We start from the raw sequence: 114701 nt of genomic DNA, 5'->3' as shown, positions 1-114701 counted from the left end.
TAGAGCGTTTCCGTTTTTCTCTGAATCGAATGCGCTTCCCAAATCAGTTTTGTTCTGATTCACTGATGCTGGCTGGATGGAGGCCAGCGTTGGATGACCGCACCGATATCGAATGATCTTCGAGAGCGCGTTATTGCCGCCGTGCTGAGTGGCGAAAGCGTTCGTTCAGTGGCGACGCGGTTTGAAATTGCCGCATCTTCAGTCGTAAAATGGTCCCAGCGCCATCGTGCGACCGGATCGGTTCATCCCGGCAAGATGGGCGGCCACCGCAAGCGGATACTCGAACCGCATCGTGATATCATTGTGCAACGGCTCGCCGAGAACCCACACCTGACACTCCATGGCCTGAAGGCGGCGTTGACCGAGCGGGGTATTTCCGTCTCGCACAATACGATCTGGGAATTCATTCGCAGTGAAGGGCTGCGCTTCAAAAAAAACACTATTCGCCCTTGAGCAAGCTCGTGCCGACGTCGCTCGCAAAAGACAGCGCTGGAAGACCCTGCAAAATCACCTTGATCCCGAACGGCTGGTCTTCATTGATGAGACCTGGATCAAGACCAACATGTCGCCGATCAGAGGCTGGGGTCCAAAAGGCAAGCGACTGCGGGCATTTGCACCGCATGGCCACTGGCGCACGCTGACATTCCTGGGCGCTTTGAGAAACGATCAGCTTACAGCACCCTGTGTCTTCGACGGACCGATGAACGGCCAGTGTTTCCGCGCCTATGTCGAGCAGCAGTTGGTCCCGGTGCTCAAGCCAGGCGACATTGTCGTCATGGACAATCTCGGCAGCCATAAGTCGGCAACCATCCGTCAATTGATCAAAGCCGCTGGCGCGCGCCTCTGGTTCCTGCCACCCTATTCGCCGGACCTCAATCCGATCGAACAAGCCTTTTCCAAGATCAAGCATTGGATGAGAAATGCACAAAAGCGCACCATCGAAGACACATGGCGTCATATCGGCAGGCTGGTCGAAACCATCCAGCCCGCCGAATGCCAAAACTATTTGGAAAACGCCGGATATGGTTCCGTTAAAAGGTGAAACGCTCTAGGGCACCAATCGAAATTGCGGAAAGCGGTCGCAGCCAAGCACTACTAACCTGAAGCGACCACTGAGCATTGAGATCGGCATGGGAATCCGGATTTACAACTCCGTCTGGTCGTAAACGCGTCGGCGCGCCTTGATGACATCCAGATTGTTGTGGACCCAGAAGTTGAACCCCTCAAGGGCTTGCAAGGCTCCGTGGCCGATATCCGTCAGCTCATACTCAACACGTGGCGGCACTTCAGGGAAGTAGTGTCGTATAACGAAGCCGTCACGCTCGAGATTGCGCAGCGTAAGTGTTAGCATGCGCTGGGTGATTTCACTCACCTCTCTTTTCAATGCTGAAAAACGGAGGCGATTATCTTCGGCGAGAGATAGACGCCAAAGAACCGGCACTGTCCATTTGTCACTCAGCAGGCTGCAAACACCGTTTGACGGAATTGGCCGGAATTTTCTGTCGTTGCCTGATCCGCGCGGTGTGCTGGCATCGAACTGTTCATTCAAGGGTATCATCCTTGTGCCTCACGCTGAAAAATGTGCCGTCTTCCGGCAAACCTACATTTGTATATATAGACTGTCCTTGTCCAACGCGAGGGTTTCAAGTGACCAATAGCAAGCATCACATTCTGGTTTTTGGCGCTACCGGAAGGCAGGGAGGATCTGTCGTCGAAGCCTTGTTGAAGGCGGGATGGCCCGTTCGCGCGCTCGTTCAGGATTCCAGCAAAGCTGCATCTCAGCAACTACGGAATGCAGGGGTCGATCTTGTACAGGGAGCACTTGAAGAGACCGATGTTATCCGCTCGGCGATTAAAGACGCCTATGGCGTCTTTAGCGTACTGCCGGGAAACCTGGCCGCCGAGGACGAAATTCGTTATGGCATTTCGATTGCGAATATCGCTGCCGAAACCGGCATTAGTCATTTTGTTTATTCGTCGGGCGCCAGCGTGGGGAATGAACTGACAGGCGTTGCGCGTTTCGACGCCAAACATCGCATTGAAGCCCAAATTCGACAGCTCGACATGACTACGACCATCATCCGGCCAATGATTTTCATGGAAATGCTCGTGCGACCTGGCTTCGGTCTGGACAAAGGCCGCCTGGTTTCCCTCATCAGGCCGGACCACTCTATTCAGCTTACCGCCGTGGAAGACATCGGCAAGATCGTTGCTGCCGTACTTGCCGACAAACCCCGTTTTGGTGCCAGAACACTTAAGATCGCGAGCGACCGCCTGACCGGGCGCGAGCTTGAGGTCGCCCTTAGCGAAGCAGCCGGTCGCCCGATAACCTATGAACGGTTTTCCCAGGATATTCTCGACGCAAACGCGGATCTCGCCCATATGGCAAAGAGCCTGGAAGATGGACCGCTTGCCGAGCGGGTCGATCTGGAGGACATGCGTGAGATTAATCCCGAGTTGTTGACTTTCGCGTCCTGGCTTGCTGGCAATGGGCGCAGGTCACTTGATGCAGCCTTACAGGTCTGAGTGCCGTGACATCACGCACGCTTCAGGACGAACAAGCGAGCCGCGAAGGGGAAAGGCTTGCCATGCTGCTTCCAACACCTTAGTTGACATTCGCCCATGATTTGGTGTTGCCAGCCGTCGGCATGGCAATGACGTCTCTTTTGCCACCAAAGACAAATGGGCGTCGTGGAAGCTCCAACTGCAAAAATTGCTCAAATTATGATCAAGGTCATCGGTAACCTGGGAGTTTTCTCTAGTAAATATTCGATAATTTTCGCTGCGGAAACAATTACTTGGTGCCCTGAGTGACCAAGGGACAGAGCAACAACTGGTATCATCTAACTTTTCGGCCCGAACACGTACTGTTGAGCTCCCGGCATACTCTAGTTAAAAATAACTGCAATGCCGGTGCCGGATCATCCGCATGGTAGATCATGTAAATATCCGAAACTGGTGGATCCGGACGAATAGGCAGGAAAACTAAAGGACCCGAGGTCAGATGGGCAATTCCGGCAGGAACGATACTGACACCAAAACCAGCTGCAATCAGACTCGGAATAGACTGTGCGTCGATTACTTGTTGCGAAATACGCGGTCTGTATCCGGATGCCACGACATAGGACATGACATAGGCCGCAAAGTCCGAGCTCTCGGGCTGTAGTATTACGAACGGGTCATCTTTCAAATCCGTCATTGATATGCTGGTTCTTCCAGCTAGTTTGTGGTCGCTGCGCACCAGCGCCACCAATTCCTCCTGCCATGCATGCTCATAGGCAAGTTCGCTTCCATGAGGTATAGATCGATTGAAGCTGACGTCCGTGCGCCGCCGGCGAACTTCATCAATCTGGGTCTGGGGCGACTGTTCATGTATGCGCAAGGTGATCTGCGGATAAGCTTGTGCAAAGTTGGAGAGCAACTCCGACAGGCCACCGCGCAGGATTGAGCCTGTCGTCCCAATTTCGATCAAGCCTTCCTGTCCGTGATGTATTTCGCGCATTTCCTGCAGGCTGCGCTCATACTGCACAAGCATATTGGTTGCATATTGCCGAAAAAGCTTACCGGCGCGGGTCAATGCCACTTTTCGGCTCGTGCGGTTGATGAGCTCCACACCCAACTCACGTTCAAGCGTTTGGATTTGGGTACTGAGTGGCGGCTGGGACATATTGAGACGTTGCGCCGCCCGAGTGAAACTCAATTCCTCCGCAAGAACGACGAAACACTGGAGCTGACGCATTCTCATAGCGTGACCCTATAGATTTCTCATAAATTGATATTAGACACGGATAATTTATTCGGCAACTATTGCCATGTCAGGGGGACTGACGATGAATGCTGCGAATGGAGGAAACGGTGGAGGCCGTTGTTCGAGGGCTTTCGCGAAAATTACTCCCCCTTTTTGATTGGGAGGAATCTAAATGCCGAGTTGGTCAAAGTCCTTGTTTGGACAGGTGTGCATCGCGCTTGTTCTTGGTGTCGCCGCTGGCTTCTTCATACCTGACCTGGCGATGCAAATGAAACCGCTTGGCGATGGTTTTATCAAGCTGATCAAGATGTTGGTCCCAGCGATTGTCTTTTGCGTGGTTGTACACGGAATTGCGGGTGCTGGCAGCCTCACCAAGGTTGGGCGCGTCGGCGTCCGGGCTCTCATCTATTTCGAGGTCGTCACCACGATCGCGCTCGCGCTTGGCATCGTTGTTGCTTATGTCTTTGGTCCGGGCCATGGCATGAACATCGATGTAAGCAAGCTCGATGCGTCTGCCCTTTCCACCTACGTTGAAAAGGCTCATGAAGTCTCTAGCGGCGGCACGGTAGAGTTCCTGATGAAGCTCATACCCACTACGATCGTGAGTGGTTTCGTCCAGGGTGATATCCTGCAGGTACTCCTGGTGGCTATCCTCTTCGGTTGCGCACTTGCACAAGTTGGCGAGCGCGCCAGACCGCTTCTCCACATCATCGAGATGGCTGGCGACGTCGTCTTCAAAATCATGGCATTTATCGTTCGCCTGGCACCGCTTGGCGTATTCGGCGCCATAGCCTACACGGTCGGCAGGTACGGTATCGGATCATTGGCGCAACTCGGCTACCTCGTGGTTCTGTTCTACCTGACAATTGCGCTTTTCGTCGCCATCGTACTCGGCTCCATATTGAGGGCCGCCGGTTTCAGCATCGTGAAGCTGCTGCGCTATTTGCGCACCGAAGTCAGTATTGTTGCGGGTACAGCCTCGAGCGACGCGGTCTTGCCCCAGACCATGCGCAAGCTTGAACATCTCGGTATTAAAGATTCCACTGTGGGCCTTGTCATCCCAACCGGCTATTCGTTCAACCTTGATGCATTCTCGATATATTTGACACTTGCTGCTGTATTCATCGCCCAAGCCACGAATACGCCACTCGCGTTAGGTGATCTTCTGGCGATTCTTGGTGTCGCTTTGGTAACGTCTAAAGGTGCTCATGGGGTGCCAGGTTCGGCGATTGTCATCCTCGCTGCGACGCTGGCGGCCATCCCCAGCATTCCTGCCATCGGGCTGGTCCTTGTGCTCTCAGTGGATTGGTTCATGGGCATTGCGCGTGCACTCGGCAACTATATCGGCAATTGCGTGGCAACCGTGGTCATCGCATCCTGGGTAGGTGATATCGATAAGGATCGCGCCCGCAGGATACTGGACGGAGAAAGCGTGTCAGCACCGGATTTACCGGTTGTTGAGACAATCGCGCAGAACATCGGCAAGCCGGATCCGCTATCCCGACCGCAGATGTGAAGCGAAGGAAAACCTGCGTCAGATGGTTTCCATACATCGGTCCAAACGGCTGGAACAGAAGCCAACGGATAATACAGCTTTGTACGAATAGTAGCTGATCTCGATACAGGGAAAGCGATAAAACAGACTTGCAAAACTCTGCGAACAAGGTATCTCCTCCCCAATCCGAGGGTGTGTACGACGACCGGAACTCATCAGCTAGACCAAAAGCAACAGGTGCTGAAACGGGCAAGAGACCTGCGACCCTTCTGGCTTCAGCACGCAACAATGTCTTGGTTTCAGCTGTGTGACATGGGGCAGCCCGGCTTTCCAACACTAAGCCGAAAGCTCTCTTCTGACGATCTCCGCGCCTGCACTCAGGGCCTGCAGCTTCCCGACCGCTACTTGACGAGACAGAGGTGCCATGCCGCAGTTTGTGCAAGGATAGAGCTTGTCGGCATCCACGAATTGCAATGCTTTCCGCAAAGTGTTGGCGACGTTCTCCGGGGTTTCCACGGCGTTGGTTGCCACGTCAATGGCCCCTACCATCACCTTTTTACCTCGAATGAGTTCAATCAAATCGATGGGAACATGCGAATTGTGGCATTCGAGAGAGATCAGATCGACACTGGATTTCTGCAGTTTTGGGAAGGTTTCTTCATACTGCCTCCACTCCGATCCCAAGGTCTTTTTCCAATCGGTGTTGGCCTTGATACCGTAACCATAGCAAATATGGACGGCAGTTTCGCACTGAAGTCCTTCCATTGCCTTTTCCAGCGTGGCAACGCCCCAGTCATTTACCTCATTAAAAAACACATTGAAGGCAGGCTCGTCGAACTGGATGATATCGACACCAGCAGCCTCCAACTCCTTGGCTTCTTCATTGAGAGCTTTGGCGAATTCCCAGGCCAGCTTTTCACGACTGTTATAATGCGAATCATAGAGCGTATCGATCATAGTCATGGGACCCGGCAGCGCCCATTTGATGGGATGCTTGGTCTGCTGACGCAAAAACTTTGCATCTTCGACAAAAACTGGCTTTGAGCGAGAAACAGCCCCAACGACTGTCGGCACACTCGCATCATAGCGATTACGAATTCTGACGGTTTCCCGTTTCTCAAAGTCAACGCCGCTGAGGTGCTCAATAAACGTCGTGACGAAATGTTGGCGCGTCTGCTCACCGTCGCTGACGATATCAATACCCGCACGTCGTTGATCATCCAAGGACAAACGCAGAGCGTCTCGCTTGCCTTCAATCAACTCCTCATCCTGTAATTTCCAGGGTGACCAAAGTTTCTCAGGTTGTGCAAGCCAGGAGGGCTTCGGTAAGCTTCCAGCCGTTGAGGTGGGCAATAGTCTTTTCATGATGGGCGACCTTTTATCGTTAGTTCGTCAATGAGCGTAATTGGCAGACCATTGTTCAAGAATCTCTTTGTATGGTTTGATGAAGTGCTCATCCGCGAACTTTCCCTGCTCAACAGCCAGCCTGCTACGCTCTTCTCGGTCGTAGACAATTCGGGTCAGCGAATAGTCCTGCTGCTTCAAGTTCGGTTGATAGCATGCACCTGCTGGAGAATTGGAGTTATAGATCTCTGGTCGGTAAATCTTTTGGAAGGTCTCCATCGTACTGATAGTGCTGATAAGCTCGAGATTTGTGTAATCACCCGGCAAATCTCCGATAAAATAGAAAGCCAAAGGTGCAACGCTATTTCGAGGCATGAAAAATCGAACCTGCAATCCCATTTTTCTGAAGTATTCATCGGTCGGCGAGAACTCGTTCTGCCGGTATTCGACACCAAGTATAGGATGTTGGTTGTCTGTCCGATGATAGATTTTGCTACTTGATGCACTCAGGCATATGACGGGTGGTTTATTGAAATTTTCTTTGTAAGCAGCTGAATTGAGGAAACATTTGAACAGATTTCCATGAAGATCGCCGAAATTGTCCGGCGTTGCGAATTCGGATCGGTTCTTATTGTACTCTGGCAGCAATACGCTGAAGTCATAATCCCGCACGTAAGAAGAGAAGTTGTTTCCGACAATACCCTCAATACGCTCGTTGGTGTTTCGATCCACGATATTCGTCTTCAGTATCTCAATCAGTGGGAAGGCATCGTTTTTGCCTTCAAGACCGATTTTCATTTCAACCGAAATGATTTCGAGTTTAACGGAATAGCGATCGCCTTCCGGGTTATCCCAATGCGCCAGCGCGTTGAAACGATTGTCAATCATTCTCAAGGCGTTACGGAGGTTGTCCTGGCGGTTCTCTCCTCTGGCCAAATTAGCAAAATTCGTCGTGATACGCGTATTGTCCAAAGGGTGATAGTTCTCATCAAAACGATGGCTCATGACGCGGAACGTAAAGTCGTGATGCGTCGTGATATGCGACCGATCTACGACCGGCTCGCCCTTGGCGGCGACTGGAATTGCGGTTTGAGACATAACCTATCCCAATAAGTTGGGGGCATGGGTCAGCGGACACATAGCAACACAGACCGTTACACGGTCTTTGCTACGGCACACCGGGACACCCCGCCCGTGGACGTTACTTTGCCAAGGCAGGTCTCCTGGCTAGCGGGTCATTGCTATCGTCCGTCTTCCCAGGGAGAACCCCAGTGACATTCTGGACGTCAGCTTGCCGCTTACAGTTGCGGGGGCAGCGCCGACTTTCCCGAATGAGACGGGGCACGGACTTCCCTCTTAGCTCCGGCGTATCGAATACGACAGCCGGAGAACCTAGACATTGCAACCTTCCTGCATCGGCCACACAATGTCAATAGCACATAAAGAAATGTTTATATCTTTAAGTCCAAGGCCACGAGCAGGTTCTGGTAATCCCTGCTCGATAGCCATGACTGGTATGGGGCCGATAACAGTCTTGGCGATGGGTCACGTTCTATGGCGGCTATTTTATTCATGGTCGGCAAAATCGGACAGTCTGGTCCCGACCTCATTGTGGCCGTTTGTCGTTTTGAATGACTTTCCATGACTCAGACGTTAAGATGGCCGGAATTGACAGCAAAGCCAAAACTTTACACGGCCCTTAATCACCTATGGAAAGAGAATTTATGCAGAAGATGGCAGTTATCTTCAGTGCCATTATCTTGACGTTTTCGATCCCCGCAAAGGCTGATCGACTTGTTTGTTCTGAATCAAAACATCTGCGCTACATGAAAATGGTGGGCAAGGTTGGCGAGATGGGGATCGACCTTGACCCTGTGGGGCAGGATCGTGAGGTTTTCGAGAGGTTGATAGCCGCATATGAAACTCTCAACCCGAAAGGACCGAAGACCTCGCTTTTCGTCGCGCATGTTCCTACCGGTCAGATTTATAGTCAGATATGTGCGGCAGAGCGCTGCACGATGGAAGAAATGTCAACTCCCGAGCAAGCCTGTTTGATTGATCACATGAACCAATGTAGCTATGTCGCACTTCGCTTCCGGGGCGAAGAGTTCTGCCTGCTCCGTTCGCCAAAAAATTAAGTATTTGATCCCTGCATTTGATGGGTCGTTTCGCACTCGCGCAATCGCCGAACTCTGTTTGTTATTCGGCTATTTGTCTCGAAATTCCTCAATGTTGCATTAGGAAGAACTGACTTTAAATTCTCACGGGAATTCCTGTCGCAATGGTCGGGTGTCAAAGCCCGACTTACACGACAGATTTTTGCAGGCCACTTCGCCCCTCTCTCCGCCCGCAAGCCGACCGACCGGTTCCCGCCCATCAGCGGTGGTTGAAGCATGAAAAGTGAAACTATCACTTTGGAAATCGTGTGACTTTTACACCAATGTCTGGAACGAAGGTGCAAGCGCTCGCACGGCTAGCGACCTCGTTGCTGTCGCTGCCGTTGCAAAAAAAACGAAGGTTTTTCGGATGAGTATACTGCGATTGGTGAGCCCGTTGGCATTCAGTGTAGCGGGCCCGGTATTCCAATCGTGAAATAAAAGCACAGATCCCTTCCACCAAGCGCAATTTCCTCTAATGAAGTGGCTGGGGGACTAGCGACCAATTATCAACCCGGCGACAGTTTCAAGTCGAGGCGTGCGAGGCACTCAGGGTCCGCAACCGCCCGAATTGCGATGATTTTTCCGTCGTTAAAGAAAAAGCGTAGCACAAAATGCCGATGTTCATCAGGAGCTATGATGAGGCCAGGGCACCCATCCACAACCGCCGGCAAGGCACTGTGCGCTCGGCCCTTGAAAGCCTCTGCTACGGCCCTTGCGCCGCGGATCTCAGGAAGCGAACCCTGGCGGGTAGCTTCGCAATCGGCCCGGAAAACGGCGTCCGGATCCAGCACGGATACCAGCGCCTCGAAGTTGCCGCCTCGCGCCGCGGCAAGAAAGGCTTCGACGAGCTTCCACCGCATGGCGCGGTCGGCGCTATCCGCCTTCGGCAAACCTTGCACGCGGCGGCGGGCGCGGCTTGCGAGTTGGCGCGTAGCCTCTGTGGACCGGCCGACAATGGAGGCGATCTCATTGTACGGTACCGCAAATACGTCGCGCAGCACGAATGCCAGACGTTCAGCGGGAGCAAGTTTTTCGAGCACCACAAACAAGGCCAGGCCGACCGAATCCGCTGCGGTTAACCGGTCCTCCAGACCTTTGCCAGCTTCGTGAATAGTCTTGGATCCGATTTTGTCGAAAGACTCTTCACGCCTCGCCTTGCGTGATCGCAGCATATCTAGACAGATTCGGGCTGTGGTGGTTGTCAACCAACCGCCCGGATTGGTGATATCCTCGACCTTCGTTCGGGAGAGGCGCAGCCAGGTTTCTTGCACCGCATCCTCTGCTTCGTTCAGTGAACCGAGCATGCGGCACGCCACTGCCCGCAGGTGTGGGCGATTGGCCTCGAATTGCTCAAGCGAGATTTTTTTTGCTTCCATCGGTCACGTTTCCTTCAAACACTTCGTCATGGGTATGACGAACGAAAACTGGCGGATGTGACAAAGAACGGTTCCGGCGGTGACGTCGTCTTACTCAAACAATCGGTGCTCGCATCGGAACAAAGAGGTATCGGAATGTTTAGCAAGGTTATGTTCGCGACGTTGTTCGTATCGGATCAGGACAGGTCGCTTGACTTCTATACCAGAAACTTAGGCTTCGAGAAGACAGCCGACAATCCCGGTCCTGAGGGTCGCTTCCTGTTGATAAGCTACAAAGGTCAGGGATGGCCAATCCTGCTTTGGCCAGGTGTTGGTGGCCGCGCGGCTTCCGACACTGACAAGACAGGGGCAATATTTCTTCAAACTGACGATCTTCGGAGGGACTTTATCGAGCTCAGCGCGCGTGGCGTCAAGTTCGTCGAGCAGGAGCCCCAGGAATATGCTTATGGCGTGCTGGTGACAGCGCTGGACCCCGATGGCAACCGAATTGCTCTGCGGCAGCAGGGAAACCAACGGCCACTCGTGAAATAGTGAGTACGAGTAAGGTGCGGTCTGCAAGGACGTCTGGCCGACCGCGTCTGCGACTTTGTGATAGTACTGGGCTCAGTTCCCGCTATTGATGGACATAAGGGCAAGCGAAAGGACGTTCTTTGTGGCTCTGATGGGATGGACGCCTCCTCTTCAATAGTGTTCAACATACCTATTCTGCCACATCAACGCCGTCGGAGGGGCGTCTATCCCATCAGAGCCTATCAGTTTCCTTCCAATTCAAAACCAGGAATGTAATTGTTCAGGTAATTATTGTTATGCAGAATCCGGGCGGGCAGAATGAAGCCCACGAGAAAGCGATCAAATGAAGGTGCTGGCGAGAATATTCCGTTCACTTCTTGTCTTCCTGTCGATCCCCTGGGGTGTAGGCAGTGCACAGACAGACGCGATGAAACTCGGGCCGTTCGAGCGTACCAGGCCACGCATGCTAAGCGTTCCGATGGGTGAGGAAACCTTCGCCGAATATGATGCTTTGAACGGTTCCATCGGCCTCGCCCAACAATGCTCGGAAATCACGAATAGCTTCTGGGTAGAAGTAGAGAAGCGAGGAGAATGCATCCGCTATTATTCTGGCGGTTGGTCTGAGGACAACTCAACCGCCATCGTCTACTTCCCCGGAGATGCAATTCTCCGGAACTCGAAAGCAGTACGCTTCATAGGCAAATCCTATCTTGGCAAATCGCCCGCTTCCATTACGTCGGACATGTATGAATGGAGTGAAAAGGCCAGCGTTCCGGTTGTTTTTCTTGCAAGACCGGGTCTTTACGGTTCGTCTGGGGATCATAATCAGCGCCGTCACAAACGCGAAGTCGACCTTATGAACGGCGCGCTGGATCAACTTAAACAACGATATGGTATCAAGCGGTTCATTCTGGCCGGGCAATCCGGCGGGGGCCATATCGTTGCATCCTTGCTCACGCAAAGAAAAGATATCAAGGCCGTGGTTATTTCGTCCGGGCTTCTAGCGGTAAAGCGGGTCACAGAAATCTGGGATCGTCGCCGCTCTGTTCCTGGCCCGTTGCTGCACGATATTGATGCTTTCTATGATCCTGTCGACGAAATACAATTGATTTCCAACACCCCCGCCCCCATCATCTGGGTCCTGTCCGACCCGGAAGATCTTGTCATACCCTTTTCCACGCAGCTTTTTTATGTGCGCAAACTGAAAGCGGCGGGTTTTAACCCCTACCACATTTATGTCAGGGCCGGAGACCGACAGCATCACGGACTTTATAAACAGGCAGAACTGACGTCGGCATTGATTGCCCAGGGAAAGACGCCGCGACAAATCATGGCGGCGTTGCAGGCCATGGATCTGGAACAGATCGAATAGGCCTGTCACTTTCCAAAGGATTGAAACATGTGTTCGACAATTTGATCCCGGCTGTCTTTATCTGGAGCCCCAAGAACAATTGCAATTGACAACCTTCCGTTTTGCAAGCGGGAGAATATCAGATTATTGATTGTCCTGTTAAGTGAACCCGTTTTCAAACCTGCCGCGCCGTCGATTTTTGATATGAGACGGTTGGTGTTCCTGTGCTTCTTCCCCTTCCATTCGAAAAATTCTTCCGCGCTCATCGCGACGATTTGAGGGTATTTTTTGTGCACATAGCGGGCAAGGACAAGGGCATCCCGCGCAGTCGTTTTCTGGTTGCTGCCTAGCCCGCTTGGAGATGAGAAGATTGTGTTCAACATGCCGATCTGGCGCGCGTGCTCATTCAGGAGTTGTGTGAATTGCGCGCGATTTCCGCTGTGCCAGGCCGCGAGCACATTACTTGCTTCGTTGGCACTGACGATAATACTGGCTCTCATCAGGTCGGTGATTGCCACTTGCTCCCCAGGTTCAAAACCCCACCAACTGTTGGTCTCGCGCACGTCTTCTGGAATAGTGAGCAATGTCTTCTGGTCTATAGCTTGTGCGACAAGACGGTCCATTACCAGGCAAAGTGTCAGCAGCTTCGTTAGAGAGGCCGGCTTTTGCACAAGTTCATCTTCAACCGAAAACAGGACCTCCTCTCTTTCACAATCGAAGAACAATGCGCTCGTGCCCGGCTTTATGTCTGGTTTTTGTGGGTCTGCTGCAGTTTCTTTCAGCCATGCAACCAGCTCATGTATTTTCGTGCTATTCGATCCCTTGAATAGGACAGTATCGCCTGCTTTGAGTTCCTTAAGCAAACGGGGTTTCAGCTGTTCGAAATGTTGCGCATGCATGGCGCGTTTATCAGGAAGTAGTTTCTCCCAGAAAGGAGCATAAAGAGAACCGACTGCATAGATTTTGTCTATCTGCCGGTCATTGACCTGCTGGGCAAGACCAATGTGGAAATTCGCTTCATCCGGCCCCAGCTCCGCCATCTGGCCCAGAACCGCGATCCGTCGACCGGTTGCTGGCTCAAGATGGAGGTGCTCCAGCGCCGCAGACATCGAACCGGGATTGGCATTATAGGCATCATCGATGATCTTGACCGGCTTGCCGTCGAGATGGATTTGCAGATCTTCTCCTCTGCCAGGGAGCGCCTTGAAACTGTTGAATGTAGCAAGCGCAGGAGAAATATCACATTCGACTGCAGCGACTGCGGCAAGAACAGCGAGGCTGTTCAGTGCCATGTGCATTCCAGGGGCCTTGAGATGATAGCATAGTTCGCCAAATGGTGTTCTTGCCCGAACCAATCGCCGGTCGGAAGAATAGTCGACCAATGCGTAGTCGGAGCTCTCCGTGATTCCATAATGTACGATTGTCAAACCCGCGCTTCTTGCTGCCGCATGGACCGTTTCCCATTCAAGCATATCCCGGTTCAGGACGGCGATATCCCCCTGTCTCATGCCTTTGAATATTGCTGACTTTGTCCGGGCAATGTCCCCGATAGTACTATTCTCGCTGAGATGTGCCGGTTGAATGTTGGTAAACACAGCCACTTGGGGTCGCGCCATACGCGTGCTTTGTCCCATCCGTCCGACAGCCATTTCCAGAACAATATAATTTGCTGCTCGATCGAAGGATGCGAGATTCCAGGCAACTCCATGAGGTAAATTGGCATTGTGTGTACTTTGCTCGACCTTTCCATAGGCACCTAAGGCATGTGACAGCATGGCGACCACAGTCGTTTTTCCCGCACTGCCTGTCACGCCGATAACCTTGCCTGCGAAGTGATCGCGCGCCATGGCCCCCAGGTTAAATAGGGCTCTGTCCGTCGCTTCTACTTCCAAAACAGGGATATCAAGCTTCGCACCGGCCAAAGTACCGATGGGCGCAATAATTGCTGCTGGCGTTTTGGGCAAGGATTTGATCTTTGAAAACGGGATGCCTTTGCCCTGCGCGTTGCGGAGCAGGACCATTTGCCCTTCCTGGAAGGTGGAAGCATGAATGGAGATGCCTCTCGCGGTCCAATGGTCTGGCGGCTGTGTAACCCAATGGCCTTGCGTGGCTCGAACAATTTCACCTGCGTCCCATCCGTTCGTTAACGACGATGAGGGCTTCAGCCTTATCTCTGGCGCTCCCGCCCGAAGAAACTTCAAATAGGCTATAAAACCAGAGAGGTAATGTTCCACGTCATCTATACGGATACGGAACGCATGGTGGCGGATAAAGCAACTGCCAACGATCTTGTCGGGTCTGGCAAAGTACATCGCCATTTCGGGCCAGAAGTAACCGTTGAGCAGGTAACGAGCTCGATGGTGAAGGGCGCTATAAAATTTCTTCAGATCGATGTCGTTGAGCAAGTGGCGAAGATCGGGGTTACTCCCGATCCTGTGGACCATCTGCTGGGCAGCCATCATCAGCTCAAGCAAGGTCGGAAATGTCGTAATGCGCTCAAGGACAAAGTCCAGATAAGAAGCGAAATTTCTGATGCCAAACTTGAAGTAACGGATGTCGGGGCGATATCTGGTCAATTCATTGACGCAATAGGCAAGCCAATGATCGTGCCATTTCCAGTGTTCTGCACGCAAAAAATGATCAAATGCCCGTTCGACAGCGTTGAGCCAGCGTTCGTCACCTGTGAGCTCATAAAGTCGCATCAATCCGAATGCCGCTTCGCCTTCATAATAAATGATGCGGAAATTCGCTTTAACTGCGAGATCCGGATAGGAAAGTACGTGGACAAAGGCACCGGTCTCGGCATTTTGCATGTGCAATATGCCCATTGCCAGTTGCTCAAGCAAAACATGATAGCAGCTGTCACCCGTCACCTGGCTATATTTGGTCAAGGCGAGAACAGCCACTGCATTTCCGCCAAGCTTGATTTCGCAATTTTGCTCAACGAGAAAAGCTGCAGTTGCACCACTTTCGAGGGTCACCGTCCTGATGAGCGTAGAGGTAAGATAGTGAAGCGCGCGATCGATTGCCTGTCCCAATGCTGGCTCGCGCGTTATCTCCCAGGCTTCGATTAGCGCGTAGGTGCTGCTTGCATGGCGCAGCGCATTATAGGCAGCTATCTCCCTGTCAAAACAGGGATGATAACCATATATAAAAGCTCCGCTATTGCCCACCTGTCGTGCAAGATGCGCAGAGCTGGTTTGGACCAGATGTTCTACATCGTTTGTTGTCAAGGCATCTGTTTTACGTCGTCCGGCATTTCGGCCCGAACTTTCCAGCTGATGGCAATCTTCATTCCCGTCTATGAAAAATCCATTGGTAGAAAAAAGAAAGACTTTATCGTTGTCGCCAAAATCCAGTGAAACACTGTCGCCGTAACGTTTGCGCGCATAAATATTGAAGTTGTTCTCATTCAGGACTGCATGAGCAATGTTACTTCCCCCATAAAGCATGGCGTTGCCATTGAGTTCTTGCTCAAGAAAAGCAATCCGGAGATCAGAATCGAACGCAATTCCGCATCTGAAGTAATTTCGTTTGGTCTTTTTCAGGAGCAGTCGTAATTCTTTCAGAGTCACGGCTTCAATCTCGTCCGACCACTCGATCCGCAACCAATTACCCCGAAGCTTCCGACTTCTGATAAGTTCTTGCAATGCAGGAATAATATTCTTCCAAGCCGCCTCGATTGTTACAGCTGTGCTATGAATAACAGATGCTCTCGCATCGCCGTCTGAAACAGAAATGAACAAGGTCAGCGGTGTTTTCCGCCATGTCTTGAAAAACGGATTGGTGCGAAGGTATTTTTCGATTAGCCGGATTTTGCGTGAGAAACCCAATGAGGTCTCATCTGGAAAAGGGACTTTGCCCTCAATTGTCGAAATCCCTGCGGAATTTTTTATCGAAACATCCATGAGCTCATTCCACCAGCTTGAATTTTTGTTTGAGGATCTTTCAAAAAACAAAAAGGGAAAAATGTCGGATATTCCGACAATGCATCTTAGGCTCCCTTCGGGTCTCCTCGCATTCCTATCGCTCTCTCAGTGCTTCGCCGGCCCGGTTGAACGGCTTGATCAAATATTCAAATACGGTTTTGCTGCCGGTATGGATATCCACTGTCGCGACCATACCGGGAACAATCGGAAAGCGACTGCCGTTCTTGTTGAACAATGCATCAGTTTCCGTTTTGATAAAAACGCGGTAGTAGAATTCTTCGGGCTTGGTCTCATCCTGTATCGTGTCAGGAGAAATACTGACGACCGTGCCCTTCAAACTGCCATAAACTGCATAGTCATACGCCGTTATTTTTACAGTCGCCGGCTGATCGGGGTGGATATAGGCAATGTCACGTGGCGAAATCCGGGCTTCGATGAGCAGTTGGTCATCGAGCGGAACGATAACCATCAGTTTTCCGTTTGGCGGAATTACGCCACCTATTGTTGAAACTTCAATATCTTTCACGATGCCACGTACTGGTGAACGCAAGGTAAGACGAGCCAGAGCATCAGATCTGCCACGAATTACCGATGAAAGTGACTCCACTTCGGCGTTTGCTTTCGCCAATTCTTCGCGGGCTTTAACAATATAGTCGGACTGGATTTCGGTTTCCTTGAGCTGAAGTTCCACCAGCTGTCGTTTCAGGCGAATGACTTCCACATTACTGGCGGCCCCCATCTTCGTCAGCGACTGGCTGATTTCGAGTTCGTCCTGTGCCAGCTTCCTGGATTCAGCTAGCCAGTCGAGGGATTCCTTCAGACTGCGCTTGCGTGCTTCAAAGAGTTTGGTTTCGGATGTCTTGAGCAAGGGGAAGTCGTCCAGTTCGTCAGGAAAGTCCAGATCACTTCCACTAACCTCGGCTGTCAGTCGCGCCGAACTGGCAAGAGCTGCCCGGTACTTGGCTGCACTTTCCTGCACCGTCGCTTCAGTAACAGTCGGGTCGAGCTGAGCCAGTATCTTGCCAGGCTCAACAACATCATCCTGACGCACATTCAGCTTCGCAAGGACTCCTCCCTCCAGAGACTGAATTACCTGTTCCTGGGAGGTAGGAACCACCTTACCGGTCCCGGTCGATACTTCGTCCAGCAGTGCCAGATAGGCCCATACCAGCAAAACAGCAAAAAGCGCACATACAAGTCGCACAAACTTCTTTGCGCGTTTAAGCCGCGCCCCGCCTGTGTTCCCGTTGACCCAATCACCGAAATCTTCCCCGAGTGCCGCCATAATGCCCTTCCTCCTAGGACTTTCTGGGTGTTTCAACCTTACTCACGCCGAGCAAAGTCTGCAAACCGCGCTCCTTGGTATCATCAAGCGCGATCTGCCCGTTTTCGACGACGAGCAATCGATTGACGAGCTCAAGAACGCGAGTGCGGTGTGTTGCAATGACTACGGTACGCCCCTCGCTCCATTTGGCGAACTGCTGAATGAAATGACGTTCGGTTGCTTCGTCCATCGACGAAGTCGGCTCATCAAGCAACACGACAGAGGGATCGCGGACCAACAGGCGCGCCAATAAGATGGCTTGCTTCTGCCCTCCGGACAGACCGCTCCCTCCTTCCTGGACCAGATGTTCAAGTCCCTGCGCCATTTTCCTGACGAAACTGTCCGCTCCCACCATGCTGAGTACGCGCTGGATTTCCTCGTCAGATGCATTGGGCGCGCCCATGATGATATTGTCACGCAGTGTACCGAAAAACAGGCGCGAATTCTGGGTCAAAAGACCAATGTCGCGCCGCACATCGGCGGGATCAATATGCGACAAAGACAGATGGTCGAGGGCAACATCTCCCTCGCTTGAATCCAGCAATCCCGACAAGGCAAGTAATAAAGTGGATTTGCCAGCCCCATTCCGTCCAAGCACAGCAATTCGTTCGCCCTGCTCAATCCGGAGATCTTTCACCAGGAGTACTGGAGAAGAGCTTTCGTCCCCATAGCGAAACAGCGCATTCTTAAAAGCATAGTCTCCCTTGATATTTGGACAATGAATACGGCTTTCGCTATCGGGATGGTCTACCGGCATCTGCATAAGATGGTCGAGGCCCTTTTTTGCGATCCTGGCGTGCTGTAATCTGCCAGCGATCTGGGAAAACTGACCCATTGGGGCCAACATTCGCGAACCTAGAATGGAAGCTCCCACCAATGCCCCGGTTGTTATATCTCCACTGATTACCATTGGTGCGCCAAGGAAAACGGTTAGCGCATAGACACCGGTCTGAACATTCTGTGTCCAGGTACTTAATCCATTGGTAATCGAACGAAGCCTGATTTGCGCTTCACCGGTCACAGCGTTGAAATGGTTCCATTGCTGCTGAAAGCGATCCTCAGCCTGCAGACTTTTAATGTCCTCGATGCCCTGTACTGTTTCGACCAACATGGCGTTGCGCAAGGATGATTCACGCATTGCCTCATTTGCGTGCTTACGTATACGCCTTTGCAAAAGGATACCCGGCAGGACAAGAGCGAACATCGCACCTATCGGGATAAAGACAAGAGATCCTGCCAGCCAGCCGAACAATGCGAGGAACAGAAGAAAAAAAGGGAGGTCGGCGATTGCTGATACAGTCGTCGATGTCAACAATTCGCGCACTTGTTCGACATCGCGCAATTGCGCGATAAATGAACCTGTCGATGTCGGCCGGGCCCTATTGCGTACGCGCAACGCATGGCCAAACACGACATCGGACATTTCCAGGTCTGTCCGCTTGCCGAGCATGTCAATTATGCCCATGCGGGCTCGACGCATCATGAAATCGAAGAACAGCGCCAGGAGCACACCGCTGAACAATACGTAGAGCGTATTGAAGGACTGGGCCGGAACCACGCGATCGTAGACCTGCATTGAGAAAATAATGCCTGCCAGGCCGAGTGTATTGGCTATAAGCGAAGCAACCACGACGTGGACATAGGAACCGTAATCGCGAAAGACGATACGTCTCAGCCAGTTTTCCCTGAAGGGCTTGATATAGGCATCAACGCGTGCATCAGGGACAGTTCTAGCAGGGCGGGCGAGCAAAACACGGCGTGTTTTTGCCAACAGTTCATCGAGCACGTAGACTTGTTCGAGCCTTTGTTCACCACTCAACCAGACTGCAGCTTCCCGGTCCTTTGAAATTTTGTGAACAACGACCAACTGCCCATCCGTCAGCTCCAGAATGAACGGAACGTGCCAGCTCGAAAAATTGATATTCTTTGTCTCGACCAGCTTGACGCCGAGGCCCATGCTGCGGGCAATAGCGTGAAGCTTCGTTTCGATAGCTGCTTTGTCGCCCTCGGCAGCGACTGCGAGTTTGGCCTTCTGAACCGAGAGTGGAAGCCGATAATATTGCGCAACAAGGCGCAATGCCTCCAACCAGTAATCCGCATGGCCCGGATGGCATTGTGGTTGATGAGCAGCCTCCGAGCGACCAAACGTCAGAACTGAGCCCATGTCGGGAGGATTTTCCCCGTGTTTCATTGGCTGGGCGTGCCTCCTCGCACCATCTTCGGATTGACGCCAAACTCCTTACGGACCTTGCCGGTATTATAAAGACAGCTGATATTCAGCCGGCGGAGATCGTGAATCGTGTTGGCGATTTGAAATCGCGACTCATGCAGTTCTTGTTCGGCATTGAGAAGATCGAGCAAAGTGCGTGTTCCAAGCTCCACATATTGCTCACGATACAGATCTCGGGTTTTGACCATCATGTCAGCGCGCGATTCCAGCGACCCCATCAAACGACCTAGAGTTCCGATCTGACTTCGCGCCTCCATGAGATTGCGATTGACGTCGTACTGGGCCGTACTGATGGCGGCTTCCGCCGACTGTAACGCGTAAGCTGCAGCTCTTTTAAGTGCTCCCGTCTGACCACCATTGTAGAGACTTGCAGACACATTCACACCGACAGCGTATTCGGGTTGACGGTCATTGCTTCTTGTATCATCGCGAGACGCATTAAGATCATATCCGGTTGAAGCCTCCAGCGATATGGTAGGGAATGCTTCAGCACGGCTGGCGGCCAATTGGGACTTTGCCTCTTCCTTCTCAGCCTTTGCCTGAAGCATAGCCGGCACTTCTTCCCAATCTGGCACTGCAGTGTCACAAGCCTTGCTCAGCCAACCGGGCGCATCGGAAGTCGGATTTGGTGTCCCTCCTCCCATCAATGCACCAAGCGCAGTTTGCCAACGATTCAGTTCCGACTGGAACTGTAACTGGGTAGCCAATGCAGATTCTACGCGTGCATCAGCTTGCACCTTGTCCGACATGGTGCTTGCGCCCTTGTCGGTTCGCTGATTGACGAGACCCGCAATACGCCTGACCCCCTCGACCTGTTCCTGAGCCAGAAACGACAACCGCCTGTAACGTTGTACTTCGACCACAGCATTCGCAGTATCTCGGGACAGATCATCGATTGCGAGAAGAAGGCGTGCGTTGCTGATGTCCTTAACGGCACGTTCTATATCGACTTTGCTGGACACCTTGCCAAAATCGTAGAGTAATTGGGATGCAGAAACATTGAAATTCGGTCGCCAACCCGCACGATTATTGCTTTGATATCCGGAATCCAGACCGGCATTCAACTTTGGATAATATCCTGCTTGCGCAGCACGGATACGTTCATCAGCCTGGTAGATACGTCCCGTCGCTTCACTAACCGCAGGATGCCACCCCACGGCGCGACGGACAGCGGCTTCCATGGTTATCGAGCCTGAGGCTACCGTGGCCGAAGCCGTAGACGCGGCCATATTACTCCTGTCGACCGCGGATCGTGGAGGATTAGGCGCCGCCGTCGACAGGAGTTGGGGGACCTGGGTTGTCGCAGCTTTGCGGTCAAGGCCCCTATCGATCGAAACAGTTTCCGTATCGGTTGTTTGGCATCCGACCAAAAGCCATGAGACAAACATGAAAGTCGTGGCATGACTTTGAAACCGGGTTTTACGCATTTAAGATCCGTCATTACCAGCCAAGGCCTGAAGTTTATCGGATGGCTCCCTGCCGCCGATGGGTTGGCGGCAGGGCAGACCGATCAAACCACGTGTGCGGTATGGACTTGGTCTTCTTGCGCAAGTGGATCAGGCGTCAGATAGGCCAGCGGATCATCTGTAACGCTGCCCTCGCCGATCGCGACCGAAGCCGTATCAGCGCTGCTCAACGTGGTTGGAGACCCACTTTCTCCAATGTCACTCTCGCTGGTTGGCAAGGTGATTTCGCCACTACCATCATCAAGAACGATGCTCTCTTGAAGGATTTCAGACTGATCGTGATGAGCGAACTGCTCGTCTCCATTGGTTGTCAGCTCATTCATTGGCACAACATCATCACCCGTGCTGAGGAAAGCAACATTCGCTGTGCCGCTATCTGTTTCTTCCCCTTGTATGGTCGTGTTTACGTTCACAGTAAGCGTAGCTTCCTGATAAACACCGTTATGTTCAATCCGGTAGGTGAACGTATCTGTGAAGTCACCACCTGCTGTTGCCCGATCATCCGGTGTGTAGGTATAAGAACCATCGGCATTGATCTCCAGAGCGCCATAATTACCCTGAACTACCTGGGAAGCACCTTCTACGACGTCCAGGAATGTAGTGCCATCACCGGACACCGAAAGTGGCGGCAGTTCTGTTCCGATCAGATCATTATCGAACAGATTGCCTTCTGCAACGAAGGTATCACTTACAGTATATTCGTCCAGATGGGTAATCGAGGATGCTATATCCACACTGACTGCACCTGCAAGACTCAGGCCGGTATCGACTTCCATCCTGACGCGATATTCGCCAATCGGGAGGTCCGGAACCAGAATGTCACCCACACCGCCAGATCCGAGCAAGCTGAGAAGCTGACTGGTGTTATAAATGGCATACTGCCCCCAGTTGCCTTCTCCGTCGTTCATTTCGACATAAAGAACGACACCCGTTCCCAGGCCCAGAAGGCTGCCCGCATCCACGGTCAGGGTAATATCTTGGGTGGTGTTGGCTTCGACCTCAAAGCTGCTGCTTACAAGGCTACCAGTTCCTACCGGCGGAAGGCCTGGGATCGAGACAACCCAACTATACTCGACTGCATCAGGAATGCTCTCACCTGGGGTTACCACATAGTCATATTCAACACCCGCCAACGCAGTATCATCAGCTACCAGTTCACCATCGAGATTGATGCTCAGATTGGCCTCTACTGAATTGGTGCCATCGGAGATGGTATAGGTGAAGACTTCCGACTGGCCGACCGAAGAAGTGTCTCCGTTGGGAGTATAGGTGTAGGAACCGTCTGCATTGATAACCAGAGTACCAAAGGCGCCATCAATGGTCGCACTGCCGTCTACGAGCTGAACAACCGTTCCATCGCTGAATGCTACCTGCGTAACTTCGGTTCCTGGAACGATGGTATCCTCACCGGCTTCGCCAGTAACAGCACCGTCGGGATCAATCACGTTGCCACTGACGGGAGTATCGCCGTCCACGAAACTGTGCTCGGTGAGCGAAACGGTGACCGATGTATCCTGAATAAGTGTCAGTGTATTGCTGAGAAGAGCCTCCGCCACGGCCCCTAAGACCGTATCCAATGACCCTGTCAGACCCAGATTACCAAGCGCTGTAGAGAGTACTTCAACCAGTTGACCGGCTCCAATAGCCGTGGTGGTGTCAAGAATTGGCTCGAGAATATTGACCACCACAGTGCCCAGAGGCAGGCCTATTCCTGGCAGTATCTCACCATTGAGGGCGGTTTCTACCGCATCCAGGACCAGAGCCTGGTTCTCTGCGCCGAGTACAACTCCACCCTGACCCAGTTCTTCCAGAGATACCCCGTCACCGTCAGCATCAAGGAGAGACCCCAGTGCGCTCTCGCCCTTGCGTACGACGACGGTATAATCTCCGGGCTCAAGCCCGGTGATATTTGCAACCAGGGTATTGTCTCCGGTTAGACCGAGCAGTCCTACACCAGCAACGTCCCCGACTAATGGATCATTGCCCGTAGTCAGCACCTGCACAAGATTGCCATCGGCGTCGTAGACTTCAACGTTAAAGGCATCCGCCACCGCTATAAGCGCACTCTGACTGACCTCGATAGTAACGTCGCCGCTCGAGCCGGCTGCTACGGTAAATGCAACGCCAGCAGCATTACTACCGTCATCAAGCAGCCCCAGCAGTTGGAGATTTTCGTCGGTGACAGGCGCATGAGCCGTCGATTCCCGGCCGCCCATGTCGACATCTGCCGTATCGTCGGCTCCCTCAAGAGCGGCGATTGTGACAGCACCAAGCGAACCAGACAAACTGGTATTGCCTGCGCCATCGGTCTGACGCACCTGAACGTCTCCAGCTGCATAAGTATCGTTTCCAAGCTGGAAACTGGTACCGCTACCGCTTTGCCAGGTCGCACCACCGTCGGTGCTGTATTCCCAGGTTGCGCCATCTTCGAGGCCGCTGACGAGAATTGTGTTGTCACTGGTGATACCGTCATCGGCGATCCCGGTGTCATTAGCAAGCTCGGCTGTCGGTGCATCTGGAGCATCAGCGTCTGCATCGGCATCCGCGTCTGCATCAGCATCTGCATCGGCATCCGCGTCCGCATCAGCGTCTGCGTCTGCATCGGCATCGGCATCAGCATCCGCATCAGCATCGGCATCGGCATCCGCGTCTGCATCAGCATCTGCATCGGCATCCGCGTCTGCATCAGCATCTGCATCGGCATCAGCATCAGCATCAGCGTCTGCATCCGCATCAGCGTCTGCGTCTGCATCGGCATCGGCATCAGCATCGGCATCGGCATCGGCATCGGCATCGGCGTCAGCATCCGCATCAGCATCGGCATCCGCGTCTGCATCAGCATCAGCATCCGCATCAGCGTCGGCATCTGCATCAGCGTCAGCGTCAGCATCGGCATCGGCGTCAGCGTCAGCATCAGCATCGGCGTCTGCATCGGCATCGGCGTCAGCATCCGCATCTGCATCAGCGTCAGCATCGGCGTCTGCATCAGCATCCGCATCAGCATCCGCATCGGCGTCTGCATCGGCATCGGCATCGGCATCGGCGTCAGCATCCGCATCAGCGTCGGCATCTGCATCAGCGTCTGCATCCGCGTCTGCATCCGCATCGGCGTCTGCATCAGCATCCGCGTCAGCGTCGGCATCCGCGTCAGCGTCTGCATCAGCGTCCGCATCAGCATCGGCATCGGCATCAGCGTCAGCATCCGCATCAGCATCCGCATCAGCGTCGGCATCTGCATCAGCGTCTGCATCAGCGTCCGCATCAGCATCGGCATCGGCGTCAGCGTCTGCATCCGCATCGGCGTCTGCATCAGCATCCGCGTCAGCGTCGGCATCCGCGTCAGCGTCTGCATCAGCGTCCGCATCAGCATCGGCATCGGCATCTGCATCGGCATCCGCGTCAGCATCAGCATCAGCGTCTGCATCTGCATCAGCGTCAGCATCCGCGTCTGCATCGGCGTCAGCGTCAGCGTCTGCATCCGCGTCAGCGTCTGCATCAGCGTCCGCATCAGCATCGGCATCGGCGTCAGCGTCAGCGTCGGCATCAGCATCGGCGTCTGCATCGGCATCGGCGTCAGCGTCTGCATCCGCATCGGCGTCTGCATCGGCATCGGCATCCGCGTCTGCATCCGCGTCAGCGTCGGCATCCGCGTCAGCGTCTGCATCAGCGTCCGCATCAGCATCGGCATCGGCGTCTGCATCCGCATCAGCGTCCGCATCAGCATCGGCATCGGCGTCTGCATCAGCATCCGCGTCAGCGTCGGCATCCGCGTCAGCGTCTGCATCAGCGTCCGCATCAGCATCGGCATCGGCGTCTGCATCGGCATCAGCGTCAGCGTCTGCATCCGCATCGGCGTCTGCATCAGCATCCGCGTCAGCGTCTGCATCAGCATCGGCGTCAGCGTCAGCGTCTGCATCCGCGTCAGCATCAGCATCAGCGTCTGCATCACTATCGTCATCATCATCGTCAGAGCTTGAGGAGGCTATAATAGCTGCGCCCGCACCCAATCCGAGCAATCCCAACAAGACGGGACCGAGATTTCCTGATCCACCGGCAAGCTGGTCCACTGACTGAATTTCAGCAAAATTGAAATCGGCCAGTCCCTCGCTATGTTGGCCAGCCCAAAGCTTGCCATCATCGTCTTCAAGAACCAGCTCATTATTCTGGCCAGCCGCAAAATGCGCATAAAAATTTACAACTCGAATGGAGCTACCGTCATCAAGTCGAATGACAAGGTCATTTCCTACTTTCTCATAACCCGAAACAGCTTTCGGGCTCAGCGAAAGTTTAACGACGCTTGGTTGCGTCAAGACAATATTATTCTGCCCGACTGATTGAGATTCGCCGGATACCTTATTGTAAACAATGGCTGCCATAACCCTCTCCTTAACAAGAACAGGGGTTCGAAAATGATAAATGAAAGCAACAAGCCGGAAACGCCAGCAAAGCTGGCATTTTATAGTAGGGTAATTATCGTATGAAAAGTACCTGCAATGTATTTTGCAGAACTATTCCCCCCGCATTGCCGACCTGACAATCATTCGAACCCAATCCCTCCATCTAATTCTCCGCTTGAAAAACTAATCAACATTCAACTACTGTCTATGCAGAAATCGACGCGTTTTGTACAAAATTGACTTTCGAGCAAGAATTTTTTTAGTAACGACATATTTATGTATCTTTGCTCGGAAGAGCACTTAGAATACTCCATATAGCGTTCGCCTCGATTCCAGTGGGCTTGAAATCAGGATGGGGAATGACAAGCAATCGTGACGATCTGGTCAGCACCACGACCTTCATTGAAGATTACGCCGGAACAACATTATTGAAATCCAGCGCTAGTCTTGGATCATTAAATGTTCAATTGAGTAGTTATCGGATAACGCCGTGCCAACTTAATCTTGCTCGTGATTCTCACCTCAAGGTGATAATGATTGCTGAAGGCCGCATTCACGGTTCTTTCGCGGAAGGGGCATCAACTAAGCGATTAAATCTCGAAACATCCTCAGTCTGCATTATCCCTCCCCGCGCGCCGCTAAATATACGAATAGATTCCATTGCAGAAGTTGACGTGATCTGCATTTCCGAACGGACATTGCAAAGTCTTACAAACGAATTTTCGATACTCACCAATAATCTTTTTGAGCTAAATAACGCATTTTCGGTTCAGGATGAGCTTCTATTTCAGACTTTCATATCGATGAAGGAGGTCAGAGATTACCAAGGTACATTCTCGCGAATTGAGATGGAATACTTGTCTCGACTTTTAGTTTCGCGAATAATAACCCGATATTCAAAATTTAATCATGAAAGTTTACTTGACAGCGGTAAACTATCCCGCAGTATACTCAATAAAGTGTATACTTATGTAGAAGATAATCTGCATCGTCGCATCACCACCAATAGTCTGTGCGATTTGGCAGGCGTTGGACCGGCGCATTTTTCACGATTATTCAAGAAGGCCACGGGCCTGACAGTCCATCAGTACGTTATTGCGAAGAGGATTGAGCGGGCCCGTACCCTATTGGAAACAACCGATACGCCAATTGCAGAAGTGGCTCACGACTGTGGTTTTGCTGACCAAATGCACCTAACGCGTGTTTTTGGCGCATCTACAGGTACTAGCCCAGCCTCGTTTCGACGCAAAATCCGCGACCGGCAAGCTTCGCCGCGAAGTTCCAGAGTAAATTGAAGCATTCAGACAGTTACACCTCAACAGGCCATGGAGTTCAAGTAAATTCCGGAGAGAGGCGCAGTGCCCGCACTGGGCGTTTTCAGACTTAAAAAGCCAGCTATCTGCCAGGGAAATCTGGTGGATAGTTTACAACTTACAAATCTGCAGCTTGCTTGTTCCATGACTAGAGCCTACTTTGCGCTGAATAGTAGGGCTCGGGGGTGGAGCGATGAACAGGTCGGGGGTAACCGCGGCGCGGCAAAAGTTGCAAATGCGGCTTTTGATGTCGGGTCAAGATGTTCGTTTTGAGCACATTGGTTACGTGCAGTCGTATTGTCAGGCAGATCATAACAAGTGCAGGTATAGCGAGTGAAGCCTGTTGCTATCCGGATGATCCGGTCTCCTTTGCAGCGTCTTTATCAAGGCTCTTTACTGGCGTTGCATATTTCCGGGACCGGGACTGCCCATTGAGAAACATCCGGTGCCTGTCCGGCTAAATCAAGCACCGATCCTGTACAATGTAATGTTTCAAGGACGAACCTATCTTCCGCCTCGGTGAAACGTGTAAAAAAAATGCACCTCGTAGGCGCAGATATGTGCAGAGCAGTAAACAAGATTTCGCCCCTGTTCGAAATTAAGCTGTCTGCCGCGTTTCCCTTTGGAGGTTCGAAATGACGGATCTTGACTTACTTAACAAAGTTGCAAGTGCCATCGAAAAATGTGGTTGGGAAGATGTTGATATAGCTGACATGTATATTGTGATGGCCGAAGCAGCGATTTCGACAGTACAAATCGAGCTACAAGTGCCCACAGAAGCTATGAAAGCTGCAGCCCGCCCCATCACGACTGATCTGGCTTCAGACCTATGGATAGCAATGTTGGCGGCGTCACCCGTTGCATTGGAACAGTGAACTGCATCTCCGAATAAAGCACAAATCAGCGCATTTTAACGGATGGAGAACATGTTCGTATGCGTCATTGACGGCTCTATCGAATTCAAACACCGCCCTCCGCGGGCATCACTTTCGACCGCTCTTCTTTGACCGTCAAGTGAACGGTCTCGCACGCACCACGATAATTTCAGAAGCGGAGATTTGGTGGATATCATATGAAGCCAGGCAAACGCCGGGGCCACACTCAGCTGCCTCCAGCACAGATACCATGACCAATCTTTTGTGTAAGCTGACGTATTAAACCCAGATGTCAGCGAGACGCCTTTGAAATCATGGCCTGAAACCGTCTCATTACATCACGGTTAGCCGCAGCGTTAACCCTTCAGGCGGACAGGTGTTTTCCTCTTCTGCCTTCCAGGCGCTGTTATCATTGATGGGCTGACGATACGGTCGAGCTATCCAGGACCTGACGCTTTAACAAAGCTTCAAGCCACTCAGCAAACACCTGCAACCGGCGTGAGAGATGCTGCCTGTGCGGATAGAGCAACGTGATCGGCAGCGATCCGGCGCGATAATCCGGCATGATCTCAACGAGTTCGCCGGCCTCGATATGGCTTCGCACGTCGTAAGCCGGAATCTGGATCACTCCGAGCCCTGCGAGACAGCAGGCAATGTAGGCTTCAGCACTGTTGACGGTGACCCTTCCGCGCATCTGCAAGGTTCGCAAGGCTCCATCTTCCAGCCATTCCCACTCTTCGACGCGACCGCTCGATGGGGATGCGTAGTTGACAGCCCAATGCGCGTTGAGATCGTTTAGCTCCCTTGGGGTTCCATGTCGCGTCAGATAGGCAGGGCTTGCGACGTTGATCAGGGCCAAACTACCGATTGGACGGGCAATCAGACCGGAATCGCTCAAAGGGCCGACGCGGACAACACAATCCACGCGGTCCTCGACCAGATCCACCGCACGATCCGTCACTCCAAGGTCAAGGTCGATTTGCGGATAGCGTTCGAGAAACTCCGGAAGCGCAGGCGCTATGATCAGACGACCAATCCGACCAGGGACATCAATACGCAGCCTGCCCGATGGTTTAGCCGCCGTCTGCCGAAACAGGTTTTCCGTATCCTCGACATCTGCGATAACACGTTGACAACGATCGTAGAAGGCCGTCCCGTCCTGGGTCGGCGACACCTTGCGGGTGGTGCGATGAAGCAACCGCGCCCCGACCCGTCCTTCCAATTCCTGAACCGCGGCAGAGACGGAGGAACGTGGCACACCGAGCGTGTCGGCCGCGCGGGTGAAGCTCGCACACTCAACGACACGGGTGAAAATACGGAACAGATCAATTCGGTCCAAGGTACGCAGTATTCCTTATTGTGCGTTTTTTCTGACAAGTGAAGTCAGAATGACAGTCTTTATACCGAAAACATAGACGATATCTTTTCCCGACGAAAGCGGTCTCTAGTGCGACCGCACGTTGGCAAAGGAGGCCACCTCATGACCGATCACAGCATCAAGGGCAAAACCGTTATCATCGCCGGTGGGGCAAAGAACCTCGGTGGACTGATCGCCCGTGATCTTGCCGCACAGGGCGCTAAGGCGATCGCTATCCATTATAACAGCCTGGCGACTAAAGCCGAAGCCGAAGCAACAATGGCGGCGGTCGAAACAGCTGGTGCTAAATGTGTTACCATCAAAGCTGACATGACGACGGCGGACGCCGTCGAAAAGCTCTTCGCAGATGTAGTCGCCGCTATCGGCAGACCGGATATTGCAATCAACACGGTCGGCAAGGTGCTGAAAAAACCGATCATTGAGATTTCCGAAGCCGAATATGATGAGATGAGCGCCGTCAACGCCAAAAGCGCTTTCTTCTTTATCAAGGAAGCCGGCAAACATCTCAACGACAACGGCAAGCTGGTGACTCTCGTTACCTCCCTGCTTGGCGCCTTCACGCCCTTCTACTCGAGCTATGCTGGTACCAAGGCACCGGTCGAGCACTTCACGCGTGCGGCCTCGAAAGAGTTCGGCGAGCGCGGGATTTCGGTGACGGCCATTGGACCCGGGCCGATGGACACGCCATTCTTTTACGGTCAGGAAAGCGCCGAAGCGCAGGCTTATCATAAAACGGCGGCGGCGCTTTCCGCCTTTTCAAAGACAGGACTTACCGACATTGAGGACATTGTCCCCTATATCCGTTTTCTTGTCTCCGATGGCTGGTGGATGACGGGCCAGACCATCCTCGTGAATGGTGGCTACACGACGAAGTAACGATCAGCACCCTGTCGGCCAAGCTCGGGTATGAGCATCCCGATGCGTTTCCTTGAGACAGGCTTTGGCAGGAATAGGCGGCAGCAAAATTTGCAATCGGTTCTTGATTGCAATACCTTGCTGCCATTCCTCCAGTTATGCTTCTGGCGAGTAACCGAACGTTACAGTCGGATTTTCGGCTGTTTCTACCCAGATACTCTTTGCTTGCGTATAAGCCATCAATGCATCTTTACCGCTTGAGCGACCGTAACCGCTGCGACCGAAACCGCCAAACGGCGACATGACCGAAATCGTTTTATAACCATTAATCCAAAAGGTTCCGGCTCGCACGTTGGCCGCAACCCTATGAGCCCTCGCGACATTCTCAGTCCACACCGCACCTGCAAGACCGTAGGGATTATCGTTGGCGAGTGCAATTGCTTCCGCCTCGTCATCGAAAGGCATGACTGCGACTACCGGACCGAATACTTCCTCCCTGGCAATCGTCATTGCCGGTTCAACTCGATCAAGGATTGTCGGCGCATAGTAGTAGCCCCCGGTTTCCTCCAGTGCGTCGGGTTTTTTTCCACCTGCCGCAAGTACCGCGCCTTCGGCCACACCATCCCGAACCATCTGATCAATTTTCGCCCATTGACGCGCGTTGTTGATCGGACCGACATGCGAGTTATCATCATACGGGTCTCCGACAACAATACGATTGGCAGCGTCAGCGTAACGCTCCAAAAACGCCTGGTGGATGGACCGGTGAACCAGCAATCGTGACCCGGATACGCAGCTCTGCCCCGCTCCGCTGAAGATCGCCGACTGAGCACCGATAATCGCGCGGTCCAAATTGGCATCGGGGAATACAATGTTGCCAGATTTTCCGCCCAGTTCCAAAATACACGGGACCACATTCTTTGCAGCAGTCGCCGCAATCGCTGATCCGGCCTGTGCCGACCCGACAAAAACGACCAGACCCGTACGAGGATGGGAAACTGCAGCCTGCCCGGCGGTAGGACCCTGCCCTGCAATCACGTTTACCAACCCGCGCGGCGCACCACCCTGTTCGCACATCAGCCCCAGGATGAGGGTAGAAAGTGGCGTCAGCTCAGAAGGTTTGATGACAACGCCATTTCCGGCGCAGATTGCGGGTGCAATCTGCCATCCGCCAGTAAAAAGGGGAGCATTCCACGGCGTAATCTGCGTGACTACACCAATCGGTTCATGCCGTGTATAGTTGAGATGGCTGCTTGGTACCGGAATGACATCACCATAGAGCTTGTCGCACCAGCCGGCATAATATTCAAACATCTCTGCTACACGGACCGCCTCGCCGCGAATGTCGCGGATGGGGCGGCCAGCGGAACGGCTTTCGATTTCAGCGATCAACAGTGCATGTTCGCGGATACAGCTAGCGATCTGGTTCATAATTCGACCGCGAGCTGAAGCCGTCAGTGCCATCCATTCCCTTTGAGCACGTGCCGCACTATCCATCGCCGCATCGATAATCGACCGATCTGCATCCTTGAATGAAGCAAAAACCATACCGGTGGCCGGGTCCGTCAGATTCTGCTCGTCACCGCTTCCCGCGACCATCTCACCGTTCACAAAACTGCCAATCTCACTCTTCGGAAAGAAGCTCTCGAAAATCTCAGCAATACGCGCGGCTCTTCCTTTGGGATCATGTGGTTGAGTCATTATTCTGGTCCTTACTTTGATGAATCAGGCTGAAAAGCGCCCATCCGGGTGAAGTCATCGCTATCCTTGAGATGCTCCGAACCAGCCCAAAGTTCTGCCACAACAGATGTCAGCGGATTGTCCACACCTACGCGTTCAGCCATCTCTTGTGCCAGGCGTACATCCTTGCGCATTAACCCCATAGAGAAGCCGCTATCGAAACGGTCGTTCATTATCCAGGTTGGAAAGTGAACTTCGCTGATCATGGATTTACCGGAGGCGGCGTTCAGAACACGGAGGGCCGATTCAGGGCTTATTCCGGCAGCAAGTGCAAGTTTCAGGCCCTCGCTAGTTGTCACCATATGAGCCGCGGCCAGCAGATTGTTGACAAGCTTCGCAACATTCCCTGCGCCGCTAGGCCCCACATGCAAGGCTTTGACAGCCATTGCCTCTATAACCGTTTGCGCCAGCGCCAGATCAGCATCGCTGCCCCCGACCATCATCGTCAGTTTGCCGGATGCGGCTCCGGCCGGGCCGCCGCTTACAGGGGCATCAAGGAAACCATGTCCGAGTGAAGCGAGCCTCTGCGCCAACGCGCGGCTCACATCCGGCTCGGAGGTCGAGGTATCGATAATGACCACACGTCTGCGCGCACTCGTCAATTGGTGGATATGCGCGTTGACTACATTTTCGACATCCCGAGCCGTTGGCAGAGAGAAGACCAGGAATTCTGATTCTTCGAAAAGTACCTCGAGTGTGTCTGCAGGCGTTACTTTTGCCGCTTGAGCAAGTGTCTTGCGCTCGGCTGATAGATCGAACCCCAGCGTAACGAACCCTTTTGCCACAAGGGTCTGAGCCATCCCCAGCCCCATGCTACCAAGGCCAACCACACCGATTACCGGCTTTTCCCGTTCCGCCATTCCGCGTCTCCATTGTTCGCCGACCAACCCTCAGACTGATCGCATGATTAATGGTGAAAGGCTCGCACCAAAGGGGACAGAGGCATAGCCGGTTTACAGGCAACGCTGCGTCCCGTCCGACGCAACAATCGCTCAAAGACCCTGTCGAAACGCTGCCATGTTGTTGGAGAGAAATCCGCTCAGTCGCTCGACTGAAAGCGGCAACCGGCGCCGGGCACGTACCATCAGGTGTGCACTCGCCTCAGCCAGAAGCGGATCTGACAATTCGCATACTGCTACTGCCCCGCGTGCCAATTCGGTAGAGACGGCAAAGCGAGGCAAAAACGTTATACCAAGTCCGGCAATTACGAACCGTCTCAAAACATCTATCGATGTCGTTTCAACAAGGGGGGAAATCGCAAAACCGCGATCAGCAGCAACACGTGTGACCAATCGGGTAATGCCATGGCCAGGTCCAAGTAACGCATTAGGCAGACCCGAGCAGTCAGCCAGTTCCAGCCGACTTTTAGCCAATAGGGGATGTTCTGGTGGCGCGACCAAACAGAGAGGTTGTTTGGATATTGCAAGCGAGCGAACCCTCGCATCGACTAGCGGGTTATACGCAATCCCGATATCGGCATCTCCGTTGGCAATCCCCTCCAGAACGCTCTCCGTACCGCCGAGCTGCATGTCGTACTGCACATCTGGATAGATTTTGACGAATGAACCAAGTCCATGCTGCAGAATGTCAGCGAGGAACCCCTCCCCGCATAGAATGCGGACACGCCGTTGTTGCACGCCCTTGAGAAATCCGAGTTGTTCGGTAAGCAGGCTATGCTCTTCCAAAACACGTCTGGTATGCTCCAGAACCAACTCGCCTGCCTCAGTCAACGCCATGCCGCGCGCATTCCGATCAAACAAAGACAAGCCAACCTTGCGCTCGGTTTCGGCGATCTGACGGCTCACGACAGAAGGCGCAACATTTAGATGATCGGCTGCACCTCTAATCGATCCGATCCGGACCACCGCCATGAACATCCGCAATTCTTTCGCATCAAGCGTTTCCATGGCACTATTTTGCTTGGTTGGTTTCAAGGATGAATGGACTATAGAAACAAGGCCAGGCAGCAATCAACTGACCGCCAGTTCGCTTGTAACCAGTCTGATCCAGAAATTGGCACCTATTGGCAGAAGGGCGTCGTTGAAATCGTAATAGGGCGAATGCAAGCCCGGATTGGTACCGTCGCGACGACTACCAAGCCAGAAATAGCAACCCGGCTTCTCTTGCAGCATAAATGCAAAATCTTCTGCCGCCATGCTTGGGGCTTCGTCAAGGACTTTGAGACCAAGATCGGGCGAAGTAGCCAGATCCCGGATTTTGCGGGCATTGTCAGCTGTATTGATCGTCGATGGATAACGTTCTTCATAATCAACACGCGCCGCGCAGCCAAAACCTTCGGCAATTGAAGTGGAAATCGCCCGTATCCGGCGGGCTATCGTCTCCCCGACGTCAGGTAAGAACCAGCGAGTGGTTCCACGGATGATCATACTTTCTGGAATGACGTTCCAGGCATCACCGCCATGCATCTGCGTTACCGAAACAACAGCAGACTCCAGCGGCGAAACATTGCGGCTGGAGATAGTCTGCAATGCCGTGACGAGTTGCGCGGCGGCGACCACCGGGTCGACGCCTTCATGTGGCATCGCTCCGTGCGCTCCCTTGCCAATCAACTCGATCTCGAATGTTCCAAAGGCTGCCATCATCGCATCATCGCGAGCGACACAGGTGCCAATATCCAGTGCTGGCCAATTGTGAAGACCATAAACCGCATCAACCGGAAAGTCCTTAAACAGTCCTTCACGCACCATCTCGCGAGCGCCGCCTTCGTTTTCTTCCGCCGGTTGGAAAATGAAATGTACGGTTCCATCGAATTCAAGTTTGCTGACAGCTTTTGCTGCAGCAAGAGCCATGGTTACATGCCCGTCATGACCGCAGGCATGCATTTTGCCCAACGTCTCCGACACATAGTCGACACCGCTCTTTTCGATGATTGGCAAGGCATCCATGTCGGCGCGGATGCCGATTGCGCGCTTCGATGTCCCTCGCGTCAAGCTACCAATCACGCCGGTTCCAGCAAAACGGGAGCGAACGCTAAATCCCCAGAGCTGAAGTTTTTCGACTATGAAGGCAGAGGTCCGGTTTTCTTCAAATGCAAGTTCGGGATGTCGATGGAGATCATGGCGCCAGGCCGTCGCTTCCGCCAAATCCGTTTCGCTGAGACAACCAGGCATCATATCATTCTCCCTACATGTTCGTGGCAGGCCCGGGATCGAACCTGCCACGAGACGGTTTAACCCGTAATTCGCAATGTCAGGTCAGCGACGACCACCGAACCTAGATACGTGCCGATCATTACGCAAATAGCGACAATGACAATTTTCCATCCGGAGCGGCGGGCAATCTCGAATTCGTTACGCGTCAACGCCAGCCCTCCGTAGGCCAGCGCCGGAGTTGCGAGCGCCAGAAAATTTAATTCTCCGACTTTCGCCAGAACATAGTCAGCGCCCGGGACGCCGGGGATAGTGATGATAATGGCGATGAGTGAAACCCATGCTACGCTCGGTAAGTAGAAAGGCATAAACCGGGCCAATATCAAGCCACCGATAGATGCTGCATAAAGCACCATCATGCCGGGTAGCGCCTGGATTGGCGTCACATTCGTTCCGACCCAGTTTGCAACCAACCCCAGTAAGCAAGCAATGACCAGGAGCAATGCATTTTCGACAATATCGATCTTGCGTTCATCAGTTGTCTCGACGGATAAAGTCAAGTTGTCGATTGTATTCTTCATTGATTTGGAAGTCATCCGTCTCTCCCTCATGCCGCGTTGCGATATTCTTCGGGGCGGCACTTCTTATAAAGCCATTCCGTGAGCGGCAACGCCACAAAGAGGCCTACATATAGTCCAGTTGCATAGGTGAGGATGTTGCTCGCGGCAGCCAGAGCTAGAATGAGATCTTTCTTTTCTGGTAAAACACTCACCAGGCCACCCGTGCAGGCCGCGAGCATGCTGCCCGAACCAACACCGCACGACATGGCCAATGCGCGAAAATCGAAAATTCCCAGACTGTTGACGAGCGGCGGCATCAAGGCAAAAACGAACGTGCCAATCAACGTTCCAGTAGCGTATACCCCCATCACGCCAGCACCTTCCGGACTATCCAGACCGTATTTGTCAGCAATAAGCGCGAGGTTGGGTTCGCGATCGATGGAATAGGTCGCCCCTATCGCTTCTCGTCCCATACGCAACAGAAACACGGCGATAGGAAAAGCGACGGCAATCGTCCCCAGATTGCCAATCTCCTGCAAAATCAGAGCAGGCCCGGCAGCAATGATGTTCTCGATTTGAGGACCAACAGTCGTGCCGAACTTGGCAATAAACGGCATAATGGCAATGGTGATCATAGTGCCTGACAGCTTGACGGAATCAGACTTCAGAACTTTCCCCGTCGCCTTCAGGATACTCGGGTTCAGAATGACACCAAGAGTAAACGCATACAGCATCGGCAGGAAAATTACCGCGCCTATGCCAATAGATATTTTCTGAATGCCAACCAGTTCTGAAATACAGATGATTGCCAATACAAATACGTGCAACCAGATATGCCGCATCGCAAATACATTGTTCCCCTTCACGCGGGCCTCCTTGTTTTTCTTCATACGCGCTATGCGTCAGTATGATGAGTTTGGATTCAAGTACCAGCCTCAGCAGAAGGAACACAGCGTTGCTTCTGTAACAACACGCGAAATTGGTACCCCATATCGATCGAGCAGTACGATTAGTCTCGCTGAGCGTCGTTTCTGCACTCGAGCTGGATATCAACGACGAGGAGCAACATGCGGGCCAGAAGAATTATCAGACTGTGTTCAAGGAAGGCTTTTGGCAACGCCGACAAAGCGACCTCGAACTGCGGAAGATGACAACGGCCCAGTCGCAGTTGAGCAAAGTCGAGCGACAGGTCGCTTTTGTGTCCATCAAGCCGTGGATATTGCCGTCAATTAAAAACCAGGCTTCGCGCGATGCAGGGAAATATCGTCAAAGCTGCCCCGATAAACTGCTTTCTCTCACCATAGGTCGCATAATCGCTGCCCCCAGATCTATATGTGCTTTCGCGAAGCTTGCATTAAGCGACTTGGCAATACCCCATACAGTAACCGCCGATTATGCTTTCAGCATGATCGTGCACACAGCCGCAGCTTGCACGGCTTTTGGGGAATAGACGAGCGGATAATGGTTTCCATCGCGCCAACCAATAAAATGATCCTGATAACTCGATGTTTCTGGAATACCTGACTGCCCCGGATTATTGATAAACAGGCTGTTATCCCAAGCCCCGACGTCGATCACCATGCGAACTGATGGGCCGGCCAGAACGGAAAAATCCGCAAGCCTGTAATTGGCATAATTGAGCGTCGAACTGCTCCCGCCGAGACCGATTGGCTGCAAGGACCAGTTTTCTTCGGTCAGTTCTTGCAAGGGGTGCTGCAAATGCAGCTTGTGGATAAGCCCCCATGACCATCGTTCGGGATCAGCGCCCATAATGACTTCGCATTCGGCAAAGCCATCATTGAGGCTTTGGACAATCTGTTCGGACATCTGCGTATCGCCGTGCACCCCTTCCAGCCATACCACGATGCTCGGTGCATCGAACGGGAAGAGCAACGGGACAATCTGCGGCGTCGCACCCTCCACCCGGGCAGCAAGCGGGCCGAGATGTTTGCTGAACCATACCTCGAAAAAGGCAGAGGCGGCGGATCCAGGCGCGAGATCACCATCCCAGTCTTGCAACAACCGCCAAACAGGCAACTCGGTAACCGCCGGCATGGTCGACAAACAGGCGAGCACACGCCAGGCGATCGGTGAGAAAGTTGAGCATTGCAGGCGCACGCAATCCGCAAGCGAAATCGGTTCGCTGCGCGACAATTCGCGATGAAGCGTATCGTGCCTGCTGCTGTCGAGCCACTCATAACCGATGGCCGGGTTGGAACGTGACCAATCGTCTGGCACGTTCATCGCATTGGCCGTCGCCACGAAACCGTGCGTCGGATTGATCGCGTAGGGTCCGGCTTGCGGCGGCAAATATCCGCCCCATTCATAACGCCCATCGCCCGGCACAGGGAGAAGTCCGTCCCAATTGCTGCGAACCGGCGTCGCACCGGATGGCTTCCAGGCAATCGTGTTGCTGGTATCGGCATAGATATGATTGACGGATGGACAGCCCCAACGTGCCAGAGCGTCCGAATACTCCACATAGCTGGTCGACCGCATGATGGAAAGGCTGGCCATATATGGCGCCATGCCGGCATCCATCCAGACAGTGCGTAATGCGAAGGCGCGATTATTTTCCGCATCCTGAAACAGGAGCGGACCGTGGCGGGTGAATTTCAGCGCAACCGTCTGATCCGGGCACCCCTTGACGGAAATCGACTCCTCTATCGTCCGGACGCGTTCCTCGCCCTTGTGATAGGCATATAGATCGGGATCGTCTACATTTGTCTGGTAGACATAGATGTCTTCCTGATCTGCTCCGAAAATCGTCAGGCCGAAAGCAGCAGTGCCATTGTGGCCCATTGATATGCCGGGCACCATTGGTTCACCCGCACCGATCACGTCCAACCCCGGCATGGACAGGTGAACCACATAGCGGATCGACGGCAAGACATGAATACGATGCGGATCGAGGGCCAGGATCGGACGACCCGTATCGGTTTTTGCCGCTGATATGGCCCAGTTGTTCGATCCTTCTTCGAAAGCGGCCCTGCTGATTTCACCGGACGAGGCAATCGAGGTCCATAGACGGGCCTCAACAAGCGTGGCGGCGAGCCGGTCCCTCGAAAAGGTCGCCGGGCTGACGGCAAGATTGAAATCGCGCAGAACCCGATCCGTCATGATTGCCGGATCGAACCCTTCAACGGGTTGCGGGACCACACCGTGCGACAATTCTTTCCGCAACTGATCGAGTTTCGCGCCAAGTTCAATTCCGGCCGCTGCCATCACTTTCGACCGCAGAAGCTCGGATGATGCATTGCGCGTAAGCGAGTGGGTCCGTACGCGCACGACATCTTCCGGCTTCCAGCGATCCGGCCGATGACCGAGCAGGATGAACTCCGGCGGCAGCGCCATCGATCCCGCGTCGCAGGCATCAACATAGGCATTGATACCACAGGCAAATGCGGTGCAGATTTCTTCCGAATCCGGCCCATAGGCTTTCCATTCGGGAGCCATGTCGCCGCGATAAAGCAGCAACCTTGCAGCTCTGTCCTGTTCGAGATAACCGGGACCGAAATCGCGCGCAAGCAGGCCTAGACCGCGCTTGCGCGCGATATCGATCTGCCAGAGGCGGTCACGCGCGGCGTTCCAGCCTTGAGCAAAGAAAAGATCGTGAAGGTTGTTAGCCCGAATATGGGCAACCCCCCAAAGATCCACCGTGATGGTAACGTCCTGTTTCAGACCGGAGACCCGCCGGGCATCAAGCCTCGCCGTATCCGACTTCGCATCAACCATGGTCGCACCCGTTGCGCTTTATTCAAGCCCGAGAAACAGCCCCGCATGGAGCCGTGCCCGTTCGACAAGACTATCCTCGAAGATATGCTCACCTAAAGTATGCAGGCCATCGCCGCGCACGCCGATGGAATCGAGCGTCGGGATACCGAGCGCGCCAGTGAAGTTGCCATCAGACCCACCGCCCGAACTCTGTGCGGTCATGGTGAAGCCGATTTCCTTGGCAATGTCATTGGCGAAGTTAAAGAGCTTCATATCCTGCGGCTGTGCATTTTCCCACACGGGGCGGGTCACGCCGCGCGTCACGATGAATTCAACATCGTCTTTCACGCCTGCAAGCGCCATGATCCTCTCAACGCCATCTTCGAGATCCTTCTGGGTCTTGGCCATGCTGAGCGCTTCGGCCCTGCAGTTCGAGGAAACGCAATTGACCCATTGTCCCGCCTGAATGACCCCGACAGAGAAGGTGCAGTCATCCGAGGTGAGCGCTTCGATATCGATGATCTTTTCAGCCATGCGGCGGATGGCTGAGCGGCCTTCCGCCAATAGCCAGCCGGCATGGCTCGGCCGTCCGACCGTCTCGAGATTAAAGCGGGCGATCGCATAGCGACCCACCACCGCACCACCATCGCGCCGTGCCGGTTCGGGCACCAGTACATACTTGTTCTTGAGCGCTTCGTTCTCAATCAGATCGCGTGTGGAGGGGGTTCCGACTTCCTCATCGGGCGTCAAAAGGAAAGTGACAGGCAGCTTCGTTTTCAGTTCCGAGCGAGCGATCCGGCGCATGGCTTCGAGAGCGACGAAATTACCGCCCTTCATATCCTGGATGCCGGGACCATAAATCTTGCCACCTTCGCGGCGATAGGGATTCACATTAATGACACCGAGCGGATGCACCGTATCGAGATGACCGGAAACCAGAATGCCCGGTTTGCCCTGATCCGCATGCGGGAAACGTGCACGCAAAGAGCCACCAAACCCCATGCGTCCGGGAATGAATTCAACGCTCGCACCGGCAGCGGCAAAATCATAAGCGGCAACGTCAACCATGCGGTTCACAGCGACCGCATCAAAGGTCGGGCTTTCCGTTTCAATCCAAGGGCGCAGGCGCCCAATCATATCGTCGAGATCGAATGACAGTTCATGCGCACTCATGCGGCTAATTCCTTGTTCACTGACAGGCGAGTTTCCACGATCCGGGCGTAGATCGACGATCCGATTGGCAACGTCGCGGGATCGAGGGTAAAGGCGGGATTGTGAAGGGCAGCTTTACCGCCATGCAGCACATTGATATAGGCGCCGGGCACACGTGCCAGCATGTCGGCAAAATCTTCGCTGCCCATGAAAGCCGGGCAATCGTCGCTCACGTTTTCCTCGCCCAGAACATCCCGTGCGGCCGCGACATAAGCCTCAGCCAGTTCGTGATCGTTGCGCAGGACATCAAACACATTGCGAATTTCCACATCGACGGTAATGCCATAGCCTGCCGCGACACCGGCGCAAATCTCACGCAGGCGACTTTCGGCAAGATCGCAGACGCGCTTTTCGAAATAGCGGATAGTACCGGTGATGGTCGCGACTTCCGGCACGATGTTGTAAGCGCTACCGGTGTGGAACTGGGTACAGGAAACCACACAGGCTTCAGTCGCCGGAATATTGCGCGAGACGATCGTTTGCAACTGACCGACCAGATCGGCCCCGATCACCAACACATCGCGCGAATTATGAGGCTGGGCGGCATGGCTGCCTTTGCCGGTCAGCTTGATGTCGAAGAAACTGGCGCCGGCCATGGCCGCGCCCTTGCGGATAACGGCTTTGCCGAGCGTGCCCAAGGGCTGGTTGTGCATTCCGTAGATTTCATCGCACGGAAAGCGCTCGAACAGGCCTTCGGCAATCATACTGTGTGCGCCACCCAATCCTTCTTCGGCGGGCTGGAAAACGAAAACGGCACTACCTTCGAAATTGCGCGTTGCCGCGAGATATTGCGCGGCACCGAGCAACATCGTCGTGTGGCCGTCATGGCCGCAGGCATGCATGCGTCCGGGGTTTTGCGAGCTATAGGGAACGCCGGAAATTTCGTCTATGGGCAGCGCGTCCATATCCGCGCGCAGGCCGACCCGACGATTGCCGGCATTGCGCCCCTTCAGGATGCCTACAACGCCGGTCTTGGCAATACCGGTGTGAACTTCATCGAAGCCCCATTTTTCCAGAAGAGCGGCGACAACGCCCGACGCGTGTTTCTCCTCAAAGCCGATCTCGGGATGACGATGCAGATCCTCAAAAACCGCGCGCATCTCGCCGGCTTTCTCCTCAATAAACGGTATGATGGGCATGATTTCATTCCTGTTCAAAAATCACTCGGAAAATCGGGACGGTACCTTCGCCCCCAATCAGACAGCGGTCAGACGACGGGCTGCCCCGCCGCAAAATCCCAGAAACGACCAGGAGCCGCTTCAATCAGTGCGAGTGTATAATCGTGCGATGGACTTCTCAGCACATCGTCTGCCTCCCCCTGCTCGACCACCTTGCCACGCTTCATCACCAGCACCTCATCGCAGATTTGTGCTGCGACCCGTAGGTCATGCGTAATGAAGATGATGGCGATGTCGGTTTCTCTCTGGAGCTCTGCCAGAAGAGCGAGAACTTGCGCCTGCACCGACACATCAAGCGCCGACACAGCCTCGTCCGCAACCAGAATATCCGGCCGCAGGGCAACCGCGCGGGCGATTGCGATACGCTGGCGCTGCCCGCCGGAAAACTGGTGTGGATAACGCTTCAAAGCATCTTCCGGCAACGATACGACCTTCAAGAGCCGCTTGGCTTCCGCAACGGCGTTTTCATAGGAAACACCGTAGTTCAACGGCCCTTCCGTCAGGCTTTGTTCAATGGTCCAGCGCGGGTTGAGAGAGCGAAACGGATCCTGAAATACAACCTGAAGTTTTTTGCGAAACGGCTTCATTTCACGTTTGCCGAGATGGGCGATGTCGCGACCGTCAACGACGATTTCGCCTTCCGTCGGCTCGATCAAGCGCATGATCGACCGCGCCACCGTCGTCTTGCCGGAACCGGATTCACCGACAATACCAAGCGTGCGACCCGGCTGCAGTTCGAAGGTGACTTCGCTCGATGCCCTGACGCCGGGCTTTCTGTTGAAAATGCTGCCGCTCTTATAGGTCATACCGAGTTTACGGACCTGAATTACAGGATTGCGTCCCTGTCGTTCGCGCGCCGCACGTGGGATGAGGCTTGGTACCGAACTGAGCAAGTCTTTCGTATATTGCTGCTGCGGCTGTGTCAGCACCTGCCGAATTCTGCCACGCTCTACGATCTCACCATTGCACATCACGCAGACACGGTCCGCGATCTCGGCAACCACGCCCATATCGTGCGTGATAAACAGCACCGCGGTTCCATGCTTTTCCTGCAATTCTGCAATCAGCGACAAAATTTGCTTCTGCGTCGTCACATCAAGTGCCGTAGTCGGTTCATCGGCAATCAGTAGCATCGGCTCCAGAATGAGCGCCATGGCGATCATGATGCGCTGGCGCTGTCCACCGGATAGCTGGTGCGGATAGCTCTGATAAATGCGCTCGACATCGGGCAGATGCACTTGCTCCATGATGTTTATGACTTTGGCACGTTTGGCATCTGCAGACAGTCCAGTGTGAATGTCCAGTACCTCGGTGATCTGTTCGCCGACCCGCATGACTGGATTGAGTGCCGTCATTGGCTCCTGAAAGATCATGGAAATGCGCGTGGTGCGGATTTTCTTCATATCATAGGGCGACAGCTTGAGGAGGTCGTTGCCGTCCAGCCGGATCGCGCCGCACTCCACCTTGAGGGCATGCTTGGGCAAAAGCCCCATCGCCGTCAGCGAGGTCACCGATTTTCCCGAACCGGATTCGCCGACGAGGCACACTGTTTCACCCTTGCGGATATCAAAGCTGACACCACGCAGGACGGGTGTGCCGCCCGGCAGGGCCACGACGAGGTTTTCCACCTCAAGCACAACGTTCTCTTGCGACAAATCACGATTGCGCAATTCCATATCAGCCCTCCCGCTTCTTGAGACGTGGATCGAGACTATCGCGCGCCGCATCGCCCAGAAGATTGATCGATAGCACGCACAATGTCAGCAACAGGCCGGGCCAGAGCACAATCGACGGTTTGATGCGGAAGAACTGGCGGCCCTCCGCCATGATGTTGCCCCAGGTTGGAATTTCTGTGCTGATACCGGCGCCGAGGAACGAAAGGATCGCTTCGGTCAGGATCGCCGAAGCGACAATGTAGGTTGCCTGCACAATCAGCGGCGCCATCGTGTTCGGCAAAAGATGCCGGAACAGGATTTTCGGCGTGCTGGAACCGAGTGCCAGCGCCGCTTCGACATAAGGTTCCTCCCGGGCACTCAGAATAATCGAACGGACCAGACGCACCACACGCGGAATCTCGGGAATGGTAATCGCCACGATCACCGAACCGACGGACGGCCCGTTGAGCGCAACGAGCGCGATGGCGATCAGGATCGACGGCATCGCCATCAGGGCATCCATCATACGCATGATGATCGCATCGGCGGTACGAAAGAAACCGGCGATGAGACCGATGAAAACACCGGCCGTAATCGACGCCGTTGCGGCCAGAAGCCCGATCAGGAGCGAGATCCGCCCGCCAAGGATCATGCGCGAGAAGAGATCGCGACCGTAATTGTCCGTGCCGAGCAGATATTCATCCGAAGGCGGTTTTAGACGCATCAACGGGTTCATGGTCAAAGGATCGTGTGGTGCTATCCAGGGCGAGATGATAGTGATCAGAACGATTGCGGCGAGAAGAACGCCCGCAATCAGTGGCCCGATACCGACGCGAGCAACGCGCGGCAACGAGAACAGGCGAAGCATCCAGTGCATGCCGGCCGATGTCGATTCAGAGCGCATCAATAACGAATCCTCGGGTCGAACAAAGTGTAAGAGAGGTCGATCAGCAAATTGACGAACACGTAAAGCGCACTCGTCAGAAGGATCATGGCCTGAATGACCGGGTAATCGCGCGCGAGCACCGCATCCACCGTCAGGCGACCGATGCCCGGAATATTGAAGATGCTCTCGGTGACGACGACACCGGAGATCAGAAGGGCAAAACCGGTACCCACAATCGTAACGACCGGCACAGCCGCATTCTTGAGCGCGTGTACGAAAAGTAGACGGCGGTCGCTCACTCCCTTGGCACGGGCGGTTCGGATGTAGTCTTCACCCAGTACATCCAGCATCGCCGCACGGGTCATACGGGCAATGAGCGCGATATAGATCGAGGCCAGCGTCAAGGCAGGCAGGATTGCCCGTTCCATGAAACCACCGAAACCTGATGAAATCGGCTTGAAACCCTGCACCGGCAGCCAGCCGAGATTAACCGAGAAAATCAACAACAGCACATAACCGACCAGAAACACGGGCACGGAAAAGCCGAGAACCGAAAAGCTCATGACGAGATAATCGATCCAGGAACGATGTCGCCAGGCCGCGACGACGCCCATGGGAATCGCCACGAGAACCGCAATGATGATAGTCAGAACGGCAATCGAAATGGTAGGACCGATGCGCTGTGAAACCATGTCCAGTACCGGGACGCCGGAAATCAGCGATACACCGAGATCGCCCTGCAATATCTTGCCCATCCAGGTGAAATATTGGGTCAGGATCGGTTCATTAAGGCCCATGGCCTCGCGAATGCGCTCCAGTTGCTCTGTCGTCGCCGCGTCGCCTGCGAGGATCGCCGCCGGATCGCCGGGCGTTAGGCGCAGAAGGAGGAAAACGAAGATCGATACCAGCAGCAGAACCGGCACCAGCGCAAGAATGCGTTTTATCAGATAGACAGCCATATACACGTCCCGCGTGAGGCGGAACCGGAGGGAGAAGCCGGTTCCACATTGGACAGGGAGCTATCACGCCAGGGAGACTTCAGCGCGATAGAGGCGGCAGGATTATTCCTCTGTCTTTTTCACGTTCCAAAAGACCGGAACAGGCGAGCCAAGCATTTCGACGATATTGGCTCGGCGTCCCTGTGGCGGGTTGTACTCGCCAAGCGGAATATAGAGCACGTTCTCGAGCGTATGCGCCTGTATCTTCTCGACCACAACCTTGCGGTCTTCAGGTGACTGCGCGTTGATATAGTCCTTCTTCAAAACTTCGATCTGATCGTCCTTCGGCCAGCCGAACCAACCCTGATCGCCACGGCCGTTGAGCATCACCGAATTGAGCGGCGTTGCGATTTCTGGAATCTGCCAATTGGTGAAGAAGATGTTCCAGCCGCCTTTCGATGGCTCGTCCTTGGAAGCGCGGCGACCGACCAGCGTCTGCCAGTCCATTGGCTGCATATCGACCGTGAATCCGGCCGCGCGCAATTGCTGTGCGGCGACAACAGGTTGAGGTGAAAGGCTGGTCACATCAGTCGGTTGCATCATCACAACCGGCTTGCCGTCATAGCCAGCCTTTTTCAGGAGCGCCTTGGCTTCTTCAATATTGCCTTTCGCAGTTATGGTTTCGGCGCCGATATCGGTGGCATTCGGCGTACTACAACCGAAAATCGCGCCGCAAATCTTGTAATAGCTGGGGTCCGCCATGAGCGCTGCCAGTACCGGTTCCTGCGACATGGCAAGGAAGGCCGCGCGCCGAATATCAGGATTGTCGAAAGGAGGATGCTTGAAATTCAGGCGACCCATGGTCTGGTAGCCGAGCGGATCGCGCTTTTCCAGAACGACGGAATCGTCCCCGTCGAACAGCGGAACCAGATCAACCGGCACCTGCTCCAGATAATCGACTTCGCCGCTCATCAGCGCATTGACCGCGGTCTGCGCGTCAGTCATCGTAACCCAGCGTACCTTGTCCACATTCACGACCTTGCCCCCTGCCATCCAGCTCGCAGGCTCTTTTCGCGGAACATAATCCTCGTTCTTGACGTAGCTGACACCGACGCCTGGCTGGAACTCCGCAGGCACGAACTTGAACGGGCCCGAACCGATATGTTCAGTGATGGCAGTGTCCGCAGGGGTCGCGGCAATGCGGGCGGGCATGATGAAAGGCGGCAAGGCAGCCTGCTTGGACAGCGTATCGAGGAACGGCGCAAAAGGCTCCTTGAGCGTCCATACCAACGTCTTGTCGTTGGCGGCCTCGAGTGATTCCGTGATGTCCATGATGAGCTGGCCGCCCGCGTCGCGCTTGGCCCAGCGTTGCAGCGACGCCACCGCATCGGTTGCGGTAACCGGTGCGCCATCGTGGAACTTGAGGCCATCACGCAGCGTGAACGTATAGACTTTCTGGTCGTCGGAAATCGTCCAGTCCGCCATTTGCGGCTGCGGCTTGAAATTCTCGTCCACGGCGATCAGCACATCGTAGATCATATAGGCATGATCGCGCGTGATATGCGCCGTCGTGATAATTGGATCGAGGACACGTAGATCGGAATGCATGACAGCAGTCAGGGTCGTTTCGGCCCATGCATTGCCTGGCGCGTTGCCAGCACCGAGTGCGATCAGAGAGGCGGCTAGTCCATACTTCAACCGACGGACAATCGGGCCGGAGGCAGGGGATTTGAAAAACAGCATCTAAGTGGTTCCTCTGAAGGTTTTTTGTTTGTTTATTGTTTGAATTCTTTCCCGAACGGTTCGAGCCGGATACCCGGGCGCAGATATTTCCATGGCAGTTGAGCGGGGCTCAGCGGCATGGCGCCTGGAGCAGTGCATACCAGAAGCTTCTCGGCTATCGGCGCGAAGTCAGCGCGGAAATGCACGGAGCTTTTATTGACGAGAATAGCTTCCTGTTCCGGCTCGATACCGACCATGCGATACAGCGCGCGATCCGCCATTTGTGCGAGATTGGTCGTGACAACGACGCGCGTTCCGCCAATTCGCAGACATGCAGATGGCCCCATATGCAGCCATGTGCCGCCATAATAGGGCCCGGTGGCATGCGCTTTGCCGTCGGAAAGTTTCTCCACCTGAAACCGTGCTGTAAATGGTGCGTCCCCGGCGATACCGGACTTGCCGCCTAGCGATATTTCGATCTCGGTTCCCTCACCTGCCCGATGTGCGAGCGCTGCAGCGTCTGGATCGTGCATGCAGCCGATGGATGCCCGCTCGGCACTACAGGCCACAAGTGCCCGGAGCATGCCTGTCGTGTCAGAGCTGCCCCCGGCGCCCGGATTGTCCTGCGTGTCGGCAATCACGACGGGACGCGTTGCATTGCGGGATAGTTCGATCGCTTTTTCGACACCTTCTTTGGGCTGATAGGCAATGCCTGCAAATGAGCCTTCCGCGGCAGCAAGTGCATCGGCAATGGCATCCGCGCAACGCTCGACTGCGGCACAATCCCAGCCATAGGCGAAAACAGAGGGGCCGCATTCAGCAAAATCGGCAGCAGGAAACCCCATGAAGAGCGAAGCCGTCAGCACGTTTTGCGGCAGGTTGACGGTCATGCCATAAAGGGCCTTGGCGGGCTGTTCGTCCGTGCATTGCCATGCAATCGGAATGAGATAATCGCCCTGCCGCATGGTCTTGTGCCAGCCATCCGATCGATCCATCAGCGCCTGCAACGCCTCGGCAGAACGATAACCGGTTTCAGCCATATCGACATGCGGGTAGGTGCGGAAACCGACCATCACATCGGTAAGATCGAACATGCGCTTTGTTATATTACCGTGCAGATCGAGGGCGACGGCAATAGGCACATTGGGGCGAACAGCACGAATCCGCTCCAGCAATTCACCTTCGCCATCATCCACATGCGCCGCAACCATTGCACCGTGCAGGTCGATGAAAATTCCATCGAGCGGACCGCAGTCCTTTAGCCCCTTCACGATTTCCGCGACAATGGCCTCATAGGCATCTTGCGTAACCGGTGCGGACGGTATGGCACCAGCCCAAAGGATCGGCACAATGTCCCATCCTGCTTCGTGAGCAAATTGCAGCGCACCGGCAATGCCCAGATTGACGTCCTGCGCGCGATCAACAATCGCGTCGCCACGTGACAATGGAATATAGCCACCGCCTTGAACAAATGCCGCCTTGTCAGCTGGGGTCGCGGCAAACGTATTCGTTTCATGCAAAAAGCCAGCAACAGCCACGCGTTTTGACACGAGCTTACTCCCATTTCATCGATTTGCCCCCTCGGGCAGGAATGTGTATCTGTCAGCGATACATCTATATCTATTTTTATCTTAGGAACCAATTTTGGCTCTTGTCAATCCTAGAACGACGACTAAAGATTTTCGCATGAACACGTTTCGAGACTTGGGCGGCATCTCCACTTTTCACCCCGACGAAGGGGAAGCGTACAATGAGGATCCATTATTCCTGCGCTCTGTTGCGAGGACCGTGGCCGTCATGATGGCGTTTCAGAAGGCGCGACAGCCGCTGTCGCTGAGCCAGGTCGCGAATGCGGCAGGAATCGACCGCAGTGCGGCGCAGCGCATCGTTCATTCGCTGCAGAAACTGGATGTAATCGCCCGCGATCCCGCTGACCGCGGCTATTTGCCCGGCCTGCGTATTCTCGATATGACCCATGATCTGTTGCGGCTCAATCCGATGCTGCAACGCGCCAACCCGATCATGCTCGAGCTGCGACGCCGCGTGCACGAACGAGTTGACCTTTCGCTTTTCGATGATGTCCGGGTTGTCTATGCCGTGCGCATGCCCTCGAAGCACGAAATATTCAGCGCAACGCTCGTCGGCCATGCTGTGCCAACCTATTGCACGGCCGGTGGTGTGGCCATTCTTTCGAAACTGCCTGACGAAAGAATTGCTGATATCGTTGGCCGCTCCGACCTGACGCCCTTCACGCCCCATACGATACAGTCGCTCGAAGAGGTAATGGGAGAGGTGAATGCCACGCGGGAACGCGGGCATTCTGTGTTGTGTCGCCAGCTTTTGTATAACGAAGTTGCGATCGGAGCAGCCATTCTTGATGCAGGAGGCAATCCGGTCGGCGCAATTCATGTGGCTGGCAGCCTGCAAGAATGGACGGCTGAAAGCTTCAGTGAGAGTTTCGGACCACTCGTCGAAAATGCTGCACGCACCGTTTCAGAACGCCGGTGACCGTTTTCGACGGGTGGAAAAATGCAGGCTGTATCGCGTGAAAGTAAGGTGCCACGGGACTCACGCAACGTCGCAAACTTAACGTGATACCACCAAAAGTGTAATCAGCGACGCGAGAACTTCACCGGCGCTGTGATCGTCCTGTTGACATCGGGCGGTGGCGCGGGAACCGGCGAGGCACGTTGCACCAGCGACAGGACTTCGCTGTCGAGTTCGGGGAACCCCGACGAGCGCGCCAGCGAAGCCGACAGCACCTTGCCGGTTTCATCGATGCGGAAGCGGACATAGACTACACCTTCCTCACGACGGGACTTCGCGCCCGCGGGGTAACGCTTACGCCGCTCCAAATGGGCCATAAGCCGCGACTGCCAGCGGGCAGGACTGACCGAAGACGCAAACAGGCCCGATGCCGACTGGCGCGCCGCGTTGCGACTGGATTGGGTCACCCGTGCCTGCGCCTGATTTACCTGCCGCGATGCAGCCTGCTCCTGCTGGCGCTGTTTGACCGGCTTCTTTTTCGGTTCCTCTTTCCGAACGATTTTGTTTTCCGGTTCGGGCGGTTTTGGCCTTGCAATCGGCAGTGGAATCTCGACCTTGTCCAGTTGGACCAGTTCTTCCACCGCTTCGTCCTCAACCGGCTTCGGCTCCTGTTCGGCTATTTCCTCCGGCTGTTCCGGCTCCTCTATCGCCTCTTCCACATTTTCCGCGGGAGCGCTGGCATCCGCTGTCTCCGGATCGGGAGAGACTTCATTTTCTTTCGTCACTTGGGCTTCCGGCATTTCCGTAAGCTCGATCATGATCGCCGCTGGCGGCATGTCGTCGGCAGCGACCATCGCGGCATCACGCAAGAGCCATAGCGCCGTACCAACATGAATAGACATAACCATGAGCCCGGCACCGGCCCACAGGATGAACTTAGGAAAGCCGTTGCCGAAACTCCGATCGTCTTCAATATGCTTCATGTCGAACTGACTTATGTCCTCTGGTGCTTCAGACGCACGCTTCCACCCGTTGTTGCGGTCCGACAAAGAGAAGCAGGCCCGCGCAAAGCAGTACGTTGATCGCCATTTCGAAATGCCAGAAGAGGCGTGAGCCGAGTGCCAGCGCAACAATGCAGAGCATGACGATCAAGGCGAGGACCGACAGCCGAAAAAGACGTGGAAACGCGCCGAGCCTTCGCCAGAGCGAAAGCGTGCGACGCGCAATACGATTGCTCTCGAGCCAGTGCAGGGCCCGCGATGACAGCTGGATGAAACAAAGCAGCGCGCAGAAGCCAAACAGAGCGGACGGCATCAGCCAGACCTGCAAGCCAACCAGCGCGGCCCCGCTGAGCAGAAAGCCGAGCGCTAGATAACCTGCGCGTTGTCTTTCGTCGGGATAACGTGCTGTTTCGCCAGATGTGAAATCCCTGTTACGGGTCGATAGGTCGACAGCGTTCATTCGAACATCTCCCGCACAAGGGCATGAACACGACGGAAAGCTGTCTCCGCACCCGCGACCACCCGTTCTTCTTCGGCTTCGCTCAGTGGGATCTCGTCCAGCGCGGCTGTAAAGGTCCGCCAGTGCAGCCCGCGCCCTTCCGGGGCGCCAGCCAGATGACGGGCGCCGAACTTTTCATGAAGCCCAAGTTTTTCCGCCTCTTTCAGCAGGAATGCGGCGCCGAGATTGGAGCCTTCCGCCACATAGAGCCAGCCAAGGGCCGTCGGAATATCGACCGACTGCCGGACGGTAAATGCCGGGTCTCCATTCGTCGCCGGATGCGGCAGCGCCAGATCGTCCAGATCTTGGCCAATCTGCGCGAAGCGGCGCCGGCCTTTCAGATCAGGCAGAAGCGCATCAAGTGCCTTGTCGCCATAGAGTGCGTCGATATCGCGGTGGAACTGATATTGCATCGCCGCAAAAAGACCGTAGCGATCACGGCTTGCGAAGGGATTTCCACGCATGATGCTCTGATCCAGCCGTTCATGCGTCTCTGCCGTCCGCGCCTTCAGGCGTTTCGAACGAAGAAGGGTGGGGTGTCGAATAATCACGGCTTCTGACATGACGTTTTTCCCTGTTTTGATTGAATCAACCGATCGGACAGCCGACGAAAGACCTTGCGACTTCCGTCGTTCCGCATTTCAGCCTAAAAGTGGAAATTGAGACCAACCTTCACGGTGTGCGTATCGAGAGAGTTCGATGCCTTGCGTCCATTCACGACACCGGAACTTCCCTGATGTTCGACGGTTTCGTAAATCGGGCGCTCGCTCGGCTCGCAGAATTTCCCCCCGAGGATTTCGCAGATGAATGGCTCCGGCGGCACGATCTCCGTCCCGACCTGCTCGGTCATGGTGTAATTGCCGCTGGTTCCCGCGCGTCCGTTTTCGAAATTGAAGCTGCGGTTTCCAAACCGGCTGTAGGTGTAGTCCGCCTTTACCGACCAGCGGTCGTTGATCGCGTATTCCACGCCGCCGCCGACCGTCAGGCCAGCGCGCGTTCCCGAGGACTGGTCGACGGCAAACATGGCCGTGTCTTTCTGGCCCATCATGTCCTGCGTGTAGCGATATTGATCGCGGGTCTGTCTTTCATGCAGGAAGGCAACGCCTGCAGTACCGTAGACGAGCCAGCGATTGTCGAGCGCATAGCCGAGACGGCCCCGAACCGAACCAGTCCAGTCAATGTCGTAATGGGTCACTGACTGGATGCCCGCCACGTCATTGATCGGCTGAAGCCATTCCTCCTGCATCATGGCCGTCTGCGAACCACGCATACGTGTCTTGCTGACATCGGCTTCTATGCCGAGCACGACCCGGTTGCCGAGCTGGTAGTTGTAACCGGCCTGAACGCCATAGAGCGGTGTGGTACCGAAGCCGCGATCTGCCGATTCAGAGGCGGAAATGGGGTCGGCGCTACCGTTGAGCGCCGTGGTGGTGCCCCATGTCCGCCCCGATGACATGCCGGTATGGATACCGGCATAGAACCCGGTCCAGTCGACGCCCGGAGCAGTGCCCTGCCAGCGGGAGAAGGGCGATAGTTGCGGCAGTTTCTGGTCACCGCCGAACGTGCTCGTCAGGCCTGCATAGAAAGTGCGGCCCGGTCCGGGCTGGTTCACCAGCCCCAGCGGATCGACATAATACTGATCCGTCAGATTTTCGATGCGAGCTGTCGCGGTCAGGCTGTCGGAAACCTTGTACTCGGCAAAAACATCCACCAGCGCATAAGGCTTCCATCGCGTCTGCGAGATGAATTCGCTGGCGCCCGTCGCCGTCACATCACCATGGCCGATGGCACGCGGACCTATATAGGAAACGCGCCCGCCAAGTGTCAGCCTGTCTTCCAGCATTTTCTGCGACAGTGTCAGATCGACGGAATATTTCGGCGGAACATGGTTGGTCGCATAGTCTCCATAAAGCGACTTGTTTCCGCATGTATCTGCCGTGCGGCAAAACTCCACATCGAGATAATAGTTGGCCGACAGATCGGCGGTGAAACCTCCGGCTTCGTACCGGCTCGAGAATTCAAGACCTGAAAAGCGGGCCCGGTCGATATTGTGAATCCGCATGCTGGAATAACCGAGAGGGCTGCTCCACCACTCGCGGGAAATATAGTTCTTGATGTCCCAGTTGAAGTAACCGAGCTTCATCATGAGCGTATCATCGCTCTGGAAAACATCGTTCCGCTTGAGATTTGCGCCGATATCCCAGTTATTGCCCCGTTCGGGAGCAAGGTCCGGCTGGATCACGGTGAAAACACCCATGGATTCGACCGTGCTCGGGAAACGCAGCGCATTGGAATAGTTGACGTAGAGCTGCGCGCCGTCGAAAGGCTCGACCACGACGCCCGCCGTCGGGCTTATCCCGCCTTGCGAACGATCGCTCGGCTCCTCTTCCACATTGGAGCTCTCGCCCCGGTTATGCGAGGAGTAATGCGAATAACGCAGGCCCGCATTCAGTGTCAGCCAGTCCACCGGCTTATAGCCCAACTTGGTATAGACGGCAGCTTCTTCACGGGAGACGTTCGGAAGTTTCAGCCAGCCTTCCAGCAGATCGGTATAGCCGCTCGGCTTGGTATCCTCGTTAAGATAGGAAGCACCATAGGTAAGGTCGACCGAACCGTAGCGGCTCAGATCGAAACTTGACGTATTGGATATGTCGCCTCCCCACATAACGGTATCAGCACCGGTCCTGTAACCGGAAGGAAGGCCAACGGATTCCGAAGTCGGGATCGGTGAGCCCCGCCGCGGATTGCGCATTTCGAGCTTGGTCAGCCAGAGATTGGCCTTCATGTCGATCAGATCGTTGTCGTCCGGATTCCAGCGATAGCGCAGCGTGCCCGTATCGAGCTTTGCGCCCGATGTCTGCTCCTGCTGTACCGGCTGGCTGCGTTCGTCAGTGAAGCGCGAGGCTAGAAGATCACCTGCTTCGCTGCGAAAACCGGTATAGCCGAGCTGAAGCTCGTGGCCGCCGTCGAAGCGGAACGTCCCCTTGGTCAGATAGGATTCGGTCTGGAGCTGGGTGTTCAGCACCTCTTCCCCGGCGCGATAATTCGTGAGGCCGCCGTTTTCGACATAGGACGGCCAGTTTTCGCACCATGTTCCCGAAGTGTTGCACACCCTTCGCGGCCCGACATTCACGGGTTTAGCCGATGGGCCGTGCTTGCCCGCATGATAATTGCCGCGCTTGCGATAGGCATAGCCCGCAAAGAGGTCGTAGTTCTCCTCCTTCATGGCTGCGACAATGCTGCCTGAACCGGCAGTTGGCGAAAGAAGGGACGGCCTGTCCAGGCCATCGCCGGCAGGAATGGCCACCGGATTGTCCCTCGGGGAATAGGGCCATTGATAACCGCCCTTGGCGCCACCATGCGGCGTCGAGGAATTTCCGGCATATTCGCCCTTCACCCGGATGCCCCAGGTGTCGCCCGGCTTGACGATATCGTCCGCATTCAATGTACGGATGGCGACGCTACCGGCAATGCCGCGCGACGCGGCATCCGATCCCTTGCTCTGATCGATGCCGCCGATAAAATCGGGATCGATATAGGTACGGTTGGAAAGACCCTGATACCCTTGATAGACGGTGATGCCGTTTTCCGCGCCATCAATCGTGGTGGCAACGCGTCCAAAGCCCTGCATGCCGCGAATATTGACATCAACCGCGCCTGCACCATTGCGCGCCTCGCCCGACATCACGCCCGGCGTTCCGCGGAAAATATCGGCAGGGCTGGAACCCCTGAACCGCTCGATGGTCTCAGCCGAAATGTGCGAAGTGGCCGCCGGTGTTTCGTAAGGCGCATCCTGCGCGGCGATGCCCCCGCCACTCGTTACCGTGATCGTGTCGAGAAGCGTCGTCCCGCCCACATCGAGCGGCGCCTGTCCCCCGACTGTCTGGCCAGAAAGCGCAACCGTTCCGCTGCCGGTGAACCGATAGGAAATGCCCGATCCCGACAGAAGCCTTGTCAGTGCCTGTTTCGATGTCATCGTGCCGGAAACGCCGGCAGAGCGCTTGGCAGAAGCTAGCTCCGGCAGATAGGTGACCTGCAAACCCGCCTGCTTGCCGAAGGTGGCAAGCGCGCCCGAGAGGGACCCGGCGGGTATGTTGAACGCGGTCTCCCTCGCGGTCTGGGCCTGCGCGGCGACACTTGCCGCCAATGCGAGTGCGACGGCACAGGTCGATCCCAGAAGCGCCGTCGTCAGAATACCGATTCCAAATTGCCGTCCGAACTGCCGCTCAACCCAATTATTGACATCAAGCCCCATAGCTCAACCACTCCAATCCGCCATTTATGGAAATGGGCAGTCGTATGGCAGCAGCTAACTTCCGGCCCTGATGTCTGAAACGGACGGACGCGCGTAATTTTCTCCCCCGCCATCAAAAAAAGAGGGAAATCAGATGCTGGAAACAATCGTGAGCCAGGGTGTTATCTGGCGGACCTTACCACCATAGGGTTCGACCACGGCTTCCAGCGCCGACAGTGGCTGGCTGAGATCGAACACGCCAGAGATGCGCTCTGCGCCGAAATCCGACTGGGCCAGTACGACGCGGCCCCATTTCCAGCGCGCGATACGGGCAACGACCGAGGCGATGCTGTCACGATCCGCCACCAGCAGCCCGTCCCGCCATGCCGCGATCTGGCTGACATCGCGGACACCGCGCTCGAAACTGGATTTGCAAGGGTCGAATGACATCCATTCGCCTGCGCTAACTGGCGGCTGCGCGGCCATGCCTGCCGCCTGAACCCTCACATCCACCGCACCATGATCGACGGAAACGGCGAGGTAACCCGCATCGTTGCTGACCTCAAATGCTGTTCCCAGCGCCGTAGCCACCAGATCGCCTGTCGTCACCTGGAATGGCCGCGCCGCATCGGGTGCGACATCGAAGAAGGCCATGCCGGACATAAGCTCCACGCGGCGATACCGGTCACCGAAACGAGATCGGATTGCGCTGTCAGCCCCGAGCGTCACCTCCGATCCGTCCCTGAGCGTGACCCGACGCAACTCGGCGGTGGCTGTCACATAATCAGCGCGTGCTTGCAGGACCAACTGCGGCCCTAGCAGTGCGCCCGCGCCAATCACCGTCAGACCAGTCATACCGCCCAATAGAACCGAGCGCCGTGACATCGCCCTGCCCGCCACGCCGCTGCGTTTCGCCTGCATGACCATTCCGGCCATTCCGTGAATTTCCATTGCCTCGCACCAGGCAGTTTCATGATCGGGGCTGCGGGCACGCCAGCGGGCAACAAGTTCATGCGCGACAGGATTGCCGGGGTCGTCCTGCATGCGGATGACAAGGTCGAGCGCTTCCTCGAACAGCCTTTCGCTTTTCGACACTTTTTCATTCATGAACGAACGGCTCCTCGCGACACTGCAAACCGAAGCAATCTTTCTATAATTGGTGAAACGGACGGGCGGAGGAAATTTTCACCTGTCGATGGAAGCACAGCAATCAAAAAGACGAGTCTTCCTTCAGCCGCGCACGCAGGTGCAGATAGGCGCGCTTGATGAGCATCCAAGTCCGCGACACTGAAAGATCAAGCTCCGATGCAACCTCCGCAATTGTCTTCTCGTCGAGACGATGCATCTCGAAGGCTTTTCGCGTCTTTTCTGGTAGTTCCAGAAGCGCACTTTCGATAAGCGCCAGACGCTGCCGGTCATAGACGACGGCTTCAGGCGTTGGCGTATTATCGGCAAGCCGCTGCCATTCGCCTTCGGCGAGATCGGACCGCTGGAATAGCCGTTCGCGCCGATAGAGGTCGGTCGACAGATTGCGCGCGATCTGATGCAGATAGGCGCGCGGATTGCTGTCTGCCTGTGGCGCTGCAGACAGCACCCGGACGAATGTGTCCTGCGTCAGATCGGAAGCTGTTTCCGCATTGTGCCCCCGGCGTCGGAAGAACCGGTTCAACTCCCGGGCATGGTTTTGGAAGAGACGGTGCAAATTCCACATTGCTCGAAGCCAGTTAAATGGGGGTGACGAACCGGTGCGTCACTGCTCTGGCAGCACGCCTGCTCCACATCTTATATATGATTATAATAGTCAAGTTTAATTTGATATAACCACGATCCGAGCACAAGCCATTCATCTTCGTCATTTGGGTTTCGTTTCTGGGAAATAAATTCTGTAGATTGACGAACATGCGAGGCAATTATTGAAATAAAGTCCAATAACCCCTCTAAAGGAAATAAAATAGCCTGCGATCGGCCGCCATTATCAGTGAGAAAACAGATTTCACCCTGGCAGTCCCAAGCGGGTTTGTACGGCCGATCGATGGAGGAATGTTTCAGGAAGACACACCGGAATTCATTCGGCGTTTCAAGTTCGACTATGCAATCATTTCCGTGAGCGGCATCAATGATGACGGCGACCATACGGAAGTAGCCGTCGTGTCAGCAGCACTTGGACAAGCTGCACACAAATTGCTCGCAGTGGATAGCTCGAAGTTTGGCAAACGTGCCATGGTGAAGCTTGGTTCAGTTCACGACATCACCGCGCTCATAACAAATGAAATGCCAGCCCCGATCTTGTCCGGCATACTCGAGGAAGCCAGTATCCCTGTCATTCTCTCATTATAGGCGTATGCTGGACGGTAGAGAGTTCAAACCTCATTACAAATCATTGTTTTCGGAATGAACCCCTGTCGCCGCAGCAAACTAAGCAAGCATAGTGCTCAAATCATACGAATATTCATTAACTTCGCGAAGATCTAGCTGAGTTTCCACATGGTCGAGATGATGCGCCATCAGACTAACAGCACTCGTTACATTCTTTTGCAATATGGCATCCACGATCTCGGCGTGTTCGTCTGGTCCGCAATTGAAATAGTCTGCCTTGCGATAGACCGCGGTGATAAGCGACGTCCGGGACACAAGATCACGCATCATTGTGAATAGAAAATCCGACAATGCCAGCTCAGCCAGAAGAAGATGAAAACCACCGGACAATTTGATAATGTCGGTCGTGATATTTTTCGTATTGGCAACCCGTTCTTTGGCAACGTGATCGCTTAGCCGCTTAAAATCGGTACGTGTTGCTGACCGACAAAGGCGCTCCACGACGCAACGCTCAACTGTCCTGCGTACAAAGAACACATCCCGAGCTTCACCAACGGTGGGCTTACAGACGAATGCACCGCGATTGGGAAGAATATCTACAAGTCCCTCCCGTTTGAGGGCGGCAAGTGCTTGTCGAATACGAGCGCGGCTGACATTGAAAATCTCCGCCATCTGCTCTTCCTTGAGCTGTACGCCCGGACGAAGACGCCGCTCTGCAATAGACAGCCAGACTTTCTCAACAATCTGCTGTGTCGATGCACCCGTTTGCTCCGCCATGAGCTATACTCCCCTTCCATTTCACCAAGCTTGACGCGACAAGAAAAGTCAACCATCACAGCTCGCAAGGAGGACAATATTGTCAACAATTATTGGGCGTTATGCCTCTTGGGTGACAACCGTACAACGGGTCGTGCTTTTGACCCGAGGATAGTCATAGCTATTCACCTTGGAGGTGGCATATCCGGCGCCAACCAGCGCTTCCGCTATTTTGACCGCAGCTGTTACGCCGTCGATCACTGGCACACCAGTCGCTTCCTTCAGGCGTTCACACAATGACGACATTCCTGCGCAACCCAGCACGATGGATTCTGCTCCGTCCTCCGCCTTCGCGCGTTCAATTTCTCTCAGTAACAACTGTTCGGCTTTATACGAATCTTCCTCGAGGGCAAGTACCGGAAGGTCGATCGCGCGCACCTTGCGGCAGTGATGATCGGCACCGTAGTCACTCACAAGATCCTCGATGATCGCCACAGAGCGCGGAAGAGTCGTTATCACCGAAAAGCGGCGGCTGATAGTCATCGCCACCTGTATCGCGGCCTGGCAGATGCCAATCACTGGACCTCTCGCCACTTCGCGCGCGGCATGCAAGCCCGGATCGTCAAAGCAGGCAATGACATAGGCATCCACACCCAGAACCTCGCCTTTTCGGATTTCTGCCAGCATTCCGGGCACGGCCATCGCCTCATCCGCTCCACCTTCAATACTGACCGGGGTATCGGTCGGGTTGGCGGCGGAGATATGCGTATGATCATGCTTGACCAGCAAAGCGCTCTCAAGCGCCTGCGCCGTCATGGATGCCGTGGAATTGGGATTGATGAGATGAATATGCATATTGGTATTCTCTGTTGCCTGGCTTTTGACCTACTGTTTCGGCTTCTTGAAATCGCCAATAGGTGGAGCTTTCAAAACGAACTGGCGGTCTGATGTCACATAGTTGTCGGCGTGAAGCCGGGCTATTGGCTGATAAGATTCCGGGTCCACATAATGACCCTCGGCATCAAGACAATTGCGACGGACGTGCATCTGTACCACCTCACCCAGAACCAGAGTCCGACGTGGGTAATCAATCAGACGTTCGACCCGACACTCGAAAACGCATGGTGCCTCCTGAGGATAAGCGACGTCGATCTTGCGACACGGAACGGGGCTCAATCCTGCAACTTGGAGCTCATCCACCTCGCTGTCGAAACCAAGCCCGCAAATCAGCATCTGTTGAGACAAAGCCATATCCACCATGCTGATGGCGAACTCACCGGACCGACGAATGTTGACCATCGTGTCCTTCTGCTCCCCTGTCAGACGCGGCTGAATACCCAAAACGACGATAGCTGGATCATGAGAAAACACATTGAAAAAGCTCATCGGCGCAGCATTGTTATGCCCGGCTTCGGATCGGGTCGTCACAAGCGCAATCGGACGCGGACCAATGAAATTCGTCAGCAGTCTATAACGGCTTTGCGGTTCAATCGCTTCGAAATCAAATTCCATGGGCAGCCCAGACGTTGATATCATCATCTACAATAATCTTTCATATTGTCGACAATTCTGCAAGCAATTAAATCCACGAGTTGACTTTTTCACCCGTATGACGATTGTCTGCGTCAGCAAGGAGAAACCACACATGAACGCACCAGCCGCAATGTCGGTCGAGCAGATAGTTGAAAGGGTTTGGCTTTCGATCGCTGAACGGCGATTGCGCCCTGGTGTACAACTCAAGGAAGAACAACTGGCGTCGATTTTTCATGTCAGTCGCGCTCGTATCCGTCAGGCACTGACGGTCCTTGAACGTGATGGCCTTGTGACCATCATTCCCAATCGTGGTGCCTTCGTCAGCAAGCCGTCTGTCGAAGAGGCGCGTGATGTTTTCTTCGTTCGACAAGCTGTGGAGCGGTGCATTGTAGAGCGGCTCTGCACTTCGATGCTGAAGGACAGCGTGAAAAGGCTTCGCGATCACGTCAATCAGGAACGAGTTGCAAACGCCGAAGATAGCACCACCGACATCATCAAGCTTTCGGGCGGCTTCCATCTTTTGCTGGCGGAACTGACGGGTTCCGATTTCCTGTTCACAACGATGCGGGATCTTATTGCCCGCACCTCGCTTATCACGGCCATTTATCGAAATACTACCCGGTTCAATTGCGGGCCCGACGAACATGCCGAGATCGTGGAAGCGATTTCGGCGAAAGAAGTGCAGAAGGCCGTGCATCTTATGGCGCATCATCTGGAACATGTGGAATCCGAACTGGACCTGAGCGAGATACGCGATCTTTCCCACGATCTGCGAGCAGCATTGGCGTGAAGCAAAGAAGTTGAATACCAGCTTCTTTGCTCGTTTTCTTCTTCAAGCCTCCGTTTCGACCAGGTGACAGGCGACGCGGGTACGGTTTGGCAATAACTGCATCGCCGGCACTTCCTTCGAACAGCGCTCCACGGCAAACGGGCAGCGCGGATGAAAGGTACAGCCGGAAGGTGGTTTGAGCGGACTTGGCACTTCGCCACTCGCAGGTTCGCGATTACGGTTTGGCGATTCGATGTTAGGGATCGTCTGCAGCAAAAGCTGTGTGTAGGGATGACGCGGCTGGGCAAAAAGCTCTTCCGTATCGCCTTCTTCCACAATGCGGCCCAGATACATCACCGCGATACGGTCCGACATATGGCGAACGACGCTCATATCGTGACTGATGAACAGATAGGTCAGACCCAGCTCGTCCTGCAGCCGACGCATCAGATTGAGAACCTGCGCCTGCACTGATACGTCAAGCGCCGAAGTAGGTTCGTCGCATACAAGAAACTCCGGTTCGCTCGCAAGTGCGCGGGCAATTGAGATACGCTGGCGCTGTCCACCCGAAAACTCGTGCGGGAACTTCTCGCCATCCGACGGAGAGAGTCCAACAGTAAGCAGAAGTTCTTCCACACGTTCGGTCACTTCGGCAGCACTGCTGCGCAGCTTCAACTCACGCAGCGGTTCGGCGATGATGTTCTTCACACGCCAGCGCGGATTGAGTGAGGCATATGGATCCTGAAAAATCATCTGCGCCGACAAGGGAGCACCGCTCTTACCCGGAGCAAATCGCATTTCGCCACTTGTCGCATGGTGCAGCCCGGTGACAAGCCGCGCCACCGTGGATTTCCCGCAACCGCTTTCGCCCACAATGCTGAGACAGCCACCTGCCGGCACCGTAAAACTGATATCATTCACGGCCTGTAGATATTGCCTGGGCTTGCGCTCTACCACCCGGTTTAGCCAGGGAGCAGACACATCAAAAGTTTTGACAAGCCGATCAACAGTCAACGCTGGGGCTTTTTCCAAAGGTTTTGTCATGCGGTGCCTCCTGCATTCAGCCAGCATGCACTAGCGGTCTGGTCGGAAAATATGAGTTCCGGGCGCTCGCGCAGACAACGCGGTCCCGCTGCCTTGCAGCGTGGGTTGAAGGCGCAGCCATCGGGTATCGCATCAAGGCGCGGCATTGAGCCATCAATCTGGTTGAGCTTCTCAACCCGTGCACCAAGCGACGGAATGGAAGACATCAGTCCCTGCGTATAGGGATGACGTGGCTGGTGCAGCACCTGCTCCACCGGCCCGATTTCGATCAGCCTTCCGGCGTACATGACTGCAATTCGATCGGCAGCTTCGGCAATCACACCCATGTCGTGGGTAACGAGCATGACCGCAGTCTGCTTTTCCTTGCACAGCTTGCGCAGGAGCGAGATGATCTGCGCCTGGATCGACACGTCCAGCGCAGTGGTGGGCTCGTCGGCGATGACCAGTTTCGGCGACGCAGCGAGCGCGAGCGCGATTACCACACGCTGGCGCATACCGCCCGAGAACTGGTGAGGATACTGGTTGACCCGCTCTTCTGGGGAGGGAATGCCCACGTCCCGCAACAGCTGCACAGCGCGCGCACGTGCATCCACACGGCCGAGACCAAGATGCCGCCGAATGGTTTCGACAAGCTGCGCTCCCACCGTGAATAGCGGATTGAGCGAAGTAAGCGGATCCTGGAAAATGGCGCCGATTTCACGCCCGCGAATTTTTTCCATAGCGCGATCATCAAGCGTATCGATCCGTTGCTTACCAAGCCAGACTTCGCCACCAGCGATATGGCCAGGTCGCTCAAGCAACCCCTGTATAGCGAGACCGGTCATCGACTTTCCGGCACCGGATTCACCAACGACGCCCAGAATTTCACCTGGGCGGATCGACAGGCTGACATCCGACAACGCCGTTACTGTACCGCGACGGCCAGGAAAATCCACGCGGAGGTTACGGACATCAACGACTGGTTCCTGTGTGTCAACCATTTGCGTTTTCCTCTGTCGGCCCTTCAATCGGATAGCTCGGCGGGAAGATTTCAGCGACCGGAGGGTTATTCCAGCTCCGCTCGGGGTATTTGGCGATGAGGCGGTCATACTGGATTTGTGCCTGATCCCGCGCCCTCTCCATATCGAACCCGGTCAGCTTGCGGTCCATCATGGAAACCCGCCCATCGACAAAGACCGCCTGTGTAATCTTGCCTGAGCCACCGGTTACTATCGTTGTGATTGGGTCGATAGATGGTGCCATGAACGTATCGTCGAGACGGAAGACGGCAATATCTGCCCGCGCACCCGGCGACAGGTGACCGAGGTCTGGACGGCCTAACGCTCGTGCGCCGCCGATCGTCGCTGCGTCGAACAGGTCGGCTGCGCGCAAGCAGTCCGGCGCGCCATCGGCAACGCGACCGGTGATGAGGCCGACCAGCATGTTCATCAGCATGTCAGGCGGCGTCGTGTCCGTGCCCATAGCAATATTGATCCCGCGCTTGCGGCAATCCGAGAATGATTTCAGGATCGAACCGCCTCGGCCTGAGACCAGCGGGCAATGGACGATGGAAACACCGTTTTCGCCATAGAGCCCGAGGTCTTCTTCGGTGGCATTGGTAGCGTGTGGAGCAATAAGTCGATCACTCAGCAGGCCATTTTTGGCAAGCCAGACCGGCGCGGTAGAACCGTGCAGCATACGCACAGTGTCAACCTCCATCGCACCTTGTGCCATGTGGAGGCGGAATTTGCAGCCAAGGTCGCGCGCTGCAGCATCGGTGTTCTGGATCAGCTTGAGAGTGGAGGTTTCAACGCGATCCGGCGCCAACATACCGCGTACCAGATCGCCATGACGACCATTCTGGTGCTCGATATAGGCTACCGCGTCCCTCAGTCCCTGGAGGCCGCGCTCCTCATCGAAGACAGGCACCATCCTGCCCGGTGCTTCAAGCACCATCCCGCCCGAACGGTAGGCGGGACTGAGATAGACACGCAGACCGAGAACGCCTGCAGCTTCGGCAGCGGCGTCGAACTCGGCGACCGTTTCGCCCCATTCGCGGTAAAACAGCGAGGCAATCGGAGCGGCAGTGGTGATACCGTTCAACAATAGCTGGCCGAAAGCAAATCGCTTCTGAAAGGCCAGTTCCTCTTGCGTGTACATCTCGTATGGCCCTGCATCAACATAGGAGCGCGGCCAAACGCGGCCCTTCGCCCAGCCGGGATGATGATCGATGCCAAGGATCGTCGTATCGAGGTCTGAAAGCGCATCAAGATCGATCAATCCAGGACTGATCAATGCATTGCCGAAATCAATGCGGCGGGCCACTTCGCCAGCGAAATCATGACCGACAAACAGTATCTCGCCATTGTCGAAGACGACCTCACCGTTCTTCAGAAGCCGGTGGCCACCATCCTTGTGTCCGACCACCCAGCTGGCGGTGATAAGTGTGCGTCCTTCCGGTCGACGACCAACTGGAAGGGCGTCTAGTATTTTGTTCATCACGGCATCTCCACCACAGCAACGCCCTGACGGGCCGTGACGCGACCGCCCTTGACGACCAACGGACGTGGGGCCACATCCACCACCGCATGAGCCAGCGTCTCACCGGTAAGAAGTGTGAAATCGGCATTGCAGCCAACACTCAGTCCGTAATTCTCCAGACGCAACACATCTGCACCGCCTTGGGAAACAATATGCAGAACATGTTCCAGATCATGATCCGAGCGCACGCCGTTTTTCATGCCGATGACCTTCGCGCGATCAAGCATGTCCGGCTGGCCCCACGGCCCCCAGGTGTCACGGATACCGTCACAACCGCCACCAATGCGAACGCCTGCTTCCTTGAGCCGTCTGATCGATGGTACCGTGGCCGACGGTGCGCCGGTGGTCAGGATGGCAACATCAAGGATAGCGAGCTGTTCCATCAGTTGACCGACACGCAGATAGTCGTTCATGCCAAGCGCGAAAGCGTGACTGATCGCTACCTTGCCTTCCATGCCGTTGGCACGGATACGCTCAAAAATAAGTTCCATCGTGAAAGCACCAAGATCACCCGTTTCGTGCAGATGGATATCGATCGGCACGTCATACTTGGTTGCAAGAGCGAACAGAATATCGAGCTGGCCTTTCGGGTCGCGGTCGATGCCGCATGGATCAATCCCGCCCAGAACCTCGCATCCCTGACGGAGCGCCTCGTCGAGCAGTTCTTTCGTGCCCGGCATGACCATCAGACCCGACTGGGGAAAAGCGACAATTTCGATATCGATGATACCCTTGAGCTTTTCCCGCGTCTCCCAAACGCCTTCGACCAGCGACAGGCCATGGGTCGGATCGATATCGACATGACTACGAATATGCGTGCCGCCATGCGCAGCAAGGCCAATGGCGTGGCGCATCGATTGGCGGTGCGGATCAAGGCCGATCTCCAGCCGGTTCTCGCGTTCGAAATCGATACGCTCGCGCAGAACCGCGGCACGATTGTTGACATGCCAGGGCATGCCCCACGTGGTCTTGTCGAGATGAGTATGCGCATCTATCAGCCCGGGCGCGACGATGGCGTTGCCGCCATCTTCCACAGCCATACCAGGCTCTGCCTCGAACTGCCCGAAACCGGCAATCTTTCCGTCCCTGATCATTACATCGCAGGTTTCACCTGCCATCGGGCGTACGTTGCGGAGCAAAAGATTGTTCATAAAACTCACCTCAATTTCGGATTAAGAGCATCGCGCAGCCAGTCGCCGAGCATGTTCACGGCCACGACCAGCAGGCAGAGCTGAATGACAGGGAAAAGCACGATCCACCATGAACCGGAGAACAGGAACTGGTTGCCGATGCGGATCAATGTTCCAAGCGATGGCTGGCTTGGCGGCATGCCAATACCGAGGAACGATAGCGTTGCTTCAGTAAGGATGGCCATGCCGAAGTTGAGCGTTGCCGCAACCATGATCGGGGTCAGTGTATTGGGAAGAATGTGCTTGGCCATGATGCGCCGTGCCGGCACACCGATCAATCGCGCCGCCGACACGTAATCCTTGCCGGTCTCAACAATGGCTTGCGCGCGCACTGTACGAGCATATTGAACCCATGCCGAAAGTGCGATCGCCAGAATAAGAACTGCAGAAGCGCCAATTTCGCGCAGGCTGACCGGTAGCATCTGCCGCACGACCGTGGACACCAGAATGGCGACCAGAATGGTCGGGATTGAGAGAGTGATATCGCCGAAACGCATCAGTAGATTGTCGATAAAGCCACCGAAATAGCCTGAAACCAATCCCGCACTCATACCGATCACAAGTGAGAGAACCACCGAAGCAATGCCGATGACGATTGAAATGCGCGTGCCATACAGAATGGCGGACAACATATCTCGACCCTGAGTATCGGTACCAAGAAGATATGGCCATTCACCGCCCTCCTCCCATAGCGGTGGCAGTTCAGCTTTCCACATATCGAGCGCTGCACCGTCGTAGGGATTCTGCGGTGCGATCAGTGGCGCGAAAAGAGCCGTGAGGATCAGGATTGCGAGAAGCGCGGCACTGAACATAGCCGTCTTGCTGTGCGTGAAGGACCACCAGAGATCGCTTTTACGGAAGCGCTGGAAAAGTGACTGTCTCTCGACAGAGGTGGCTTGTGAGGTTTGGGTGCTCATCGATATGGACTCCCGTTTTATCAGCGTGCAGTGCGCAAGCGGGGATCGATTACCGCGTAGGCAATATCCACCAGCGTGTTGAGCACGACAAAGATGAAGGAAATGATGCAGAGATAAGCCGCCATCACAGGAATATCGAGGAAGGTGACAGCCTGGATGAACAACATGCCCATACCCGGCCACTGAAACACGGTTTCGGTGATCAGTGCGAAGGCAATCAACGAACCGACATTCATGGCAGTCATGGTCACGACCGGCATCAGGCAATTACGCAGTGCGTGCCTGAAATAAATGCGCCAGCGCGGAATGCCGCGAGCCCGGGCAAATTTCACATAATCCGAACGAAGCACTTCCAGCATTTCGGCACGCACGAGCCGCATGACAAGAGTGACCTGATACAGCGAAAGCGCGATTGACGGCAGGAGGATTGCGGCACGGCCCGAAGGGGTCAGAAGCCCTGTTGACCACCACCCGAGCTGGACCACATCACCGCGCCCGAATGCAGGAAACCATCCAAGTGACACCGAAAAAACGAGGATCAACAGAATACCGACCACAAAGCTCGGCAGCGATACGCCGACAATGGAGAGGAACTGCAGACCCTCCGTATACCATTTGCCTCGTTTGATCGCGGTCAGCACCCCTAATGGCAGGCCAACCAGCAGCGAGATCAGGGTGGCGACGAGAACCAGTTCAAGTGTTGCTGGAAAGCGTTCACCGATGAGATTCAACACGTCCTGGCCGTTGCGATAGGAAATGCCAAAATTGCCTTGTGCTGCATTGACCACAAAACGGGTATACTGCGTCATCAGGCCATCGTTGAGGCCAAGACGCTCACGCAGATTATCGCGGTCAGCCTGCGTCATCTGCTCGTTGGCCATCATCTCGACAGGGTCGCCAGCCAGCCGGAAAATCAGAAAGGCAAGCAAAGCGACGGCCAACATCACCATGACAGCGTTTGCCAGGCGCTTAATGATAAAAACCAGCATAGAAATCCCTCGGTAACAACAGGGCGTTCCGGGGGACAACTGCCCCCCGGAGCATCATGATTGATTTACTGTGCAAAGTGCGTCAGCCAATGACGCGGCTTGTTGTCCGGTAATTGCACGATCTTGTCGATCTTCTTCGACATGACCCATGCCATTGGTTGCTGGTGCAGAGGCAGCATCACAAGTTCGTCTTTCACCATTTTCAGCGCTTCGGTTTGCAGCGCGAGACGTTTGGTGCGATCCATCTCGGTCGATGCCTGTACGACAAGCTTGTCGATGTCCGGATAGCTCCATCCGCCCCAGTTGAAGACACCTGCATTGGCTGTCTTGGTCTCGATCATCTGGAGAAGGATAGAATAGCTGTCTAGCATGGGCTCAGTCGCCCAGCCGATCAGATAGACGTCAGCCTTACCACCTGTGCGTTTTGGCGCTTGCGCAGCAGTCGGCGCTATGTCCAGCTGCGGCTTGAATCCGCCGCGGCTCAGCATGTTTACCATGCCCTGGCAAAGCTCTTCCTCGTTCACATAAGCGTCGGTCGTGCACACCAGTGTGAATGGAAAATCAGTGGCGCCAGCCTCTGCGAGAAGCTTCTTCGAGAGCTCAGGATCGTATTTGAGCGTGGTGTCCAGCTCCGGCGTATAACCTGGAATTTCCGGCGCAACCACGGCCCCGGCGGTACGCGACTTGCCGCGCATTATGCGCTTCTGGATCAGATCACGGTCGAGCGCATGAGCGAAAGCCTGGCGCACGCGCAAATCGTTGAACTTGTTCTCCGAGCCATTAGCGAGTTGCGACTTCCGGTTAAACCCAACCATTACAGTGCGCAGGTCCGTGCGTTCCATCACATTGAGATCCGGCTGGGCCTGTAAACGCGGAAGATCCTGCGACGGCGCATTCTCCGTAAAGTTGACTTCACCGGAGAGTAATGCCGCTACGCGCGTCGCAGCAGATGTAATGGGCGTAAATTCGATCCGATCAATGTTGGACTGCGACTTGTCCCACCAGCCCGGGTTCTTCACAAGAATAGTTTTGGAATCCGGCACACGGCTTTCAAGTTTGAACGGACCTGTGCCGTTGGTGTTGTAGGTTGCATATCCCTCGATCTTCGCGCCGACATCCGTAGGCTTTTCCGAATTGTTGTTTTTCAACCAGCCGGCATCAAAGATATGGATATTGGTCAGATCGTTGAGAAGCAGTGGATAGGGGCCGCTCAACTCGATATCGACAGTATAATCGTCTACTTTCTGGGAGGACTTGTAAGCAGGAAGGTTTCCACGTAGCGGCGAGACCGGATCGCTTACACGCTTCAACGAAGCGAGTACGTCATCAGCATTGAACTCGGCACCATCGTGGAATTTTACGCCTTTGCGCAGGTGAAAACGCCATACCGTATCCGAAACATTCTCCCAGGATTCGGCAAGAGCAGGCTCGATCTTCAATTCCGCGTCGTAACGCACCAAACCTTCATAGACATGATTGAGGAAAGACAGCGTATAGCTGTCGCCGTAGGAATATGGATCAAGCGAATAGATATCGCGCGATGCCCCCCATTTCAGCGTTTCGGCATGGCCTGACAAAGTCAGGCTGGCCAGCATGGTGGCCGCAAGGCCCAGTCTTTTCAACATTGATTTGCTCCGCTTCTGGAAATTCGCGCCCCTTTTCGGGGTCTGTTTTCAGTTCGCCTTTATCATCGCCCACGCGGTGATTTCGGCCATTCGCGCCCTTACGGCGCGCTACAAGTTGAGTGTGATTTCCTCCCTGCAACATGGCCCCGCCTTTTCGGCTGTTTTCTTGGCCACGAACGACAGTATGTCCATTAGTCAAAAGTTGTCAACGCGATTGTTGACAATATTATTATATTTGCGCGTCTTATATGTCGACAAAGGCGTCCAATGAAGGGCTTCGCTTCAATCAGACCTCCATACCGGGTAACTTGGCGAAAATATCTCTTCGACCTGCGGATGTTGCCAGCTCCTGTCAGGATATTTGGTGATCAGCCCGTCAAACTGCCGCTGCGCCCGCTCCCGCGCAGCTACCATGTCGATTCCAGCCACTCTGCCATCCAGCATGGACAAGCGCCCATCGACAAAAACCGCCTTTGTGACCTTGCCGGAACCGCCAATGACCAGCGTCGTAATTGGATCGACACTTGGCGTCATATGGATGTCGTCAAGACGAAAAACAGCAATATCCGCCTTTGCGCCTGCACAGAGCCTTCCGATATCCTGACGTCCGAGCGCTTTTGCCCCGCCCAACGTCGCCGCATCGAACAGGTCTTTCGACCAAACCGCGTCCGACGCTTTTTCGCCGATACGGCAGGCAATCAATCCGACGAGCATATTCATGAACATATCTGGTGGCGCCGTGTCGGTGGCCATGCCGATATTGATGCCTAGTTTGCGGCAAGAAGCAAAGGAATGCAGGATGCTGCCCATCCGCGCCGAAACCAGCGGTGAATGCGCAATGGACACACCGTGCCGGGCATAGAGCTGCAGATCCTGCATCGAGGCATAGGTACCGTGCGGCGCGTAAAGTCGTTCGCTCATGAGGCCGTTGTCGGCCAGCCATTGCGGCCCCGAAACGCCATGCAACCTGTGCATTGTATCGAGTTCCAGCTTACCCTGGGCCATATGAATTCTGACCCGGCAGTCGAGATCGCATGCCGCTGCCATGGTGCGCTGCAACAAGGGCAGCGTGCAGGTTTCGATACGGTCAGGGGCAAGCAATCCATTGATCAGGCCGCCATGGCGCCCGTGGTTGCGCTCGATGAAATCGATAGCGTCGGCTAGACCCTGGAGCCCGCGCTCTTCGTTGAACATCGGCTCGATGCGCCCCGGTGCCTCCAGTATCATGCCACCGGAACGATAGGCGGGACCGAGAAAAACCCGCAGACCGAGATCGCCTGCTGCCTGCGCGGCGGCTTCGAACTCAGTTACGGTTTCCGCCCATTCGCGGTAATAGAGCGAGGCGATAGGGGCGGCGGAGGTAATGCCATTCAACAGAAGAAGGCCAAAACCGAACCGCTTCTGGAATGCCAGCTCCTCTTCCGAATACATTTCGTAAGGTCCGCGCTCTACATAGGAACGCGGCCAGATACGCCCTTTCGCCCATGCCGGCTGATTGTCATGCACCAGCAAATAAGTATCAAGATCGGACAATGCGTCGATGTCGATCAAACCAGGACTTATCATTGCTTTGCCGAAATCGATACGTCGTGCCACCTGTCCCTCGAAATGTGGTCCGGCATAGAGCACCTGATTGTCTTCGAAGACGATCTCGCCATTGGGAATGAGCCAATGCCTCTCGTCGCGCCATGCAAGCACCCATTCCGCAGTTAGAAGGGTCAGTCCTTCTGATCTCCTGCCGAGAGCCAGCTGATCCAAAACGGGTTGACTGGAGATGTTAGTTTGCATCGAACGATGTTCCTGTGGTCTGGATACTAAAAAAGCGTTTCATCGAGATGAAACGCTTTTTTCCATATTATCTAACGGCTTATCTTATTCGGCCATCATCGTGCGCCAGTGGCGCGGCTTATTGTCAGCACGAAAGTCCACGCTTTGGACCTTATCGAGCATGCCCCAGGCAATAGGCTGCTGATGGAGCGGGATCAGGATCGCCTTGTCCTTGGCAATCTTCAGCGCTTCCTCTTCCAGAGCGAGGCGTTTGGCGGTGTCCGGCTCCTGGGCGGCTTTTGTCACGAGTGCATCGAGTTCTGGGTAGGACCACCCGCCATAGTTGGAAACACCGGTCGAACCGCTGCGTGTCGAGAGCACCTGAGAAAGCAACGAATAGGCATCAAGGGTCGGCTCGTTGGCCCAGCTCAGATTGAACATATCAGCCTTGCCGTTGGTACGCTTCGGCTGCTGCACTGCACGCGGCCCCATATCGATGGTTGGCTCGAAGCCGGCGCGCTTCAGCATGTTTGCAATGCCTGAGCAGATATCTTCCTCGTTGATGCTCTCGTCATTCATACACAGATAGGTGAAGGCCAGCCCCTTCTGCCCTGCTTCTTCCAGCAGCTTTTGTGCAAGCTTGGGATCGGCCGGCTGATAGACGTCGAGGGACTTGGCATAGCCAGCGATTTCAGGTGCGATGAGAGAACCGGAAGGCCGTGCCAGAGCCCGCATGATCTTCTTGTTGATGAGATCTCGGTCGATACTCGCTTCCACAGCCTGACGGACGCGAACATCCAGGAACGGGTTTGGACGCCCATCCTCAAGCTTTTCCTTGCCGTTGAAACCGATGAAGACCGTGCGCAGCTCCGTGCGCTTGCTCACCTTGATACCCGGTGAGGATTCCAGCCTTGGAAGATCCTGAATGGGAGCGGAATCAACCAGATCTATTTCGTTCGATAGCAGTGCGGCAACGCGGGTTGCAGCAGAGGAGATTGGAACATACTCGATACGATCGAGATTATGCTTCTTCTCATCCCACCACTGATTGTTGATCACGAGAACCGTTTTCGAATCCGGAACACGGCTGTCCAGCTTGAACGGACCAGTACCGTTGGTGTTGTGAGTGGCATAGTTTTCGGTTTTGGAGGCGATATCGGTCGGCTTTTCGGCATTGTTGTCCTTGAGCCATTTTGCATTGAACATGAAGATATTGGTCATGTCGTTGAGGAACAATGCGGTTGGCGCCGAAACTTCGATATCGACAGTGAAATCGTCGACTTTCTTGACCCCGACATAAAGCGGAATATTACCGCGCAGAGGCGAAGTCGGATCCGATACACGGTTCATCGAGGCGACCACATCGTCAGCAGTGAAGTCTGCACCGTTGTGGAATTTCACGCCTTTGCGCAATGTGAAGCGCCAGTACTTGTTGTCGACAAGCTCCCATTTAGTGGCAAGCGCCGGTTCAATCTCGAAATTCGGACCGTAGCGGATCAGGCCCTCGTAAATATGGTTCAGAAACGCGAGATTGGACGTCGAAGGAACCGAATCCGGATCAAGGGAGTAAATGTCCGCTCGGCTGCCCCAGCGTAATGTCGCAGCGCCTGCCGATGAAACCGCGAGTGGAGCAGCGATAGCCGCGGCGGTCAGCGCCGATATGAGAAACCTGTTGAGACGCGTCATGCTCTTCCCTTCATGAGTAACGATAAGATCCGTTCGTCCGGATTTTTCAGCAGTATCATAATCCGTTTTATTATTGTCAACGATATTGTTGGCAATTATGCTTCAGAACATCAACACCAAAAAACAACTTTCGAGGCAGGAAACGTGCACCGAAACCAAAAGATAAGGGGAAAGTGAATGGATGGGTTCTTGCTGCTTCACGGGACGATCGTGACAGTCGACAGCACCCGGCGGATCATTGACGACGGTGGTCTGGCGATCGAAAACGACAGAATCGTTGATATCGGTACTGCAGGGGAACTCCATACCCGACATGCCGGGAAGAAAGTAATCGACTGTACGGGAAAACTGATAATCCCGGGGCTGATTGACGCTCACGGGCACGCAGGTCATGCCTTGATCCGCAGCATCGGTGCAGACACCAACTCGCTGTGGATGCGGATCGTCACGCCAACCTACTATCACTATGTCACACGCGACTACTGGTACGCGGATGGTCTTGTTTCCGGCCTTGAAAGATTATGTGCTGGCGTAACGACGTCTGCCAGCATTATCACCTCCATGCCGCGTAGCGACGATCCGGCGTTCGCAATCAATCATGCCCGCGCTTATTCCGAACTCGGCTTGCGGGAGATCATCTGTGTGGGCCCTGCCGGCCTGCCATGGCCGCAATCGGTTACACGCTGGGAAAGCGGCAAACCAGAGCGACACAGCGTTTCCTTCGAGGAAATGATCGAGGGGGCCGAGGCTGTTATCGAAAGTCTGAACGGAACTGCCGATGGACGCATAAAGGTCTTTCTGACGCCATTCACCATTGTACCCTCAGTTGAGCCGTCGAATGCCTCGACGCCGGATTTCGCCGTAACCCTGACCAAGGATGACCGGATGCAGGCAAGGCGCATTCGCGAAACCGCGAGCAAATGGGGTGTCCGCATTCACTCCGATGCCTTTGCTGGACAGATCCGCATGGCGTGGCAAGACAAAGAGAATGCGCTGCTCGGACCTGACGTTCACCTCCAGCATTGCTGGGGCATTTCACATGAGGAAATAGATATTCTCGCTGAAACAGGTACGCATGTCACCCATGCTCCGCCCGGCCGGTCGACGCCGATTATGCAGATGATGGCCCGCGGGGTACCAGTCGCCATTACTTCGGACGGCGCCGCTCCCAGCCGCCATTTTGACATGCTGCAGATCGCACGCATTGCCCAGTCGACGCAGCATATCCTGCACAATCATGACCGCTATATCCTCCCACCGGGCAAGGTCTTCGAAATGATCACCATCGATGCCGCGCGCGCGATTGGCATGGATCACGAGATCGGTTCTCTCGAAAAGGGCAAGAAAGCCGATGTCGCCATTATCGATATGCGAAAACCCCATCTGACACCCAACTGGATGCCGGTTCACCGTCTGATCCATCAGGTACTGGGGAGCGATGTGGATACCGTGATCGTGGACGGGAAAATTCTTATGGAGGACGGCAAGGTGCTAACCGCCAATATGCATGAAGCGCTGGCTTTCGGCGAAGCGGAAGCCCGCGCGCTGGTGAAGCGTGCTGGCTTGCAGAACCATATGCATGATCCCGCCTGGGGCCAACTGCAACGAACCTTTCGTGAACCTGTCAACCCACCCCCGTTGCCCGAGGACAGGCGGTAGGTCCCTGTCGGTGCGCTTTGGGTATATCCCAACCCAATAGTCGTTAATTTAGCGTGGGGGCTAAGGATACCGTCGACGTCCCTCTCTCAAGGCGTTCGACGCCGCTGCCCGTCACCTGTCGGTCAACCTAGCCGTACAGGAATTGTGCGTGACACCGGGAGCCGTCAGTCAGATGCTGAAGGTTCTTGAGAAGAGCATGGGGTAAGACTGTTTGATCGGGCGACGCGGGGAATCTATTTAACCGACGCTGGCCGCGACGAAGTACCTGCCGTTCCGCACCGCAACCGATGGCAAGACCTCAGTGGCAAGTTCACCGGTACTGTCCAGCTATCAAGCGGCAAGTTCGCTGCAATGGAGCGAAGCCATGAGTTCACGCAGGTCCCATGGCGACCGGCTCGGCCGCGAGGTCAGTGGTATAGTACAGGGTGGACCGGTGTAGTGGCAGTTGGAACAACAACAATGTTTGGGAATATGACCGTTCGTACCACCAGTTGACAAAACTGCCAACTCCATTATGGTATGAACATTCCATAATGGAGTTGGATGTGTATGGCCCGCTTGAGAGAGTTTGACGAAGAGCGCGTTCTGGACGCGGTAATGGAGACCTTCTGGCGTAACGGTTACGAGGGCACTTCCGCGCAGAATCTCGTTGATGCGACTGGGCTTGGTCGCGGAAGCCTCTATGCTGCATATACCAACAAGATTGGTCTGTTTGAGCAGGCCCTGACACGCTACCGCATGCGTGCGCAAGCTCACGTCGACAAGCTGCGGCAAGACGGATCCCCCATGGATCGACTGCGTGAGTTGATGGTGGATATCGTCGATGCCGATCTGGGCTTGCCAGCAAAGCGGGGGTGCCTCGCTACCAATACCGCCATCGAAATGGCAGGGCGCGATCCACGTGTGGCCGACCTCGTGCGGCAGAACTTCGATATTCTGACGCGCGGCATTGAACAGGTGATCCAGCGCGGACAAATCGCTGGAGAAATTCGTCCTGAAGCCGATGCCGCTACCCTCGCACTATTCGTCTTTAATGCCGTGCAGGGTTTGAGGGTACTCGCCAAGACCTTCCGCCCTGAAGATCGGCCCAAACTCACCGGTATTATCGACCAGACGCTGACGGTATTAACCTGAGCGTTCTATTTTTTTGACTCATTATGGAACGATCGTTACATAAAAATCAAGCCAAAGGAGAATCTTATGGCAGACAATTCAATCGCTCTTCCCGTTGCCGTTCTTGGCACTGGTATCATTGGCGCCGCCGTTGCACGCAATCTGGCCCGGAAAGGTTTTGCGGTTCGAGCATGGAACCGTTCGGCTGAAAAGGCGAGTGCATTGGTTGCTGATGGCGTGGTGCCGTTTCTGAATGCTGCCGATGCTGTGCGCGGCGCGGAAATCGTCGTGACCGTTTTGAAGGATGGTCCCGCCGTGACAGAGGCAATGGCAGCGGCATTGCCAGGCATGTCAAAGGGCATAATCTGGCTTCAGCTCAGCACGGTCGGTGCAGAAGCAATCGACAAGATGGCGAGCTTTTCTGCCGAAAATGACTTGGTCCTCTTTGACGCACCAGTACAGGGAACCCGTCAGCCTGCCGAGCAAGGCAAGCTGGTCATCCTCGCGTCCGGGCCGGAGGAGAAACGCCACACCGCCCAATCCGTTTTCGACGCAATCGGCCAACGCACCTTATGGGTTTCCGAGAAAACCGGCACAAGCAGTCGGCTGAAGCTCGCCCTCAATGCCTATGTTTTCGCACTGACCCACGGCACGGCCGAAACGCTCGCCATAGCCCGCGCGCTTGGCGTCGATCCCGCACTGATAATCGAAGCGGTGACGGCTGGCCCGCTGGACAGCGGCTATTTTCAGGGCAAGGGAGCGGCGATGCTCAAGGGCGATTTCTCCACCAGCTTCTCGGTCGAGAACGGGGTGAAAGACGCACGGCTGGTCGTTGACACGCTCAAGGGAGCCGGCGTTCGCGCCGACCTGGCCGAGGCAGGGCTTGCGCGCTTTGAACGTGTCGTCAGGGCCGGGCATGGCGACAAGGACATCGCCGCATCTATTCTCGCCTGACGGAAGATCCAATGACACTTTCTGAAAACATACAAGGCATAGCGCCCGAAAGCGAAGCCACGCCGGAGCACCTTCTGATCGGCCAATTGCTTGCTTTCACGCTGGCGGGCTTTCTCGCCATCATGACCGAGAACATGCCTGCCGGCCTGTTGCCGCAAATCGGCGATGGTCTTGGGGTTTCCGAAGCAATGGCCGGGCAGACCGTGACGCTCTACGCGCTAGGCTCGGTCGTGGCCGCGATTCCGGTTATTGCGGCGACACGAAGCTGGAACCGGCGTCCCCTGTTCCTGCTCGCAATCGCGGGGCTGTTGATTTTCAACACGCTTACTGCCATCTCGGTGCATTACGGCCTGACGCTTGTGGCCCGTTTCATCGCCGGCATGGCGGCAGGTGTAATATGGGGCCTTGTCGCAGGTTATGCGCGACGTCTTGCGCCGCCCCATCTGCAAGGTCGCGCGCTGGCAATTGTCGGTGTCGGTCAACCTATCGCACTTTCCCTTGGTGTTCCGCTCGGGGCCTGGCTGGGAGGGTTATTCGACTGGCGCGCAGTGTTCTGGATGATGTCTGCGATCGCCCTACTCTTGCTCGCCTGGGTGCGGCTGGGCGTGCCCGACTTCCCCGGACAGGTGCAACATCAACGCCTGTCTGTTGGCCGGATCTTCACCATCCCGGGCGTCCGCCCGGTGTTGCTGGTGTTGTTTGCATGGATTCTCGCCCACAACACTCTCTACACCTACATTGCGTCGTTCATCGGCACGACAAATACCGGTCTGCGGATCGACATCATCCTGCTCGTCTTCGGCATGGCATCCGTCGCCGGCATCTGGGGAACTGGCGTTCTGGTCGATCGTCACCTGCGCGGTCTCACGCTACTCAGTCTCGCCACCTTCGCCGCGGCATCGCTGCTGTTGGCGATCTCGCATGCCTCCCCAATCCTCGTGCTGTCCGGTGTGGCGATCTGGGGACTGACCTTTGGTGGCGCACCGACTCTGCTGCAAACAGCACTGGCGGATTCCGCCGGTGAACATGCCGATGTTGCGCAATCCATCCTCGTTACCATCTTCAACCTCGCCGTCGCAGGTGGCGGATTTCTCGGCGGGTTGCTCATCAATGGGACCGGGCCTGACTGGTTGCCGCTTACGCTGCTCCCCATGATCATGATCGCGCTTGTCGCGGCTTGGCAGGCGAAAGCACACGGCTTCCGCACCGGACATCGGGGAGCGTGACAACAATAGGCGGGTGCAATCTCGACATTCTTTTGACAGTCATTGCGCCCGCCATCTGAAGCAGCACCTATATCGTTACGGCATCGCGCCGGCACGGATATGCATCCGTCAATTAAAGTTTCTGCGCATAAACGACGAGCCGCAAATGCTGCCCACCGTCGATGGTGAGCGAAGTATGCTCGAAATCTACGGGCGCTCCTTCCACTCTGATGGTGCGTGTGCCCGTGCAGGGCGCATAAACGTCCTGGCTACGCCACCATTCTTTGAACCCGGGCGAGACACGTTCCAGCTCTTCGACCAGAGCACGGGCATCGGCATCCTCGCGTGCAACAGCAAAGTCGCGGCGAAAGCTGGCGAGCATCGCGGGTGCCTGCGTCTCCCAATCGATAATGATTTCCTGCAATCGGGGATCGGTGAACAATGCCCAAAGCAGATTGCGGCGGCGGGGATCATGGCTGCCAAACCCGAATAGATGGTCGGCTGGCCGGTTATACGCCAGCACATCCCAGCGAAGATTGATGATATAAGCAGCGTGGGGTGCAAGATCTTCCACCAGCCGGGCGGCGAGCGAAGGCACAATGCAGAACGTCTTGCCCGGTTCCGCTGGCGGACGCTCATGAGCAAGCATGAAGAGATGTCGGCGTTCGGCCGCATCGAGCTTGAGGACACGCGCAAGACTATCGAGGAAATCGGCTGAGACCCCGATCTCTCGACCCTGCTCAAGCCACGTATACCATGTCAGTCCGACGCCTGCGAGAGCTGCGACTTCCTCACGCCGCAGCCCTGGTGTTCGCCGACGCGTGGCGGTTGGCAGGCCGACATCTTCCGGCAACAGCCGCTCGCGGCGCGTTCGCAGGAAATCAGCAAGCTCGGGACGGGTTCTTTCAAGAGTGCGCATTGGTCAGCCCATTACAATCAGCAACAGTATAAAGTGTTAAATTGTAAAAGGATAATGATCGTGAAATTGGTGGTGCGTCAACACAAGAGGATGCCAAATGAGTTCAGATGGTTGCGCTGCCCATACGCTTTCTACCACAACTACCGACGTGGCCCGCCGACCGCCTTGGCTTGGCCTCTCCGTCCTGTTGCTAGCGGGATTCGTGACGATCTTTGATCTCTTCGTGGTCAATGTTGCAATCCCTTCCATGCAGGTCGAGCTTGGAGCCAGCCTGTCGCAGATTGGCTTCATCGTCGCAGGTTACGAACTGGCCTTCGGTGTGTTGCTCGTTACCGGCGGGCGAATGGGCGATCTTTACGGACGGCGAAGGCTATTCGTCCTCGGAATGGCAGGGTTTACGGCGGCATCGCTTCTTTGCGGCATTGCTCCGACCGTGGAAATCCTGATTGGGGCACGCGTGCTGCAAGGGCTGGCGGCCGCGCTGCTTTTTCCGCAGGTCTATGCCTCAATTCGCGTTAACTTCACCGGCAACGACGGCCGTCGTGCCTTCGGCTTCCTTGGCATGACGCTTGGCCTTGCGGCCATTGCCGGACAGATTCTCGGCGGGTTTCTGGTTGAGACGAATATCCTGGAACTCGGTTGGCGCACCATCTTCCTCATCAACGTGCCCGTCGGCATCTTCGCGATTGCTATGGCACAGCTCATCCCCGAAACGATCGCCCCAGAGCGCCCCACGCTCGATTGGCCGGGCGTGGTCCTAGCCAGCGTTGGTCTAACCCTGCTGCTCGTGCCACTGGTCGAAGCCCCAACTCGTGGCTGGCAGCTTTGGAGCGTCCTATCGCTCGCCGGGGCCGCGCTCCTACTCGCCATCTTCTATCAATATCAGGAACGTCGCCGCGAAACCGGCCACCAACCCTTGGTGGATATGACGCTAATGCGCCAACCACGCTTTGCCAAAGGTGGGTTGTTGGTGCTGCTCATCTATTCAACGGCCTCCTCCTTCTTTCTGTGTTTCGCGCTTTTGGTGCAAACGGGGTTCGGATTGAGCCCGTTCGCGGCCGGCAGCGTATTTGTACCGTGCTCCATCGCTTTCGTGATATTCTCGCTCAGCGCGCCCCGCCTCGTCGCTCGCTTCGGTACGCCAGCCATCGCCGTTGGCGCGCTGGTTTACGCACTTTCGTTAGGCGTGTTGATTGGACAAGTCTGGACCGCCGGAGCCGACCTAGTCGTGGCGCATCTTGTTCCGACGTTGATCGTGATCGGCGGGGCGCAGGCAATGATCATGACGCCGTTGCTCAACCTCGTGCTCGGCTTCGTCGAAGAACGGCAGGCGGGAATGGCTTCTGGTGTGATTTCCACACTGCAGCAGGTTGGCGCAGCGCTCGGTGTCGCGGCGGTCGGTATCCTGTTCGGTGCAACACTCGGGGCAGGACCGGAAGGGCAGGCTACGCGCTACGCCGCTGCCTTCGTCTCTGGTATGACCTACAATCTTGCCGCTGCGTTGGTTGCTACAAGCCTGCTGGTCTCTATGGCGAGACGCCCTTAATATCCTCCTGTTCGAGCGCAACACGCAAGGCGTCCGGCTCACCGGGGCCGTACGTCTTTTTATCGAGAGGGCCCTGCCGGTGTCGAACAACTCGATCATGCCGTGAAGTCCGCCGGCATGGTGGCTTTGGGAGATTGTGGTCGCCTGCGCATGGGCGTTCATGATCTGATCCCGTACAGCTTCCTCGCCAATTTGATCGGTCGATACCGCGATGATTACCCCAGCGTCGATCTGGAAATTGCTGAAGACACGGGCGGGAGGCAATCACGCAACTGCGTGCGGGTAAGCTCGACGTCGCGTTCGCGGTCGGGACGCCCGATCTCTCCGGCTACCGCCCCCGACGTGTTTGGACCGAACATCTGGTCGCGGTCCTGCCGGTCCACCATCCACTCGGCAGCTTTCGCTCTCGGCTTCACCAGCGACAGCGTCTTCATCGCCTTTTTCAAAAGGATGACCGGGTATGATTCTGATTAAGTGGGCGGCCTCGTCGTTGATCCATTGGGCCGACCCCAACAAACGGTGACACGCTCGACGTTGCGGATCTCCATACCGAGGTTGTGCAAATTCATTAAGAAGCCATCAAAGCCGAGCTTGGACATAGTTGCCAGAATTTCAGCATGTTCATACGACAAATCGGATCGCACGCTGAATATCGAAGAAATCATTAGCTTTGAAACGGAGCATACGGGGCCCTGGATGTTCGATTCCGGGATACCAACTGCCACGATAGGCTTCTATCGGATTGGTGTATTCGACAACAAGCTCGAAATTTTTTGCTAGCTTCGGAAGACATTCGGACAGGTCGCGCGACAACGCCTGTTCAACACCTTCACGAATTGCTTTGACAGCACCCTGCGGCGACAATGAAGAGGTAGCAGGACCATGTCCTTCGCTTGTGGCGACTGTGAGAATGTCTGGCAAGAGATCGTGTGCTTCCCTGCACATTCCGGCATCGCCCGAAAGAAACGCTGAAGGTACACCATAGCGTGCGGCGCAAAGGGCGTTTAGCGTATATTCAGAAGCAACCACGCCATTGATCAGCATCCGTGAAACCGTGCCTGTCAACGTGTGAGCTAGTGGATTGGTATCGGTGCCAGCCTTGTTGTGATAGCCGGTATAAAGTGCCGCGCTGAAACTGCGGTCAATACCGAACATCATAGCGTCGGGGTGCCCGCTCCAGCCACGGACGATGCGAACATAGTCGGGAAGTTTGGAGAGGATCAGATTACGCGCGGACGAGTGCGCATCTTTTACCACGATCTCTTTCGCACCGGCAGCTCGTGCCCCCTCGCATGCGGCCACGAGCTCGTCTGTCATGTACTCGCGAAACTCTTCGTAGTCGGCATGCCCTTTTCGCGCCTCGTCCCAGTTGGTGATGCCTGCCGTACCCTCGATATCTGCGCTTATAAATATCTTCATGGTCTTCGATCCTTATCTCATCCGCATGCACGCACCCGAAGGTGCCGTTAAAACTGAGAGCTTGATAGTGTTGGATCAGAACTTCTGTCAGGCGACCTTCTCGGCTTGCCGACGTTCCAGAAACATCGGTCCGACCCGGATACCTGTTCGCCCGGTTTCGTCAGTCGCGCCCAACTCGAGTATCTCTTCCTCATAAAGCAACCCGTGCATCCGGAAACGATTGCCGTCGACAGGTTCACAAGTATGGGTACAGAAATACTCGATCAGGCATTTGAGTTGACCGTGGCTATAACTCAGATATGTGATGTTGAAGTCTGGTCCATACCTTCCCAGATGAGAGGCTATTTCCGCCGGAACCTCCTCTACGGGAAGACTATCGGCTTTCAACCACTCCTGACCTTTCCAGTTGAGTGTGCCTGGTTCGGTAAACGAGACGTCCATATGAGGATAGTCCGCGCCACGCCCATAAATGCGACCGTCAATAACAAAATCTTTCTCAGATTTTGGACGGATCTGCAAAGGCACACCCTCTCCCATGAGATAGAGCTTGCCTGCCTTTTCCTTCACTTCGACAACTTCGCCGCTTTCGACTTGACGATAAATTCCTGGAAGGGTGGCAAACTGCTCATCGGTTATTGCGGGCGGCACCAGGCCCCCCTGCGGGCGCTTGCCCATACCATGTTCCGACAATGCAATACGCAGACCGTCGCCAGCCAAGCGCGAAGCGATCTGATTGGCAAAATCCAGGGTAGCAAATATCAGGACACCAAAGCCAGCACGTGGAAGCAGCGTCATCTGGGATGCATAACCATAAACCGCACCACCATGCCCCACGGAGGTCCAGCCATCCATATCTCCAACACCAAAACACAGTCCGTAGCCGTTCTGGGTTCGGTCGTGGCCAGTTGGCCGTTTTCCAATCGGCGTCCACATCTCGCGTAGCGAGGCGGGAGAGATAACGGAATGACCATCCGGCGCAAAGCCGCCGCGGAGAAGACACCGTGCGTAACTTGCCATGTCATGGTTGGTCGAGAAAATATTCCCAGCAGGAGAGCCGCCCAGACTGAATACAGGCGCAGGACTATCCCTGTCTATGGTCCACATGTCTGCGGGCGCAAGACGCTCGCGAATACCGTCTGCCATACCCGAGGACGTGTCATGCATACCGAGAGGTTTTAGGATATTGTCAGTTATGTATTCTGCATAGCTCTTGCGTGTTACCTTCTCGATAACAAGCCCAACGACCGCGATCCCGGCATTGGAATAATGCATGGTTCCGGCGCTAGGATCCTGCTTGAGTGTGGAAGTTGCAAGCTCGGCCACTGTATCTGCAAGTGGGGGGCGATGAGCATCGAGATAATGACCGCTTTTGGGCTCCCGAACGATACCGGCCGTATGGCTCATCAACTTGCGAAGACTGACATGGGAACCGAAAGGCCCGCTTTCACGCCCGAGGAACGGATTGATGGGCTGGAAACCTGTAAGATACTCTGAAACATCGACATCAAGGTCCAAAAGTCCCTTCTCGACTAATTGCATAATCGCAATTGAAGTGAAGGTCTTCGTAATCGAACCGATACGGAAACATGTTCGCGCATTCATCTCGAAATGGCGATCCGGATGTTGAATATGTCCTTCTGCCAGCAATCCATCACGGTCGACAAGTGCATACGAAATTGAAGGTATAGTCTTGTCTTCCACCTCATGGCGGATAAGGCTTTCGAAGAGTTCAATTGATTGATTTGAAAGCGTTGACACAACAATACTCCGGAGGTTCAGCTTGAGTGGCGGGGGTCAAGAACATCTCGCAAAGCGTCGCCGACAAGGTTCCATGACAAAACGAAGAGAAAGATTGCAGCGCCGGGAAAGACCAGCGTGTACCAGTATTGGAAAGGATTTCCGGGCTGGCCGACGATCCAGTTTCGCGAATAGGCGATGAACTGCCCCCAGTCCGCATAGCCTTCTTCGGTGCCGACACCGAGGAAGCTGAGCGCAGAGGCCGAAAGCACCATTGAGCCAGTCGCCATGGTGGCGAGAACGAGGACCGGGAAAAAGGCGTTCGGCAGAATGTGTAAGGCAATAAGACGAAGATCTCCGGCACCGTAGCTTCGGGCGGCGTGGACATAGTCCATCTCGCGAATACGCAGGATTTCGCTGCGGATGACGCGGGCGTACCCCATCCAGCCAAAAGTTGTCAGCGCAATCGTAATCGGACCAATGCCCTTTCCAAGAAGCGCAGTTAGCACCATGGCTGCAATCAGAAATGGAACGGCCATAAATACATCGACGATGCGCATCAGAACCTCATCAACCGTGCCACCATAATAGGCGGCGAGAGAACCTATCAACGTTCCGATCAGCACAGAGATGGCGACAACGCCGAGGCCGATCTTGAAGGCCGTACGGGTACCCCAGATGACTGCGTAATAAATGTCATATTGACCTTCCGTGGTCCCGAAGATCGCTTCGGCGGAGGGCGGTTGCGGTGTCGCCAGAAAGCCAGCTCGCGGCGTATCGTAGACAGACATCTGGAATTCCTGCGGCGGTGCTAGTACCGGCGCGAATATTGCCACCAGCACAAAGGCCAGCAAAATCAGGACTCCAATCAGGGAAACAGGGTTACGCAGCAGATATCGCAGCAATTTCATCGCGTCTTCACCCTTGGATCGAGTAACGGATAAATCAGGTCAACGATCAGGTTCATCAGTACAAGCACGATCGCAAAATAGAGGCTGAAGCCCAGGATTGCTGGAAAATCCAGATTAGCGGCGGACTTGGCAGCGAACTGGCCGAGACCGGCATAATCGAAGATGGTTTCTGTGATGACGACACCACCCATCATCGTTGCAAGCTCCATGCCAGCAATTGTGGTAACGGGTAGAAGTGCATTGCGACGGGCGTGCCGCAGTTCCACAATGCGTTTAGGCATACCCTTGGCTCGCGCCGTACGGACGTAATCCTGACGCAGAGTTTCAAGCATCGAGGTTCGCATCACACGGGTCATGCTCGCAAGATTGACATAGGTCAACGTAATGACAGGGGCAGCAAGGTGACGAAGGGAATCCCAAAGTATCTGAAAATTGCCGTTGAGGATCGCATCAATGGTATTGGCCCCAGTGTATCTGGTAAAATCGGAGGACATGACTGTCGCTTGCGCCCATTGGCTGAGCCTTCCCGGCGGAAACCAGTCAAGTGCGGAATAAAAGATCAGGAGCATCAATAGGCCGAAGACATAGACTGGAAATGACCAGCCCAGAATGGTGAATATCCGGATGAGGTGGTCCGGCCATTTGTTGAGATAAATGCCCGCACGCGAACCCAGGTAGATCGCGAGCAGAAAACTTGGAATGAAGGCCAGCAAAACCAGCTCTAGTGTTGCAGGCAGCAGCGACGTCAGCGCATGGGATACAGGTTGACGTGCAGTTTCAGACCAACCGAGATTACCGGTCATGATATTACCGATCCATCTGCCGTATTGAACATGGAATGGATCGTTAAGCCCGTATTGTTCGATCATGCGTCGGATGCTCTCCTGCCCCCCTTTTAGAAAGTCAGGCGAAGGCGCGTAAGCCGCCAGCCGTTGTGTTGGCGATAGCGACATCTGCAGCGCGAAGAGCATCAATGACAAGGCAAAGAGGACGACGGGAAGCGTCAGCAACCGCCTCAAAGCGTAATTCAGCACACCGGGATCCGTTTCGCTTGGAGTTGGGGAAAAGAACCGGGCGATTGTGTCGCCCGGCACGTTTCAGCGAGGCTCAGTCAGCCTTGGTCACCGGGTAAAAATCCCAGGCGCCGTAAAGGATCATGTTATGCACATAACCATCGATATTACTGCGGGTAACGATGTAGCCGAAATCCTCCCAAAGGAACTGGGTGGTTGCATAGTCGTGCGACATCGTCTGCAGTTTTGCATAGATTGGTTCACGAACGGCAGGATCGGAGGAGGCCCAAGCTTCGTCCAGCAAGGGTTTGAATTTTTCAGCCATCAACCCACGATACCCGTCGCCGAGCATGCCACCGACGAGTCCAGTCGGTGAAAGATAATAGGTTGCTGCCCCGAGCGGACCACCTGGATCCGAATAGTCTGGGCCCCAGCCCATATAAGTCAGCGGAGACGCTGGCTTTTCGCGATTATTGAGCTTGTCTGAAATCGATGCCCAGGGCAACGACTGGATCTTCATCTTGAATTTGGGATTGATGCGCTGCAACCCCTGCTGCAGCGCAGACAATGCGGCCGTACCCTGCGGCGTGCCTTCCTGTACATAGGCTGTGAAAGTAAAACCTGTCTCCCAGAGCTTGCCGCCGAAGGCCTTCTTGAAATGCTCTGCGGCCTTCTTCGGATCATAGCTGTAGATCGGAGAATCGTCACGGTAGCCCATGATGCCTCGCACGGTCGGGCCCCGCGACTGGACAGTCTTGTTCAGAAGAACCTGTTTGAGAAGCGCATCATAGTTCTGAGCATAGTTGAAGCCCTTGCGCACATCAATGTCGGCGAAGAAATCCGGCGGGATCCCGTTTCCATCGAGCTTGCCGCTTCCGAGTGCGGGGTTGTCGGCATCATCTAGAGGCCATGCAAAATAAAGTCCGCGACTGAAAACCTTGGGCAACCCGTCGACAACCTTGACACCCTCCGTCTTGCTGAGTTCATCGAGAAACTCGACGGGAGCCGTAACAAAATCGGCATCCCCTGAAAGGAGCTGCAGACGACGTGTCGTCCATTCCGGCACCGTACGCATGACAACGCGCTCCAGCTTTGCCGGTCCCATGAAGTAATTGTCAAACCGCTTAAGCGTGATGCGGCGATCGGTACGGTCCCATTCTTCAAGCATGAAAGGGCCGGTACCGTTTTCCTGAGCAAATAGCGGGTCGTCACCAAGCTCGGGACGATAGTATTTTATCCAAGTATCACCATTGCCATCCCATCCGCCGACAGACGCGACCCATTCCTTGTCAACTATGGAAGCACCGAACGGAAGGGCCAGAACACCAAGTGTAGCCGGGAAGGATTTCGGAAGCTTCAGGACAACATTGTCCCCTTCGACAGTGATCTGCGAGGCAAGCTGGTCATAGACCTTGCGGAGGGCCTCAGGAGTGGCATCTTTGATATCCTTGACATTTGCTTCGGTCTCGACCCATTTCGTGACGTCTGGATATTTTCCGGCCGTTACAACTTCGGTAATGGCATTCGCCATCCACGACTGCCCCATGAGAATGGCCCGCAACAGCGAATAGCGCACGTCTTCGGGTGTGATCTGGCCGTATCCCGGTTCTATCTTCGCTTTCTGATCATCCGCCAATCCGTCGTAATTTTGCCAAGCAATCTTACCGTCGCTACCCTTGATCCCGACCTTGTGAGCGTGAACGTCCTTGCGGATGGGGAACGTATAACTGATCGATCCATCGGTGCCCTGTTTTATAAGACCGTTTTCCAGCGTCGGTACATCGCTGGAAAGAGCGGGTACAAATTCAGATATCTGTGAACCGTTATAATTGAGCAGGCGACTATAGACATTCAGTACGCCGTAGGAACTGGGTGTATTCGCGATATAGGCTGGATCAAAGGACTGAACATCATCAGTCCAGAGAAAGACGAATGTTCCGGGATTCTTGGTCTGCGCGACAGCGGGCGCTACCGCCAGGCCAAGGCCACAGGAAAGGGCCAGAGCCAAAGCACGTTTCATGGATATGTTCCCCTATTTGGTCTTGCAGTCTTCTTTTGAATTTAAGCTAGGAGCACACTTGCATCGGTGTCCAATGCGTAGTTAGAATGAATTATGCAAATAACGCATGAGGTCATTATGGAGCTAGCCTGGCTCGAGGACTTCCTGGAAATTGTTGCGACGCGGAATTTCTCCACGGCCGCTGCATCGCGAAATATTTCACAACCGGCATTCAGTCGCCGTATCAGGTCGCTAGAGTCATGGGTTGGTGCAGATCTTCTTGATCGAAGCACCTATCCGGTGCATTTGACAAGTGCTGGCAACATGTTTGTACCACGCTGTCAGGAACTCGTGAGAGACATGTACCGTCTTCGCACCGATTGCCACAACGTAGCGGGAGCTAATTCACAGCTCCTCACATTCGCCGCCCTTCACACATTGGCGATCTACTTTTTCCCAAACTGGATCAGCCGTTCCGAACTACCCAGTTCACCTGTTCGCTGCAGTATGCATACGGGTGATTTTCTCGAATGCATCGAACACCTGTCTTCTGGAAAATGTAACTTCGCGATTACTTATGATCATCCCGATGGGCCGCCAGTTCTCGAAGCGGGGCCGTTCGAATCCCTGCAGATTGGAAAGGATCGTCTGATCCTTGTCTCGGGAGTTGATCCATCAGGTAAACCTCTCTACGATCTGGATGTATCTGAGGGTGACAGAATTCCCTACCTTTCCTACTCATGGAATGACGGATATCTGGGAAAGCTCATATCTCTTATCCAGTCACGCTGGCGACGTCCGCTCAACTTGAGCACGGTGTATCAATCTTCACTCGCGGAGGGCCTCAAGCAAATGGCGATAGCCGGCCAGGGTATCGCGTGGTTGCCCCAGATATGCGTGCAGAAGTCGATCGGCCAGAACGAATTGGTTCAAATCGGAGGGCAGCAGATGTCGTTGGAGATAGAAATTCGGATCTTTCGACGCGCAGGCGCAAAAGACCGGAACGCAGAAGCGTTCTGGAAGTATCTCGCAGAAAACCAAAACTGCGCACGCAGCCTTATCGATCCCGCACTTAAGCTACGCTGAAACTACCCATGCGAAAACAGAGAGGATAATGCAAAGTTTGCATAACCTCTTTTGAAAGCAATCCTTTGTCGGGTTTTTTTGATTGGGTTGGCATAGTTGATACCCTCCCGGCCACTTTATGCTCCTGTTAAAAACCACTTGTTACCAAGACAGTATGTTGACACAGGCTTTGTCCAAAGCATTAGATATCCTTAAAATGCGAGCCAATCGCAAGGGGAACCAGTTTGACCAGGATATCGACAAGTAATTTAACCCTTACCGATAACATCATCCTGTCCGTTGAGAATCTCGAAGTTTGCTTCGCGCCGAACGCGGCAAACCCGGTGCATGCCGTGCGCAAAGTATCGTTTCAGATCGGGCATGGGGAAACACTTGCGCTGGTGGGTGAATCCGGTTCGGGGAAATCCGTGACTGCAATGACAGTAATGCGCCTGACAGAATTTGATGGTGCCAGGATTACTGGTGGCCAGATCCTGATGCGGCTGAAGGACGGCTCGATCGCTGATCTGGTGAAACTTTCCGAAAGACGTGTCGAGGCGCTGCGCGGCTTTGAGCTCTCAATCGTTTTTCAGGATCCTATGTCGAGCCTGAATCCCGTTTTCACCGTCGGAGACCAGATTGCGGAAGCTGTCATCAGGCACCAGAAAAAGACGCCGCATGATGCAAGGCAGATAGCGCTGAATGTCCTCAAACTTGTCCGTGTGCCCGATGCCGAGCGTCGGCTGGACCAGTATCCGCATCAACTTTCGGGCGGTATGCGCCAACGTGTGATGATCGCCATGGCTCTGGCGTGCCGGCCATCATTGATGATCCTCGATGAACCCACAACGGCACTGGACGTCACTATCCAGGCACAAATATTGGATCTGGTGCGGGCGCTACAACGCGAAATCGGCATGGCGGTACTGTTCATCACCCACGACATGGGCGTTGTTGCAGAAATCGCGGACCGCGTGTGCGTGATGCTCAAGGGGGAGATAGTTGAGACAGGACCTGTCAACGACATATTCAACAATCCACAGCACCGGTATACACAAGCATTGATCTCTGCTGTTCCCCGTCTCGGCAGCATGGCAGATAAGGATAACCCTGAAAAATTCCCTCTCCTTGTTTATGAGCACGATGCAGTTTTGGCGGAGATAGCACCATGAATGATGCTGCCAAGCAAAACGATGCGAGAACCCCGCTTGTTGAAGTTCGCAACCTGGTTACCCGTTTTGAGCTAAAGGGTGGCCTTTTGGGACGCATTACTGGCCGTGTCCATGCGGTTGAAAATGTTTCCTTCGATATATTCCCTGGCGAAACCCTCGCGCTGGTGGGTGAATCCGGCTGCGGCAAGTCCACGGTAGCACGGAGCATCATGCAACTGGACAAGCCGCAGTCCGGTTCGATCCGCTATGATGGAACCGAGCTCATTGGCGCAACCAAAACGGCTCTCAGGCGTTTTCGCCGCGAAGCGCAGATGGTATTTCAGGATCCCTTCTCATCACTCAACCCGCGAATGACGATCGAGCAAGCCTTGATGGATCCCATGCGTGTCCATCGTGCAGGTCGAACGACACAGCTACGCGAAAGGGCTGTTGATCTGCTAGCCAAGGTCAACCTTCCCGCTGGCTACCTTGAACGGTATCCGCATGCCTTTTCAGGCGGTCAGCGCCAGCGCATCTGTATTGCTCGCGCACTCGCGCTCGACCCACGCCTGATCATCGCTGACGAAGCCGTTGCTTCACTTGACGTGACCATTCAGGCGCAGGTAATCAATCTGCTGATGGACCTTCAACGGGATATCGGTATCTCAATCTTGTTTATCAGCCATGATATGGCTGTCGTCGAACGTATTGCTCATCGTGTTGCGGTTATGTATCTGGGCGAGATCGTAGAGATCGGAGATCGTCGCTCCGTCTTTAACAATCCTCAGCACCCGTATACCAAAAAGCTACTTTCGACCGTCCCTATCGCCGATCCTGCGAAGCGCCCGATTGGTCGCGAACCGATGTCGGATGAGATTCCAAGCGTTGTAAGGGCACCGGATTTTGTGCCTAGCCATCTTCCAATGAACCAGATCAGTCCAACGCACCACGTGCGCCAGTCTTAGGCCCATGTTTATCATCGCGGCTACAGTCAGCTAGCGTTGTGCGACTTTATTCCCGACAACAAGCTCACATGGTACTGAAATTGATGAATCAAAGTAAAGTCGGAGACATGAAACCCGTTATCGCAGTAATAATGGGGGAAAACACCAGCGCCGGGGGTGATCGATACGATATCTCAAAACGCTACTTTTCAGCCATACACCGGGCTGGCGGCATCCCATACGGCATACCCTACCTGTCAGATATAGTGGACCGGATCATCGAAGAGTTCGATGGCTTTTTAAGCATTGGGGCCCGAATAAAGTTCCCCGATGACTGGTATGTGGAAGGGGATCGCTCTGCTTTTCCGCTTTCCGATCGTCTTGATGTGGAAGTAGCCTTGATGAACGGATTTCTTGCTAACGACAAGCCTGTATTGGGCATTTGTAACGGGATGCAGATGCTGGGTTGTCTGAACGGCTGTCGCATGGTTTCGGATGTGCATGCCGCCCTGCCAGACGCAATCAACCACGACCAGGCCGATCTTCTCCACGAAGTTACTGTTTCTGCTGGAACGAGGATGGCTGATATATTGCAGGTGCACAAATTCAATGTGAACACGTTTCATCGCGAAGCGCTTGTCGATATTTCCAATGAGGTGATTGTCACCGCTTGCGGATCCGATGGTGTAGTTGAAGCGATTGAAATTCCATCGCAATCATTTGCGATGGGTGTGCAATGGCATCCTGAATTATTCGACACTACCGAGCATCCCGGCACCCGGCTATTTGTTGCCTTCGTAAACGCCGCTGCACAACATTTTTGAAATACATAGGCCATCGTTGATGGCAGTCGTCCGCAAACTGGCTAAATTCTCTTGTCTTCAGAGAAGATCAGGCCCTTCCGAACCAGAGTGTTGTGTGTTTCCGCACAGATTTGCGATAGATGCTTTACGAGGGATTCAGAGCTGGCGACAATTGGCCGGTTGAAGGGGCTGAGGACAGACAGGACAAAATCCTGAGCGGGTAAAAAAGGTTTCAATACCAAACCTTGCTGTTCGTAGCTAAGTGCTGTGAGGGGATTGACGATGGAGGCGCCCAAGCCTCTCAATACCAATTCGCATACGCCACCAGCTGACTGTGATGACAGGAACAGACGACGCTGCGTACCTGCCATATCGAATATGCGTTCCACGCTGAGCCTATAAGGATCTCGGGGGCCGAGGCTTATAAAGTTGATATCTTCAAAATCGGCTGGTTCGAGAAAATCCCTTGTTGCAAGAGGATGTTGCGGAGGCAGCACGGCGACGAGCTTGAAAGTCCACAGAATGCGAGCATCGGCATCGCGCTCCGTGTAGATGTCCTCGATCAATCCGATATCGAAGTTGAAGCCTGAAATGCTTGATTGATTGCGTGGGTCGACGGTGCTGATTTGCAGAGTTAAATCAGGATGGTCTGCATTCAACCGCTTGACCGCCTCCGGCAATATAGTCAGTGCAAAGGCTGGCAGAGAGGAAACCGTCAGGATTTCCTCCGAGGCCTCCCGTAGGCGATCAATAAAGCCGTTGATTCGATCCAGACCAATGAATGAAGCCTGCACTTCCTCAAACAATTTGAGCGCTCTTGCCGTCGGCACTAAGCGCTGCAAACGTCGTTCGAATAGACGAAATCCAATATGCTCTTCCAGTCTGAACAGCTCGCGAGTGATGGTGGGTTGAGATGACCCAAGAGCAGCGGCAGCGGCCGTGACAGTGCCAAATTTCATCGTGGCACGGAAAATTTCTACTTGACGAACATTGATATGGTTTTTCCGCGATTGCATGGGTTTCTCGCTTTGATTGCGCCGTCTGGCCGTTACTTCATATCCGATATGCATGAAGTTCTAATAAGTTTTCTATATCAAATAAAAAATTTCCTTGGCTAAATCAGAACAGAACAAGGGGATAGAAATGAATACTACAACTCTCATCTCAACGTCCCATCCGGCGGAGCGCGCTTTGGCAGACGCGCTGGCATCGACCGGTGGAGCGCTCGATGAAAGCCAGGTTGGGGTTGCAGCCTGCATCTACAACGCAACATTGCGTTCGTGCGACCCTGGCCCCTTCCTTCAATCGCCATGGTATGGGCATCAGGCTGACAAGCCGATTTATCCGGCAAGCGTTATCAAGCTGTTCTTTCTGGACGCTCTGGCAGCATTCCGTGAGAACGGCATGATTGCGGAAGATGAGGAAGACGATCGCGCTGCTGCACAGATGATGGCGATTTCTTCCAATGAGGCCACTGTTTATCTCGTTGGCCGTCTAACAGGAGCGGATGACGGTGCATGCCTGCAAGGCACGGCGCTTGAAGACTGGTGCGCCGCACGCCACCGCGTCCAGCAATGGTACGATTCACAAAACCGTATGGAGTTTGCAAGCATCAATGTCTTGCACGGTACCTACGAAGACAGTCCCTATGGGCGAGCCAAACAAATCCGCAATGGCCAGAACGGTAATTTGCTTACACCTTTGTCGGGTGCCGCACTATTGCACGACATCGCGCGCGATGCCCGTCCGCGATCAAAGTGGATGATGGGGCTGATGAATCGCGAATTTCAGCGGCATCCGAACGATGCTGAGCCGGAAGGGGATCAGGTTCGCGGCTTTCTGGTTGGGGGCTTGCCGCCTGAAGTGATGACCTGGTCGAAAGGTGGGCATACGTCCTGGACCAGACATGATCTGGTTTATGGGGAGACGCCGGATGGCAAAAGTTTTGTCTTGTTCGTTATGTGCGACAGCAAGTGGGCGGCAGACGACAAAACCTTCCTTCCCATATTCGCGAAGCGCTTTCACGAATATGCGTTTCAAAGCTAAGCAAAGATAAAATCAATCAAACATAAGGGGAAAAGATGAATTATCGCTCGATTATCAAGGCGGCGCTGTTTGGCGCGGCATTGTCGGTGGCTGTACCAGCGTTTTCTGCTTGGGCCGATGCCCCCCAGTCCGGTGGCACATTACATCTGGCGGCGCCTTATGGCGCAGCTCTCAAGAGCCTGGATCCGCATGCGACCTATACATCGCAGGATATGGTGGTCTCCAAGGCGTTTCATCGGTCCCTCTATACGTGGGATTCGGAAAAGAACGCGCCAGCACTCGATCTTGCCAGGTTGGTAAAGACCAGCGAAGATGGCAGGACGTTCACTTATGAACTTTTCGACAATATCTATTTCCACAATGGCCGCAAACTGACCACGGACGATGTGGTGTGGTCTTACACGCGTATCATGGACCCCACGAAAGGCTATCCGGGGGCGGTACAAGTCGGAACACTGGCTGGCGCGCAGGAATATGCGAAGGGTGAAGCCAAGGAAATCAGCGGCATCAAAAAAATCGACGACCGCACCTTCTCTCTGACATTCAAGGATCTCGTCGATCCCGGAACGCAGTTCTTCGAAGCCATAACGACGATTTTGCCGAGAGAAGAAGTGGAAAGCGGAAATTTCCTTTCTCATCCTGTGGGGTTAGGGCCATTCAAATTTGAAGGCCATGTCGAGGGCTCCAAGATTTCCGGCAAGAAATTTGATAAATATTTCAAATCGGGCAAACCCTATGCCGATGCGGTTGAATTCACCATTTCCGGTGATAATAGTGCGCTTGATATGGCTTTCCGTGCAGGTGAGCTGGACGCCACCGTTTTGTCGGAAAATGCCTATGTTCTCTACAAGGCCGATCCTGAACTTTCCAAAGGTTTGATCGAACTTTCAGAAGTCTTCACGCGGCATATGGGCATGAATACCGAGAAGAAGCCTTTCGATGATGTGCGTGTGCGTCAGGCAATCAATTATGCTGTTGATCGCGATATCATTATCCGCAAGCTTCTCAAGGACAAGGCGTACAAAGCAACAGGCTGGTTACCGGCCACTGCCGCAGCTTTCGACAAGGAACGCGCACCTTATCCCTACGATCCGGCCAAGGCGAAGCAACTGCTGGCACAAGCAGGCTATCCGAACGGTTTCGAGGTCACGATCTCGGTGACGGAAGGAACTTCGAGCCTTGGAGTTTTGGAAGCAATGATGCCGTTTCTCAAGGAGGTAGGCATTACTGCCACCGCAAAGGTCGTGGATTCCAATACGCTTGTTGACGAAATGGATCAGGGTAAAGCAATGGCCTGGTTCCGCTCGGCGGGGACAGGCCCGGATTCGCTCAATGCATTGCGCTGCTTCGATAGCCGCGTAAGCCGTTCTGGCTGCAATCGCAGTGCGTTCAAAGATCCGGCTTACGATGCGATCCTCGATGAGGCTGCAGCTGAAGCGGATCCAGCCAAACGTGTGGAACTGTTGAAAAAGGCTGACGGCTATATTTTCGAAAAAGCGCCCGTTTGGTTCAACAACTACAACAAGGCTGTAGTGGCAACCCAACCATGGATTCATGGTGTCGACGCAAACGTGACTGAAGCAGCAATTATCGAGGTAGATTCGCTTTGGCTCGACGATAATGCTCCCGGCAGGCAGTGAGCCAGAATAGCCCAGCACCATGCACCCGAAAGGACATGCGGTGCCAGACTGCCGGGATAAGCGAAAGCGTCTCTCGAATGTCGTTCAAATACAGCGTTCAGAAGTGAATGCTTTCAGCGCTTTCGGTCCGTGCGGTCAGAGTGCGCTCCAGACAAAATTATGGATATTCTTATGTTGATGGTGATTGGCAGACGAATGCTGCAATCTCTGGTCACGGTCTTTGCTGCAATAACGTTGATTTTCTTTCTATTCAGCGTGATGCCCGGCACGTTTGTGTCATCGCTTGCAGGTGATAAACGTGACATTGACCCAGCGGTTGTGGAACGTATCGAAAAAGAACTGGGGTTGAAAGACCCCCTGTTAGACCGGTTCGGCAAATATATCACCGGACTTGCAACTGGCGATCTCGGCAAGTCATTCTCCACGCAGCGCCCAGTTACGGCCATGTTGTCTGGCCGAATTGTCGCCTCGTTCAAGCTTGCCGTTGCCGCTATTTTCTTTGCCATCATCATTGGCTTGCCGCTCGGCTTTTTGGCTGCGGTGCGACAAGGTACCTGGCTTGATACAACGGCTATGATAACAGCTGTATCGGGTCTGTCTTTGCCTGGTTTCTGGTTCGGCTTGCTGGCGATGTATTTCGTCTCGCTGAAACTGGGACTGTTGCCTACCTTCGGTTATGGCAACGGCAGTCTAAAGAACCTGATACTGCCAGCTCTGGCTCTTGGCATTGCTCCGATGGCGCTTTTGGCCCGCACGACCCGCGCAGCCGTTCTCGAAACCATGAATGCCGATTTTGTTCGCACTGCCAGATCAAAAGGTAATTCGGAATTCCGCATTGTGACCAAGCACATGGCGCGGAATGCTTTTGTTTTGATACTGACAACGATCGGCTTGCAGTTCGGTTCAATGCTAGGCGGGTCGGTGGTCATCGAAAATCTCTTTGCCTGGCCGGGTATCGGTTCGCTGCTTACGCAGTCGGTCTCCATGCGTGACATTCCAACGGTACAGGGCTGCATTCTTGTGATCGTGCTCTTCTTTCTCGTCATCAATACGCTTGTCGATATCGCTTATCTCGCGATCGATCCGCGCATCCGATATCGGTGATCGCTTATGGAAAAGCGTCCTCTGCAGTTATTCAGACATTTCGATCGGGACAGGCGGTATTCATGATACGCTCCAATCTTCTCATAGGGCTCACGATATTCGTGACCATTGTTCTGGTAGCACTCTTCGCGCCATGGATTGCCCACTATGATCCGGTCTCCAATTCCAATCTCCTGTATGCCGAAGAAGCACCAAGCGCGCAGTTCTGGTTTGGTACCGATGAGCAGGGCCGGGATATTTTTTCGCGCATCGTCTATGGCGCGCGTATTTCGCTGATGATCGGGCTTGCCATTCAAATGATGAATACGTGTATCGGCGTGTTGCTCGGTCTCTCAGCGGGCTATATTGGCGGCTGGTGGGACGAATTCGTCCAAGGCCTTACCAATTTGATGCTGTCAATTCCCACCATTGTCTTTGCACTGGCGCTGATGGCCGTGCTTGGACCTGGGCTTTTGAGCTTGTTGATTGCGCTCGGTCTGACGGACTGGGCCTATAGTTGTCGAATTTCACGTGCGCAGGTTCTAACCCAGAAATCGCAGAATTATGTGCAGGCAGCCCGCACGCTGGGTTTCAACAAGCTTTACATCATGATGCGGGAAATTCTGCCCAATATCGGTGGACCTTTGATCGTGGTGGCCACGATGGGCATCGGATCGGCAATTATGGCGGAAGCATCACTGTCATTTCTAGGACTGGGCGTCGTTCCGCCAGCACCGAGCTGGGGGGGCATGTTGGCGCGTGCTCGTGAGCAGTTGATGGTGGCGCCATGGGTAGCCATTTTCCCAGGAATGGCGCTGTTTATTACCGTTCTCGGCTTTAACATGCTGGGCGATGGACTGCGCGACCTGCTGGATCCTCATGGGAGGTCAAAGCGCTGATGGCCGACAATTCAATTTTACAGGTCGATGACCTCTCGATTGCGCTTCGGGCCAAAGGACGCACGTTCCCGGCGGTCAGCAATCTAGATTTTTCCATCCGGTCTGGCGAAGTATTTGGGCTGGTCGGGGAATCCGGCTGTGGCAAAAGTCTGTGCGCGCTGACGATCGCTGGATTGCTGCGCGAGCCGATGAATGTGACCCAGGGAAGAGTTCTTCTGGAAGGACAGGATATTGGTCGTCTGCCCAACAAGGATCTGAGGCGTTTGCGGGGTGACCGCGTCGCCATGATCTTTCAGGAACCGATGACCTCGCTCAATCCCCTGATGACGATAGGCGATCAGATAGGTGAGATGTTCGTGTTGCATAAGGGGATGAACCCCCGTCAAGCTCGATTGAGGGCCATTGAGGCTCTGGAGCAGGTCCAGGTTCCAAGCCCGGAGCGACGCATCAAGGATTATCCGCATCAGTTATCCGGTGGCATGCGCCAGCGGGTCATGATCGCCATTGCGCTGGCATGCGACCCTGCGCTGCTGATCGCCGATGAACCGACCACTGCGCTGGACGTTACGATTCAAGCAGAGATTGTCGAATTGATCCTCGACCTGTGCACAGCGCGCGGCACTGCGGTGCTCATGATCTCCCATGATCTGGGGCTGGTGGCGCGTATGTGCGATCGTGTAGCTGTTATGTATGCTGGCCACATTGTCGAACAGCGCCCTGCAAGCGAAATCTTCACCGACCCACGCCACCCCTATACGCGTGGCCTCGTCGCATCTCTTCCTCGTCTGGGGCGGCGTTTGGAGGAGGGGCGTTCGCGACTGACAGAAATCAAAGGTGTCGTTCCAGGTTTGATGGAACGTGACATGGGGTGTGGCTTTGCTTCGCGTTGTCCGCGGGTCAGCGATGAATGTCGTGGGGCTATGCCGCCACTCACTCCCCTCGACGCACAGGGCTCGATTAGGTGTTTCCATCATGATTGAACTGAACTCCGATCTGGTACCTGCCGCCGGTAACCTCGATGAAAATCCAGAAGAAGTGCTGGCCATTCAGAATCTTCGCGTCCATTACACGGTTCGCGAAAACTTCAGGAAAAAGACCTTGAAGGCGGTCAATGGAATCTCATTGTCCATCAACGCTGGCGAATGCCTGGGGTTGGTGGGGGAAAGCGGTTGCGGGAAATCCACTCTTGCGAGCGCAATCATGGGGCTTGTTCCGATCACCTCCGGTTCCGTACAAGTTCTGGGCCACGATATAGCAGCGAATGTGCGGAACGACCCTCTTACTCAAGCCCGCAGCGTGCAGATGGTATTTCAGGACCCGTTTGCTTCATTGAATCCACGCCGTACTATACGCGAAGCGCTTGCCGCCCCTTTACGTCTCCATGGCATGAAGGACAAGGCTGAGATCGACGCCCGCGTGGTCGATATGCTGGGCAAGGTCGGCATGAAATCTGATGCGGCGAACCGCAGGCCGCATGAATTTTCTGGCGGTCAGAGACAACGCATCTGTATCGCGCGTGCCTTGATCGTACAGCCGAAACTTCTTGTTTGTGATGAACCTGTATCGGCACTCGACGTTTCCATCCGTGCCCAGATCATCAATCTTTTGCTGGAACTGAAAGATGAGTTGGGCATTGCGCTCTTGATGATTTCGCACGATCTGGGTGTCGTCGAACACATGAGCGATCGCATCGCAGTGATGTATCTTGGCCGTATCGTTGAGGAAGGCATCTGGAGCGATATCTTCACCAAACCGCTGCATCCCTACACGCAGGCATTGATCGCTTCGATCCCCGACCCCTTGGCTCCAACTGCTGGTAAACGCCGCATGCGAGGCGAGGCTCCATCGCCCCTCAACCCTCCGCAAGGTTGTGCCTTCAATCCTCGTTGCCCATCGGCATTTGTTCCGTGCCGCTCTGGCGATATTCCCGATTTCACCAATTCGTCGGACCGCTCTTTCCATCGAGCACGCTGTCACTTGTTAGAACAAGGCTAAGATTATGAGTCAGAATCCATTTTTGGTCGGAACGCTTGAACAGCCCACCATTGTCGTGCGTACCGGGCAAGACCAACAGAACCCCCATATCGGCTTGCTCACTATTGACGAGTGGACTGTCAAATGCGCGATAGGCCGCAATGGGTTGGTGGAACCACAGTTGAAACGTGAAGGTGATGGGAAAACCCCTCGTGGTCGCTATCCTTTGCGTTATGGCTTTTACGATCCTACGGTTTTTGGCGATGAGCTACGCAGTTTTGATTTCCCATTTTTACCCAAGCCCGAAAACTATCGCTGGGTGGAAGATGCAGACAGTCCATTTTATAACCAGCTGGTTTTTGAAACCGATGAGACACAGGCTTCCCGTCGGGGGGAGCGGCTTTTCGATCTGATCATCCCCGTCGGCTGGAACGATGCCTTGCCTGAAGCACGCGGCGGGTCTGCCATTTTCATGCATGCGGCCCACCCCGAGTTTAGCGGTACATCGGGCTGTGTCGTCATTGCCCACGAACATCTGATGGAACTGGCGCGCCGAGTACGCCCCGGAATGGTTATCGATATCGCGTCGGTGGACGAATCCCAAACGGCTCTCCAACCCCGAGGGACAACCCCGCCCAGCGCTATAGAAACAGTTACGTTCCATGGCCTGAAGCCAGGTCCGCGCCTTATTGTGACCGGTTCAGTCCATGGTAACGAGCCGTGCGGCCTTTACGCGATCACACGTCTGATCCACGAGTTCCGCAGCGGACAAAGGAGCCTGGAATGCGGCACGGTGACCTTTGTGCCAGTTGTGAATGGGCTCGCCTTTCATAACAATACCCGCTTCGGCGATCGCAATTTGAACCGCAATCTTTCCGAATGCGCTATCCCCCAGGATAACGAAGACCGCGTGGCCAATATCATCTGCCCGTTGCTACGCGCCCATGACGTGCTGATCGATCTTCATTCCTTCAGTTCAGAAGGTCCGCCGCTCGCTCTCATGGGACCACGTAACAACAACGGTACACTCGAACCTTTCGCGCATCAGGAGGCGGAAGAAAAGCTGGCCAAGTCACTTGGCCTTCCTATCATTATCCATGGTTGGCTGCCAGCTCACGAAAAGACGCTTGAGCAAAAACGTGAAGCTGGCTTGACCGAAGGACTGTCGTCCCTGCATGCCATCGGCACCACTGAATATATGCGATTTGCGGGTGGCTACGGCGTAACTGTCGAATGCGGTCAGCATCTCGATCCCAACGGGCCGCAGGTCGGTTATGATTGTGTCGTCAGCGGAATGGCGTCGCTCGGCTTAATCTCCGCACAGCCAGCCATAGTGAACCCGTCATGGGTGCTTGAAATCAGCGATGCTATTCTGGCCGATCACCAAGATGATCACTTGCTCAAGCAGTTTGCGGCTGGTGAAAAAGTTGAAGAAGGGGAGGTCATAGGGAAACGCGCCAACGGCAGCGACATTGTGATGCCATATTCCGGAGCAGTGCTTTTTGCCGGAATAACGGCACCCGTGCACACAGAACTATGTTTTTTGTGCAAGCCGAGTGATCGCCTACATGCTTGAAGTTCTGCATATCTAATAAATATCAGAACCTAATTGTTGCCGACGCTGGAAAGTCAGCGTCGGCAAGTGGCGAATTGTTTTATTCCTCGATGTCGACCTTCTCGAAGCGGTGCGACCCGAGTGGTTCCATGACGTAATTCTTCACGTTCCTGGACATCGGCAACACGACCGTTGAATGCGCGAGCGGAATCCATGGAGCCTGATCGATGACGATTGCCTGTGCCTCCTGATAGAGCCTGGTTCGCTCATCCTTGTTCGAACTCACCCTCGCTTTCTGCAGAATATCTTCCAATGGCTTGTGGCACCAATTGGCATTGTTGCTTCCGCCAACGCCAGAGCAACTGAAGAAATAGCTAAGCAGGTTGTCGGGATCACCATTATCGCTGGTGCCTCCGAGCACCACAGCTCCATCACGATCCTTGTCGCGGGCCTTCTTGAGATATTCACCCCATTCGTAGGAGACGATCTCTACCCCGACGCCGATCTTGGCAAGATCCGCCTGCATGAGCTCGGCCGCACGCCGCGCATTTGGCATATAAGGACGGCTGACAGGCATCGCCCAGATCTTCATCTTGAGGTCTTTGACACCTGCACCGTTGAGAAGCTTCTTTGCTCCATCAGGATCGTAGCTATATCCCTTTATATCATCGTTGTAGCCCCACATGCTGGGTGGCAGAACGCTTCGAGCGACCTGGCCCATTCCCTGATAGACAGCTTCCACGATCGCCTTTCTATCAATGGCCATATTTAGCGCCCGACGTACCTCTACCTTATCGAATGGGGTTGCTAGCGTGTTCATGGCGAGATAGGCCACGTTCAGACCCGGTTGTTCCATCACAGTAAGGTTTGGATCGGCTTTTAGCCGCGCAACATCTGCCGGAGCAGGATAAGCTGCTATATGACACTCACCCGCCTGAAGCTTCTGCATACGGGTGGCAGGGTCCGTTGTGATCACGAAGATCAGATTATCAATTTTAGGCGTACCGCCCCAATACTCTGCATTTGCAGCAAAGCGGATTACCGCATTGGTCTGATAATCCACGAAACGAAAAGGACCGGTGCCTACCGGCTTGCGGTCGAGATCCTCGCGCTGCCCGGCCTTCGCTAATTGCTCGGCATATTCCGCCGACATAATCGAGCCAAAGTTAAGAGCGAGCTTCGCGAGAAGAGATGCATCCGGCTGGTGGAGAACAAACTTCACAGTGTGGTCATCGATTTTGACGACTTCCTTGATAATCACCGGCATGTCCATAGCGTTGAACATTTCCCAGCCTGCACCGAGGAAATAATTGTTCCATGAATGCTTCTTGTCGAGCTGACGATTATAGGTGAACAGGACGTCGTCTGCGTTGAATTCACGGGTAGGCGCGAAGCTATCAGTAGAATGGAACTTCACCCCCTCGCGCAACTTCAACGTATATTCGAGATTGTCATCAGAGATGGCCCAGCTTTCTGCGAGGCCCGGAACAACGTCGGTCGTGCCGCTTTCGAACTCTGTCAGCCGGTCATAGATTGTCTCGGCAGAAGCATCCCACGTACTGTTTGTCGTATAAAGTGCTGCATCGAAGCCCTCCGGCGCTCCCTCAGAACAATAGACCAGTGTTTTTGCCATTGCCGGCACAAGTGTTACGCTGGAAAATGCTACCGCTGCCAATAGTGACAGTAGAGTTTTGCGTGTTCTTCTCGACTTCATTATCATTTCGTTCCCACATTCGCGTTTTCTTTTCGAGTTGCATATGCTGGGCAAGTTAGTCAGCTCGCCCTTCCGTCGTCGCAAGGCCTCGTCCAGGTGCCCAAACGGAATCCGGTCTGGTCCACAACACATCGTTACAAATCAGTTTCACGAGTTCCCTTGCATGCAGATCAAGGAACCGCTCTCCCTTTTCGGCAGTTGCGCTGCGCGGATCTCCCCAAGTTCCGGTAACCGGCGCACGCTCGGCAAACGAATAGAAGCGCGAAACGTCCGCCGGTACGTCGACAGGATGTTGTTGATTGCCGAATGCCTGTCCGAACTTGTCCGTCTTTACGGTATCACCGGTAATCGCCAGCATGACGGAAGCTTCCCCCTCACAAGCATGATGTGGTCCAGTATCGATCTGAAAGATTTCTCGTGCTTCGTCGCCCGCCAACATCCACGGTGTGGTGGCAACGATTGGCATCGCGAACTCAACAGCCAGTTCCCTGACAGCTACTGAAAGCGGATCGATATTGCCGCCATGGCCATTGACAATCAGGAGACGCGAAAATCCGAGCGCTTTCAATGATCTGGCTATGCAACGGATGACACGGCTGAACGTATCGTAATCAAGCGTGATAGTGCCGCCAAATGGCAAGTGGTGTTCACTCATACCAAGCCATTGTCCAGGGAGGACAGCTATGGGAACCTCATCGACCACGAGACGCGCGGCGCGAATGGCGGCAGCCGAAGCACTCACCGTGTCCGTAATGACCGGCAGGTGGGGGCCATGCTGCTCAAGCGATCCGACGGGTAGAACAGCAAGAGCGCCTGGCTTGCCCGCAATCTCGCGCAGGACCGGCGCGGTCATACGCGCCCATTCGACTTCCTTCGTCATGTTCAGTCCTCTTTTATATAATTCCAGATGAAGTTTGGTTAGAGCGGAGCGGCGACGTCACCGCTATCAAGTCTGATGGCCTCGAGCCTCGATGGACAGGGTTCGTGTTCTTCCATCCGATTGTCGCAGGGTGACCTGATCGAACTGGGCGATAACTGCACAGGAATGATTGGGAAAAATACGAACACGACTGCCGACAAGCGGCGGCGTGTCACTGAAACAAACGAACCCGTGTTCTTCAGAAAGGCGTTCGACTTCCCACATCTTTGAAGTGCCCTCCCCCACACCCACAGCTATTCCAAAGCCACCGCCACCAGAGCCGTGTGCACCAAGGTCGGAGGAGAGGGATTTGGAACCTGCATCGACAATGAAATGATGATCGTTATGAGCAACAACGGTGGCAATGATCGAGAGCGCAATGCTATCGCCCGATGCTATGCCGAGGCGAAGCGCAGTGCGGTCAAGGAAAGCGTAGTTTCCAGGCCGTATCTCGGTTATCCCGGACGGAATCGGAGCGCCGAAGCAAGTCGGTGTGGAACCCACTGATATTGCAGGAACTTCGACGCCCGCTTCCTTTAACTGTTCTGCGAGGTGAAGGAGGGTTTGTGCTTCCGCGTTTGCAATATCTGCCAGTTCTCCAGCGGACTTGCTGCCATAGGCATGACCTGCATGAGAAAAAAGGCCTGTAAACGCAAGATGCGGGTGTCGTACAATCTTTTGAGCCAGCACAATGGCTACAGGGTCTCGCGGCTTGACGCCGACACGCCCGAGGCCGACATCAACTTTCAGAAAAACGCCAAGCTTTACATCATGTGCTTTTGCGGCAGTAGCAATCGCCTGGATGCCGATCTCGTGAGCGGCGATAAATGACAGCTTGGCATCGAAAATCTGCGCAGCGCGTATCAGACGACTGATCGAATCCGGTCTGACGATAGGATAAGCGAGGGTCACCGATGGAATGCCGCCCTCAACAAAGACCAGCGCTTCGTCTGGTTTGGACGCAGTGACGCCGATTGCGCCAAGCTGAAGCTGGCGTTTGGCAATCGTAAGGCTCTTATGTGTCTTGATGTGAGGCCGCAGCGACACCCCGGCGTTGTCCGCCTTCTGCTGCATCTCTTTCAAGTTACGCATCAGGCGATCTTCGTTTATTTCTACGTAAGGTGTCTGGATGTCGACCGGGTTTGGACGGTTGAAGTTGTTAATTGCCACCGCTTGTTCAATCAATGTTATCTCCGGCAATCTGACTGGCTGCAAAGCATGCCGCCAACTCGTTCCACTAAACCCGAAGGTCGCAGAAACAGATTTGCATAGCCAGGACAGGCAATCAAATTATTTTCTTATAATAAAATATTTTTCCTAAAATGCGGATGTGGATTCAGTCTTAACTAAAGACATCAATCCGCTTTGAATTTGATGGTTTGTGTATTGACCAGCGTGGAAACCAGTTCTGTTTCGGGTGTTGAACAGACGCACAGGATCTGGGCGGGCTCTTCACTCACGCTTAAATAGCCATGGCCAGTCATAGCGTCGAAATAGGCGGAGTCACCTTTCTTGAGACGAAGAGGGGCATAAATTTCTGAATGCAGTTCCAGTTCACCCTCGAGTACGTAGATGAATTCCTCGCCCTTGTGCCGGATGAGCGGCCCAAATTCCTCAAGCGTTCGAGCATGCGCCACAGCGAGGATCGGAACCATCGCCTTCTTGTAGATCTCTGTGCAAAGATAGAGATAGTCGTAGTTCTGCGTAATGATCGAACGGCCCTCTCCGGACTTTGTGTATGTACGCCGGCCCATCACATTTGAAAGTTCATCAGGGGTGGCTACGGCCCCAAAAAGCTCTGCAATATCAACACTGATGCCCTGAGCAAGCTGGATAAGCCGGTCATAAGTTAGCTGCATCTGGTTGTTCTCAACCTTGGAAAGGGTTGACACTGCAAGCCCGGTCATTGCGCTAACTTCAGCAAGAGTCCAATGGTTGCGGCCCCGGATGTCCCTCAGGATATCGCCGAGGCTGGATTTCGCATCATTCATCATCGACATCTCCCATTCGCATGATCTACCCCCCGAGACATCCAGGGCCCTGTTTCAAGAGGTGAAATTACGTCGCCGACATGAGCACGTAGTTTACATCTCGCTGTAAAACAACATGGTGCCCTACTGGGCCAGCGGATCCGCAACTCTCGGCCAGTAAGGTTTTTCCAGTTTTGTGAAAGGCAGATCTTCGAAACGTGGCTGCAGCGCACCGGGAGCGCCAACATAGAGTATCTCGCGCGCGATAGGTTCAAAACCCGCCCGGAAATGGTTACTCGACTTGACCACGATAATCTTCTTTTTCGATGGATCAATTCCGAGCCCCGTCATGCATTCCGGGTGAAATGTCTGCGTGCGGATGGTATTCAGCACGATATCGATACTTCCCACATTGACCCAAACGGCATCCCCGATACCAAGCGGCGTCGGACCAAATCGCTGCGTAATGTCCGAAGCAATCCGCCGGACCGTGACAGTCAGATCCAGTGGCGCACCCGACACCTCTCCGACCTTTCCTCCAATCCTCAACGCGAGCTTGGCGCCTTCTCCCGCTTCCTGGCACATCCGCACGGCGATCGGATCCCAATAAAGACAAGAGGCGACGTTTTCAATTCCGCGTTCAATAATGCGGCGCAGAATAAAAGTGGAGTCGCCTGGGGCTCCACCACCAGCATTGTCTGAAACGTCGGCCAATACGATGGGGCCATCCTGTGCTTCGAATGCACGGTCGAGCGCCTCGTCAACGGACAGGTAAGTGCCGCGCATTTGCTCACGTGCATCGTATATCTCTCGCCCAAAGATTTCGGCGACACGAGCCGCCTTCTGCTGATCACCGTCGGTGACAACGAGCATTTTCGCCCCGACATCCGCAACGTCTCCCCATGGAAAACCGTGGCCGAAGGAGACAGCCAATACGCCATCGTTCCCTTCTGCCGCTTTCATACGGTCCACGATTCCGCGCAACGGTTCCCGGTGCGGGTGAAAAATGCTGATGAGACGGCAGTCATAGACCGCCATGGCAGGGGCGACTTCACCCCAGAGCGTTCGTTCCAGTATAGCAAAGAGCTGACCTGCTATAATCTCAATATCGGTATGCGGGTATTCCTTGTAAGTTACGATTATCGTTGCATTGTCGATCATGCGGTCAGTGATATGACAATGCAGATCGAGCTCGACGGCTATCGGAACATGAGCGCCAACAAGGCTGCGTATACGGGTAATAAGATCCCCTTCGACATCATCATAACCGTCAGCAACGCAGGCACCATGGAGTGCAAGCATGACGGCATCCACTGGCAACGCCGCCTCAAGATCGTCAAGAATTGTTTTGCGAAAATGTTCGTAGACAGAGCGGGTGGTTTTGCCGCCAGGCTCAGCCACGGCGCAAAGACTTTCGGCGATGCTCCACCCCCTGACTTCTGCTGCATCGCGCCAGACAGACAGTTGCGATGAACAGCAGTTCAGCGCCTTCGAAGTGGCATCACCATAGGCGATCAAGTTTTCAGAGAAGGCCTGGAGACCAGTCTGCATTGGCGAAAACGTATTCGTTTCGGTATCTAGGCCCGCTATGAAAATCTTCATTATCGTCTCTTATTGTGCGATCAAATTTTCCGATAATAAACATGACGATTTCACCCGGTCAACGCAACATGACTGTTCCCAAAAAGTATGTTGCAGCAATTCATTTGGCCCGAAGCACACCGCCATACTCGCCACAGCTGTGCTGTTAGCAGGCAGAAGATGCTTGAGGTGCCGACGGTAGTGCGAAGAGTCTTTTCCTGGAAAAATGGACCGAAGTTAGTGAAAACGCTACCGAAGCGGGGCTGCGGTCATCATCAGCCATAAGCTGGCCAGAACAGTTGCAAATGTTTGAAAACCAATAAATACCACCAGCGATAGAGACGATGATAGCCCAGCGGTAATGCCTTTCCCCCGGCAGCAGCCAAACGTGCCATGTCACGCATCCGGATCCACATCCAGACAACCGGGCCCTTTCCAGTCGAACCCCGAAGGTAAAATCAGATAATTCTGATTATGCCAGACAATATGCCCAGGCACTTGATCTTACCGTCAAGAATCTCCGAGTAAACCCGTCGCTTCGGGATGGGATGAATTGAAGTTGCACTGCAGGTGATATCGCTCTGCGAGAACTATATTCATGGCCCCCTCGGTTGAGAGCGTTAGATGCCAACCCGCAGAAATAAGAGCCCTGTTTACCAATTAGCAGGAACCAACCACTTGTCAGTCAAGCTTGCAGAGATAGATGATTGAATTTCATCTATCCGACCCGTTTTAAGATTACCGTAGGACGGCTTTTGCCGTCTGCTGTAGCAGTGGTCGCCGAGAAAACATCGTAGGCTGGAGCCCTAACATCGTAATATTCCGCCTAGCGAGCCACCCACGCGGACCGTGGAACTTGATTACCAGTCAGGAATTCAGACCGACCCATTTCAGCCATCGCCTGTGCCCGGTTCGCTGCAAAATGCATTTCCGGTGCTCTTTTAGCGAACGATTGCCGCATCGGGTCCTGACAATCCATCGTAAAGTATGCCGGTTGGTTGTTGATCTTCCCGCTAAGACGAAAGACCCTTGTCTGATGCAGCCTCCTCTACTAGAAAATCGATGACTGCTCGCACGGCGGGGAGTTGCCCACGTTTGTGTGGTGTGAGGATTGTTGACATTACGGTGCCCGCCGTCCATGTCGGCAGTATACGGACCAGCTGCCCTTCCCTGACTGCCTCCGCAGATATCATTTCAGGTAAACAAACAATCCCCAAACCCATTACGGCAGCCCTTATCAACGTCACAGATTCATCGGAATAAAACTGCGGTCGTGGCACCACTTCTACAGTACGACCGTCTGAATCGCTCAACCGCCAGGGCTTCATTGTCATGTTGGACATCAGACCCCGATGCTCGCTCAATACCTCGGGCGTTGTCGGCTCGCCGTGCTGGTCGACATAAGAGGGTGCAGCCACTAGAATAATCCGATCTTCACTCAAGCGACGTTGTATCAGGTCTGAGTCCGGTAACGGCTCAAAATGGCTACGAACCGCTATGTCAAAACCATCCTGCACCAGATCAATAAAGCGGTCGGTGACGTGTAACTGTACCGTGAGTTTCGGAAACTGCCGTGCCAGCAGAGGCAAACGGTCCGCAAGCTGAAACTGGGCGGTAGGTACCGATGCTGTGATGCGCACAGTGCCGCTGGGTTCCGCCAGCCGCCGATGCACAACGGCTTCGACCGCCTCCGCTTCGATCATCGCAGCACGAGCATGATCGTAAACTTCACGGCCTACGTCGGTCAACGAAAACCTGCGCGAGGTGCGGTGGACCAATTGTGCGCCGAGTGTCTTCTCAAGGGCCGCGACCCTTTTGCTGATCGTCGATTTCGGGCAATCGAGCCGTCGAGCTGCCGCGGCGAAGCCCCCGTTATCAACTGCTTGAGTGAAGAAATATAGATCGTTGAGGTTCAACATTAACGTCCACATATGTGTACATTGAGTCTCTTTTTGCCAGTCTTTTAGATGAAAGTCTACATATGTAATCTGGAGCGGATCAATCATACGGAGACATTCAATGAAAGCGATATCCGAACCAATCCTCGCCTCCGGCTTTCCGCTTGGCAGTTCCGCGGGGCTCGTCACTGCCTTTGAATGGCTTGGCCAGCCCTATCGCATTACCCGCGTGGACATGCTTGGGGAAATGCGCACTGAAGCCTATCAACGCCTGAACGGCAGGGTGGAAACGCCAGTGCTTATCACTTCCGAAGATCACGTTCTCACCGAGACGATGGCGATCGCCCTGTGGCTGGAGGCGCGCGATACCGAACGCAGGATCAGCTTCGAGCCTGGCACGCCAGAGGCTGACCGCATGCATCAATACATCGCCTTTCTCAACACGGGATTCACTGGAGCATTCTCTCCAATGTGGGTCGCGCTGGAAGCGGAGGAGGCCACCGAAGACGAAAAACAAACGCTGCGCAAATTCGGACGCAGCTTCGTTGCCCAACGCCACGAACAGCTCGAAGCAATGATCGGCGATACCGACTATCTGTTGGGAAACAAGCCGACATTGGCGGACGCAGTGTTCGTTGGCGTAGCGCGTTGGGCGGATTTCCACCAGGCAATCGAACCTCACGATTTTCCGCGCATTCTGCGGTTGCGCCAACGCCTCGAGGCTGACACCGCGTTTCGTTTTGCACTGGCAATCGAAAACGGCAAGCCAGTCATCGGCGGTAGTGCTATGAAAGGACTTGTCCCACTTGAAGATGTGCTGCGGAATAGAGGGGGATTCCTGGCCGCCTGAAGCTTTCTGAAGGCCCCCCGCACGGCTGTCTACAGCCAGCGTGCATGCCTCTCCTTAAGCTCCTTGACCGCTTAATATCGAACAGGCTCGCATGTTGCAAAGCTTTTGCTCCGACAAGCACCGCCGGCGGTGCACATTAACAACTTCCATGTCGCCAGCCTGTTCACTATCCCGCTATTCAAATGCCGCGCCTTCATGCGACTCGGATTTCAGGAAAAAATAACAGTGCCCATTTCTTCGCTTACAGGTGCTAACCGTATAAGGGCCATTTGGTCGGCCCTCCTTATCGCCGCATTGGCGCTCTGTGCGCCTTTCAAGGCACTTACGGGAGAGCAAGGCTAGTCGGGAGCACCCGGATAGCAAGTCCGCAGCCGTTCTGGGGAGAAGCTTTTCCAATCCCAACCAAGATCCCCGCATCCATCAAGGACCAGACCTTCCGGCTAGTTGTACGGATCAGCCATCGAAGCACCATATTTCGCGTTTTAGAAATTCCGTATTTGCTGTTTGAGTTCTTTGGCAAAGCGATCGAGATCTGTTTTACCCGTTTCTCTGGCTTTCGACATTTCTGAGATCGCATCCTCACTTTCCTCTAGCATCGTTAGATATTTGGCTTTCAGATCGCTATTCTCTGGCACAGCCCCGATATTGTCGCGAATACGTCCCTGCTCACCTTGAAGATACTCAAGTTTCTCCTCAACCCTTTGAAGGTCAAGCTGCTTGTCGATTTGCTGCTGCCTTAATTTTGCAAGCTGGCTAAATTTTTCTGCAACACCCTTATCAGAAGCCGAGGACGACCAACTTAGAAGGGCAGTCGGATCGACATCGATGAGCCCGAAACTTTCGCTGCGGAGCTGTTCATCAACAGCGACAACTGATTGTTCTTCCCCGGCCTTGACCGAGGCTTTCAACCGGTGGTGGGAAACTGTCTTGCCATCATCAGCGTGAGAGGAAAACGACCAGCCCACCCGAACTGGGTGTTCAATAATAACCGTCCTGTCAACATCAAGAGCGCCGGATATCCGATAGATCGTAGTTTCGCGCAATTTTTCAGAAATACGAACGATTCCGTCCGCGACTTTGATATCGGTGATCTGTCTCGTTGGTTCCTGCTCTTGCGTAATCGTTACCTTACGGTCTGTCGCGAAAGCGGCAATTCTCGTATCCCCCTTTGGGAGGTTCAATAGCTGGGCATCACCAACGTAACCGGCAACACTGTCGTAAACAGTCAGGATACCGCCTGGCATGCTGTTGCCTGTTGAATTCTTCAGCATAATAGCGGCAACCGGATGGATATTGCTGCTACCGTTTCGATAGATTGAGATCATTTCCGCTTCGATCTGTGCATCAGTAATAGGCACAGATAAGCTATCACCATTGGTCAGACTAAATGTGCCGGGGAGCTCAAAACTTGCACTGTTGTCGTTCTCAGAGACCGCAGCAACGGTATCGCTCGGATTTGCCGCCGCAGAACCACCTCCATAGCCATTAATGGCTGGCGCAGGCGCGCGCATCTCTTCTACCGCTTGCTCATCACTCTCGAAGACTGCGGCCTTCTCGCTCGCGGCGGAGCGCGACCTCACTCTATTCGCCAGATTCCCGGTATCTGCCTCGACAACATTATTGGTCGCCGTGTCTACAATTACCTCAGTCCTATCCTTCCAATAGATATGGTGCAGGCGTTGCTTTAGGGTGACAGGGTCAGCCGAAGTAAGCGTCAACTTGACGTCTTTCCAATCTTCGCCGCTTGCATTTTCGACAACGGCCCAGGCCTGAAGTCTGGCTTTGCCATTTGGCTCCGTTAAAATCCGATAAGCTGTTTTCCAGATGGGCGCTGCAACGACATAAGCCAGACGCGAATCCGCGACTGAAAGATTGCGGACAGTTATGCGAATGACACGAGCACTATCGTTGCTCCCGCGTCCCAAGGCTGTTGTAGCATTTGTGAGCTTTAGCTTCATCTCAGCGTCATCAACACTTAGCGACGTATCTTCTCCAATTTTGATGGTTTGGATATGCCCATCCTGATCAAGCACAGTCAGCACGTGAAAGTTTGCATTGCCGGATTTGTTCAAAGCTTCAACGCCGAGGACTTTACCCCTGACGGTTTTTCCAGCACTGGAAACCGTAACTGCCGTTCCGGGTATCGAAGACAGGAAAGCAGACAATGAGGACAGGCTCGACGGTGAAAATGGGAGCTGTCGGAAAGTCTCCTCAAGCAGATTTGGACCAGCGAGAGAAACGCTCATTATCGCACCCGTTCCACCTTTGAGGACAAGGCTCTTGAGTACATCGTCGACCTGATTGAGAGGAACTTCGATCTCGACAATTCCATCGTTGGAAACTGTAGGCTTTCTGGATATTTCTGCCATACCACCAGAAGACAATGTAATTGCGTCGATGGAGCCCGAGCTTGAAGCCAGAACCGTTGACGAGAGCAAGGTAACGGCAAACGAGGTCAACGTGATAAGCTTTATCATAAGAATCTCCAGTCGAATGAAGGCCTTTGTGAGCCAACTTTCCGCTCCTTAAAAGCCAGTTTTGCATTGTTGGCGGTGGTATCTGGACTAGAAAGTTTGAATTTTTCTTTGAATGCTTTCGAGTGTAAACAATACTCGGCTTAACATAACAAATGGTCTGCTGCCGGTTATTCGGTCACCGTTGCGTTAATCGCACCTTGTTCTCAAAGTCCTTCCAGGTGAAATGCCTCCGTGCCGAGTGCTGACGTGGGCATTGATTCGTCCCTGCCTGATGTACTGCATCCCTTCAGGCAAGAATAAGGGTGCATGATAATTCGTACGTCAACTTCTTTATCTGGAAGCTTGGCGTGACATCACCAGCGCCGAAAACTGGCAGAGCGATGATATCAATCGGCTGAAGCAATATCTGCGCCAAAAGGTGGACGAAGGTAATGCCGAAGGGTTCGAGGAACGCGGGGGGTAAACCGCAAGTAAATGCGTTGCCAGCGTGAAAGACCTGTTTGGGTATGGACCGTTTGGTGGCCGTGGCATGGTTAGGCTGAGGGGGCTGCATAGCTTCAATGATATAGGGGTGCATCGTTACGATTTTGTCGCAAAAATTTCAGCTGGTTAATAGTAATCTTATTCTTGAACACATTTATGCTGCGAGCTCCGCAAAGAGCTGGAATGGCGAGCGAATTGTCATTCGCGAACTGCTTCTTGCGGATCGTGTGCGCTACTTCGATGCCCGCGATTGTCGCTGAGGCTGAATGAACGGCCTTGAAGCCCAACACGTGTTGGTAATCCGCTTGATAAACCAGTGATCCTGCTCAAGGGCGTTATTGAGATATTTTACCTGCAGAATTTCAATCATCTTGCTGTGACCCGTGATTTCAGGATTGGAGGCCGGGGCTAATCGCCAAGCCAGTATCGCGTTTCTAACTGGCTGGCGACATCGCGTTTCTAATCAGCTTTGACAAAGTATGTGGGAGCTGTACGCGCTATTCCCATGGCACTACAGTCCATTTTTTGTTGGTAAAAAGATTGGCACTAACCCGTTTGAATAATCTAAAAAATTGCTGTAGAGGCCGTTTGGTTTCGCGCCACACCTTACTCCATCCCTTGCAGGTAAAAGTGCGCTCGCCATGTAAATCGCTACCAAGTTGGAATGATGGTCTGCTGCCGCGAAGAAAAAAATCCTGTACACACACAGCTGGAAAAAGTTGAAGAGTATTCAAGTCTTTCGCCCACGGTTTTCTAAAATCAAACAGAAAATGATCCACGGGCGTATTGCATCCCGCACTTTGGCGCAGAAGCCGTTGTGCGCCTTGCTGAGTTAGAATATATCCCCCGGCTCCCAGGTGATTGCTACGCAAGCCATATAATTTACGCCCAGCGACGATAGAAGCTGGAGCTTTATCAAGCTTCACCGGCCGTAACATGGTTTCCAGTTTAATGATGTCTGTTTCACCAGGAATCCATTCTGTCGTACGTAATAACCAGGACGCGTCAGGCATAATATGCAAGTCGTCTTCCAAAATCGCAGCAGCGACAAGCCCGTCCTCCACAATACGTTGCCAGCAGATACGATGGCTCATGAAACAGGCTGCTTCTCCGGGCCGGACATATGTATTGTGACAGAAACTACTGCCATCAATCGCAGGAACGCGGGTAAATTGCAGATCGAGAGCATCGAATGTATCAAGCATATGCCGCAGTCGATCCGGTCGGCGGTCCAGATTAATTACGAAGATATTCAACGGCTGGACCTTTGTTTGGACTTAGCGGCATTGCGACTATATCTGTCCGGCTTGGCATACTTCGGTTTCCAGTCGTCCCCGGCTGGCCAAATCTTGATCGGTCGTTCTTTCGCTCTTTCAAAGAGCCAATCACGTTCCTGTTTCCACGTGTGATTCTGCCAGCCCTGCCAACTGAACCCTGCAATTTCCACGTCCCATATCTCGGCAGGGAGCCGCTCCAGCGCATAGCGGATAGCCAGGTATCCTGTGCTCGGGAAGGTGCGCTGGCTCACAATTTCATCGAGGTTGAGTCCAAGCGCTTCACAGCCCTTTTCATATTCAACCGGAGACAAGATGGCGACGGTCTTCCCAACGCGACCATACATGGCAAGAGCGGCCCAGGTCCAATCTGCTCGTCTGCCTTTCATGCGCGCCCACAGGCTCGGTTTTAAGGAGTATTTTTCGATCGTTAAAGGATGGGAAACCAGAAAAACCATTTCCGCTTCCTGTACCAGGCAGGACGTAGAATACTGATCATTCTTCAATCGCCTTTCCATCGGCTTGCCAGTGTTGGCAACGAAGAGCCAGGTAGTCTTGGTACCACTCATTCCGATTGATGTTTTTGGCTCGTTGAAACGAATAACATGATCGCTATTATTAACCTGCTCCGACATGTCCATTAGCAAAGGACCATTGCCGACAATAAAGGCTCTTTTTTTTGTCATACAAGCCCACCGGATGTTATTTAATATTCTTAATAGCACAGGCCGATTCAAAAATAGGCCGTTCGACATTTCCATGCAATAGAAATTTTATTGGTTACTTCAATTCTGCCTATCAATACTTTTCAATCGATAAGCAGTTAAGATGTCATCTGATCTGCCCTGCGTTGACCAGGTAGTCACCACAGCACTCGAATGCCGCGTTTAAACCAAATGAACCGGGCGCGTATCTGCATTGAGCGTTCCGGCACGACATGTTGTTTCAGTTTGGCAACTGTGCGCTCAAAACATCGATAAATGCGCGAAGGCCTGCAGGGACGTGGCGACGACCGGGGTAGTACAGACACAATCCAGGCGCAGGAGGACACCAGCTTTCCAGCACCAGGACCAGTTTTCCTTTCTGTACCGCTTCTGCCGCCGCCTTCTCAGGTACATAGGCGATGCCCATGCCGGCAACGGCTGCCTCCACCATCATTCCATTATGATCAAGCGTCAACACACCTGGCACGTCGACGGTGCGAATTTCACCCGCCTGTTCAAACTCCCATTGATACAATTTCCCGCTTGGCAGACGTTGGCGAATACAGCGATGCGACCGAAGTTCATCGGGAACTGTTGGCGCTGGATGGCTTGCCAGATAATCAGGAGCGGCAACGGCTAGAAACCGCAGAGGTCCACCGAAGGGTACGGCAATCATGTCCAGCGGCACGGCATCAGCAAGACGAATACCTGCGTCAATCGCAACGAAACTTTGAATAGAAACTTATATCGCAACGAGGAATTTCAACCACTTGTTGAAAACAATCTTTCCTGCGGCCTAAGCGGTACAGTTGTATTATGAAATAACAATTGAAATTTACGTTCAGTAAACCAGCTCTTTCACCTCATCTTCTTGTTAGGTGTGCACCGCGCGAAAATCAAAGGCGGACGCCTGTTGACTTAAGATAAGCCAATTCTGACTAGCGCTCGTGGACAAAGGGTATCCATAGTTTGACTGCAGCGATTGCGACGAAACCGAGGTAGGATTCCTTGGTCTTGTCATAGCGGGTCGCAACGCGCCGCCAGTTCTTGAGCTTGTTGAAGAGGCGCTCGATCTGATTACGCCATTTGTATTTGGCTTTGTCGTGCGGGATTGGTTGGCGTCTGTTGCTTTTTGTCGGAATGACGGCCTCGATATTGGCGCTGGCGATCTCGTCGCGAATGGCGTCAGCGTCATAACCCTTGTCGGCGAGGAACGCCTCGATCTGGTCGGAGATCATCCGGAATAACGGCGCGAAGCCCTGGGTATCATGCGTTTGTCCGGGCGTCAGGACGAAGCCGAGCGGTCGGCCTTTCGCATCGCACCGGGCATGGAGTTTGGTTGTGAAACCGCCGCGCGATCGGCCAAGCGCCTCGGTCTCTTGAGTCCCCTTTTTATGC

Annotated in this window: 91 protein-coding genes, 5 pseudogenes and 1 riboswitch; of the genes and pseudogenes, 32 read left to right on the top strand and 64 right to left on the bottom strand. The window is 54.3% G+C overall.

The window, feature by feature from the left end; translation table 11 throughout:
* Positions 1-93: 93 nt before the first annotated feature.
* Positions 94-1042, top strand: a protein-coding gene (locus tag AAE521_RS17645; protein ID WP_144405900.1) for an IS630 family transposase whose coding sequence is annotated in 2 segments (ribosomal slippage) — positions 94-429 and positions 431-1042 — 948 coding nt in all. Because the reading frame shifts where the segments join, the coding sequence is not laid out codon by codon here.
* A 102-nt stretch (positions 1043-1144) separates the two neighbouring features.
* Here the strand turns inward: AAE521_RS17645 and AAE521_RS17640 are convergent.
* Positions 1145-1558: a winged helix-turn-helix transcriptional regulator gene (locus AAE521_RS17640; RefSeq protein WP_071632676.1), complete on the bottom strand. Its 414-nt coding sequence runs from the start codon at positions 1556-1558 to the stop codon at positions 1145-1147.
* Positions 1559-1647: 89 nt separating this feature from the next.
* On the opposite strand from AAE521_RS17640, the gene AAE521_RS17635 reads away from it, so the two are divergent.
* Positions 1648-2526 carry an NmrA/HSCARG family protein gene (locus AAE521_RS17635; RefSeq protein WP_342062040.1) on the top strand — a complete coding sequence of 293 codons (879 nt, stop codon included), beginning with the start codon at positions 1648-1650 and terminating at the stop codon, positions 2524-2526.
* Between the two features lie 313 nt (positions 2527-2839).
* Here the strand turns inward: AAE521_RS17635 and AAE521_RS17630 are convergent, their stop codons facing one another.
* Positions 2840-3745 (bottom strand): LysR family transcriptional regulator, encoded by a 906-nt coding sequence (locus AAE521_RS17630; protein WP_036589293.1) that lies wholly within the window; start codon positions 3743-3745, stop codon positions 2840-2842.
* A gap of 175 nt (positions 3746-3920) precedes the next feature.
* Between AAE521_RS17630 and AAE521_RS17625 the strand changes: the two genes are divergently transcribed.
* Positions 3921-5264, top strand: a complete 1344-nt coding sequence (locus AAE521_RS17625) for a C4-dicarboxylate transporter DctA (RefSeq protein ID WP_342062039.1) — start codon at positions 3921-3923, stop codon at positions 5262-5264.
* A 315-nt stretch (positions 5265-5579) separates the two neighbouring features.
* On the opposite strand, the gene AAE521_RS17620 is transcribed toward AAE521_RS17625, so the two are convergent.
* Positions 5580-6608 (bottom strand): methionine synthase, encoded by a 1029-nt coding sequence (locus AAE521_RS17620; protein WP_342062038.1) that lies wholly within the window; start codon positions 6606-6608, stop codon positions 5580-5582.
* A 27-nt stretch (positions 6609-6635) separates the two neighbouring features.
* Complete coding sequence (locus AAE521_RS17615) at positions 6636-7685, bottom strand: DUF1852 domain-containing protein (RefSeq protein WP_342062037.1); 1050 nt, start codon at positions 7683-7685, stop codon at positions 6636-6638.
* Between the two features lie 98 nt (positions 7686-7783).
* Positions 7784-7998, bottom strand: a riboswitch (cobalamin riboswitch).
* A gap of 313 nt (positions 7999-8311) precedes the next feature.
* Here AAE521_RS17615 and AAE521_RS17610 point away from each other — a divergent pair.
* The gene (locus tag AAE521_RS17610; RefSeq protein ID WP_342062036.1) at positions 8312-8725 is read left to right on the top strand and encodes a hypothetical protein; all 414 of its coding nucleotides are present in this window, start codon (positions 8312-8314) and stop codon (positions 8723-8725) included.
* Positions 8726-9252: 527 nt separating this feature from the next.
* On the opposite strand, the gene AAE521_RS17605 is transcribed toward AAE521_RS17610, so the two are convergent.
* On the bottom strand, positions 9253-10122 hold the full coding sequence (locus AAE521_RS17605; protein WP_071632681.1) for a sigma-70 family RNA polymerase sigma factor: 870 nt from the start codon (positions 10120-10122) through the stop codon (positions 9253-9255).
* 57 nt (positions 10123-10179) lie between these two features.
* Between AAE521_RS17605 and AAE521_RS17600 the strand changes: the two genes are divergently transcribed.
* Entirely contained in the window at positions 10180-10653 is a 474-nt protein-coding gene (locus AAE521_RS17600) for a VOC family protein (RefSeq protein WP_342062035.1), read from the top strand.
* 490 nt (positions 10654-11143) lie between these two features.
* Entirely contained in the window at positions 11144-12004 is an 861-nt protein-coding gene (locus AAE521_RS17595; RefSeq protein ID WP_342062034.1) for an alpha/beta hydrolase family protein, read from the top strand.
* Between the two features lie 5 nt (positions 12005-12009).
* On the opposite strand, the gene AAE521_RS17590 is transcribed toward AAE521_RS17595, so the two are convergent.
* From AAE521_RS17590 to AAE521_RS17570, 5 genes are all read right to left on the bottom strand, one after another.
* Entirely contained in the window at positions 12010-15891 is a 3882-nt protein-coding gene (locus AAE521_RS17590; protein WP_342062033.1) for a Mur ligase family protein, read from the bottom strand.
* Positions 15892-16006: 115 nt separating this feature from the next.
* On the bottom strand, positions 16007-17197 hold the full coding sequence (locus tag AAE521_RS17585) for a beta-barrel domain-containing protein (protein WP_342062032.1): 1191 nt from the start codon (positions 17195-17197) through the stop codon (positions 16007-16009).
* A 13-nt stretch (positions 17198-17210) separates the two neighbouring features.
* A complete protein-coding gene (locus AAE521_RS17580) occupies positions 17211-19427 on the bottom strand; it encodes a type I secretion system permease/ATPase (RefSeq protein ID WP_342062031.1) in 2217 nt (738 codons plus the stop codon).
* Entirely contained in the window at positions 19424-20695 is a 1272-nt protein-coding gene (locus AAE521_RS17575; protein ID WP_235817668.1) for a TolC family outer membrane protein, read from the bottom strand. Before AAE521_RS17575 ends, AAE521_RS17580 begins: the two co-directional genes overlap by 4 nt.
* 281 nt (positions 20696-20976) lie before the next feature.
* Entirely contained in the window at positions 20977-23250 is a 2274-nt protein-coding gene (locus AAE521_RS17570; RefSeq protein ID WP_342062046.1) for a BapA/Bap/LapF family large adhesin, read from the bottom strand.
* A 60-nt stretch (positions 23251-23310) separates the two neighbouring features.
* Here AAE521_RS17570 and AAE521_RS17565 point away from each other — a divergent pair, with 60 nt between their 5' ends.
* On the top strand, positions 23311-24909 hold the full coding sequence (locus AAE521_RS17565) for a hypothetical protein (RefSeq protein WP_342062047.1): 1599 nt from the start codon (positions 23311-23313) through the stop codon (positions 24907-24909).
* Between the two features lie 81 nt (positions 24910-24990).
* Here the strand turns inward: AAE521_RS17565 and AAE521_RS26775 are convergent.
* Positions 24991-25308: pseudogene (locus tag AAE521_RS26775) on the bottom strand (BapA/Bap/LapF family prefix-like domain-containing protein); the annotation flags it as partial.
* A gap of 380 nt (positions 25309-25688) precedes the next feature.
* Between AAE521_RS26775 and AAE521_RS17555 the strand changes: the two are divergent.
* Both AAE521_RS17555 and AAE521_RS17550 read left to right on the top strand, forming a co-directional pair.
* Positions 25689-26624, top strand: a complete 936-nt coding sequence (locus tag AAE521_RS17555; RefSeq protein WP_342062030.1) for a helix-turn-helix domain-containing protein — start codon at positions 25689-25691, stop codon at positions 26622-26624.
* Between the two features lie 653 nt (positions 26625-27277).
* Entirely contained in the window at positions 27278-27517 is a 240-nt protein-coding gene (locus AAE521_RS17550; protein WP_071632688.1) for a hypothetical protein, read from the top strand.
* A gap of 409 nt (positions 27518-27926) precedes the next feature.
* Here AAE521_RS17550 and AAE521_RS17545 read toward each other — a convergent pair whose 3' ends face one another.
* On the bottom strand, positions 27927-28856 hold the full coding sequence (locus AAE521_RS17545) for a LysR family transcriptional regulator (protein WP_342062029.1): 930 nt from the start codon (positions 28854-28856) through the stop codon (positions 27927-27929).
* Between the two features lie 141 nt (positions 28857-28997).
* Between AAE521_RS17545 and AAE521_RS17540 the strand changes: the two genes are divergently transcribed.
* Entirely contained in the window at positions 28998-29771 is a 774-nt protein-coding gene (locus AAE521_RS17540) for an SDR family oxidoreductase (RefSeq protein WP_342062028.1), read from the top strand.
* A 135-nt stretch (positions 29772-29906) separates the two neighbouring features.
* On the opposite strand, the gene AAE521_RS17535 is transcribed toward AAE521_RS17540, so the two are convergent.
* The 14 genes from AAE521_RS17535 to AAE521_RS17470 form a co-directional block, all read right to left on the bottom strand.
* Positions 29907-31451, bottom strand: a complete 1545-nt coding sequence (locus tag AAE521_RS17535) for an aldehyde dehydrogenase family protein (protein WP_342062027.1) — start codon at positions 31449-31451, stop codon at positions 29907-29909.
* Between the two features lie 11 nt (positions 31452-31462).
* On the bottom strand, positions 31463-32350 hold the full coding sequence (locus tag AAE521_RS17530; protein WP_342062026.1) for an NAD(P)-dependent oxidoreductase: 888 nt from the start codon (positions 32348-32350) through the stop codon (positions 31463-31465).
* 132 nt (positions 32351-32482) lie between these two features.
* Complete coding sequence (locus AAE521_RS17525) at positions 32483-33397, bottom strand: LysR family transcriptional regulator (RefSeq protein ID WP_342062025.1); 915 nt, start codon at positions 33395-33397, stop codon at positions 32483-32485.
* 63 nt (positions 33398-33460) lie between these two features.
* Entirely contained in the window at positions 33461-34621 is a 1161-nt protein-coding gene (locus tag AAE521_RS17520) for a M20 aminoacylase family protein (RefSeq protein ID WP_342062045.1), read from the bottom strand.
* A 59-nt stretch (positions 34622-34680) separates the two neighbouring features.
* The gene (locus tag AAE521_RS17515; RefSeq protein WP_071632694.1) at positions 34681-35196 is read right to left on the bottom strand and encodes a hypothetical protein; all 516 of its coding nucleotides are present in this window, start codon (positions 35194-35196) and stop codon (positions 34681-34683) included.
* Between the two features lie 11 nt (positions 35197-35207).
* On the bottom strand, positions 35208-36050 hold the full coding sequence (locus AAE521_RS17510; RefSeq protein WP_342062024.1) for a DUF3100 domain-containing protein: 843 nt from the start codon (positions 36048-36050) through the stop codon (positions 35208-35210).
* A gap of 502 nt (positions 36051-36552) precedes the next feature.
* Entirely contained in the window at positions 36553-38895 is a 2343-nt protein-coding gene (locus tag AAE521_RS17505; RefSeq protein ID WP_342062023.1) for a penicillin acylase family protein, read from the bottom strand.
* Between the two features lie 18 nt (positions 38896-38913).
* The gene (locus tag AAE521_RS17500) at positions 38914-40047 is read right to left on the bottom strand and encodes a M20/M25/M40 family metallo-hydrolase (RefSeq protein WP_342062022.1); all 1134 of its coding nucleotides are present in this window, start codon (positions 40045-40047) and stop codon (positions 38914-38916) included.
* Entirely contained in the window at positions 40044-41225 is a 1182-nt protein-coding gene (locus tag AAE521_RS17495; protein WP_342062021.1) for a M20 aminoacylase family protein, read from the bottom strand. The genes AAE521_RS17500 and AAE521_RS17495 overlap by 4 nt, the downstream gene beginning before the upstream one ends.
* 68 nt (positions 41226-41293) lie before the next feature.
* Complete coding sequence (locus AAE521_RS17490; RefSeq protein ID WP_342062020.1) at positions 41294-42940, bottom strand: ABC transporter ATP-binding protein; 1647 nt, start codon at positions 42938-42940, stop codon at positions 41294-41296.
* A gap of 1 nt (position 42941) precedes the next feature.
* The gene (locus AAE521_RS17485) at positions 42942-43787 is read right to left on the bottom strand and encodes an ABC transporter permease (protein ID WP_235817673.1); all 846 of its coding nucleotides are present in this window, start codon (positions 43785-43787) and stop codon (positions 42942-42944) included.
* 35 nt (positions 43788-43822) lie between these two features.
* Positions 43823-44764, bottom strand: coding sequence for an ABC transporter permease (locus AAE521_RS17480; RefSeq protein WP_071632702.1), 942 nt, complete (start codon positions 44762-44764; stop codon positions 43823-43825).
* A gap of 102 nt (positions 44765-44866) precedes the next feature.
* A complete protein-coding gene (locus AAE521_RS17475; RefSeq protein WP_071632703.1) occupies positions 44867-46486 on the bottom strand; it encodes an ABC transporter substrate-binding protein in 1620 nt (539 codons plus the stop codon).
* A 32-nt stretch (positions 46487-46518) separates the two neighbouring features.
* Positions 46519-48015 carry a M81 family metallopeptidase gene (locus tag AAE521_RS17470; protein ID WP_342062019.1) on the bottom strand — a complete coding sequence of 499 codons (1497 nt, stop codon included), beginning with the start codon at positions 48013-48015 and terminating at the stop codon, positions 46519-46521.
* 136 nt (positions 48016-48151) lie between these two features.
* Between AAE521_RS17470 and AAE521_RS17465 the strand changes: the two genes are divergently transcribed.
* Complete coding sequence (locus AAE521_RS17465) at positions 48152-48973, top strand: IclR family transcriptional regulator (protein WP_342062018.1); 822 nt, start codon at positions 48152-48154, stop codon at positions 48971-48973.
* 104 nt (positions 48974-49077) lie between these two features.
* On the opposite strand, the gene AAE521_RS17460 is transcribed toward AAE521_RS17465, so the two are convergent.
* The 6 genes from AAE521_RS17460 to AAE521_RS17435 all read right to left on the bottom strand — a co-directional run bounded on the left by AAE521_RS17460 (position 49078) and on the right by AAE521_RS17435 (position 56397).
* The gene (locus tag AAE521_RS17460) at positions 49078-49935 is read right to left on the bottom strand and encodes a TonB family protein (RefSeq protein WP_342062017.1); all 858 of its coding nucleotides are present in this window, start codon (positions 49933-49935) and stop codon (positions 49078-49080) included.
* 28 nt (positions 49936-49963) lie between these two features.
* Positions 49964-50413 (bottom strand): DUF454 family protein, encoded by a 450-nt coding sequence (locus AAE521_RS17455; RefSeq protein ID WP_071632706.1) that lies wholly within the window; start codon positions 50411-50413, stop codon positions 49964-49966.
* The gene (locus AAE521_RS17450; protein WP_342062016.1) at positions 50410-51015 is read right to left on the bottom strand and encodes a biliverdin-producing heme oxygenase; all 606 of its coding nucleotides are present in this window, start codon (positions 51013-51015) and stop codon (positions 50410-50412) included. Before AAE521_RS17450 ends, AAE521_RS17455 begins: the two co-directional genes overlap by 4 nt.
* Before the next feature lie 83 nt (positions 51016-51098).
* On the bottom strand, positions 51099-54707 hold the full coding sequence (locus AAE521_RS17445; protein WP_342062015.1) for a TonB-dependent receptor domain-containing protein: 3609 nt from the start codon (positions 54705-54707) through the stop codon (positions 51099-51101).
* 129 nt (positions 54708-54836) lie between these two features.
* Positions 54837-55793, bottom strand: coding sequence for a FecR family protein (locus AAE521_RS17440; RefSeq protein WP_342062014.1), 957 nt, complete (start codon positions 55791-55793; stop codon positions 54837-54839).
* A gap of 103 nt (positions 55794-55896) precedes the next feature.
* Positions 55897-56397 (bottom strand): RNA polymerase sigma factor, encoded by a 501-nt coding sequence (locus tag AAE521_RS17435; RefSeq protein WP_342062013.1) that lies wholly within the window; start codon positions 56395-56397, stop codon positions 55897-55899.
* A 245-nt stretch (positions 56398-56642) separates the two neighbouring features.
* Here AAE521_RS17435 and AAE521_RS17430 point away from each other — a divergent pair, with 245 nt between their 5' ends.
* Positions 56643-57023 carry a DeoR/GlpR family DNA-binding transcription regulator gene (locus AAE521_RS17430; protein ID WP_342062044.1) on the top strand — a complete coding sequence of 127 codons (381 nt, stop codon included), beginning with the start codon at positions 56643-56645 and terminating at the stop codon, positions 57021-57023.
* Positions 57024-57101: 78 nt separating this feature from the next.
* Here the strand turns inward: AAE521_RS17430 and AAE521_RS17425 are convergent, their stop codons facing one another.
* The 3 genes from AAE521_RS17425 to AAE521_RS17415 all read right to left on the bottom strand — a co-directional run bounded on the left by AAE521_RS17425 (position 57102) and on the right by AAE521_RS17415 (position 59270).
* Complete coding sequence (locus AAE521_RS17425; protein WP_342062012.1) at positions 57102-57779, bottom strand: GntR family transcriptional regulator; 678 nt, start codon at positions 57777-57779, stop codon at positions 57102-57104.
* 99 nt (positions 57780-57878) lie between these two features.
* Positions 57879-58613, bottom strand: a complete 735-nt coding sequence (locus AAE521_RS17420) for an aspartate/glutamate racemase family protein (protein ID WP_342062011.1) — start codon at positions 58611-58613, stop codon at positions 57879-57881.
* 30 nt (positions 58614-58643) lie between these two features.
* Positions 58644-59270 (bottom strand): flavin reductase family protein, encoded by a 627-nt coding sequence (locus AAE521_RS17415; protein WP_342062010.1) that lies wholly within the window; start codon positions 59268-59270, stop codon positions 58644-58646.
* Positions 59271-59403: 133 nt separating this feature from the next.
* On the opposite strand from AAE521_RS17415, the gene AAE521_RS17410 reads away from it, so the two are divergent.
* Positions 59404-60081: a GntR family transcriptional regulator gene (locus AAE521_RS17410; protein WP_342062009.1), complete on the top strand. Its 678-nt coding sequence runs from the start codon at positions 59404-59406 to the stop codon at positions 60079-60081.
* A gap of 42 nt (positions 60082-60123) precedes the next feature.
* Here AAE521_RS17410 and AAE521_RS17405 read toward each other — a convergent pair whose 3' ends face one another.
* The 9 genes from AAE521_RS17405 to AAE521_RS17365 all read right to left on the bottom strand — a co-directional run bounded on the left by AAE521_RS17405 (position 60124) and on the right by AAE521_RS17365 (position 71798).
* Complete coding sequence (locus AAE521_RS17405; protein ID WP_342062008.1) at positions 60124-61104, bottom strand: ABC transporter ATP-binding protein; 981 nt, start codon at positions 61102-61104, stop codon at positions 60124-60126.
* A complete protein-coding gene (locus AAE521_RS17400; protein ID WP_071632716.1) occupies positions 61101-62084 on the bottom strand; it encodes an ABC transporter ATP-binding protein in 984 nt (327 codons plus the stop codon). Before AAE521_RS17400 ends, AAE521_RS17405 begins: the two co-directional genes overlap by 4 nt.
* Positions 62077-63582 (bottom strand): amidohydrolase family protein, encoded by a 1506-nt coding sequence (locus tag AAE521_RS17395; protein ID WP_342062007.1) that lies wholly within the window; start codon positions 63580-63582, stop codon positions 62077-62079. Before AAE521_RS17395 ends, AAE521_RS17400 begins: the two co-directional genes overlap by 8 nt.
* Positions 63582-64775, bottom strand: a complete 1194-nt coding sequence (locus AAE521_RS17390) for an amidohydrolase family protein (protein WP_342062006.1) — start codon at positions 64773-64775, stop codon at positions 63582-63584. Before AAE521_RS17390 ends, AAE521_RS17395 begins: the two co-directional genes overlap by 1 nt.
* 5 nt (positions 64776-64780) lie before the next feature.
* Entirely contained in the window at positions 64781-65731 is a 951-nt protein-coding gene (locus AAE521_RS17385; protein WP_342062005.1) for an ABC transporter permease, read from the bottom strand.
* A gap of 20 nt (positions 65732-65751) precedes the next feature.
* Positions 65752-66720 carry an ABC transporter permease gene (locus tag AAE521_RS17380; RefSeq protein ID WP_071632720.1) on the bottom strand — a complete coding sequence of 323 codons (969 nt, stop codon included), beginning with the start codon at positions 66718-66720 and terminating at the stop codon, positions 65752-65754.
* A 65-nt stretch (positions 66721-66785) separates the two neighbouring features.
* Positions 66786-68345 carry an ABC transporter substrate-binding protein gene (locus tag AAE521_RS17375; protein ID WP_342062004.1) on the bottom strand — a complete coding sequence of 520 codons (1560 nt, stop codon included), beginning with the start codon at positions 68343-68345 and terminating at the stop codon, positions 66786-66788.
* 282 nt (positions 68346-68627) lie between these two features.
* Positions 68628-70133 (bottom strand): amidohydrolase family protein, encoded by a 1506-nt coding sequence (locus tag AAE521_RS17370; protein ID WP_342062003.1) that lies wholly within the window; start codon positions 70131-70133, stop codon positions 68628-68630.
* An 84-nt stretch (positions 70134-70217) separates the two neighbouring features.
* A complete protein-coding gene (locus AAE521_RS17365) occupies positions 70218-71798 on the bottom strand; it encodes an ABC transporter substrate-binding protein (RefSeq protein WP_342062002.1) in 1581 nt (526 codons plus the stop codon).
* A gap of 177 nt (positions 71799-71975) precedes the next feature.
* Here AAE521_RS17365 and AAE521_RS17360 point away from each other — a divergent pair, with 177 nt between their 5' ends.
* From AAE521_RS17360 to AAE521_RS17340, 6 genes and pseudogenes are all read left to right on the top strand, one after another.
* On the top strand, positions 71976-73457 hold the full coding sequence (locus AAE521_RS17360) for an amidohydrolase family protein (protein WP_342062001.1): 1482 nt from the start codon (positions 71976-71978) through the stop codon (positions 73455-73457).
* Positions 73458-73572: 115 nt separating this feature from the next.
* Complete coding sequence (locus AAE521_RS26770; protein ID WP_374864952.1) at positions 73573-73662, top strand: hypothetical protein; 90 nt, start codon at positions 73573-73575, stop codon at positions 73660-73662.
* Between the two features lie 42 nt (positions 73663-73704).
* Positions 73705-73896: pseudogene (locus AAE521_RS17355) on the top strand (DUF3363 domain-containing protein); the annotation flags it as partial.
* A gap of 110 nt (positions 73897-74006) precedes the next feature.
* A complete protein-coding gene (locus AAE521_RS17350) occupies positions 74007-74591 on the top strand; it encodes a TetR/AcrR family transcriptional regulator (RefSeq protein ID WP_342062000.1) in 585 nt (194 codons plus the stop codon).
* A 66-nt stretch (positions 74592-74657) separates the two neighbouring features.
* Positions 74658-75524, top strand: a complete 867-nt coding sequence (locus AAE521_RS17345) for an NAD(P)-dependent oxidoreductase (RefSeq protein ID WP_342061999.1) — start codon at positions 74658-74660, stop codon at positions 75522-75524.
* A gap of 11 nt (positions 75525-75535) precedes the next feature.
* Positions 75536-76750: an MFS transporter gene (locus tag AAE521_RS17340; RefSeq protein ID WP_342061998.1), complete on the top strand. Its 1215-nt coding sequence runs from the start codon at positions 75536-75538 to the stop codon at positions 76748-76750.
* 112 nt (positions 76751-76862) lie between these two features.
* Here the strand turns inward: AAE521_RS17340 and AAE521_RS17335 are convergent, their stop codons facing one another.
* Complete coding sequence (locus AAE521_RS17335; RefSeq protein WP_342061997.1) at positions 76863-77648, bottom strand: helix-turn-helix transcriptional regulator; 786 nt, start codon at positions 77646-77648, stop codon at positions 76863-76865.
* Between the two features lie 97 nt (positions 77649-77745).
* Between AAE521_RS17335 and AAE521_RS17330 the strand changes: the two genes are divergently transcribed.
* Entirely contained in the window at positions 77746-79194 is a 1449-nt protein-coding gene (locus tag AAE521_RS17330; protein ID WP_342061996.1) for an MFS transporter, read from the top strand.
* 263 nt (positions 79195-79457) lie between these two features.
* The gene (locus tag AAE521_RS17325; RefSeq protein WP_342062043.1) at positions 79458-79658 is read left to right on the top strand and encodes a LysR substrate-binding domain-containing protein; all 201 of its coding nucleotides are present in this window, start codon (positions 79458-79460) and stop codon (positions 79656-79658) included.
* Positions 79659-79815: 157 nt separating this feature from the next.
* Here AAE521_RS17325 and AAE521_RS17320 read toward each other — a convergent pair whose 3' ends face one another.
* The 5 genes from AAE521_RS17320 to AAE521_RS17300 all read right to left on the bottom strand — a co-directional run bounded on the left by AAE521_RS17320 (position 79816) and on the right by AAE521_RS17300 (position 86294).
* Complete coding sequence (locus tag AAE521_RS17320) at positions 79816-80613, bottom strand: M55 family metallopeptidase (RefSeq protein WP_342061995.1); 798 nt, start codon at positions 80611-80613, stop codon at positions 79816-79818.
* Between the two features lie 87 nt (positions 80614-80700).
* Entirely contained in the window at positions 80701-82371 is a 1671-nt protein-coding gene (locus AAE521_RS17315) for a serine hydrolase domain-containing protein (RefSeq protein WP_342061994.1), read from the bottom strand.
* Between the two features lie 17 nt (positions 82372-82388).
* Positions 82389-83261 carry an ABC transporter permease gene (locus tag AAE521_RS17310; RefSeq protein ID WP_071632732.1) on the bottom strand — a complete coding sequence of 291 codons (873 nt, stop codon included), beginning with the start codon at positions 83259-83261 and terminating at the stop codon, positions 82389-82391.
* Positions 83258-84295: an ABC transporter permease gene (locus AAE521_RS17305; protein ID WP_235817671.1), complete on the bottom strand. Its 1038-nt coding sequence runs from the start codon at positions 84293-84295 to the stop codon at positions 83258-83260. The genes AAE521_RS17310 and AAE521_RS17305 overlap by 4 nt, the downstream gene beginning before the upstream one ends.
* Before the next feature lie 73 nt (positions 84296-84368).
* On the bottom strand, positions 84369-86294 hold the full coding sequence (locus AAE521_RS17300; RefSeq protein ID WP_342061993.1) for an ABC transporter substrate-binding protein: 1926 nt from the start codon (positions 86292-86294) through the stop codon (positions 84369-84371).
* Between the two features lie 117 nt (positions 86295-86411).
* On the opposite strand from AAE521_RS17300, the gene AAE521_RS17295 reads away from it, so the two are divergent.
* From AAE521_RS17295 to AAE521_RS17280, 3 genes and pseudogenes are all read left to right on the top strand, one after another.
* Complete coding sequence (locus tag AAE521_RS17295; protein WP_342061992.1) at positions 86412-87359, top strand: LysR substrate-binding domain-containing protein; 948 nt, start codon at positions 86412-86414, stop codon at positions 87357-87359.
* Between the two features lie 224 nt (positions 87360-87583).
* Positions 87584-89454, top strand: a pseudogene (locus AAE521_RS26765) (ABC transporter ATP-binding protein).
* 107 nt (positions 89455-89561) lie between these two features.
* The gene (locus tag AAE521_RS17280; RefSeq protein WP_342061989.1) at positions 89562-90257 is read left to right on the top strand and encodes a gamma-glutamyl-gamma-aminobutyrate hydrolase family protein; all 696 of its coding nucleotides are present in this window, start codon (positions 89562-89564) and stop codon (positions 90255-90257) included.
* A gap of 41 nt (positions 90258-90298) precedes the next feature.
* On the opposite strand, the gene AAE521_RS17275 is transcribed toward AAE521_RS17280, so the two are convergent.
* On the bottom strand, positions 90299-91306 hold the full coding sequence (locus tag AAE521_RS17275; protein ID WP_342061988.1) for a LysR substrate-binding domain-containing protein: 1008 nt from the start codon (positions 91304-91306) through the stop codon (positions 90299-90301).
* A 73-nt stretch (positions 91307-91379) separates the two neighbouring features.
* Between AAE521_RS17275 and AAE521_RS17270 the strand changes: the two genes are divergently transcribed.
* From AAE521_RS17270 to AAE521_RS17240, 7 genes are all read left to right on the top strand, one after another.
* On the top strand, positions 91380-92282 hold the full coding sequence (locus AAE521_RS17270; protein WP_342061987.1) for a serine hydrolase: 903 nt from the start codon (positions 91380-91382) through the stop codon (positions 92280-92282).
* A gap of 35 nt (positions 92283-92317) precedes the next feature.
* A complete protein-coding gene (locus AAE521_RS17265; RefSeq protein ID WP_342061986.1) occupies positions 92318-93922 on the top strand; it encodes an ABC transporter substrate-binding protein in 1605 nt (534 codons plus the stop codon).
* Positions 93923-94093: 171 nt separating this feature from the next.
* Positions 94094-95026: an ABC transporter permease gene (locus AAE521_RS17260; RefSeq protein ID WP_342062042.1), complete on the top strand. Its 933-nt coding sequence runs from the start codon at positions 94094-94096 to the stop codon at positions 95024-95026.
* A gap of 62 nt (positions 95027-95088) precedes the next feature.
* On the top strand, positions 95089-95904 hold the full coding sequence (locus AAE521_RS17255) for an ABC transporter permease (RefSeq protein WP_061346818.1): 816 nt from the start codon (positions 95089-95091) through the stop codon (positions 95902-95904).
* Positions 95904-96884: an ABC transporter ATP-binding protein gene (locus tag AAE521_RS17250; RefSeq protein ID WP_342061985.1), complete on the top strand. Its 981-nt coding sequence runs from the start codon at positions 95904-95906 to the stop codon at positions 96882-96884. The genes AAE521_RS17255 and AAE521_RS17250 overlap by 1 nt, the downstream gene beginning before the upstream one ends.
* Entirely contained in the window at positions 96877-97899 is a 1023-nt protein-coding gene (locus tag AAE521_RS17245; protein ID WP_342061984.1) for an ABC transporter ATP-binding protein, read from the top strand. Before AAE521_RS17250 ends, AAE521_RS17245 begins: the two co-directional genes overlap by 8 nt.
* 4 nt (positions 97900-97903) lie before the next feature.
* Positions 97904-99454 (top strand): L,D-transpeptidase family protein, encoded by a 1551-nt coding sequence (locus AAE521_RS17240; protein WP_342061983.1) that lies wholly within the window; start codon positions 97904-97906, stop codon positions 99452-99454.
* Positions 99455-99533: 79 nt separating this feature from the next.
* On the opposite strand, the gene AAE521_RS17235 is transcribed toward AAE521_RS17240, so the two are convergent.
* The 7 genes from AAE521_RS17235 to AAE521_RS17205 all read right to left on the bottom strand — a co-directional run bounded on the left by AAE521_RS17235 (position 99534) and on the right by AAE521_RS17205 (position 107536).
* Positions 99534-101147, bottom strand: coding sequence for an ABC transporter substrate-binding protein (locus AAE521_RS17235; RefSeq protein ID WP_342061982.1), 1614 nt, complete (start codon positions 101145-101147; stop codon positions 99534-99536).
* A gap of 55 nt (positions 101148-101202) precedes the next feature.
* Positions 101203-102027, bottom strand: coding sequence for a creatininase family protein (locus AAE521_RS17230; protein WP_342061981.1), 825 nt, complete (start codon positions 102025-102027; stop codon positions 101203-101205).
* A gap of 66 nt (positions 102028-102093) precedes the next feature.
* Positions 102094-103251: an alanine racemase gene (locus AAE521_RS17225; RefSeq protein WP_342061980.1), complete on the bottom strand. Its 1158-nt coding sequence runs from the start codon at positions 103249-103251 to the stop codon at positions 102094-102096.
* A 170-nt stretch (positions 103252-103421) separates the two neighbouring features.
* Positions 103422-104060, bottom strand: coding sequence for a helix-turn-helix domain-containing protein (locus AAE521_RS17220; RefSeq protein ID WP_235817672.1), 639 nt, complete (start codon positions 104058-104060; stop codon positions 103422-103424).
* A gap of 120 nt (positions 104061-104180) precedes the next feature.
* Positions 104181-105638: a M81 family metallopeptidase gene (locus AAE521_RS17215; RefSeq protein WP_342061979.1), complete on the bottom strand. Its 1458-nt coding sequence runs from the start codon at positions 105636-105638 to the stop codon at positions 104181-104183.
* Between the two features lie 254 nt (positions 105639-105892).
* On the bottom strand, positions 105893-106012 hold the full coding sequence (locus tag AAE521_RS17210) for a hypothetical protein (RefSeq protein ID WP_342061978.1): 120 nt from the start codon (positions 106010-106012) through the stop codon (positions 105893-105895).
* Between the two features lie 618 nt (positions 106013-106630).
* Positions 106631-107536 carry a LysR substrate-binding domain-containing protein gene (locus AAE521_RS17205; RefSeq protein ID WP_342062041.1) on the bottom strand — a complete coding sequence of 302 codons (906 nt, stop codon included), beginning with the start codon at positions 107534-107536 and terminating at the stop codon, positions 106631-106633.
* Positions 107537-107636: 100 nt separating this feature from the next.
* Here AAE521_RS17205 and AAE521_RS17200 point away from each other — a divergent pair, with 100 nt between their 5' ends.
* The gene (locus AAE521_RS17200; RefSeq protein ID WP_342061977.1) at positions 107637-108365 is read left to right on the top strand and encodes a glutathione S-transferase family protein; all 729 of its coding nucleotides are present in this window, start codon (positions 107637-107639) and stop codon (positions 108363-108365) included.
* A 482-nt stretch (positions 108366-108847) separates the two neighbouring features.
* Here AAE521_RS17200 and AAE521_RS17195 read toward each other — a convergent pair whose 3' ends face one another.
* The 6 genes and pseudogenes from AAE521_RS17195 to AAE521_RS17170 all read right to left on the bottom strand — a co-directional run.
* On the bottom strand, positions 108848-110842 hold the full coding sequence (locus tag AAE521_RS17195) for a DUF4139 domain-containing protein (RefSeq protein ID WP_342061976.1): 1995 nt from the start codon (positions 110840-110842) through the stop codon (positions 108848-108850).
* 637 nt (positions 110843-111479) lie between these two features.
* Positions 111480-111710: pseudogene (locus tag AAE521_RS17190) on the bottom strand (DDE-type integrase/transposase/recombinase); the annotation flags it as partial.
* Between the two features lie 112 nt (positions 111711-111822).
* Positions 111823-112581: a glycosyltransferase family 25 protein gene (locus tag AAE521_RS17185; RefSeq protein WP_342061975.1), complete on the bottom strand. Its 759-nt coding sequence runs from the start codon at positions 112579-112581 to the stop codon at positions 111823-111825.
* Positions 112578-113285, bottom strand: a complete 708-nt coding sequence (locus AAE521_RS17180; protein ID WP_071633283.1) for a glycosyltransferase family 29 protein — start codon at positions 113283-113285, stop codon at positions 112578-112580. The genes AAE521_RS17185 and AAE521_RS17180 overlap by 4 nt, the downstream gene beginning before the upstream one ends.
* 259 nt (positions 113286-113544) lie before the next feature.
* A pseudogene (locus AAE521_RS17175) lies at positions 113545-114018 on the bottom strand (LysR substrate-binding domain-containing protein); the annotation flags it as partial.
* A 223-nt stretch (positions 114019-114241) separates the two neighbouring features.
* On the bottom strand, positions 114242-114701 hold a 460-nt coding region (locus tag AAE521_RS17170), incomplete at its 5' end, for an IS5 family transposase (protein ID WP_342061974.1).

This window comes from Brucella cytisi (assembly GCF_038433355.1).
GTDB classification, from domain to species: Bacteria; Pseudomonadota; Alphaproteobacteria; order Rhizobiales; family Rhizobiaceae; genus Brucella; species Brucella cytisi.
The sequence above is the reverse complement of the archived record's forward strand: the minus strand, read 5'-3'. Positions and strand labels throughout refer to the sequence as shown.

Excerpts from the sequence above, each read along its gene's own strand:
- AAE521_RS17640 (WP_071632676.1), bottom strand. The coding sequence starts at position 1,558 with ATGATACCCTTGAATGAACAGTTCGATGCCAGCACACCGCGCGGATCA.
- AAE521_RS17630 (WP_036589293.1), bottom strand. The coding sequence starts at position 3,745 with ATGAGAATGCGTCAGCTCCAGTGTTTCGTCGTTCTTGCGGAGGAATTG.
- AAE521_RS17625 (WP_342062039.1), top strand. The coding sequence starts at position 3,921 with ATGCCGAGTTGGTCAAAGTCCTTGTTTGGACAGGTGTGCATCGCGCTT.
- AAE521_RS17620 (WP_342062038.1), bottom strand. The coding sequence starts at position 6,608 with ATGAAAAGACTATTGCCCACCTCAACGGCTGGAAGCTTACCGAAGCCC.
- AAE521_RS17615 (WP_342062037.1), bottom strand. The coding sequence starts at position 7,685 with ATGTCTCAAACCGCAATTCCAGTCGCCGCCAAGGGCGAGCCGGTCGTA.
- AAE521_RS17610 (WP_342062036.1), top strand. The coding sequence starts at position 8,312 with ATGCAGAAGATGGCAGTTATCTTCAGTGCCATTATCTTGACGTTTTCG.
- AAE521_RS17605 (WP_071632681.1), bottom strand. The coding sequence starts at position 10,122 with ATGGAAGCAAAAAAAATCTCGCTTGAGCAATTCGAGGCCAATCGCCCA.
- AAE521_RS17590 (WP_342062033.1), bottom strand. The coding sequence starts at position 15,891 with ATGGATGTTTCGATAAAAAATTCCGCAGGGATTTCGACAATTGAGGGC.
- AAE521_RS17585 (WP_342062032.1), bottom strand. The coding sequence starts at position 17,197 with ATGGCGGCACTCGGGGAAGATTTCGGTGATTGGGTCAACGGGAACACA.
- AAE521_RS17580 (WP_342062031.1), bottom strand. The coding sequence starts at position 19,427 with ATGAAACACGGGGAAAATCCTCCCGACATGGGCTCAGTTCTGACGTTT.
- AAE521_RS17575 (WP_235817668.1), bottom strand. The coding sequence starts at position 20,695 with ATGGCCGCGTCTACGGCTTCGGCCACGGTAGCCTCAGGCTCGATAACC.
- AAE521_RS17555 (WP_342062030.1), top strand. The coding sequence starts at position 25,689 with ATGACAAGCAATCGTGACGATCTGGTCAGCACCACGACCTTCATTGAA.
- AAE521_RS17550 (WP_071632688.1), top strand. The coding sequence starts at position 27,278 with ATGACGGATCTTGACTTACTTAACAAAGTTGCAAGTGCCATCGAAAAA.
- AAE521_RS17540 (WP_342062028.1), top strand. The coding sequence starts at position 28,998 with ATGACCGATCACAGCATCAAGGGCAAAACCGTTATCATCGCCGGTGGG.
- AAE521_RS17535 (WP_342062027.1), bottom strand. The coding sequence starts at position 31,451 with ATGACTCAACCACATGATCCCAAAGGAAGAGCCGCGCGTATTGCTGAG.
- AAE521_RS17530 (WP_342062026.1), bottom strand. The coding sequence starts at position 32,350 with ATGGCGGAACGGGAAAAGCCGGTAATCGGTGTGGTTGGCCTTGGTAGC.
- AAE521_RS17525 (WP_342062025.1), bottom strand. The coding sequence starts at position 33,397 with ATGGAAACGCTTGATGCGAAAGAATTGCGGATGTTCATGGCGGTGGTC.
- AAE521_RS17520 (WP_342062045.1), bottom strand. The coding sequence starts at position 34,621 with ATGCCTGGTTGTCTCAGCGAAACGGATTTGGCGGAAGCGACGGCCTGG.
- AAE521_RS17515 (WP_071632694.1), bottom strand. The coding sequence starts at position 35,196 with ATGACTTCCAAATCAATGAAGAATACAATCGACAACTTGACTTTATCC.
- AAE521_RS17510 (WP_342062024.1), bottom strand. The coding sequence starts at position 36,050 with ATGAAGAAAAACAAGGAGGCCCGCGTGAAGGGGAACAATGTATTTGCG.
- AAE521_RS17505 (WP_342062023.1), bottom strand. The coding sequence starts at position 38,895 with ATGGTTGATGCGAAGTCGGATACGGCGAGGCTTGATGCCCGGCGGGTC.
- AAE521_RS17500 (WP_342062022.1), bottom strand. The coding sequence starts at position 40,047 with ATGAGTGCGCATGAACTGTCATTCGATCTCGACGATATGATTGGGCGC.
- AAE521_RS17495 (WP_342062021.1), bottom strand. The coding sequence starts at position 41,225 with ATGCCCATCATACCGTTTATTGAGGAGAAAGCCGGCGAGATGCGCGCG.
- AAE521_RS17490 (WP_342062020.1), bottom strand. The coding sequence starts at position 42,940 with ATGGAATTGCGCAATCGTGATTTGTCGCAAGAGAACGTTGTGCTTGAG.
- AAE521_RS17485 (WP_235817673.1), bottom strand. The coding sequence starts at position 43,787 with ATGCTTCGCCTGTTCTCGTTGCCGCGCGTTGCTCGCGTCGGTATCGGG.
- AAE521_RS17480 (WP_071632702.1), bottom strand. The coding sequence starts at position 44,764 with ATGGCTGTCTATCTGATAAAACGCATTCTTGCGCTGGTGCCGGTTCTG.
- AAE521_RS17475 (WP_071632703.1), bottom strand. The coding sequence starts at position 46,486 with ATGCTGTTTTTCAAATCCCCTGCCTCCGGCCCGATTGTCCGTCGGTTG.
- AAE521_RS17465 (WP_342062018.1), top strand. The coding sequence starts at position 48,152 with ATGAACACGTTTCGAGACTTGGGCGGCATCTCCACTTTTCACCCCGAC.
- AAE521_RS17460 (WP_342062017.1), bottom strand. The coding sequence starts at position 49,935 with ATGAAGCATATTGAAGACGATCGGAGTTTCGGCAACGGCTTTCCTAAG.
- AAE521_RS17455 (WP_071632706.1), bottom strand. The coding sequence starts at position 50,413 with ATGAACGCTGTCGACCTATCGACCCGTAACAGGGATTTCACATCTGGC.
- AAE521_RS17450 (WP_342062016.1), bottom strand. The coding sequence starts at position 51,015 with ATGTCAGAAGCCGTGATTATTCGACACCCCACCCTTCTTCGTTCGAAA.
- AAE521_RS17445 (WP_342062015.1), bottom strand. The coding sequence starts at position 54,707 with ATGGGGCTTGATGTCAATAATTGGGTTGAGCGGCAGTTCGGACGGCAA.
- AAE521_RS17440 (WP_342062014.1), bottom strand. The coding sequence starts at position 55,793 with ATGAATGAAAAAGTGTCGAAAAGCGAAAGGCTGTTCGAGGAAGCGCTC.
- AAE521_RS17435 (WP_342062013.1), bottom strand. The coding sequence starts at position 56,397 with ATGTGGAATTTGCACCGTCTCTTCCAAAACCATGCCCGGGAGTTGAAC.
- AAE521_RS17425 (WP_342062012.1), bottom strand. The coding sequence starts at position 57,779 with ATGGCGGAGCAAACGGGTGCATCGACACAGCAGATTGTTGAGAAAGTC.
- AAE521_RS17420 (WP_342062011.1), bottom strand. The coding sequence starts at position 58,613 with ATGCATATTCATCTCATCAATCCCAATTCCACGGCATCCATGACGGCG.
- AAE521_RS17415 (WP_342062010.1), bottom strand. The coding sequence starts at position 59,270 with ATGGAATTTGATTTCGAAGCGATTGAACCGCAAAGCCGTTATAGACTG.
- AAE521_RS17410 (WP_342062009.1), top strand. The coding sequence starts at position 59,404 with ATGAACGCACCAGCCGCAATGTCGGTCGAGCAGATAGTTGAAAGGGTT.
- AAE521_RS17405 (WP_342062008.1), bottom strand. The coding sequence starts at position 61,104 with ATGACAAAACCTTTGGAAAAAGCCCCAGCGTTGACTGTTGATCGGCTT.
- AAE521_RS17400 (WP_071632716.1), bottom strand. The coding sequence starts at position 62,084 with ATGGTTGACACACAGGAACCAGTCGTTGATGTCCGTAACCTCCGCGTG.
- AAE521_RS17395 (WP_342062007.1), bottom strand. The coding sequence starts at position 63,582 with ATGAACAAAATACTAGACGCCCTTCCAGTTGGTCGTCGACCGGAAGGA.
- AAE521_RS17390 (WP_342062006.1), bottom strand. The coding sequence starts at position 64,775 with ATGAACAATCTTTTGCTCCGCAACGTACGCCCGATGGCAGGTGAAACC.
- AAE521_RS17385 (WP_342062005.1), bottom strand. The coding sequence starts at position 65,731 with ATGAGCACCCAAACCTCACAAGCCACCTCTGTCGAGAGACAGTCACTT.
- AAE521_RS17380 (WP_071632720.1), bottom strand. The coding sequence starts at position 66,720 with ATGCTGGTTTTTATCATTAAGCGCCTGGCAAACGCTGTCATGGTGATG.
- AAE521_RS17375 (WP_342062004.1), bottom strand. The coding sequence starts at position 68,345 with ATGTTGAAAAGACTGGGCCTTGCGGCCACCATGCTGGCCAGCCTGACT.
- AAE521_RS17370 (WP_342062003.1), bottom strand. The coding sequence starts at position 70,133 with ATGCAAACTAACATCTCCAGTCAACCCGTTTTGGATCAGCTGGCTCTC.
- AAE521_RS17365 (WP_342062002.1), bottom strand. The coding sequence starts at position 71,798 with ATGACGCGTCTCAACAGGTTTCTCATATCGGCGCTGACCGCCGCGGCT.
- AAE521_RS17360 (WP_342062001.1), top strand. The coding sequence starts at position 71,976 with ATGGATGGGTTCTTGCTGCTTCACGGGACGATCGTGACAGTCGACAGC.
- AAE521_RS17350 (WP_342062000.1), top strand. The coding sequence starts at position 74,007 with ATGGCCCGCTTGAGAGAGTTTGACGAAGAGCGCGTTCTGGACGCGGTA.
- AAE521_RS17345 (WP_342061999.1), top strand. The coding sequence starts at position 74,658 with ATGGCAGACAATTCAATCGCTCTTCCCGTTGCCGTTCTTGGCACTGGT.
- AAE521_RS17340 (WP_342061998.1), top strand. The coding sequence starts at position 75,536 with ATGACACTTTCTGAAAACATACAAGGCATAGCGCCCGAAAGCGAAGCC.
- AAE521_RS17335 (WP_342061997.1), bottom strand. The coding sequence starts at position 77,648 with ATGCGCACTCTTGAAAGAACCCGTCCCGAGCTTGCTGATTTCCTGCGA.
- AAE521_RS17330 (WP_342061996.1), top strand. The coding sequence starts at position 77,746 with ATGAGTTCAGATGGTTGCGCTGCCCATACGCTTTCTACCACAACTACC.
- AAE521_RS17320 (WP_342061995.1), bottom strand. The coding sequence starts at position 80,613 with ATGAAGATATTTATAAGCGCAGATATCGAGGGTACGGCAGGCATCACC.
- AAE521_RS17310 (WP_071632732.1), bottom strand. The coding sequence starts at position 83,261 with ATGAAATTGCTGCGATATCTGCTGCGTAACCCTGTTTCCCTGATTGGA.
- AAE521_RS17300 (WP_342061993.1), bottom strand. The coding sequence starts at position 86,294 with ATGAAACGTGCTTTGGCTCTGGCCCTTTCCTGTGGCCTTGGCCTGGCG.
- AAE521_RS17295 (WP_342061992.1), top strand. The coding sequence starts at position 86,412 with ATGGAGCTAGCCTGGCTCGAGGACTTCCTGGAAATTGTTGCGACGCGG.
- AAE521_RS17280 (WP_342061989.1), top strand. The coding sequence starts at position 89,562 with ATGAAACCCGTTATCGCAGTAATAATGGGGGAAAACACCAGCGCCGGG.
- AAE521_RS17275 (WP_342061988.1), bottom strand. The coding sequence starts at position 91,306 with ATGCATATCGGATATGAAGTAACGGCCAGACGGCGCAATCAAAGCGAG.
- AAE521_RS17270 (WP_342061987.1), top strand. The coding sequence starts at position 91,380 with ATGAATACTACAACTCTCATCTCAACGTCCCATCCGGCGGAGCGCGCT.
- AAE521_RS17265 (WP_342061986.1), top strand. The coding sequence starts at position 92,318 with ATGAATTATCGCTCGATTATCAAGGCGGCGCTGTTTGGCGCGGCATTG.
- AAE521_RS17260 (WP_342062042.1), top strand. The coding sequence starts at position 94,094 with ATGTTGATGGTGATTGGCAGACGAATGCTGCAATCTCTGGTCACGGTC.
- AAE521_RS17255 (WP_061346818.1), top strand. The coding sequence starts at position 95,089 with ATGATACGCTCCAATCTTCTCATAGGGCTCACGATATTCGTGACCATT.
- AAE521_RS17250 (WP_342061985.1), top strand. The coding sequence starts at position 95,904 with ATGGCCGACAATTCAATTTTACAGGTCGATGACCTCTCGATTGCGCTT.
- AAE521_RS17245 (WP_342061984.1), top strand. The coding sequence starts at position 96,877 with ATGATTGAACTGAACTCCGATCTGGTACCTGCCGCCGGTAACCTCGAT.
- AAE521_RS17240 (WP_342061983.1), top strand. The coding sequence starts at position 97,904 with ATGAGTCAGAATCCATTTTTGGTCGGAACGCTTGAACAGCCCACCATT.
- AAE521_RS17235 (WP_342061982.1), bottom strand. The coding sequence starts at position 101,147 with ATGAAGTCGAGAAGAACACGCAAAACTCTACTGTCACTATTGGCAGCG.
- AAE521_RS17230 (WP_342061981.1), bottom strand. The coding sequence starts at position 102,027 with ATGACGAAGGAAGTCGAATGGGCGCGTATGACCGCGCCGGTCCTGCGC.
- AAE521_RS17220 (WP_235817672.1), bottom strand. The coding sequence starts at position 104,060 with ATGATGAATGATGCGAAATCCAGCCTCGGCGATATCCTGAGGGACATC.
- AAE521_RS17215 (WP_342061979.1), bottom strand. The coding sequence starts at position 105,638 with ATGAAGATTTTCATAGCGGGCCTAGATACCGAAACGAATACGTTTTCG.
- AAE521_RS17210 (WP_342061978.1), bottom strand. The coding sequence starts at position 106,012 with ATGGCACGTTTGGCTGCTGCCGGGGGAAAGGCATTACCGCTGGGCTAT.
- AAE521_RS17205 (WP_342062041.1), bottom strand. The coding sequence starts at position 107,536 with ATGTTGAACCTCAACGATCTATATTTCTTCACTCAAGCAGTTGATAAC.
- AAE521_RS17200 (WP_342061977.1), top strand. The coding sequence starts at position 107,637 with ATGAAAGCGATATCCGAACCAATCCTCGCCTCCGGCTTTCCGCTTGGC.
- AAE521_RS17195 (WP_342061976.1), bottom strand. The coding sequence starts at position 110,842 with ATGATAAAGCTTATCACGTTGACCTCGTTTGCCGTTACCTTGCTCTCG.
- AAE521_RS17180 (WP_071633283.1), bottom strand. The coding sequence starts at position 113,285 with ATGACAAAAAAAAGAGCCTTTATTGTCGGCAATGGTCCTTTGCTAATG.